Origin of the sequence: Nonomuraea sp. NPDC052129 (assembly GCF_040680095.1) — a bacterium.
Classification (GTDB): domain Bacteria; phylum Actinomycetota; class Actinomycetes; order Streptosporangiales; family Streptosporangiaceae; genus Nonomuraea.
This window is the reverse complement of the sequence record NZ_JBFAVX010000008.1, coordinates 169,657-283,850: the sequence shown is the minus strand read 5'-3', so window position 1 is coordinate 283,850 and position 114,194 is coordinate 169,657. Positions and strand designations below refer to the sequence as shown.

Sequence of the window (114,194 nt, the reverse complement as noted above, 5' to 3'; positions counted from 1 at the left end):
CACCGGCGGCCTGCCGTACGCGGGCGGCCCCTCCAGCGACTACGTCCTGCACTCGACGGCCACCATGGCCGGGCTGCTGCGCGCCCAGCAGGGCCACGGGCTGGTGACGGGGGTCGGCATGCACCTGACCAAGCACACGTACGCGATCTGGTCCACGGACCCGGGCGGCACCCTGGGCGATGCCGCGCCTGTCTTCACCGCCGACCCGGTGGAGATCGTCGCCCTGTACGACGGTCCCGCCACGGTGGCCGGCTACACGGTGACGCATGGGCGCGACGGGGCGCCGGAGAAGGGCATCCTCGTCGTGGACCTGCCGGGCGGGGGGCGCGCTCATGCCCACGTGCTGGAGGCCGAACTCCTGGGGGACGCCATGTCCAGGGAACTGGTCGGTCGGCGGGTGCGGCTGGCGTCCGATGGGAAGGTCAATGTGGCGCTCTGGTGAGGTTAAAGGCTGTGCAAGAATTGTGACCGCGCGACTACTATCCGCTGTTGACATTTTTATGTCAGCGGCGGACGCTGGTGTCATGCGGAGGACGACGGTGCGGATCGACGACGCACTCCTCAACGAGGCCAAGGCGTACGCGGCACGAAACGGACGCAGTCTCACCTCAGTGATGGAGGACGCTTTGCGACAACTACTCAACCGCTCCACGGAAACGGCCGCCCGGCCTCGGGTGGAGCTCCCGGTGTCCGGCGCTGTGGCCGGGCCCAAGCTCACCTGGGCTGAGATCAAGGAGCTGATGGAAGCGGACTTCGTGGAGCATGAGCTGGCGAAGATGGCGCGCTGCGGAGGTCGCGATGCGGATGCCTGACGTCAACATCCTGGTCAACGCGCAGCGCCGCGACACCGAGCACCATGACGAGTGCCTGACCCTCGTCGAGGAGCTCGTCAATGGTGACGAGGCCTACGCGGTCAGCGACTTCGTGATCAACGGTTTTCTACGGGTCGTGACCAACCACCGCATTCCGCAGAGCACCTCGTTCGAGACGGCCTTCAAGTTCGCGGAGAGCGTCCGCAACCAGCCGCATGCCGTCCTGGTGAACGCCGGATCGAGGCACTGGGAGATCTTCGCCAAGATCTGCCGTTCGTCGGGCGCCACCGGCAAACTCCTGCCCGACGCCTATCTCGCCGCACTGGCCATCGAGCACGGTTGTGAATTCGTGACCTGCGACGCTGATTTCGCCAAGTTCCAGGGCTTGCGCTGGCGGCATCCCCTCAACTGAACTGGGGAGTGAAACAGCACTCCTCGGCAGGGGATGTCCGTGGCCGATCAGTTCGACGTCATCGAGGCGGGCGCCCGTGGCCGGCGCCGGTGGGTCGGGATCGGTGTGGTGGCAGTGCTGCTGGCGGTCCCCGTCGTCAGCCTGCTGGCCAGCCGCGACCCCGAGCCGGATCGCGCGCCGCCGACATCGACCCCTGCCCCGCTGCCCATCCGGTCGTTGACCAGGATCGAGGGCGCGCCCAACGTGGTGAGCGCACCGGTCAAGGCCAAGGGCGGCAACGAGGTCATCGCGGTGGTGTTCCCCGACGGGACGCGGGCGGCGGTTCGTTACCCCGCCGAGCTGCGGCTCAACGAGCTGGGCGCGCGGCCGTTCCAGGGGGCCTGGATCGCCGGGCAATACCGCAGCTTCTCTGCCCCCTACGGCGGTGAGATGGAGATCTCCAGGGGTGCTCAGCCGATCAGGAACCTCACGCCCAACGTCACGCTCTGGCCGGGCCCGGCGGGTGTCGGTTCGGCCGGGCAGGTGCTGATGTTCGCGTTCGGCAAGTGGCGGCTGGCGATGTACGACCGGCGGGAGGGGCTGACCTTTGAAGATCGGCTGGCCACGGCCAAGGGCCTGCGCGGGAAGGTCGGCAAGGACGGCTACCTCGTCCTGAGCGGCGGTGGCTCGATCCGTCTGGCGAAGCCGGGCGAGACCATCCAGGGCGAACCGGTCGGGCCGCAGCTCTGGTTCGGCGGCGGGACCGGTGACATGGTCGTGTTCATCCCGACCCCCAACTGCCGGAAAAACGCCAGGTCGCCGTCGGCGACCAACGGCCTCAAGCGGCCCACCCGTACCGTATGCAGGGGCGATGTGCAGATCGTCGCCTCGGGCTCGCGCGCTTTCGTCCAGCAGGCCATCGACGGGATCCGGATCACGCTGAAGTAAGGTGCGGCCATGTTCGCCGTAACCGCCTCACAGACCGATCCCGACAATCCTCTCGCCGGGCTGACGCTCGGCGAGCATCCGGACCCGCAGGTCCCGGACGGCTGGACGACCGTCACCGTACGGGCGACCGCCCTCAATCACCATGACCTGTGGACGCTCAAAGGCGTGGGCATCAGGCAGGACCGGCTGCCGATCGTGCTCGGCTGCGACGCGGCCGGGGTGGACGCCGACGGTAACGAGGTCATCGTGCACTCGGTGATCGGCTCCGGGGCCGACGAGACGCTCGACCCCAAGCGTTCGCTGCTGTCGGAGGTCCACGACGGCACGTTCGCCGACCGGGTCGCTGTGCCGCGCCGCAACCTGGTGCCCAAGCCGGCCGCGCTCAGCTTCGAGGAGGCCGCCTGCCTGCCCACGGCCTGGCTGACCGCCTACCGCATGCTGTTCGACAAGGCCGGTCTCGAGCCCGGCTCGACCGTGCTCGTGCAGGGCGCCGGTGGCGGGGTCGCCACCGCGCTCATCGCGCTCGGCCGGGCGGGCGGTTACCGGGTCTGGGCGACCAGCCGCTCGGCCGCCAAGCGGGAGCAGGCCGCCAAGCTCGGCGCGGACCAAGTGTTCGAGCCCGGCGCGCGGCTGCCCGAACGGGTCGACGCCGTCATGGAGACCGTCGGCCAGGCCACCTGGGACCATTCGCTCAAGTCACTCAAGCCCGGCGGCCGCATCGTGGTCTGCGGCGCCACCAGCGGCGCGGTCCCGCCCGCCGACCTGAACCGGGTGTTCTTCCTCCAGCTGTCGGTGATCGGCTCCACGATGGGCACGCGTGACCAGCTCCAGCGGCTGGCCGTGTTCCTGGAGCAGACCGGGCTGCGGCCGGTCATCGATCGGACGATGCCGCTGACCGAGGCCCGCGACGGCTTCGCCGCCCTGGCTGAAGGCGACATATTCGGAAAAGTTGTCTTTACGCGCTGAATAAGTGAAGGGTTACCTATGCGCACCCGGGATGATACAAAGAAGGTGAGGTTGTATCACCCGGGAGGCGCCGTCATGGACGTCGAACCGTTCGGCCCAGGCTCGTTGCACTGGGAAACCGCCGGTGAATACCGCAACCTGCTCGTGGCGGGCAGCGCGCTGGTCCTCCAGACCATGCACCCCGCAGTGGGCGCGGCCGTCGCTCGGCACTCCACGTACAAGCAGGACCCGTGGGGCCGGCTCCACCGCACGCTCACCTCGGTCCAGAAATGGGTGTACGGCGGAGTGGGCGGCCCGGCCGAGGGTGAGCGGCTGCGCGAGCTGCACAAGCCGATCAGCGGGGTGGACGAGCAGGGCAGGTCCTACCACGCGCTCAATGGCGCGGCCTGGGCCTGGGTGCACCTGTCGCTGTTCGAGCGCTTCGTCACTCTCAATCGCTACTTCGGTACTCCCTACACCGAAGACGCTGAGCGGCGGCTCTACCAGGAATCGCGGCAATTGGGGGCGATCCTGCGGGTGCCGGAGCGGGAGATGCCCGCGACCGTCGAGGAGTTCTGGTGCTACTTCGACGGGATGGCGGCCGAGCGGCTGGAGCCGCATCCGACGGCGATCGACGTGCTCGCCGTCATGCGGGGGACCCCGATGCCGCCCGGGCTGCCCCGGCCGCTGTGTCGGCTCTGGGCGCCGGTGGGGGTGGGATCGGGGGAGTTCAACTACTTCGTGACGGTGGGGACGCTGCCGCCCATCGTACGGAAGAAGCTGGATCTGCCCTGGTCGGCGCGGGACGAGTGGCGGCTGCGGCAGCTCGGGCGGGCGGTGGCGGTGATCGCCCCGCGTCTGCCGGAGCGGCTGCGGTATATGCCGATCGCCTATCACGCCCGGAAGGCCGCCCGAAGCCTGCGCGGCTGGGAGCGGGCCCTCCGCTCGGCCTAGCGACCGGGGCCTGCGCGGCTTGGAGCGGGCCCTTCGCCCGGCGTAATGACCCGTCGGGGTCAGGGTTTCAGTGAGTCGCGGATCTGCCGGGCGGCCTCGTCGAGTGTGGCGCGTACCTCGTCGATCGCCTCGCGGGTGAGCGGGGCGGCCGACGCCTCGCGGCGCACCTGCGCGACGAAGTCGGCCAGGCGCTCGCCCAACTCGGCGTCGAGCTCGGCGCGGCTGGGCGGCGCGCCGCCCAGCGTGCTCCAGACCTCGGACCAGATCCTGCGCCACTCGCCGGTGAGCCGCTCGCCCTGGTCCTGCCAGTTGGTGGCGTGCTCCATCCACTGGCGTTTCTGCTGCTCCTTGAGCCGCTGGATGTTGGCCTTCTGCTGGTCGCGCACGCGCCTGGGGTCGTCGGCGACGCCAGTACGGACGTCCTTGGCCATCTTGGTGAGCTCGTCGCGCAGCGACTTGACCGTTTCGCGGACGTCCTCCTTCACCTCGCGCGCAATGTCGCGCACCGAGGCGGAGATCTCCTGCTCCAGGTCGTCGAGCTCGTCCAGGCGAGCGTTGAGCTCGTCGCGGCCCCGGTCGGTGATCGAGAACACCTTCTTGCCCTCGATCACCTCGTGCGTCACCAGGCCCTCCTCCTCCAGGCGGGCCAGGCGCGGGTAGATCGTGCCGGGGGAGGGCGAGTAGACGCCGAGGAAGCGGTCCTGCAGCAGGCGAATGACCTCGTAGCCGTGCCGAGGGCTCTCCTCAAGCAGCTTCAGCAGGTACAGCCGGAGCCGGCCGTGACCGAAGACAGGGCTCATCGCTTCTCTCCCTTGAGCAACGTGACCTCGCCGGAGACGGTCGTCGCCGTCACCGAGGCCATGCCACCACCCAGCCGTCCGGACACCGACTTGTTGCCCGGGCGGCTCGCGTCTGACAGGTTTTCGAACGTGCTGACCAGCCTGCCGGAGGTGGATCGCATGCTGACGTCCGCCTCCACGTTCTCGGGCAGCCTGACCAGGATGTCACCGGACACGCTGTTGAAGGTCACATATCCGGTCGGGCGCAGCTCCAGATCGGCGGTGATCCGTCCGGACACGGTGTTGGCGCGCAGGCGGCGCGGCGTGCCGTCGGCGACGGTGAGCTCGCCCGAGACGCTCTTGAACGCCAGGTCGCCGTCCATCGCCCGGCTCTCCACGCTGCCCGAGACGGTCGTGGCGCTCACGTCACCGCTCACCCCGTCGAGCACGATGTCCCCGGAGACGCTCCTGACCTGGGTCGCCTTCTCGAACCCGGCGACGACCGCCGAGCCGGAGACGACTCCCACGTTGACCGTGCACTTCTTGGGCACCGCGAGCGTCAGGACGCTCTTGCGCCGGTCGCGCCGCAGCCAGCCGAGTATGCCCTCCCAGGTGAGGTCCTTGTAGGCGACGCTGAGCTCCCCGCTCTCCTCGTCGTAGGTCACGATCAGCGGAGCGGAGTCGATCTCGGCCACCTCCAGTGTCGGTGGTCCGTCGGTGGCCAGCACGGCCACTCGTCCCGCGACAATCCGCACATCAAGCGCGGTCACCGAGCCGAACGTCAGCTGCTCCGGCCGCTCGATCGTCCACTGCCGCATGATGCCTGTCCCTTCCGACGACACGTTCACACAAGACACGATATGTCGCGTCTGTCGAAAACTCAAGATGTATCGCGTGTGACAGGGCAGTTCGCGCCGTTCGTGCTTCTCATCGGTCGCGAGGGTCCGGCGCGCCTCCGGCTTATCGGTCGCGAGGGTCCGGCGCGCCGCGTCAGTCGTCTTCGTCGTCGAGCCGGGCCAGCCAGGTGGCCAGGCGCTCGACCGGCGTCTCGAACTCGGGATTGAGGTCCACGAACTCACGCAGCCGCTCGCCCAGCCACAGCAGGCTGACCTCTTCCTCGCCACGCCGCTCGACCAGCTCCTCGATCCCCCGGTCGGTGAAGTACATCGCTCTCCATTCATCAGTCGCGCAGCCGCGTCGTCAGGTCGCCGGCTGGGGTCCAGGCATCGGCGCGTCCACGTCTGACTTTAGTCAGCAGGCCGCGCTGCTCGAGCTCGCGCAGATCGGTCCGCGCGGTCTGCAAGACGATCTTGTGACTTCGCGCGTGGCCTGCGACGGTGTACTCGGCCAAGGGGTGGTGGGTGGCGTGCGTCAGCAGGGCGATCTGGCGGGCGTTGAAGTCGCCGGTACGGCTGCGCGCCAGGCTCGCCCGTACCTCGCGGGTCTGCGCCGCCTTCCTGCCGAGGTAGGCGTGGAGGTCGTCGACCGCCCTGCGCAACACGTCGAGTTGGTAGAGGACGAAGTAGGTGAGGTCGTTCTCGTCCTGCTCGACGTGGAGGAAGCTGCGCCCGTAGCGCGCGGGGGCGTTCTTCAGGATGCGGGAGATGGAGATGAACTCGGTCAGCCAGTAGTCCTGGTTGAGCATCGACCAGTAGAACAGCGCCCGCGCGGTCCTTCCGTTGCCGTCCTCGAACGGGTGGTCGTAGGCGAGCATGAAGTGCACGGTCAACGCCCTGATCACCGGCGGGACGTACGCGGTCGGCGACGTGCCGTTGGCGAAGTCGCACAGCCGCTGGATCCGCTCGGGTAGCTGTTCGGCCGGAGGAGGGGTGTGCAGGACGTCACCGTAGGTGTCGGCGACGACCACCCGCTCCTCGCCGGGCAGCTGGAAGCGCCCGGCCGCCGTCGGGTTGCGCAGTGTGCCCTCGGTGACGATCCGCTGGATCTCGCAGATCAGCGCCGGAGTGAGCGCCTCATCACGCATCTCGCCGATCCGGCGCATCGCGACGTAGTTGTTGCGGATCATGACTTCGTCGACGGTCTGCGGACTGCGGCCGCTACGCAGCATCTCCTTGGCCACCAGGTAGGTGGTCGCCGCGCCTTCCAGCTGGCTGGAGGTGATGGCCTCCTCGATCAGCGAGCTGACAAGGTAGCGATCACGGGTCAGCGGATCGGTCACCGGCTCCGGCATGCCGATGCGGCCGCTGAGATCCCGGTTGAGCGCCTCGACCCCCCGAAGGACGTCGTCCGGCAGCGCGTAGGTGAACGACAGGCCACCGGCGTCGACAAGGGGAAGATCGCGGCGCATGCCGAGTCGGGCCATCTTGAGCCCGAGCCACCACTGCTCGTGCGTGAGCCCGGCGGGCGGGGTGCGGTGGCGGATCTCGTCCCAGGGCAGGTACCGCTCCGCCGAGTCGACCGCCGACAGGAGCCAGAGGCTGTCGGCTTCCAGCCAGAGCTCCCGCCATGGTGGCGGCTGCTGAGGTCGGCGCACGGTCACCTGCCAGATTTAGCAGTTACTAGCAGCTAATTAGCTGTTAGTAACTGCCAATTTTAGCAGTAAGCCCCCGCCGATAACGGCGAGGGCTCATGCAATGAAGCGACTGGCTGACTAGCCGAACAGCTCGCTCAAGATCCCCTCGAGCTCGTTGTCGTGGGAGGAGTGCGAGCCGGTCGCGGGCGAACTGTTGGGAGTCCGCGAGACGCGACGTAGCGCGCGGCCGTTCAGCAGGTCCGGGTCCTCGGCCAGCTTGAGCGTGAGGTAAGGCCACGGCCCCATGTTGACCGGCTCGTCCTGCGCCCACACCAGCTCGGCCTGCGAGCCGTAGCGGGAGAGCTCGGCGGCGAGCTCCTCCGCCGGGAACGGGTAGAGCCGCTCCAGACGGACCAGTGCGACGTCGTCGCGGCCCGACTTCTCACGCCGGTCGAGTAGGTCGTAGTAGATCTTGCCCGAGGAGAGCACGACCTTGGTGACCTTGCCCGGTTCGACGATGGTGTCGCCGAGGACCGGCTGGAAGGTGCCCGAGGTGAAGTCGGACGCCTTCGAGACCGCCCGCTTGTGACGCAGCAGCGACTTCGGCGTGAAGACGACCATCGGCTTGCGCCTGCCCGACTCGACCTGCCACCTGAGCAGGTGGAAGTAGTTGGCCGGAGTGGACGGCTGCGCGACCGTCATGTTGTCGAGCGCGCAGACCTGCAGGAACCGTTCGATGCGGGCCGAGGAGTGGTCGGGACCCTGGCCCTCGAAGCCGTGCGGCAGCAGCAGCACGACAGCCGACCTCTGGCCCCACTTCTGCTCACCGGACGAGATGAACTCGTCGATGATCGTCTGGGCGCCGTTGACGAAGTCGCCGAACTGGGCCTCCCAGGCCACCAGGGCGTCGGGACGCACGACGCTGTAGCCGTACTCGAAGCCCAGCGCCGCGAACTCGCTGAGCAGCGAGTCGTAGATGTAGAACTTCGTGGTGCCCTGGTTGAAGACCTTGAGCGGGGTGTGATCCTCGCCGGTCACCCGGTCGACCAGCACCGCGTGGCGCTGGGTGAACGTGCCCCGCCGGGTGTCCTGGCCGACCACGCGGACCGGGTGGCCATCGATGAGCAGCGAGCCGAAGGCCAGCGTCTCACCCATGCTCCAGTCGATCGCGTCCTGCTCGACCGCCTGGCCGCGGCGCTGCAGCACCGGCGCCAGGCGCGGGTGCGGCGTGAAGCCCTCGGGCAGGTTGAGCTGGGTGTCGACGATCCGCTTGAGCGTCTCGTCGGTGATCTCGGTCGGCGTGTCGTTGTGCGACCACTTGATCACCTCAGCGGGCGGCACCCGCATCGCGCCCGCCTCCGGCGGCTTCTTCGCCGCCTCGCGGGTCTCGGTGAACGCCTGCTCCAGCTTGGCCTGGTAGTCGCGCAGCGCCTGCTCGGCCTCTTCCACCGTGATGTCGCCCCGGCCGATCAGCGCCTCGGTGTAGAGCTTGCGAGTGGAGCGCTTGGCGTCGATCAGGTCGTACATCAGCGGCTGGGTGAAGGCGGGGTTGTCGCCCTCGTTGTGGCCGCGGCGGCGGTAGCAGATCAGGTCGATGACGACGTCCTTGCGGAACGCCTGGCGGTATTCGTAGGCCAGCTCGCCCACGCGGACGACGGCCTCGGGGTCGTCGCCGTTGACGTGGAAGATCGGCGCCTGGATCATCCGGGCCACGTCGGTCGCGTAGACGCTCGACCTGGACGAAGCGGGCGATGTCGTGAAGCCGACCTGGTTGTTGACCACCACGTGCACGGTGCCGCCGGTGCGGTAGCCGCGCAGCTGCGACAGGTTGAGCGTCTCGGCCACGACGCCCTGGCCGGCGAAGGCCGCGTCGCCGTGGATGAGCACCGGCAGGACCGTGAAGCCCTCCTCGCCGCGCTCCAGCAGGTCCTGCTTGGCGCGGACGACGCCTTCGAGCACCGGGTCGACCGCCTCCAGGTGAGACGGGTTGGCCACCACGGAGGCGGCGATCGTCTTGCCGCTGGGAGCGGTGAAGGTGCCCGACGCGCCCAGGTGGTACTTCACGTCGCCCGAGCCGTGCGCGGTGCGCGGGTCGATGTTGCCCTCGAACTCGCCGAAGATCTGCCCGTAGGACTTGCCGACGATGTTGGCCAGGACGTTGAGCCGGCCGCGGTGGGCCATGCCGATGACGACCTCGTCGAGGTCCTCGTCGGCGGCGTCGCTGATCACCGAGTCGAGCAGCGGGATCAGGGACTCGCCGCCCTCCAGCGAGAAGCGCTTCTGCCCGACGAACTTGGTCTGCAGGAACGTCTCGAAGGCCTCGGCCGTGTTGAGCCGGCTCAGGATGTTGAGCTGCTCGTCACGGGCCGGGGAGGCGTGCGGCTTCTCGACCCGCGCCTGGATCCAGGCCCGCTCCTCGGGGTTCTGGATGTGCATGTACTCGATGCCGACCGTGCGGCAGTAGGAGTCGCGCAGCACGCCCAGGATCTCGCGGAGCTTCATCAGGGGCCGGCCGCCGAAACCGCCAGTGGCGAACTCGCGCTCCAGGTCCCACAGCGTCAGGCCGTGGGACTGGATGTCGAGGTCGGGGTGCTTGCGCTGCTTGTACTCCAGCGGGTCGGTCTCGGCCATGAGGTGGCCGCGGACGCGGTAGGCGTGGATCAGCTCGATCACCCGAGCGGACTTGGCCACGTCGTCATCGTGCGAGGCCGAGATGTCCTGGACCCAGCGGACCGGCTCGTAGGGGATCCGCAGCGCCTCGAAGATCTCGTCGTAGAAGCCGTCCTCGCCGAGCAGCTGCCGGTGGATCGTGCGCAGGAAGTCGCCCGACTGGGCGCCCTGGATGATCCGGTGGTCATAGGTGCTGGTCAGCGTCATGACCTTGGAGACGGCCAGGCGCGAGAGCGTGTCGGGTGAGGCGCCCTGGTATTCGGCCGGGTATTCCATCGCGCCGACGCCGATGATCGTGCCCTGTCCGGGCATCAGGCGTGGGACCGAGTGGACGGTGCCGATCGTGCCGGGGTTGGTCAGCGAGATCGTGGTGGACGCGAAGTCGTCGACCCCGAGCTTGCCCGAGCGGGCCTTGCGGACGACCTCCTCGTACGCCATCCAGAACTGCCGGAAGTCCATGTCCTCGGCGCCCTTGATGGAAGGCACCAGGAGCTGCCGCTCGCCGTTGCTCTTCTGGACGTCGATGGCCAGGCCGAGCCCTACGTGCTGCGGCTTGACCAGGGTCGGCTTGCCGTCGACCTCGGTGTAGGAGTAGTTCATCTCCGGCATGGCCCGCAGCGCCTTGATGACGGCATAGCCGATCAGGTGCGTGAAGGAGACCTTGCCGCCGCGTCCCCGCTTGAGGTGATTGTTGATCACAATGCGGTTGTCGATGAGCAACTTGGCCGGGATGGCCCGGACGCTGGTCGCGCTCGGAATGACGAGCGAGGCGTCCATGTTGGCGGCGGTGCGTGCGGCGGCACCGCGCAGTTTGATTTCCTCGGCGCCCGCGGGCACCGGGGCAGCAGGCTGCTTCGGCTTGACATCGGGGACCGGGGCAGTCGGTGCAGCCTTGGGTGGAGCCGCCATGGGAGCCGGAGCGGTCGCTGTGCCGTTCGCCGCCTCCTTGGCGGGCATTCTGCCCGGTCCATAATCAGGGTTGTAGTCAGCGAAGAAGTTCCACCAAGCCCGGTCCACAGACTCAGGATCTTGGAGGTACTTCTGGTACAGCTCGTCGACAAGCCACTCGTTCTGTCCAAAGCTTGCCAGCGGGTTTGTCCGCGACGACTCAGACGACACGGCGGAAATCGCCCTCTTCCGCAGATCGGCGTTGATGTTAGAGAACCTGTCCAAGGTTACTCGTCTTGCCCGGCGGCGCGCGCAAGAGACGCCCCGCGGCCTCGCCCGATCCTCTCAAGAGAGTCCGAAGAGGTCACGCCCCCCTAGTCAATCCAGGGGGTGCCGCAATTATCACTGTTTGGTATCAACGGCTGTGCGGCAGGTTTATTTCACCCCAGACAGCACTCTGGTGCTGATCCGCACCTCAGGGGACAGCTCGGTCAGCAGGTTCGCCAGCTCCTCGCCCGCCTCCTTGAGCTCCTCCATGGACATCGGCTCCAGCCGCTCCAGGATGAAGATCGCATTCGTGGTCTCCTCGGTGAGGCGGGTGCGCGCCACCTGGCGCCAGTTCCACCTGCGGCAGGTGACGCCGGTGTCGTCGCGCCAGATCACCTCGCCGGGCTCCGGGGCGCCGAGCGCCTCCGCCTCCTCGCCGCCTTCCGCCCTGACCAGCCGCGGCGGGCCGGCGTAGTGGTCGAGGTCCTCGCCGCCGATCGGCAGCGCGTGCTTCACGCTGATCGAGTTGTAGGCGTCGACGGCCTGGTTGATCTCTGGCAGCGGCAGTCTGCGGGTCAGGGCGTCGACCGAGGGTCTGGTCTTCTGCGGCTTGGCGCCGAATGCGCGGTAGGCGTCCTTCCACGCGTCGATCTTCTCGGTCTGTACGGACTGCTCCGAGGCCGCGGCCAGCCAGGCGCGGGAACGGTCGTCGGTGGGCCCGTTGCGCAGCCCGTGCGCCGTCATGACCAGCACCGCGAAGTCGGGACGCAGAGCGAAGACCGCCTCGTCCACCCAGATCTCATCAAGCATGCGCCCCAGTTTATTCGGCAGGAAAACCCGCAAAATTCTCTTTGCAAAATTGCCTTTGCGGTTTAGCCTTCGCCTATGGAAGGGAAGTTCAAGATCAGCGATCCGCAGGTGCTCAAGGTGGTGGCGCACCCCCTGCGGGTGCGGCTGCTCGGCCTGCTGCGCGGCGACGGGCCCGCGACGGCCAGCGAGCTGGGGCGCAAGGTGGGGGAGAGCTCCGGCTCGACCAGCTACCACCTGCGCGAGCTGGCCAAGTACGGCTTCATCGAGGAGGACCCCGAGCGACGCGACGGCAGGGAACGCCGCTGGCGGGCCCGCCATCAGTACACCTCCTGGGACAACCTGGAGATGGCGGCCACGCCGGAGGGGCAGGAGGCCGTCCGGATCATGCAGCTGCGCCAGCTGGAGGCGCTGGGGCGGGCGGTCGAGGCGTTCGAAGCGGGGGAGTGGCCCGCCGAGCTGGTCGAGGTCTCCGGGATGAGCGATCATCTGGTGCGGCTGCCCGCCGCGGGTGTCCGTGAGCTCAGTGAGCGCGTCGACGCGCTGGTGCGTGAGCTCAGCGAACGTTACGCGGACGACCCCGGCGCCGTGCCGATGAGCGTCTGGTCGGCGGCCTTCCCTCGAAGGCCGCGGGAAGGGCAGGACGGCTGATGACTCCCCGATCCGCGTTACGCCGCTACCTGCTGGTCAGCTTCCTGACTTGGCTGCCGCCCGGCCTGATGACGGCCGTCATGGTGTTGCTGATGACCGACCGGGGTCTCAGCCTGGCCCAGATCGGGTTCGCCATTATGGTGTTCTCGATCGTCACCATCGGCCTCGAACTGCCCACCGGCGGCCTGGCCGACGTGATCGGCCGCCGGACGGTCCTGGCGATCTCGGCCGCGTTCACCGTCGCCGCGCTCACGCTGATGGCGGTCTCGACCACGTTCTGGATGTTCCTGGCCACCGGTGTGCTCAAGGGCGTCGCCCGCGCGCTGTCCAGCGGTCCCGCCACCGCCTGGTACGTCGACACGCTGCACGACCTCGAAGGACCGGACGCCGACCTCAAGCCGGGCCTGGCGCGCGGCGGCGCGATGGAGTCGGTGGCGCTGCTCCTGGGCGTGCTGGTGGGCGGGTTCGCGCCGCTCGCGGTGCCGCCGGCGGTGATGACGCCCCTGGCGCTGCCGCCGCTGCTGGGCGCGGCGGCCGGGCTCGTGCTGCTGGTGACGGTGCTCTTCGCAATGCCCGAGGCAGCCCACCCGCAGCGCGTCGGGCGGTCGCTCGGGTGGGTTGTCCGGGACGTGCCCGCGACCGTGGTCGAGGGCGTGCGGCTGGCGGCGGGCGGACCGCTGCTGCGTCGCCTGATGCTGGCCGCCGCGGCGTCAGGCGTCGCGCTGGCCAGTGTCGAGCTGCTCACCCCGGGCAGGCTGGCGGCGCTGGCGGGCACCGCGGAGCTGGGCAGCACCGGCTATGCCGTCGTGGCGGCGCTCGGCTTCGCCGGCAGCGCGGTGGGCAGCACGATCGTGCCCAGGGTGGCCAGGGCGGCGGGTGGCTCGGTACGCGGCGCGGTGGCGGGCGTCGTCCTGACCGCCCTGGCCATCGGCGCCCTGGCGGCCACGGCGGGCCTCGACGGGGCGCCCGGTTTCGCGGCCACCGGGCTGGCCTATGTCGTCATGTTCTCCGGGCTCTCGGTGGCCGGGGTGCTGTGCTCGGAGATGACGCACCACGCCGTCACGGCCGCTCAGCGCACGACGGTGACCTCGACGAGCTCCCTGTCACTGCAGGCGGGGGCCGCGCTGGCCAACACGACGTTCGGCACACTGGCCGTTCATGCCGGCCTGTCCGCCACGTGGTCGCTCGCCGCGGGGGTGGTCCTGGCCTCCGCGCTGCTGTTCGTCCGCATGCCCGCGCTCCGGCCGGCCCGCCCAGCCCGATAACGCGGGAGCAGGGCTCAGGGGAGAGCGGGCACCGACGGGGCGGCGTCGGTCCAGCCGACCTGGAGCATGGTCGAGGTGAAATCCGCGGACGGCCTGCCGTTGAGCTCGGTCGTCAGGCGTTCGGCCAGCGACACCATCTCGTTGGTGTTGACGATCACCTCGGTCTTGACCTTCTGACGGGCCCGATCGTGAAAGATGGAGAGTTTCGCACCGGCTCTGCCCAGAGCGTCCTTGGCCGTCCCTTGGGAGCGTACGTCGGGCATCGTCAGCAGCGCTTGGTAAGCCGCGGCGCGGACCTCCTTCGGCGCGGGAAGGTCGCGCAGCAGAGTGAGCAGCGCCAGTGCCACGTTGTTGTCGACGGCGTCCTCCGGAGCCTTCGCGACTCGCACGGCCTTCGTGAGCCAGGCTTTCAAACCGCTCGGGTCCGCGGGCAGCTTCTGGACCTCCTCGTACGACAGCTGCTGTTCAGCCAGCTCGAAGGGGTTCGAACCCCTTGGAGGGATGACCTGGCCCTTGTCCGCTTTGGTGTCCAGGGTCACGGGGCCGTCACCAGCGGGGCGGCTCAACCTGGACGGGGAGCCGTCGCGGCGCCATGCCTTCTCGTCCGCCGCGCTCTTCGGTCGTGCCCCCAGACTCCGGCGCCCGACCCAGGCCTTGCCATCGGTCGAGGTCCAGATTTCCTCGATCCGCCGCACCTCCACCCGGTAGCGGTTGGCGCCCCTCCCGAACTGCTGGGGCAGGGTGCTCCGCAGCAGCGTCCTCGTATGCCAGTAGGTGCCTTTCGCCGGAGTCGTCACTGTACGGGCGGTGGCCGCTAGCCGCAGGGCCGAGAGGTCGGGCGGGCTCGGCAGAGCGATGGCGCTCGCCACGGCCAAGCCGACCCCGATGGCGATCATCGGTCGGATCGGAGTGGTCACACGTTTCATCTGTTTCACGCCTCCCTATACGCCTGAGCGGCCCACGGGGTTGCCTCTTGATCCGAGGCAACGCCCGGCGTGGCTCAGGCGTATTAGGAGGCGTGAAATCGGACGGACAGACGTGAGCAGCGCGGAGGAACACGCATTCGCCGCGTTCGTGGCCGCGCGCGGCACCAGCCTGCTGCGGGTCGCCTACCTCACCTGCGGCGACGAGGCGGAGGCGGAAGACCTGCTGCAGACGGCGCTGGAGCGTACATGGCGCAGCTGGGACCGGGTGCGGTACGCCAACCCCGAGCCCTACATCCGCCGCGTCATCGTGAACACCGCCATCAGCCGGGCCCGGCGGCGGGCGATTCTGCGCGTCATCCCGGTGCACACCCCGCCGGAGTCGGCGGCGCCGGAGAGCGACATCGACCTGCGCCGGATGCTCATGGAGGTCCTGCGCGCCCTGCCTCCCCGGCAGCGCGCGGTGATCGTCCTGCGCTACTGGGAGGACCTCGGCGAGACGCAGACCGCCGAGATCCTCGGTTGCTCGGTGGGCACGGTGAAAAGTCAGGCATCCAAGGCTATGGCCAAGCTCCGTTCGGCGCTCGGCGACGGAACGCTGGAAGGAGTGATCAGGAATGTCCGTACTTGAGGAGCGCCTTCGCCAGATCATGGCGGACGAGACCGCGAGGTTGCGGGCCGCGCCCGACCTGGTGGAGCGGGTGCTCCGGTCCTCGCGAAGGAAGAGGAAGCGGGTCAAGTTCGCCGCCATGGCCGTGTCGGCGGCCGTCGTCGCCACCGCGGTCCCCGCCTTTCTGATCCTCGGGCCCAGCCCCACGACCGTGCTGACGCCCACGGTCAGCACGTCACCCGCGACCCCTGATCCGACGCAGCCGGACACTCCCGCCATCGACGACACCCCGATGCCCCCGTCTCCGACCCCCGATTTCGGGGACCTGGGCGACGGAAGGGCCTTCGGGCGCGTCAAGGTGGGTTACCTGCCCGACGGCCTGCGGTGGGGCAACTGGTCCCTGAACTTCGGCGACAAGTACACGACCTCATGGAACTACGACGGGGACAAGCACGGCTTCTACTGCGTCCAGATCTACGTGTACGAAGGCGAGACCGTCCAGGAAGTCGATGACCGCATCCAGAAGTACCGCAGGGAGGGGAAGGGTGAAGAGGTGACCATCGGCGACCGGACCGGGTACCTGATCACGCAGTGGGTCGGCGAGGACGGCGGGAATGGTACCCCGACCTTCACCCTGACCATGAGCGAGGGGCGGAGGGCCGACGTGATGATCAGCCCGGTGTACGCCAAGAAGCTCGGCGGCGCCAAGACGAAGCGTGAGCTGTTGAAGATCGCCGAAGGGCTCACAGCCGACTGAAACCAGGCCCGCCAGCGGTTCTGCGGCCGGACAAAGCGGCCGTCACCGGCCGTTTCCCGGGCCAGCCCGCCGATCGGTAGTAGAACATGGTTCGGGCACAATGCTGAGCATGGCGAAGTTTGTGGTGACTCCATCCAGCGAGACCCAGCGCGCGGCGTGGCTCGGCGGCACGATTCCCGAGGTCGAGCGGGTGCGGCCGGGACTGTGGTCGGTTCCGGTGCCGATCCCGGTCAATCCCCTGCGTTACGTGCTGGTCTACGTCCTGGAACTGCCCGACGGGGTCGCCATCGTCGACGCCGGATGGAACACCGACGAAGCCTACGAGGCGCTCGTCGCGGGGCTGCGGGTCGCCGGGTACGCGATCACCGACGTCAAGGGCGTACTGGTGACCCACATCCATCCCGATCACTACGGCCTGGCCGGGCGGGTCCGGGAGATGTCGGGCGCGTGGATCGCCCTGCACCCCGCCGACGCGCGCCTCGTCCACGATCGGTACGACGACAGCGCCATCGACTCGCTGGTCGAGCGCGAACGGGCGCAGCTGGTCCGGTCCGGGGTGCCCGAGTTGACCCTGGACGAGCTGGCCGGCGCCTCGATGATGATCAGGCACATGGTGTCGATGGCCAAGCCCGACCGGCTGGTCGAGGACGGCGACCGGCTGGACCTGCCCGGCTGGGACCTGCGGGCCGTCTGGACCCCTGGGCACTCGCCCGGCCACCTCTGCTTCGTGTCGCCGTCCAGGAAGCTGCTGTTCTCCGGCGATCACGTGCTGGCCAAGATCACGCCGATGGTGGCCGTACATCCGCAGTCCGCGCCCAACCCGCTGGCCGACTACCTCGACGCGCTGGCCGCCGTACGGAAGCTGGACGTGGAGGAGGTGCTCCCCGCGCACGAGTACCGGTTCCTGGAGCTGGCCGAACGGGTCGACTACGTGATGGCGCATCACGAGGAGCGGCTGGCCGAGATCGAGCGGATGCTCGGGGGCGCCTCCGACGGGGTCTGCTGCTGGGACATCGCGACCGGCCTGACCTGGTCGCGGCCCTGGGAGACGATCCCGCCGTTCATGCGGCGCGCGGCCACCAACGAGACGCTGGCGCACCTGGTGTGGCTGGAGTCGCGGGGACGGGCACGGCGCGTGCTCGGCGAGCCGGAGCTGTGGTTCGCGGGCGCCTGACCAGGTGACATTTATTCCATGTAAATCAAGTAGGAAATGTTGACTTCTTGACCGCGGCTGCGTAGCGTCGCATGCATGAGCCCGGACCTCACCCGGCGCGCGCATGTCGACTTCTGCCGCGTCGTCAGCGCACAGTGTCACTGATCACGACACAGTCCCCGTCCCCCCTTTATTTGAGGACATCTCGTGATCAAGCGTCTCGCTTCCCTTGTCCCTCTCCTCCTCGCCGTCACGGCGTGCGGCACCGCCCAGGGCGCCGCCGAAACCCAGGAACTGCGCTACCAGGGCAGTGTCGGCACCGTCACCTTCCCCGAGCTGGCCGAGGAGCTCGGCTATCTCAAACCCGTCAAGCTCAAGTGGATCGGCAACACGACCAGCGGACCGCAGGACATCCAGACGGCCGCCACGGGACAGAGCGACTTCGGCGGCGCGTTCAACGGCGCCGTGGTCAAGCTCGTCGCCGCCAAGGCCCCGATCAAGGCCGTGATCAGCTACTACGGCAGTGACCAGAACTCCTACCAGGGCTACTTCACCCTCCAGGACAGCCCGATCCACAGCGCCCGCGACCTGATCGGCAAGAAGGTCGGCATGAACACCCTGGGCGCCCACGCCGAAGCCGTGCTGAAGGAATACCTCAAGCGCGGCGGCCTGACCCCGGCCGAGATCAAGCAGGTCGAACTGGTCGCCGTCCCACCCGTCAGCGCCGAGCAGTCGTTGCGTCAGAAGCAGATCGACGTGGCCGCGCTCGGCGGCATCCTGCGCGACAAGGCGCTGGAACGCGGCGGTCTCAAGACCCTGTTCAAGGACGTCGACCTGTTCGGCGACTTCTCAGCCGGGACGTACGTACTCACCGACCGCTTCATCAAGCAGAACCCGAACACGACCAGGAAGTTCGTCGAGGCCACTGCCAAGGCCATCCAGTGGACCCAGACGCACACCCGTGAAGAGGTCGTGGCCGAGTTCAAGAAGATCATCGCCAAGCGGGCCAGGAACGAGGACGCCACCACCGTCGGCTTCTGGAAGAGCAGCGGTGTCGCGACCAAGGGCGGGGTGATCGAGCCGCAGGAGTTCCAGCGGTGGATCTCCTGGCTGGAGGGCGCCGGCGAGATCAAGCCCGGCCAGATCAAACCCCAGGACGTCTACACCAACGCCTACAACCCGTTCGTCTCGGGAGGCTCCTGATGAAGATCGAGTTCGTGTCCGTGACCAAGGAGTTCGCCGTCCGTGGCAGCTCTTTCACCGCCCTGTCCGACATCTCGCTCGACGTGGCCGAAGGCGAGTTCCTCACGCTCGTCGGCCCCAGTGGATGCGGCAAGTCCACCCTCCTCGACCTGCTCAGCGGCCTGACCCTGCCCACGCGTGGCGAGATCCGCATCGACGGCGTCCCCGTCACGGGTCCGGGGCTCGATCGGGGCATCGTCTTCCAGCAGTACGCGCTGTTCCCCTGGCGGACCGCGGTGGCGAACGTGGAGTTCGGGCTGGAGGCCAAGGGGGTGCCGCGGCGCGAACGCCGTGAGCGCGCCCGCGGCTACCTCGACCTGGTCGGGCTGCGCGGCTTCGACGAACGCTACCCGCACGAGCTCTCGGGCGGCATGCGGCAGCGGGTCGCCATCGCCCGCAGCCTCGCCTACGACCCCGACGTCCTGCTCATGGACGAGCCCTTCGCCGCCCTCGACGCCCAGACCCGCGAGTCCCTCCAGGAGGAGCTGCTGCGCATCTGGAACAAGACCGGCAAGACCATCGTGTTCATCACCCACGGCATCGACGAGGCGGTCTACCTGGGGCAGCGGGTGGCCGTCATGACGCCCGGCCCCGGTCGTATCCGGGCCGTCGTACCGGTCTCGTTCGCCTCCCGCGAGGGGGACCTGCGCGCCGATCCGGTGTTCGGTGAGTACCGCCACGCCATCTGGACGCTGCTGCGCGAGGAGGTGACCCCCGTTGGCCAGACCCTCACTCAGCCTCTCGGCCTCCCCGCTTGACGACGACCACCTCCACCCGCCCGCCGTCACGACCCTTGCGCCGGTGCGTCCCGCCGCCGTTCGGCGCCGTAGCCTCTGGGGCGTCGCCCGCCGGGTGGTCAACGCGTCCGCCGCGATCGTCGTGCTGGCCGCCGTCTGGGAGATCCTGCCCAGGGCCCAGGTGGTGGACCCCACCTTCCTCCCGCCGTTAAGTGACGTCCTGACCGCCTGGTACGACCTGCTCCGCAGCGGCGAGCTGGCCGACCATGCCCAAGCCTCCCTGGCCAGGTCGCTGGCCGGGTTCGGGGCGGCCATCGTGGTCGCCATCCCGCTGGGCCTGCTGATCGGCTGGTACCGCCCGGTGGCCGAGCTGCTGAACCCGGTCCTGGAGCTGTTCCGCAACACCGCCGCCCTGGCCCTGCTGCCCCTGTTCGTGCTGGTCCTGGGGCTGGGGGAGACGTCCAAGGTGTCGATCATCCTGTACGCCTGCGCCTGGCCGATCCTGCTCAACACCATCGCGGGTGTCAAAAGCGTCGACCCGCTCCTGATCAAGTCGGCGAGGTCCATGGGGCTCGGGCCGTACCGGCTGTTCCAGAAGGTCATCCTGCCCGCCGCGGTGCCCACCATCTTCACCGGCATCCGCCTGGCCGGGGCGTACTCGATCCTCGTGCTGATCGCCGCCGAGATGGTCGGCGCCAAGGCGGGGCTCGGCTACCTCATCAACTACGCGCAGTACAACTTCCGGGTGCCCGACATGTACGCGGGGATCATCACGATCTCGGTGCTCGGCCTGCTGTTCAACCTGCTCCTCGTACGCCTGGAGCGACGCTTCTCCACCTGGAGGACCACGTGACCATGCACCTGAACGCCTTCCTGATGGGCGTCGGCCACCACGAGGCCGCGTGGCGGCACCCGCTGACCGAGCCGAGCCGCATCACCGACATCCGGCACTTCCAGGAGCTGGCCCGGATCGCCGAACGCGGCAAGCTGGACTCGGTGTTCCTGGCCGACGGCCTCGCCCTGTGGGGAAATGTCCGGCACAACGCGCTCGGTGGGCTGGAGCCCCTCACCCTGCTCGCCGCCCTGGCCGCCGTCACGGACCACATCGGCCTGATCGCCACGGTGTCCACGACGTACAACGAGCCGTTCCACGTGGCGCGCAAGTTCGCCTCGCTGGACCACATCAGCGGCGGCCGGGCGGGCTGGAACATCGTCACCTCCGCCGGCGAGGCCGAGGCCCGCAACTTCGGCATCGAACGCCCGCCGCACAGCGAGCGCTATCACCGGGCGGAGGAGTTCCTCCAGGTGACGAACGCGCTCTGGGAGAGCTGGGCGGACGGAGCGGTCGTCGGCGACCGGCGCACCGGGGTCTACGCCGACCTCTCCCGCGTCCAGCCGATCGACCACGTGGGCACGCACTTCAAGGTGCAGGGCCCGCTGAACGTCCAGCGCTCGCCCCAGGGCCGCCCCCTCCTGGTCCAGGCCGGGTCGTCGGAGGACGGCAAGGAGTTCGCGGCGCGGTTCGCGGAGGCGGTGTTCACCGCGCAGCAGACCCTGGAGGATGCCCAGGAGTTCTACGCCGACCTCAAGGGCAGGCTCCCCGCGTATGGACGCCGGCCCCAGGACCTCAAGATCCTGCCCGGCGTCTCGCCCATCATCGGCTCGACCGAGCGTGAGGCGCTGCGGCTGGAGAAGGAGCTGGAGGACCTCATCGTCCCGGCGTACGGCGTGCAGCAGCTCTCGAACATCCTCGGCGTCGACCTCACCGCCTATCCCTTGGACGGCCCACTACCGGACATCCCGGCCAACCCGGACGGCCAGCAGAGCCGCATCAAGCTGATCAAGGACCTGGCGGCCCGCGGCGACCTGTCGATCCGCGAGATCATCGGCAAGCTCGCCGGCGGCCGCGGCCACCGGGTGGTCGCGGGCACGCCCGAGCAGATCGCCGACCAGCTCCAGGAGTGGTACGAGAACGGCGCGGCCGACGGCTTCAACATCATGCCTCCGCACCTGCCGGGCGGCCTCGCGGACTTCGTCGAGCAGGTCGTCCCCGAGCTGCAGATCCGCGGCCTGTTCCGCAAGGAGTACGAGGCCCGAACCCTTCGCGACCACTACGGATTGGCCACCGCCTCATGAGCATCGTCACCGTCGTCGGCAACCCGCGCTCCGGATCGCGCACGCTGGGGGCGGCGGTCGCGGCCACCGACGCCGTCGCCGCCCGGCTCGGCCACACGGGTTCGAGGGACGTCATCGACCTGTCGGCCCTCGCTCCGGAACTGCTCCTCCCGCAGAGCACCGCGAATGTGGAGATCGCCCTCGAACTCCTCACCAGCGCCTCGGTGGCCGTCGTGGCCAGCCCCACCTACAAGGCGACCTACACCGGCCTGCTCAAGGCGTTCCTCGACCGGCTGCCCCCGAACGCCCTGGCCGGCACTGCCGCCCTGCCGATCCTCGTCATGGGCGACCCTAAGCACGCGCTGGCGGTGGAGGTCCACTTCCGCCCGCTCCTGGTGGAGCTGGGCGCCTTCGTCCCCACCCCCGGCCTGACCCTCCTGGAGTCGGAGCTGCCAGGAGACGACGGGCCCTTGGCCCGCTGGGCGGATCAGGTCGTGCCACAGATAACGGTCAGGCAAGGAGCGTTTAGGGAAGGAGCGTTGAGATGACCATCTCCCTGGACCGCGACGAGTTCCGTACGGCCCTGGCCCAGCACGCCGCCGGAGTGGTCATCGTGACGGCCAGACCGGAGGGTGTCCCGGTGGGCCTCACGGCGACCTCGTTCTCCTCGGTGAGCCTTGATCCGCCGCTGGTGTCCTTTTACGTCGACCAGTCATCCACCACCTGGCCCTGGCTCCGGCTGGCCGACCATTTCGCGGTGAACGTCCTGGCCGGCCACCAGCACGACCTGGCCACCCGCTTCGCCCGGCGCGGCATCGACCGCTTCGCCGAACCCACCCGCTGGCAGCCCGGCCCGCACGAAACACCGTTGTTGGAGGACGTCTCCGCACATCTCATCTGCATTCCGCACACGACCGTGGAGATAGGCGACCACACCCTGGTGGTCGGCCTGGTCACCGCCGCCCAAACCACCCCAGCCCGGCCGCTCCTCTACCACCGCGGGCAGTACGGGCGCTTTCTCCCGCACAACTGACTCTTTCCCCGCCGCACGTGGCCCGCTTGACGGATGCGAACAAGGGCGCGCGTGCTGTTCCCCCGCCGTACGTGACCCGCCTAACGGATGCGGACCCGGGCGCGTGCGGTGGGGAGGGGAAGATCAAGCAGGGTGCGGATGCCGGGCGGGGCGGCGCAGACGGCGGGGATGGCGTTGATGGCGTGGGCGGCCGCGGCGGCCAGGCCGTGGGAGACCTCGTCGATCGACATCGTCATCTGCGGCACCCCCTCGATGTGGATCGCGAAGCCCGGCTCCGGCCAGCGTGCCACCTTGCCGGCGTCGGCCTTGTAGATCACCTCGACCGTCATGAACGGCCGCCCCCGCACCAGGCCCGAGAACACCCAGCGTGACGCGCACACCGCGCCCTCCTCGACCCGGCCGGCCGCGATCTCGAACTCCCGCCCGGCCACCTCGAACTCGTCCCGCTCCTCCACCTCGTCCAGTCGCACGTCGAGCGCGTCGGCCACGAGTTGCACGCTCTCGGCGAAGAGCGAGCGCTGGAAGGTACGGAACGGCCGGACCGCCTCGGCGTAGTCCTTGGCCGTGCGGGTGAACCCGACCAGGTCCACGACGACCTGGCGCGACGGGTGGCCGCGGAAGTCCGACGACTCGCGTACGTAGATGTGGTCGACCCGGTCCGACAGCCCGGTCAGCGCCAGCGGCAGGAAGTCGCTCATGAAGCCCGGGTTGATGCCGGTGCCGTGGAGCGTGGTGCCGCCCTTGTCACAGGCGGCCTCGAGGCGCTCCACCACCCGGGGGCCGTACGACTTGGGGTAGACGAAGCCGGTGGTCGTGATGACGTTCTTGCCCGAGGCGAGCAGCGCGCAGATGGTCTCCAGGTCCAGACTCCGGTCCGGGCCGAAGTAGAAGGACGGCAGCGGCATGTGCAGCACGCAGTCGGCCTCGATGGCCATGACGCGCTCCGGGTCGTCCGTGCAGCTCACGCCGGTGTACGGCAGGCCGACCAGCTCGCCGGCGTCTTTGCCGATCTTGTCGTGGTCATAGACGAGGACTCCCGCGAGCTCCAGTCCCGGCCTGCTGAGCACGCTGCGCAGCGCATAGCGGCCGATGGCTCCCGTGGCCCACTGAACCACGCGAAAGGGCGCGTTTACCGGCATGTCCGGCCTCCGAAGGCCCGGTGGAGGGCGGACAGGCGCTGGGGGTCGCCGCCCATGGGAAGCCCGGAACTCTAGCAGAGAATCAACTACCACTGGCTGACGCTGGTGGTTTGCTCTCGCGGTCCCGTCTGGGTGAAGGGAGGCCGGTAGCGTGTGGCTGGTTGATGGCAGCCCAGCCCGCGGCGCCGCGTGTGGCGATGTTGCGGGCCGCGATGTGGTCGGCGTGCCCAGCGAGGCCACACCTGGTGCAGACGAACCGGCTCCGCGCCGGCCGGTTCGCCCTGGACACCCACCCGCACTCCGGACACGCCTGCGAGGTGTAGGCGGGATCGACCAGCAGGAAGGCGATCCCGGCGCGGGCGGCCTTGTAGCGGGTGAAGGTGATCTGCTGGGCGAAGGCCCAGCTGCGCAGGGTGCGCCGCTGGAACCGATGAGCCCTTACCCGCCCGCGGAACACATATTGCCGAACGTAACCAAGGTTTTCCACACTGTTTTCGAAGGGAGGGGTGGTGCTTCCTCCCGGCCCTGAAGGCCGGATCTCCGCCCCACTATTCAGATGAACCTTCCGATCACCATCCGCGACGATCAGTCGTAGTGCGGCGGACTCGGGTTATTGTGCCATTACTAGAACGTTGTTCTCCTGCGCTGGAGGTTCGATGCTTCGGTTCGATGACAGGGTCGCGATCATTACGGGAGCCGGGCACGGCCTCGGCAGGTCGCACGCGCTCCTGCTGGCCGAGCGGGGTGCCAAGGTCGTCGTGAACGACCTGGGCGGCGCGCTCGACGGCACCGGCGCCTCCGCGGGTCCCGCCGCCGACGTGGTCGAGCTCATCACCAAGAACGGCGGTCAGGCCATCGCCAATGCCGACAACGTGGCCACGCCGGAAGGGGCCAGGGCGATCGTGCAGGCCGCGGTCGACGCGTTCGGCAAGATCGACATCGTCGTCAACAACGCGGGTATCCTGCGTGACAGGTCGTTCGGGAAGATGGCGGTCGAGGACTTCGACAATGTGCTGGCCGTACACGTGCGCGGTTCCTACCTGGTCAGCCAGGCCGCCTACCCCTACATGAAGGAGGCCGGCTACGGCCGGATCGTCAACACCTCCAGCCCGGCGGGCCTGTTCGGCAACTTCGGCCAGGCCAACTACTCCACCGCCAAGATGGGCCTGGTCGGCCTGACCAAGACGCTCGGCATCGAGGGGGCTCGCAACGGGATCAAGGCCAACGCCATCGCGCCGATCGCCTGGACGCGGATGACCGAGTCGCTGCTGCCGGCCGAGTTCGAGGCCAAGTTCACGCCCGAGCGGGTCAGCGCGCTGGTGGCCTACCTCGTACACGAGTCGTGCGAGCCGAGCGGTGAGGTGTTCAGCGTCGGCGGCGGCCGGGTGGCGCGGGTGTTCGTGGCCGAAGGGCCCGGCTGGAAGTCGGACGAGCTCACGCCGGAGTCGCTCGCGGACAACTGGGCGGCGGTCATGGCCGAGCAGCCGTACGTGCTGTCGGCCGCGGACTCGATGAAGGCCATGCTCTAGGGACGCCGGAGGCTACCTGTCGTCGGGCAGGTAGCCCCGCTCCAGTTTCGTCACAGCCGCTCGACGTTGGGCCCCCGGCAGCGGTTGCGCGTGTCGAAGACGAAGGCGCTCACCTGCTCGACCATCTCGTAGTCGAAGCAGTCGTGGTCGGTGAGGATCAGCACCGCGTCCGCCTGAGCGAGCTCCTGGCGCGTGGCGTCGATGATCGCGATCCCCTGTGGCAGCAGGAAGTGGTCCACGTGCGGGTCGGCGGCCCGTACATCCGCGCCCAGCTTGCGCAGGGCCCTGGCAACCTCGATCGCCGGGGACTCGCGGCAGTCGCCCGCGTTCTTCTTGTAGGCGAGGCCGAGCACGATCACCCGGCTGCCCTTGATCGGCATGGAGCGCTGGTTCAGCGCGAGCGTCAGCCGGTGGACGACATGATCCGGCATGTGGTCGTTGATGTCGTTCGCCAGCTCCACGAACCGGAAGTTGTGCCCCAGGCTGCGCTTGACCTTCCACGACAGGTAGGACGGGTCGATCGGCAGGCAGTGCCCGCCGACGCCCGGGCCTGGGGTGAAGCGCATGTAGCCGAACGGTTTGGTGGAGGCGGCGTCGATGGCCTCCCAGACGTCGATCCCCAGCTGCCGCGCGAAGATGGCCAGCTCGTTCACCAGGGCGATGTTGATGTGCCGGAAGGTGTTCTCCAGGAGCTTGCTCAGCTCGGCCACCTGGACCGAGGAGACGGGAACGGCATCGCGCACGATTCGCTCGTAGAAAGTCTGGACTCTCTTCAGCGAGGACTCGTCGATGCCGGACACGATCTTCGGGGTGTTCTCCAGCCGCCAGCGGGTGTTTCCCGGGTCGATCCGTTCGGGGCTGTAGCCAAGGTAGAAATCCTCGGGCGCCTGCAGTCCGGAGCCTTCCTGAAGCAGGGGCAGGAGATATTCCTCGGTGGTTCCGGGGTAAGTCGTGGACTCCAGCACCACTGTGGCGCCCGGCCGAAGGAGCGGCGCGATGGATTGCGCCGCCGAGGCGATGTGCCGGAGATCGGGCACGCCCTCGCGAAGCGGCGTCGGCACCGTGATCACACAGATGTCGAACATCTCGGCGTCGGCGTAATCGGTGCTCGCCAGATAGCGGCCGCACCGGTGCGCGGCGATCAACTCGTCGTCCCCGATGTCCTCGACATAAGATTCGCCGGCGGTCAACCGCTTGATCCGCCACTGGTCCACGTCAATGCCCACGACGTCGAATCCCGCGCTGACCGCCCGCATCGCCAGAGGCAGGCCGACATAGCCTTGGCCGACGACCACCAGTTTCTCTCCCATATCAGGAGCCCCCGTTACATCGAGATGAGACACGATCCGACTGTAGGAGGCCGGAGTTCTCATATCGCCGATTTGATGGCGATGCCCGGCGTGTCGTCTGATGGCGTTTCCGCGGCAAGGCCAGCGATTAGGGGTGCATAATGGCATTAAACGTGATATTTCCGCGCGCCCAAGAAAAGGCCGCTTGTACGGAGATACCTTGTTCAAGCTTCCCGGTAAGTGTTGGAAGCGGGCATTGAAGGGTAAAGAGCAACCCAATAGGACGTTATCCTAGGCTTTTCTTGATCACATATAGGTTTTTCGCGTCATGCCGTTCAAGGCATGGCCCTCCCGAATGTCGTAGCGTCTTCAAAGGGATCGACGACATTCGGGTCCCATCTCTCATGGCTGGACTTTAGCCGCATTTATGGTAAACGCGACAAACCGGGCGAGCGGTGGCGATCGCCTATGGATTCTTGACGAGCCGCAGGCTGCGGCGAGCCAGCCGATTGCCTGAGTAGCACAAGATACAGTGAGGAGTTGTGGCGCATGTCAAAATCACATAGCGATGCGCCCGATCGAGCAGCCTGCAAGGCCCTCCCCGAAGCTCTCAAGCGCGAAGCGACCAGCAAAGTCAGATATTCCCGCTCTTTGGGGAATGTCGGTCGGTTGTGGATGGGGGTGAGTGCGGCGGTCGTGCTGGGGGCAGGTGCGGTGGTGGGGCTGCCGCAGGCCGCGAGCGCGACGCCGCCGGTGGACATCGGTGTCGCGGAGCCCTACGCGGTCGTGGCCGGGGTGTCGGTCACCAACACGAATCTGACCACGGTCACCGGAGACCTCGCGATCAGTCCCGGCAGTACGCTGACCGGCTTCCCGCCCGGCACCGTGAACGGTGACCGGGACCTCGGCAACGCGGCCGCGGCGGCGGCCAAGGCCGACGTGGTCGCCGCCTACAACGACATCGCCGGGCGGACCCCGGATGCCACGGTGGCGCAGCAGCTGGGCGGCACGACCAAGGGACCCGGCCTGTACGCCTCCAATACCGGCGTCTTCGCGATCAGCGGCACACTCAGCCTCGACGCGCAGGGGGATCCGAACGCCGTCTTCATCTTCCGGGCGACCAGCCTGACCGCCGCCAACGTCTCCAACATCGCCCTGCTGCGCGGCGCGCAGGCCGACAACGTCTTCTGGCAGTTCAGCGACACCGTGTCGCTGGGCAACTACTGCACCTTCCGCGGCAACGTGCTGGCCCAGAACGCCGTCACGGTGAATGTCGGTGCCTACACCAACGGCCGCATCTTCTCCCTGAACAGCTCCATCAACATCACCGGCACCGACAGCACCCCGGCCACTCAGATCACCCTCCCCAACGACCCGCCGACCACGACGACCCTGACCACGTCGCCCAACCCCTCCTGGAGGGGGCAGCCGGTTCTCCTCACCGCGGTCGTGCAGCCGGTCAGCGGCACTCTGACCCCTGTCGGCGAAGTGGTCTTCAAGGACGGCTCGACCGTACTCGGCTCGGGCTACCAGGACGCCGACGATCCGGCCACGCTCACGACCCCGAGCCTTAGCGCGGGGGATCACCACCTCACCGCCGTCTACCTGGGCGGGGACGTCTTCGACCACGAGGCACTGATCCACTTCGCGCCGAGCTTCTCGCCGGAAGTGGTTCAGCATGTGTCGGACAGCCTGTGGGACAGATCGGCCACGCCGGCCGTCCAGTCCCACCCTGATTCGCAGGCGGTTACGGTCGGCGTGAAGTTCCGGGCCTCGACGAGCGGGACCATCCTCGGCATCCGGTTCTTCAAGGGCGCTTCGAATACAGGGACGCATACCGGGAGCTTGTGGAGCAGCAGTGGTCAGCTGCTCGCGAGCGCGGTCTTCAGCAGTGAGACGGCATCTGGCTGGCAGCAGGTGAACTTCTCGACGCCTGTCGCGATCACCGCCAATACCACCTATGTGGCGTCTTATCACACTACGTCGGGATTCTATTCGGTTACCCGACCCTACTTCACCTCCTCATTCACGAACGGCCCGCTCACCGCGCTGGCGAACGGTACGGACCCGAACGGGGTGTACTCCTACGGAGCGACCAACACCTTCCCGGTAAACACCTACCAGTCCACCAACTACTGGGTCGATGTTGTGTTCGAGCCATCGGACAGTCTGTGGGACAAAGTGCCCACTCCGGCCGTCCAGTCCCAACCTGATACGCAGGCGATTACGGTCGGCGTGAAGTTCCGGGCCTCGACGAGCGGGAACATCGTCGCCATTCGGTTCTTCAAGGGCGCTTCGAATACGGGGACGCATACCGGGAGCCTGTGGAGCAGCAGTGGTCAGCTGCTCGCGAGCGCGGTCTTCACCAACGAGACGGCCTCCGGCTGGCAGCAGGTGAATTTCCCGCAGCCTGTCGCGATTACCGCAAATACCACCTATGTGGCCGCATATCACACTACGTCGGGATATTATTCGCTAAACCGACCTTACTTCACCTCGTCATACACGAACGGCCCGCTCACCGCACTGGCGAACGGTACGGACCCGAACGGGGTGTACACCTACGGGGGGACCAGCGCCTTCCCGACGATCGCCTTCCAGTCGTCCAACTACTGGGTCGATCCGGTATTCGACTCCTAGCGGGCCCGTGAGGTCCGGGTGCTTCTCCACCGGCCCGGCCGTGCGCTTCCGCACGGCCGGGCCGCGCCATGTCTCTGGCGCGAATACGACACGGGCCGCGTCGCATGTCATTTCTCTGGAACGGCATCGATGCCCGCTAATGTCGAATATCCAGAGTCATATGACCGGCGGAGTATCTTCCCCGGGTCGCAGATATAGGGATCGGCTCATGGCGAATATTGATTTGTCCCGTTTTTCGGGGAAGTTCGGTCGGTTGTCGCTAGGAGTGGTGGCCGCGGTCGTGCTGGTGGCTCTGCCGGAGGGCGCGCGCGCGACACCGCCGGTGAACATCGGCGGTGGGAAGCCGTACGGGGTTGTGGCCGGGATGTCGGTCAACAACGCGCATCTGACCACGGTCTCCGGAGATCTGGCGATCAGTCCCAACAGCACGCTGACGGGCTTCCCGCCCGGCACCGTGAACGGTAACCGGCAGCTGGGCAACTCGACCGCGGCGGCGGTCAAGTCGGACGTGGTCGCCGCCTACAACGACATCGCCGGGCGGTCCGGCGGCTCCACGGTGCCGGGGGAGCTGGGCGGTACGACCAAGGGGCCCGGCCTGTACGACGCCGGCAACGGCGCCTTCGTGATCAACGGCACGCTCACCCTCGACGCCCAGGGGGATCCGGCCGCGACCTTCATCTTCCGGGCGGCCACTCTCACCACCGCCAGGGTCAGCAATATCGCCCTGCTGCGCGGCGCGCAGGCCGACAACATCTTCTGGCAGTCCAGCGGCGCTACGTCGCTGGGGGTGTACAGCACCTTCCGCGGCAACGTACTGGCCCAGGGCAACGCCACCGTGAACTTCGGCGCCAACGTCCAGGGCCGGGTCTTCTCCCTGAACGGCTCCGTCAACATCACCGGCACCGACGGCATCCCGGCCACCCAGATCAGCCTTCCCGACGACCCGCCGACCACCACCACGTTGACCAGCTCCCCGAACCCCTCCGCTGCTGGACAGCCGGTGACGTTCACCGCCACCGTGGCACGGGTCAGCGGCAGCCAGACCCCCTTCGGCGAAGTGGTCTTCAAGGAAGGTTCGACCATTCTCGGCTCGGTATTCCTCAACACCAGCACCGGTCGTGCGATGTTCACGACGTCGAGCCTGGCCCAAGGGCAGCATCGGATCGTCGCGGTCTATCTGGGCGGCGACGTCTTCGACCACGAGGCCCTGATCCATCTGGCCCCCAGCACGTCAGGCCCGGTGAACCAGACCGTCACCCCATAGTGCGGTGACAGCGGACGTACCCTTCTCCCCCCGGAGGGGCTCTCCGCCCCTGGGGCCTTTGCTACGGCGGGCCGTCGTCTGCTGCTCCCCCGGAGGGGTATCCCCTGGGGGACCCCGGCCATGACGGGCAGTCCTCTTTCTCTCCCCCCGGAGGGGGCCCGTCCTTGGAGACCACTACCACGACGGGCCGTCGTTCTTCCGCTTCCCCCGAAGGGGGATCCCTCTCAAGGGACCCCAGCCACCACGAACCGTCACATAGATCGAGGCATGGCAGGAGCCTTCAGCGGCCGCCACCACCGCTGGTTGTCCTGGTACCAGCGCACCGTCGCGGCCAGGCCGTCCGCGAACCCCGTACGCGGCTCGTACCCGAGGCCTCGGAGCTTGCCGCAGTCGACGGAATAGCGGCGGTCGTGCCCGAGCCGGTCCGGCACGTTCCTGACCATCTCCCAGCCCATCCCGAGCGCGTTGAGCAGCAGCTCCGTGAGCTCCCGGTTGGTGAGTTCGGTGCCGCCGCCGATGTTGTACGTCTCTCCCGGCGAGCCCTTCTCCAGCACCAGTTGAATGCCCCGGCAGTGGTCGTCGACATGCAGCCAGTCCCGTACGTTCAGCCCGTCGCCGTAGAGGGGGACCGGCTCGCGGTCCAGGAGGTTGGTGACGAAGAGCGGGATGAGCTTCTCCGGGTACTGGTAAGGGCCGTAGTTGTTGGAACAGCGGGTCACTCGGACATCGAGGCCGTACGTCTGGTGATATGCCCGGCAGAGCAGGTCACTGCCGGCCTTGGCCGCCGAGTAGGGCGAGTTCGGCAGCAGGGGCTCGTCCTCGGACCAGGATCCTTCCGCGATCGACCCGTACACCTCGTCGGTGGAGACGTGCACCACCGTGCGGACGCCGGTCTCCAGCGCGGCCTGCAGGAGTCGCTGCGTGCCCAGCACGTTCGTCGTCAGGAAGTCGCCGGCTCCCGTGATGGACCGGTCGACGTGCGTCTCGGCCGCGAAGTTCACGATCACCTCGCACTCGGGAACGATCTCCGCGAGCAACTCCAGGTCGGTGATGTCCCCATGAACGAACCGGTAGCCGGGATGTCCGGCCACCGGCGCGAGATTGGCGAGATTTCCGGCGTAGGTGAGCTTGTCGAGAACGGTGATGTTCACGGCCTCATAACCCGGATACGAGCCGAGCAGCAGCGACCGCACGTAGTGCGACCCGATGAAGCCGGCGCCGCCGGTGACCAGAATCCTCATGTACGCACCTGTATCTTGCTGTGATCGCCGACCATGAGCTCGTGGGTGTTCGGCATGCCTTCCGCGCGGTTCACTTCGACGTTGCGCCCGATGAGGGAATGTCCGATGCGCGACACGCCACGGATGGACGAACTGTCGAGCACGATCGAGTACTCGATCTCGGCGTCCTCCACCACGCAACTCGACCCGATCGAGGTGAAGGGGCCGACGAAGGAAGAGACGATCTTGGAGTCGGCGCCGATCACGATGGGCCCCCGGAGCACGGAGTTCTCCACCACCGCGCCCTGCTCGACGACCACTCGCCCGGTGATCTCGCTCCGGCCGTCTACGGTGCCCCGGATGTCGGGCTCGATCTGTTCGAGGATGATCCGGTTGCATTCCAGCATGTCCTGCAGTCGGCCGGTGTCCTTCCAGTAGCCGTTGACGAAGTGGGAGTGGACGCGGAAGCCGTTGTCGATCAGCCACGTGACGGCATCCGTGATCTCCAGCTCGCCGCGCGCGGACGGTGTGATGCGCCGGACGGCCTCGTGGATGACCGGGGAGAAGATGTAGACCCCGACGATCGCCAGATCGCTGCGCGGGTGCTCCGGCTTCTCCGCCAGCCCGATGATCTCGCCTCCCGGCCCGAGCTCGGCCACGCCGTAGAACTGCGGTTCGGCGACCTTGGTGAGCAGGATCTGCGCGTCATGGTCGGCCTGGCGGAACGCGTCGACCAGGGCGGTGATGCCGCCCACCAGGAAGTTGTCGCCCAGGTACATCACGAACGGCTCGTCGGCGAGGAACTCTCTGGCGATCAGGACGCAGTGAGCCAGGCCCAAGGGGGCCTGCTGCGGGATGTAGGTGACCTCGAGGCCGAACTGCGAGCCGTCTCCGACGGCCTCGCGCACCTCCGCGGCCGTGTCACCGACGATGATGCCCACGCTGGTGATGCCCGCGTCCCGTAGCGCTTCGAGCCCGTAGAAGAGGACCGGTTTGTTGGCCACGGGGACCAGCTGTTTCGCTGAGGTATGGGTGAGCGGGCGCAGCCTCGTCCCCTTGCCACCCGCTAGAACGAGCGCCTTCATCGGCTCCCTGAGTCCTTCCGCGAGGAGGACATGGCGGCGATGGCCGCCTGTCCGCTGGAGTTTATGCCGAGCCCCGACCGGGGGAACTGCGCGGTTCCGCGCGTTTGTCGAAGAACGCCCGGCACGTTGCCGAGACTAGATGGATCCGCGATCACGAAAAGTCCATGTTCGGTGTATCAGGTAGCTTAGCGGGGGACTTATGAGAATTATCAAGCCCTGTGCGATCATGATGGGAATTCCGATGACGCCCACGAGGATCGGCAGGCTGATGAGGGACGCCCCGAGGAAACTCAGGCCGACCACATAGAATCGCAGGTACCCCCGCAGCCAGGAGTCGCCGGAGACCCGGAACACCACCAGTCGATACCACGGGTAGACGATCACCACGGTGGCGAAGTGGCTGGTCACGACCAGGACAAGGTAGGGCACCGCACCCTCGGCGGCGAGCAATGCTAGGCCAAGGAGACAGTAATAGACAACTGCCGTCATGGCGCCGGCCATTAGGTATGTGATGCGGTTTCCAGCAAAAGTGGAGATCAGAGCCCGCCACCAGAAATGCGGCTTCTTGTCGCTTTTGGTGTGGCTCTCCACGTCAACCATGTCGCCCGCACTCCAGATCGTCACGTGGTGGGGGCGGCACGATTGTAACCGGCTCACACTGGATGATCGGGGGATCAATGTCGGTGTCGGTGGTAATTCCGTGTTACCGATCCGCGCGCACTCTTCCAGCGCTGGTGGCCAGAATCCTGTCGACCATGAGCGAGGCCTCCGTCCGGCACGAGGTGATCCTCGTCGTCGACGGCAGCCCGGACGACACCTGGGCGACGGCCGCCGGGCTGGCCCGGCGAAACGAGGCCGTGCGGGCGATCCACCTCTCCCGTAACTACGGTCAGCACAACGCGCTGATCGCCGGCATCAGGGAGGCGGCCTTCGAGGTCGTCGTCACGATGGATGACGACCTGCAGCATCCGCCGGAGCAGATCCCCCTCCTGCTGGCCGCCCTTGAGGGCGACCGTCTCGACCTCGTCTACGGCGTCTCCTACCGTGAGGAGCACGGCTTTCTGCGGAGTTTCGCCTCCCGATCGGTGAAAGCCGGGATGTCCAGCGCGCTGGGCATCCGCTCCGCCCGTGCGATCAGCGCCTTCCGCGCCTTTCGTACGCGGCTGCGCGACGGGTTCCAAGAGCTGTCGGGGCCGCATGCCTCGGTCGACGTGGCCCTGTCGTGGGCCACCTCCAAGGTGGGGTCGGTCAGCGTACGCATGAACGAACGCCATCACGGGCGCTCCAACTACTCGCCGCGGCTGCTGATCCGGCACGCGGTGAACATGCTGCTCGGCTACAGCACGGCGCCGCTGCGGGCGGCGAGCTATCTCGGATTCCTCGTCGGCATCGTCGGCCTGCTGCTGGGCGGCGCCGTCCTGTGGCGGTTCGCCACGGGAGAGACCACGGTGGCCGGCTTCACGACGATCGCCTCGATGGTCGCGCTCTTCTCCTCCGCGCAACTCGTCTCCATCGGGGTCCTCGGGGAGTACATCGGCCGCATTCATGGCAGCGGCATGGGCCGGCCGACCTACGTCGTGCGCGAACGCGTCGGACCGACCGCGTCCGCCGACGTGGGTCCCGGCGGTCCTAGTGTTCCGGCCCAGGCAGGAGCGCGCTCCGGACCAGATGAACAGTGAGGACCGTCCGTACGGGCTCGAACCCGTATCGGGACCACGCCCGCTGCACGCGCGTGTTGTGCCCCTGGGTGGAGATGACGACTTCGTCCCCGCCGCGCGCCAGCGTGCGGTCCTCGACCGCCTTGAGCAGGTGGGCGTACAGACCGCGCCCTTGCGCCTTCGAGACCACGCCGGCGAGCAGGATCTCCGTCCGGGATTCGGCCTCGTCCAGGGTGGCCAGCGCGAGGACACGCGAGGCCGCCCCGGCGGCGGGCCGATCCAGCAGCGCCAGGCAGCCCCCTTCGGCGGCCGAGCGCAGTGCCCATTCCTGGTAGCCGGCGAGCGCGTCGGCGGCGTCGAACAGGGGATTGGCCAGGTAGTGGTTTCCGTACGAGGGGAAGATGTCGGACACCAGATCCTCGATCACGGCGCTTCCGGAAAGCTGCGCCGCCCGCAGATCGGGTGACGCCTCCGGCGCCCGGCCCTCGCCGGCGCGCAGCCGCCAGTACACCAGGGAGTCCGCGAAGACGGCGGTCCGGCCCAGGGCGGTCAGCTGGGCGTACCAGTTGACGTACTCGGCCGGGTAGCGAAGGATGATCACGTCCGCGGCGGATCGTACGACGGCCTCGCGGACTGCGGCGAACGACGATCCGGAAACGGCGAGCCGCTCAATCGAGCAGCCGAACCGCGCGGACTCGAGCGGAGACTCCCGCGTCCGCACGGCTTCCGCCTCGATCACGTCGTTCCAGGCCATCAGCGCACCTCGTAGGCTCGGACCGCGTCGATCACGCGGGACAGGTGGGCGTCGTCCAGGTCGGCGAAGAGCGGCAGCCGTACGAGACGGTCGGCGACCTCCTCCGTGACCCGGCAGCCACCCGGGGCCGTCCGCCCGTACCGCAGGCCGGCGGGTGAATCATGGAGCGGCTGGTAGTGGAAGGCCGCCTGCACGCCACGCTCGGCGAGATGAGCGATGAAGGCCTGCCGGTTCGCCAGGTCGGGGAGCAGCAGGTAGTACAAGTGCGCCGGATGCGTGCACTCGTCCGGGATCGTCGGCTGGGCGACCCCGTTCTCCGCGGCCCAGTCCGCCAGTTCCTCGTGATACCGGTCCCATGCGTAGTGGCGCCGGAACTGGATCTTGTCGAATGACTCCAGCTGGGCGGTGAGCTGTGCGGCGAGCACGTCCGACGGCAGGTAGCTGGACCCGATGTCGACCCACCGGTACTTGTCCACCTGGCCGCGGAAGAACCGGCTCCGGTCGGTGCCCTTTTCCCTGACGATCTCCGCGCGCTCGCCGAGGTCGGCGTCGTTCAGGAGCAGCGCGCCGGCCTCTCCGCACTGGATGTTCTTCGTCTCATGGAAGCTCTGGGCGGCCATGCGGCCGAACGACCCGAGCGGACGGTCCTGGTAGAACCCGCCCAGTCCATGGGCGTTGTCCTCGATGACCGCGAGCCCGTGCCGTTCCGCGAGCTCGCCGATCTCCTTCATCGCGCACCCGACACCCGCGTAGTGGACGACCACGATGGCCCGGGTGCGGTCGGTGATCGCGGCTTCGAGCTGTCGTTCGTCCAGGTTCAGCGTGTCCGGCCGGCAGTCGGCGAACACCGGGACTGCGCCGCGCAGCGCGTAGGCGTTGGCCGTCGACATGAAGGTGAACGACGGCATGATCACCTCGTCGCCGGGCCGCAGATCGAGCAGGAGCGCCGACATCTCCAGCGCGTGTGTGCACGAGGTGGTCAGCAGCACCTGGCGGGCATCGGTGATCTCCGCGAGGAGACGGGTGGCTCGCTGGGTGAAGGGCCCGTCTCCGCGGGTGAACCGCTGGAGTACGGCCTCCGCCAGGTAGTCGAGCTCGTTCTCCGAGATATGCGGCACGTTGAAGGGGATCGCCGTCAGGCCGGATGCGTTCACGAACGCAGTGAACAACGGGCCGGACCGGCCGACACGCGTGGCGCCTGGTGGCTGGATGAGGCATTACACAAGCCTTACCTGCCCACCTCATACCGAGCCGTCCGGCAGCCGATAGACGGCGTAATCGCCGGACCGGAACCGGAATTCCGCGAACTCGCCGATCCGCGGGCTGATCTTTCCCCGAAGCTCGTCGACGAAGAGCCAGCGCACCCCGTAGCGCTCTCGCAGGGTTCGCATGGAGGTCTGGCTCGGCGACTGGAAGGCGGTGTCGTTCAGCTTGATCAGTTCGGTGTCCCAGAACGGCAGACCCTCCGGCAGCAGCCCCGGACGCCAGCGGCTCAGGTTCGTGGCCGTGTAGGCCCAGCCCTCGACCAGCACATGCCGTTCCGACAGCGCGGCCACCCACGGGTAGCGGGTGTCGCACGGGTTCTCGTACCCCAGGCGGCAGTGCGTGTTCGTGGCCACCAGGTCGTCCGGCCCGGAGTGGTCGCGAAGCCACCGTCCGGCGGCCAGGGCTCCCTGGGGGATCACCCGGTTCTCCACCGGTCTGACCACCGGGTTGGGATCGTCCCCGGTGACGTTGTCGACGGCGGAAAGGACGCGGGCGTGCCAGTAAGCGGGCAGTCCGATGGTCGTGAACGCGACGATCACGAGGGCCGCGGCGCGAGCGCGTCCCCTGAGGATCGCCACGAGGAGGCCCGCCAGTACGGCCAGGGCCACCAGGGTGAGATAGGGCCGGTAAAGGATCCCATCGTCCTGGCCGGCGCTCAGCGGAATCGTGACGCCACAGAGGAGGGGGATCAGGTAGGCGGCGAGGAGTCCCGCGCCCATCGAGCACATGACCGCCTTGGGCGATACCCGTGCTCGCCGCAGGAGGATGAGGATCCCGTAAGCCGCGACGGCGGCCAGATAGGGATAGGCCCCCCAGAAGAAGAAGAGCTGGCTCTGGCCGGGGTGCCCGAGGAGCAGCACCGCGCCGAGCCCGGCCGCGCCCATGCCGAGCATGAGGCTCACCCGTGGTCGCACGAGCAGCCGCGGCCTGCTCAGCAGCCCTAGGACGCCGGACCAGGTCACTGCCCAGCAGAGCAGGTACACCAAGGTAAGGCCGAGCAGCGAGCCCGGCGAGGGCGTGGTCAAACCGGTGAGTTTGCTCCAGGTCATGCGCATGAAAGACAGAGGGTCCGCCACCAGCCCCTGCCGCTCCCGGCCGAACAGGACGAACTGCGCGAACAGGATGCATGCCGTGGTCATGCCCAGCATGATCAGTACGTTCGTGGACGGCCGGCGTCGCCTCATCACCTCGACCGCCGCCACGAGTACCAGTCCGGCGCCGAGCAGGGGCAGATAGGTGGCTTTGGCGCCGGTCAGAACCACCAGGAAGAGCCCGGCCAGCAGCCATTTGCCGGTGTCGGGCCGCCGGCGCTCGAGAAGGTCCAGCAGAACGAGGACGAGGGGAGCGAACAACAGAGCGCCCAGCGTCTGCGTGGGGCTGATCCACGCGGTGTCCGGAACCCCTCCCCAGGTGAACACCCCGTTCGTACCCAGATACAGGGTCGGGGCGCCCACGAAGACCGTGCCCACGACAGTGACGGCCCCACCGATCCAAGAGCCCGTGACGCGGCGCCCGGTCATGCCGGCCAGGACGACGAGCCCGGCCAGCATGGGCAGCATGGCCAGGCGGTACAGCAGGACAAGAGGCTCCACTCCGGACAGCCAGCTCGCCGCCGCCAGATGCGCGTACACGAACCAGTGGTACGCGAGAGGCTCGCCCACGACCATCGGCACCGAAGGCGGCACATGGTGCTTCAACTCGCCGACCAGCGCCAGATGGAACGGCATGTCGGGATACGACGCCCCGAGACCGGGCCAGGTGATGGCGTGGGTGCCGAAGAACTTCAGTGCGCTCCCGGCAACCAGGACGGCGATGACCAGGGCGAGCCACCACGACCACCACAGGGGAGTCGCCGGGCGGGATCCCGCCCGCCAGTGCCCGCGCAGGGACGGGACCGCGAGGAAGAGCGCGTAAGTGGTCAACGGCCACACCGCGACGAGCAGTGGCATTCCGATCGCGCGAGCGCCTATGTAGACCAGGATCTCGACGGCGTAACCGAAGGCCAGGCCCAGGGCGATCTCCTCTGCCGCCGTGCGTGGGCCGCGGTACAGAGATCTGATCACCAGCACTCCGGGCAGCACCAGCCCCAAGGCGACGTAGACGGCGAACAAGGCCATGTCCGTGACGGATACTCCGTAGCGGATCAGTACGGCAGCGGTGAAAGCCGTCACGGAGGCGGCCGCGAGCCGTCCCGACAGCGCGGGCCTCCAACGCGCTGGGCGCCGGGTGGTCCGTGCGGGCCGAGCCGGATGCGCTGTCTCCACGGTGCTCGGCGCCGAACCGTTGACAGGCAAGATCTTGTCCATGGCCGCAAGCTTGGTGCGGCGAGCGCTTCGATCGGGCTTGTCCCCCTGCTCACGGTTGTTTCTTGCCGCTTCCTTGTCCGGGCCAAAGGGTGATGGCTCGCGTTCTCCGGAGATATGCCGATCTCTGCGGCGATTGAGTTCTTAGCGTTGAATCAACATCGACGTCCGTCCTGCTGGGAAATCGCCCTTCCCTCATCCGGTTCACGAGAGAACCGGGCATCGTTGTATTTATTTGCTCATGACCCCCCGCGACCTGCTGAAATCAGCGCGATCGAGGGATGCATCATGCAACAAAGTGAAAAAAAGACCGGTTTGCGATGGCGCGCCTTTCGTAGCCCACCCCTTCTTCTGAGTGCGGGCATTGCGGCCGCGCTCGCCATCCTCGGCGCCGCCCAGGCACCGGTGCAGGAGAGCGGCGTGGTCGGCATCACCGCGAGCCTCGCCTCCCACCAGGGCCAGGGCGCGACGGTGAGCCTCGGGGGAGGAGCACCGCAGTCCGCCCCCGTGGGCGCTCGGATCAGCAAGGCCACACGCAAGGATTTGAAAGCGATCAAGGTGGCCCACGGCCGCCCGCCGGGCCCGCTCAGGAAGAGGGGCGCTCGGCCGGCGACCTGTCCGCCGACCTCGGTCATCTGCCTGGAGAATTCTCTTCCCGGCAATCCGCCGAGCGAGTGGGACATCGTGGGGGCGGGCAGTCCCAGCATTCAGGGATATGCGGCGGATATGAGCGTCAACAAAGGGACGACCGTAGATTTCAAGATCGACACGGACGCCACCGACTACCGGTTGGACGTCTATCGCATCGGCTACTACAGCGGCATGGGCGCGCGGCTGATCACCACGCTGCAGCCGTCGGCCACGCTGCCTCAGGTTCAGCCCACGTGCGTGAGCGATACGGCTACCGGACTGGTCGACTGCGGGAACTGGGAGGTCTCGGCGTCCTGGGCGGTGCCGGACACCGTCGTTTCCGGTGTCTATCTCGCCAAGCTGGTACGCGAGGACGGCACCCCCGGCGAGAGCCAGATCACCTTCGTGGTCCGAGATGACACGCGCGGCGCGGACGTCCTGGTCCAGACCTCTGACTCGACGTGGCAGGCGTACAACGACTACGGCGGAAACAGCCTGTACACCGGAAGCCCGGCAGGGCGCGCCTTCAAGGTCAGCTACAACCGGCCATTCCTCAACCGGAGCGCCGACATCAGCGGCTCGGCGGAGTCTTTCTTCTTCAACTCCGAATACCCCATGGTCAGATGGCTTGAGGCCAATGCCTATGACGTGAGCTATGCCACCAGCGTCGACACCGCCAGGATGGGGGCGGAGCTGCTCGAACATCGCGCGTTCCTGTCGGTCGGCCACGACGAGTACTGGTCCCTGGAAATGCGGAACAATGTCGAGGCCGCCCGCGCCAGCGCGGTCAACCTCGCCTTCTTCTCGGGAAACGAGATGTTCTGGAAGACCAGGTGGGAGAGCAGCATCGCCGGACCCGTCCTCGCTTTCCGGACACTCGTCTGCTACAAGGAAACGCTGGCGAACGCCAAGATCGACCCGAGTACACAATGGACCGGCACCTGGCGTGACCCGCGTTTCTCGCCGCCGTCGAACGGTGGCCGGCCGGAGAATGCCGTGACGGGCACCATGTTCCAGGTCAACGGGACCGTCTCCGACTCGGTGGCCGTTCCCGCGGCCTACCGGAGCATGCGGCTGTGGCGCAACACGTCCGTTGCCAATCTCCTGCCCGGCCAGACGGCGATCTTTCCAGCCGGAACGCTGGGCTATGAATGGGACCCGGCGCCCGACAACCTGACGACTCCCGCGGGTTCGGTGAAATTCTCCAGCGCGACGATAGGCAGGCTGGACAAGATCCTGCTCAACTTCGGTGGCTCGTACGGCGCCGGCGTCGCGACCCACAATCTGATCCTCTACCGGCACTCCAGCGGCGCGCGCGTCTTCGGCGCGGGCACCGTGCAGTGGTCGTGGGGGCTCGACGCCGTTCACTACCGCCCTGGTACGCCTACGGACATCCGGATGCAGCAGGCGACCGTCAATCTCTTCGCCGACATGAACCTGCAGCCGGCGAGCCTGCAGGCGGGCCTGGTTCCGGGGGTTCCGACACCGGACACGGCCCCTCCGACGACGACGATCACGAGTCCGTCCGCCGCCGCCACCGTGCCGAGCGGCACCACGGTCTCCATCCGGGGGACGGCGATCGACGTCGGGGGCGGTCAGGTGGGGGGCGTCGAAGTCTCCCCGGACGGCGGCACCAGGTGGTTCCAGGCGAAAGGGCTCACGGACTGGCAGTACAGCTGGACGACCGGCTCGGCCGGGCCGGTGACGATATTGGCGCGAGCGGTCGACGACAGCGGGAATCTCCAGACCACGCCGACCCAGAGGCCCGTAACCATCACCACACCATGCCCGTGCACCACGTGGCCGCCGTCCTCGACGCCCACCACCGCTTCGCAATCGGATCCCGCCGCGACGGAACTGGGCGTGAAATTCCAGCCCACCAGTCCGGGCCACATATCCGGCATCAGATTTTACAAGGGGACGCTCAACACCGGAACGCACACGGGAGATCTCTGGAGCTCCACGGGTCAGCTCCTGGCCAGAGCGACGTTCACCAATGAATCGGCGAGCGGCTGGCAGCAGGTGAACTTCTCGACGCCCGTCGCGGTGAGCGCCAACACCACCTATGTCGCCGCCTACCACACGACATCCGGGAGGTATTCGGTAACCCGGCCGTATTTCAACCAGCAGTATTCGTCCGGGCTGCTCATCGCACTGGCGACCGGCGCCGTCACCGGAGGCAACGGCGTCTATTCGTACAGCGCGACGCCCGTCTTTCCCACCAACACCTACCAGGCCACGAACTACTGGGTGGACGTGGTGTTCTCGCCGTCGAGCACGCTGTGGGACGAGACGGCACAGCCGGCGATCGATTCCACCGGCGACACCAAGGCGGTCGTCGTCGGGGCGAAGTTCCGTCCCACCTCGAACGGGGTCGCCACCGGAGTCCGGTTCTACAAGTCTCCGCAGAACACGGGAACCCACGTCGGGTCTCTGTGGGCGGCCGACGGCACGCTGCTCGCGAGCGCGACCTTCACCAACGAGACTCCATCCGGATGGCAACAGGTGAATTTCGCGACACCGGTCCCGCTCGTCGCGAACACCACGTACGTGACCGCCTATTCCATGAATCCGGGAAACTACTCGATAACCAGGCCGTTCTTCACGACGGGATATGGCCGCGGTCCGCTCTACGCGCCGGCCGGTGAGGAGGTGGCGGGAAGCAACGGGGTGTACAAGTACGGGACGCCGCTCACGTTCCCCACCAATACCTACCAGCTCACCAATTACTGGGTCGACGTGCTGTTCGACGCCACGAGTTAGCACTGTCGTACGGAAATCCTCCGGCCCGAGGCCGAAACTCGGGCCGGAGCACCCTGCGATCCTTAAAAACCCACCAAGCGTCGGCAAGAACACCGCCTTACTCGGGCGTTCGCACCTGTACGAGACGCCGTTGTGGTCAAGCTTGCGTGCATGGCCGACGCTCCACCCTTTCCGCGCTCCGCGCCGCCTTCCTACGCACCCACGCCGGAGCCGGGCGTGGCCCGGCCACCGTCCGGGAGGAAACGCGCGTCGCTGCTGAAGCGCTGTTCGATCTGGCTTCCGGCGACGGCCGTGGTCGCCTGCGTCGGGGTCGCGCTGGGGTTCTATGGCGTCTCCGCCACGGACCTGGCTCTCTTCAGCCTCTACATCGCCCTGGGCGTCGCGCTGCCGGGCCTGTTGTGGGTCCGGGCGCTGTACCGGGGCGCTCCCACGCTGACGGAGGGGCTCGCGCTCGGCCTGATACTCGGCTACGCGCTGGAGGTCCTCACGTACATCCCGGCACGCGCGCTCGGCATGCCGCTGCTGGTGATGGCCTGGCCGATCGGCACCTACGTGCTCTTCCTCGCCGTCCCCCGGCTGCGCGGACATTGGAAGGGCGCCCCCGGCGCGGGCAGGACACCGCTGTGGTGGTCATGGTGCACCGCGCTGACCATGATCTATCTGATCGTGTGGTCGGCCGTCAACGTCTTCAGAACCCAAGCCCTCACCTGGCCGGCGATGGGCACGTCGTTCATCGACATGCCCTTCCACCTGGCCCTGGTCGGCGAGTTGAAGCACCACATGCCGCCCATGGTGCCGACGGTCGCCGGCGAACCTCTCGTCTACCACTGGTTCGTCTACGCGCATCTCGCGGCCGCCAGTTGGGTCACCGGGGTGGAACCACTGGTTCTGCTCTTCCGACTCGCCATCCTGCCCATGCTCGCCGCCCTCATCGTCGTCCTCGGGATGGTCGGCCGTCGCATAACGCGCTCGTACGGGGGAGCGCTGGCCGGCCTCGTGAGCATCATCTTCATCACGGCGCCGAGCCTGTATCTCGGCGAGACCACCGGAGTGTTCACCTGGAAGACCGTGCAGTCATGGTCGAGCCCGACCCAGACCTTCGGCGCCCTGTTCTTCGCCCCGATCGTCCTGCTCCTCATCGACCTTCTCGGCCAAAAGCCACAGCCTCGGGGCAGATGGGTCCTCCTGGGGATCCTGCTCGCGGCGGTCATGGGGGCGAAAGCCACCTATCTGCCGCTGCTCGTGGTGGGCCTCGTGGCCGTCGCGCTGGTCGAAACGGTCAAGTGGTTCAGCCTGCCCCGGCGCCCGCTCGCCGCACTCGGCCTCACCGCGGCGTGCCTGCTGTTCGCGCAGTGCGTGCTGTTCGGCGGCGCACGGCAGGGGATCGTGCTCGATCCGTTGTCGATCATGCGCCTGACTCTGCGGGGCATGACCGGCCTGGCGGCCGGGGCCGAGCCGCCGTCGGCCGTCACGTTCGGCGCCGCCCTGCTGTGTGTGCTCTGCGGGGTCATCACGTGGTGCGGGATCATCGGCCTCGTGGGCCGGCCGAACCTGCTCGCGCGGCCCGTGGTGGTGCTGGTGCTCAGCATGAGCGCGGCCGGTCTCGCCGCGGCGTTGGTGCTCGGCCATCCGCATCAGTCGGAGGGGTATTTCCTCCAGGCGTCCTATCCCTACCTGGCGATGCTCGCGGTCTACGGGCTCATGCTCATCGTACGGAAGGCGCGCGTGCGGCTCAGGGCGATGGCGTGCGCGGCCGGTGTAGGGGTGGTGGCCGTCTACGCCATCCGGACGCTCTGCGGCGTCAGGCTCCCGCTGGCTCCGGGCGCGGACTACACCGTCCTGTTCCTGCCGTACCTCGTTCTGCTGGGCGTGGTGTTGCTGGCCGTCGTCGTGCTGCGTGCCGCGCGCCAGAGCGGGCTCCGTACCTGTGCCCTGGTGATCTGCATGGTCACGGCCGCCGGCACGCCCGCCGCCTGGTTCGCCCGCGTCATGCCCGGCACCTTCAGAACCCCCGTAACCACCACCGCCCAGAACCCGACCGGCGCGACCGCCAACTCGCCTGGGGCGGCCGCCGTTCCGGCTCGGAACGGGACAGTGCCGCTGCAGGCGATTCCCAAGGGGGCCTTCACCGTTGGGCGGTGGTTGCGCGCCCACTCGGGTGTCGACGATCTCATCGCGACGAACGTGCACTGCCGTATGGGCTACGAAAACCCCTGTGACAGCCGTGCGTTCTGGGCGACGGCGCTGAGCGAGCGGCGGGTGCTGGTCGAGGGTTGGGCCTACACGGTGACCAACATGGACAGCTGGCGCCCGGGCGAGGTAGTGGAAACCCGCCCATTCTGGGATGGCGAACGGCTCCAGGCCAACGAAGCGGTGTTCCAGGCACCCTCAGCGGAGGCGATCCGGCGCCTGCGGGACGACTACGGGGTCCGATGGCTCTTCGTGGATGAGCACCGGCTGAGCCCCGACGCCAACCTCGCCGCCTTCGCCGACCTCCGGCTCCGTGACGGCGACTACGCCGTCTACCGGCTCCCCACGGCGGACCAGCCGCCGGGAGCACCCTCTGACTACGTGAAGCCGACGCCCCCGGCTCCCTCCTCGGGAGCACGTCAGTCGGGGTAGCACGGCGCCCACAAACGGTTCGCCGGGCATCGGCTCTTCCGCTCCCCCCGAAGGGGCGTCCGTCCTTTGGGGACCCTGGCCACGACGGGCGCCGACTTCTTCCGCCCTCCCGAAGAGGGCGTCCCTCCGTAGGAACCTCAGCTACGACGGACCGGCCTCTTCCGCTCCCCCGGATCCCCCCACAGGGACGTCAGCCACGATGGACCGGCTTCTTCTGCTCCCCCGGAGGGGGTATCCCACCAAGGGACCTCAGCCACGACGGACCGTCACAAGGTTTGAGGCGGTCGCGTGACGAACCCCCAGGAAACCCCTTGTGCCTGATCGCCTGACATGGCAGAGCGCGGCGACCGTCGCCGACACCCGTCGGCGCAACCCCCGCGCTCAACCCAAGCCACCGTCGCTCCCAGTCAGCAGCGGCAGCAGCCGTTCGACCGATCAGCCAACCGGGCCGTCGAGCCCAGCCGCAGTTCGCGCGAACACATACTCATTGCAGCCATGACCCGCGCAAGTCTTCAGGTGACGCAGCTCGAAGCCGCGCTTGCGCAAGACGTCGAAAATCTCCCCGGGCGAGGCCACTTCAAAGGGGAAACCGCCGATCCAATCGATCAGATCGTGGCGCGTGGACATTCCGCGAGGTCGGACAGCAGCGGGAAGTCCGACGGCACACGCCCGTTTCACTGGCCTGGCCAAGGCCGAACGAAGGCCGAAATATGCTCGGAAGATGAGAACGAGCAGGGCTCGCGAGATTCGACCGGACTGCACATAGCGGCGTTTAACGTACCACCACAGACGACTTGCCAACCCTTGGTCATTGTAAATCGAGATGTACAGCAGCCCATTCGGCGCGACAAGTCGGGAGGCCGCCTCGATCGCCCGCCACATGGCACCCGTGTGGTGCAGCACTCCCCAGGAGTATACGACATCGTGCAGGCCCAGAGATTGTGTGTAAGCTTCGTCGAGAATGGATCCCTGCGCCACACTCCAAGTGCTTTCCGGCGCGAATGTGCTGCGCAGTTTCGCCGAGGCGGCGACGGAATTCACATCGAAGTCGAAAGAGTGGACCTTCGCCCCCAAGCGGTGCGCGGCCAGCGAGAACAGGCCGCTGCCGCAGCCGACGTCCAGAAAGGTGCGCCCGCTGAGGTCGGCGACCCCGAGGGCGTCCCTCAGCGACGTCACGGCCATGGCGATCCGGTGTTCGTCGACCAGTTCGAGGAAGCTCAACCAGTTGTCGCCGAAGGCGAAGCGGTCCTGGGTGGTCTTGTCCACTGAATTTACCGTCATGACTTCACTCCGCTCTGAGAGATGCTCCAAAGAGCGCGTCGCGGGCATCCGCGCAACGCTGGATCCGCACCAAAACGTGGAAATCGCCCTCGGCTGACAAAGGTGCGATCGCTGGCCGGGCAACGCCGTCAACAATACGATCGCCGATCGCGGATATCTACCCGTGGCACACATACCGGCGTGTCTACGTCTCCAGGGGGCGATGCCGGTCGTGGGCCGATCTCCAAAGCTTGTCGCCCGTCGACCGGATACGTCCGTTTCGACCTTCCCGAAGCTCACATGGTGCCTGGCACATTCCGCGCTCGGTGCCGACCACATTTGGCGGGATTTTAAGGAAGCTCTGCCATGTCTTTCAGCCGTTGGCCGCCGCGTTATCAGGCGTCTCCGAGTAAGAAAGTAAGGTGATCTGGTTGGTCTCGGGCGACGTGGACGAGGACGACATCGCGGGACCAGCACCTTCAATTACCGAGCGAGGGAGAAACTTTGCAGGATCATACGCTGATACGCCAAAATTCGACCCGAGTGAAGATGTCGCAGTCCCTCGAGTCGTCCGACCGCCTCCAAGTAAGCGTGATCGGCGCCGGATATCTGGGCACCGCCCACGCGGTGGGGATGGCGCAGCTCGGGCACGATGTCATCGCCATGGACATCGAGAAGGAGAAGATCGCGAGGCTGTCGGCGTGCGAGCTGCCCTTCTTCGAGCCCGGCCTCGGCGAGTTGCTGCGCAAAAGCGTGGAGGCGGGCCGGCTTCGCTTCACCGCCTCGTACGACGATGTCGCCGAGGCGGACGTCCATTTCGTCTGCGTGGGAACACCGCAGCTTCCCGGCTCCTTCAACGCGGATCTGCGATGGGTCGAGACGGCCTTCGCCGAGTTGGCGCGGCGGGTGACCGGACCGGCGATCATCGTGGGTAAATCCACGGTGCCGGTAGGAACCGCGCGGCGCATGGCCGATGTCGTCCGCCACCAGATCGACGGCGGCCGAGTTGAGGTGGCGTGGAATCCGGAATTCCTTCGCGAGGGGCACGCGGTTCAGGACACGCTCCAACCCGATCGGCTCATTTTCGGGGTGGAGTCGCAGTGGGCGGAGCAGTTGCTCCGGGCCGTCTACCGGCCGATCATCGAGGACGGCTGTCCCCTCGTGGTGACCGACTACGCCACTGCCGAGCTCGTCAAGGTCTCGGCCAACGCCTTTCTCGCGATGAAGATCTCATTCATCAACGCCGTGGCGCAGATATGTGAGGCAACCGGTGGTGCCGTGCTGCCGCTTGCCGAGGCACTCGGCTACGACGACAGGATCGGCCGGCGCTTCCTGGGTCCCGGACTCGGCTTCGGTGGCGGTTGCCTCCCCAAAGACGTTCGTGCCCTGTATGCCTGCGCGACGGACCTTCGCCTGGACGAGGTCGCCACGTTCATCAAGCAGATCGACGCCATCAATCTGAGCCGCAGGGACCGCGCCCTCGCGCTCGGCCGGGAACTTCTCGGAGGCACGTACGAGGGAAGGCGGGTCTGCGTCCTCGGTGCCGCGTTCAAGCCGAACACCGACGACGTCCGAGACTCTCCCGCGCTGGCGGTCGCGGTCGCCGCCCATCGCGAGGGCGCGAGGGTGACCATGCACGATCCCGTCGCGATGAACAGCGCACGGCTTGCTCACCCTGAGCTCGAGTACGCCGACACGATTGTCACGGCCGCGTCGGAGGCCGACCTCGTCATGCTGTTGACCGACTGGACCGAGTTCCAAGACATGGATCCCGCACTGCTCAGCAACGTCGTGCGCGGCCGGAATGTGCTGGACGGGCGCAACGCGCTGACGCCGGAACGCTGGCGCGCGGCCGGCTGGACCTACCGCGCTTGAATCAGCAGGCCGTGCGGTCCGGACGCCGTGCGGTCCCAAGACGGTGAAGGCCGTACGGTCCCGAGGCCGTGCGGTCCAAGGCCGTGAAGGCTGTGCGGTCCCGAGGCCGTGCGGTCCCGAAGGGTTGATCACGGTGCGTTGTGGCGGACCTGATCAGTCCGGCAACACCCCGGACACAAGGATCATGCCAAGGGCATCGGAGGTCGCGTCATGAGGAGCCTGCACGTCTGCGAGGTCATCAAGGACCTGGGGGTCGGCGGCGCGGAGATGCTGCTCGTCGAGCGATTGCTGGCGGCGCCCGCCACGGGCGTGCGTTACACGGTCATATGCCAGGGCGCGAAGACCGACGAGCTCATCCAGCGGCTGCGCGCGGCGGGGACAGAGGTGATCAGTCTCGCCGCCTGGCCGCGACGGCTCCGCCTCGCCCGTCTGGCGGTGGAGGTCAGGCGCTTGCGCCCGGACGTTCTCAATCTCCATTCACCCCTGCCCGCGTCGCTGCTCCGGGTGACGTCGCGGTTGTCCAGGCCGAGGCCCGCGCTGATCTCGACCGTGCACAACGTCCGCTATCGCCTGCCGACGATGCTGCTCGACCGGGCGACAGGATGGCTGGACGCCCGTACCGTGGCCGTCTCTCCGCAGGTCGCGCGGGCCGTCGTCAGCCGGGGCGCGCGCAACCTGGTGACCAGGATCCACGGCATCAACGTCGCGGAGATGCGCCGCCGGGCGGGGGAGGCCGCGCGGACGAGGCAGGAGTGGAACGTTCCCGAGTCCGCCTTCCTCATCGCGCACGTCGGCAACTTTCGTCCGCAGAAGCAGCACGGCGTGCTCATCGAGGCGGCGGCCAAGGTGGTCGGCCGCGATCCGCGCGCCGTCTTCCTGCTGGCCGGCACCGGTCCACTGTATGAGGAGACGGCTCGGCGGGTCGCCGAGCTGGGGTCAGACAACGTGCGGCTCCTCGGACATGTGCCGGACGCCGCCCGCCTGATCGCTTCGGCCGATCTGCTCGTGCTCAGCTCCGCGCACGAAGGGCTGCCTGTCGTCGTCATGGAGGCCCTGGCGGCCGGCGTGCCGGTCGTGTCCACAGCCGTGGGAGGGGTGCCGGACCTGATCGACAACGGTCGCAACGGCCTGCTCACCAGGCCTGGAGACCCCGACGCGCTCGCTGAGGCCATCCTTCGGGCCATGCGGCCGGACACGCACGCCCAGCTTCGCGAAGGGATCCGGAACACCGCTGATCCTGTGGACATAACCCAGACAGCGGAGTGGTTCGAGCGGCTCTACGACGAAGTCGTCACCGATGGCGAGCGGAACGGCCGTGGTCGCGTGCCGCGCCGACGACACGGCCCTTGAGGCAAGGGGGGACGGCCGAGCTGCCGGAATAGCCGGATCCCGCTGTCCGTACGCGAAACCCGGCGATCTTCCACTATTCCGGTGCGGGAATGACTTCGTTCTTGAGGGTCCACTCCACCTGCGTCGTCAGCCCGGTTCGCAGATCGATCGTGGGCCGATAGCCGATCACGTCTTTCGCCAGGGAGACATCGGCATGCGTGTCCCGCACATCTCCGGCCTGTCCGCTCCCGAACTCCAGGACGACCGGCCGCCCGACGATGTCGCCGACGAGGTCGGCCACGTCGAGCACCGAGGTGGTGACACCGGTGCCGATGTTCAGCGCCTCCGCTTCGACCTCCGCGTGCATGGCCATCAGATTGGCTCGTACGGCGTCCGCGACGAAAGTGAAGTCCCTGCGCTGCTTGCCGTCGCCCAGAATCGTGACGGTTTTCCCGGACAGCGCCGATTCGATCAACTTGCTGATCAGCATGTCACGACGTTGCCGCGGACCATAGACCGTGAAGTAGCGCAGCGCCACGACCGTTGGCCCGGATGGTCCGCGCCGCGCGTGAGCCAGGGCCAACTGCTCCGCGGCGAGCTTCGTCACCCCGTAGGGCGAGAGCGGGGCGGGGAGGTCCGCTTCGGTCACCGGTCCGTTCGGCGCACCGCCGTACACACTCGAGGAGGACGACACCACGACACGACGGACCGAGGTACGGGCGGCCGCCTCCATCAGGAGATGAGTGGCGACGATGTTGCTCCTCGCATAGCTGGGGAACTCGGCTCCCCATGAGGGGCGGACGCCGGGCCGGGCCGCGATGTGAAAGACCGTGTCGGCCCCATCGAGTTGGGGTTCGAGGGGGATCTCCGCAAGGTCGCCACGAATCAGTGTGAAGCGGTCGCCGGCCTCGTTGAGCCGAAGGTTCCGCTCGGTGATCTCCGGCGGATGGCCCAGGCAATGGTCGATTCCGATGACCTCGTGGCCGTCGTCGAGCAGTGACCTCGCGATGTGGGAGCCGATGAACCCGGCGACTCCCGTCACGACGATACGTTTCCCGGCCGGCCTGTCCACGGTATCCATGGGTTTCATCGATCGGTTCTCCTCACCTGAGTACAGAGAAATTTGCCGGCCCAGCGAGAACTGCTGTGAACCGGAATAGAAGCCCTTTGCGCCCTGTTGCCTTTTGGCGTCCCGCCGACGGCATCGAGGCATGCGGGTGGGAAATCCGGGATGGTCTCGACCATCCCGCCGATATGTTCCGCTGGCCATGATACCGAGAATGATCGGGCGGGCACTTGTGGCGGGAAGGCGTGTTGCGTAAACACGGGCAACCGGCAGATCGTCGTCTTCGACGTGTTTTGCGCTGGTCGCGAAGTCCGCAGACGATGTCAAACGGGAGAAACGGGCGAAACGGTTGATGGCCTGGAGCCACGCCCACCTCGGTGGGGATGTCGTGGTGCATGGTCCACGGTGATCTATGATCCGTTTCCAGCGAATCATGTGGTTTTCCAGGCCGCCGCTTTGCTAAATGTCTGGCGGCGCCGTTCCGCGGAATGCGGGAAATCCTGTCACGCGGTCAATCGCCTGGTCGAGGAATACGGTTTTTGCGTCCACTGATGGAGGACCGATGTGCGGGATAGCCGGGATCGTATCGACGACACGGCCCGACCCGGCGCTGGTGCGCCGCATGTGCGAGGTGATCGTGCACCGTGGTCCCGACGGCGACGGATTCCACAGCGACGAGCACGCGGCGCTCGGCATGCGCCGACTGGCGATCATCGACCTGGCCTCGGGTGACCAGCCCGTTTACAGCGAGGACGGCCAGGTCGTCGCCGTCTTCAACGGTGAGATCTACAACTTCGCCGAGCTGCGGCGAGACCTGGCCGCACGAGGGCACCGGCTGCGCGGGACAGGTGACTCCGAGTGCCTGGTCCACCTCTACGAGGAGCATGGCACCGAGATGGTCCACCGGCTCAGGGGGATGTTCGCCTTCGCCATCTGGGACCGCGCGCGAGAACGATTGGTCCTCGCGCGTGACCGCGTAGGGAAGAAGCCCCTTTACTGGCGTTCGGACGGCACCTCGCTGGTGTTCGGATCGGAGCTGAAGTCCTTGGCGCAGGATCCGCGCCTGCGCCGTGAGGTCGATCCGGTGGCGTTGGACCACTATTTGACGTACAAGTACGTCCCGGCGCCGTGGTCCATTTACCAGGACGTACACAAACTTCCGCCCGGCCATCTGCTGGTCTGGGAACGCGGAAACGTCTCCGTGGACCGCTACTGGGCGCTGGACAGTTCGCCGCGACCGGTGCTGGATGAGAAAGGGGAAGAGGAGCGGCTGCGTGAGCTGCTCTTGGAGACCACCCGCATCCGAATGGTGAGTGAGCGTCCCATCGGCGCGTTCCTGTCCGGCGGGGTCGACTCGTCCGCGGTGGTCGCGGCCATGGCCATGCAGAGCCAGGAACAGGTACGCACATTCTGCATCGGTTTCGAGGACAGCGATTATGACGAGCGGCACAAGGCCCGGATGGTGGCGGAGCGATATGGCACCGACCATCATGAGCTCGTCGTCACGTCCGACTTGCTAGACGTTCTGCCGCGCATCGCCTGGCACTTCGATGAGCCGTTCGCCGACGCCTCGGCCATCCCCAGTTTCTACGTCGCGCAGCTGAGCCGGAAGCACGTCACCGTGGTGCTCAACGGTGACGGCGGCGACGAGAGCTTCGGGGGATACCAGCGTTACGTTCGGATGGGGCAGGCCGGGCGGATACCGGTCATGCCGCGCCCGCTGGCGATGGCGACCGGCCGCATCGGCGACCTGATCGCGGACCGGACTACCGGCGGATCTCTGCCCCGGCGGCTCGCCCGGCTGATGCAGTTCGCCGCGGAGCGCCCCGCACGCCGCTATGCCCGCCTCATGTCCCAGTACACACACCGGCAGAAGTACGCCGTCTACAGTGACGAACTTCGCGATCTTCTGGTGGGGGCGGACAGTTACCGGCTGCTCGACGAGGCGTTCGAGCGGTCATCGGCGGCCACCGACCTCGGCCGCATCCTGGATGTGGACGTGGCGAGCTACCTGCCGGACGATCTCCTGGTCAAGGTGGATATCTCCGCCATGGCCAACTCGCTGGAGGCCCGCTCCCCGCTCCTGGACCACCACCTCATGGAATGGGCGGCCGGCCTGCCCATCGCGCTGAAGGTGCGCGACGGTGAGACGAAGGTCCTGCTCAAGCGGGCCGTCGCTCCTTGGCTGCCCAAGGAGATCCTGGGCTTCCCCAAGCAGGGGTTCAACGTGCCGCTGGCGACCTGGCTCCGGGGTGAGCTGCGTGAGCCGGCCTTCGACCTGCTCACCGACGCCACCGCCCGCGCTCGGGGCCTGTTCCGGCCACAGGTCGTCCGGAACCTCCTCCAGCGGCACGTCGAAGGGGCCGACCACAGTGTCCAGCTGTGGGCTCTCCTGCAGTTCGAACTCTGGTACCGAGCTCACGTGACCTCTGACGACCTGGTGATGCCAGAAACCGGCTGTGCCCCTTTGACGTAGTCCCGGTGGCCGCGTGCTCACCACGACAAGGAAGATGTGATGCGTAGCCAGCGCGAGGTAAGAAGGCGGAGCCCGTCACAACCGAGCACCGACGTCGGTAACAGGCTCTCCTCAGGCGTGCTGCGCCTTCGCGCCTGGATCTTCTCGGAAACCTCGAGTACCGCCAGGATGGTGCAGGCGGGGACGAGCCAGTCACTCCGCCTTCTGCTGTCGACAGTCACCAGCATCTTGATCGCCCGCTACCTCCAGCCTGATGGCAGGGGTCAGTACGCGCTGATCGTCAGCCTGGTCTCCGGAGCGGTCATCCTTGGACATTTCACCGTCGTCAACACCCAGATCGCGCTCTGGAAGGACGGCGCTCTCAGTCGCGTGCTGACCGCCAACGGCCTCCTGCTCGGGATAGGGCTGGGCGCGGTGGCCGGCCTGGCCGTCTTCGCCGTGTCACCGCTGGTGTTCCCGAACCGGCCGACCCTGCTCCTGGCGGTGGCTCTGGCGGGGGTGCCCGCCATGGCCGCGATCGTCAACCTGCGGGGCATGCTGACGCTCCAAGCCAGGATGGCCCTCATCAACCGCAGTATCCTCATTTCCGGCTTGATCAATTGCCTGCCTCTGGTGCTGCTGGCGGTGCTGGGCCACTTCACGATCTCCGCGGTCGTCATCATGTGGACCGTGTCCGCTGTCGTACCGCTCCCGTTGTACCTGCGGACGCTGCGCCCGAATCTCAGCCACGCCACCTGGGACCTCGCCGTGCGCCAACTCGGCCTGGCCGGGCGCTACCACGTCGGCCACATCGCCCAGTATTTCCTGCTGTGGTCGGCGGCGGACATCCTGCTGCTCAACGCGCTGGTGTCCGCGTCCGAGGCCGGTCTCTACAGCGTGGCGGTAGTCGTGATCACGATAGCCCGGGTGCCCGCGGACGCCGTCATTCAGGTCGTCCTGCCACAGCAGGCCGGCGGTGACATGACCGCGTCCGCCGCGGCGACTGCGCGCGCGCTCCGGCTCGCGTTGCTCTGTTCATCGGGCTGCGCGTTCTTCCTCGCCGCCGCCTCTCCGCTGCTGGTCCCCTTCGTGTTCGGTGCCTCCTATGAGAGAAGCGTCCTGCCGCTGGTCATCCTGGCCCCCGGGATCGCCGCGTACGCCATCGTGCGCCTGACGGGGCAGTACCTGATCCGGCTCGACCGCCCCCTCCGCATCTCCGGGATCACCGTCGTAGCGCTCGCTGTGAACATCGCGCTCGACTTGGTCCTGATCCCCCACATGGGTGCGGCGGGAGCCGCGCTGTCATCTTCGATCGCGTACAGCCTGCTGGCGGTCATCGAGGTGATGTGGTTCTTCCGGGCCCGCGCGGCTTCGGCGGAGCTTAAAGAAAGCGAACTTCAAGGAAGCGGGAAGGAGTAAAGGAGCTATGCGGGAAAGAGATCGATCCACTCTACGCCGTGTCGCATTCCTCATCGGGCACTTGGGGCGCGGGGGAGCCGAGGCTCAGATATCCCTGCTCGCGCAAGGTCTGTCCGGCAGAGGCATCGAGGTGCACATGTTCCTCATCTCGAAAAGCGGTCCGCACGAAGCGGCCCTCCGTGACGCCGGAATAGAAGTGCATCACCTCGGCTTCGGCCGCACATCGTCAGGATCAGCTGATCTGGTGCGGTGTCTGCGGGGTTTCGCGCGCCTCATTCGATCGCTGCGGCATATTCGGCCCGAAGTGCTGCATGCCTATCTTTTCGAAGGCCGCATGCTGGGACCACCCGCCGCCTGGCTGGCGGGCGTCCCCGTCATGGTGGCCGGTCGGCGCAACGCGGGTGAGCCGGAACAACGCCATCGGCGGGTGCTCGTTCTCGAACGAGCGATGACCCGGCTCACCGATCACGTCGTGACGAACGCGGTCGCCGTGGCCGAGGAAGCCCGCACGATCACAAAGATCCCGGCAGGCAAACTGAGCGTGATCTACAACGGCCTTCGGGCCTCCGCGTTCGAGCGGGCCGAGCCGGCGAGCATCGAAGACACCGAACTCCCTGTTGTGCTGTGCGTGGCCCGCCTGGCGCCGCAGAAGGGGCACGACATCCTGATCGAGGCCGCCTCGCGGCTGCTCCAGCGCGGCCGGCCGTGCACTTTCCTGCTCGCGGGCGAAGGCAGGGAACGGCACCGCCTTGAGGAGCTGGTCCGCGGGTCGCGGGTGGATGTCCGTTTCCTCGGTGACCGCACTGACGTGAAGGCGCTTCTGGCCAGAGCCGATGTGGTGGTCCTTCCCTCACTTTGGGAGGGCCTGAGCAACGCGGTCATGGAGGCGATGGCCGCGGGACGGCCGATCGTCGCCACCGCGGTAGGCGGCACACCCGAATTGCTGGACGGCCGGGGCATCCTGATCCCCGTGTCCGACGCGGAGGCTTTGGCCGACGGCATCGTCCGTGTCCTCGACGATCCGGACCTCGCGGCCTGTCTAGGACGCGAGGCGCGCGCCTGGGCGCGCGAGCATCTTGATGTGGACGTGCTGGTCGATCAGCACATCAATCTCTACCAGCGGCTCGCCCGGATCCAGAAGGACTACTGAGCGCGGTCAGCGGCGGACGAGAAGCTTTTTCGATGTCCGCCGCCGACTGCCTCCTGCTCCATGCCACAGCGGAAAGCAGGCTCGTGAGCATGACGATGGGAATGCGCTGCCGGAAGATCAGGCCGACATTGGCCACTGTCGTCGCGTAGGCGATCGTGCTCGGCACGATGAAGAGCAGCAGAATCAAGAGCGATCGCCGGTCATAACGCCAGAGCAGCCGCGCCCCGCGTACCGCGCTGTACAGCATGAAGTACCAGACCAGCGTCTCGATCTTCGCCAGCTGCAACGTCGCGCTGCCATCGGTCCAGGGAAAGGGAGCCAGCAGCGTGTAGAGCAACTTCGGCAGCAGCGAACCCCACGCGCTGCCACTGTCCTCGAACAGCACGCCTGAACCCTGGCTGGCGTACGAGCGGCGAGCCTCTTCCGACTGCCCGAACTCCAGCTGTCCCAGTGCCGTATCCACGAGCCCGTCGTCGTCGACGTAGCCGGCGAAGAACAGGCCCGACACCAGCAAGCCGGCGGAGACGACCAGAACGCGAGTGAACACCGCGCTCCTCGAACCCATGAGCCCGAGCAGCGACGGAACCCCACACATGAACACCATGTAGGCACGTACGTTGAGGAGCCCCCACAACAATGCCAGCGTCGTGAGTGGCTTGCGTATGTCAAACCGTCGCGCATTCGAAACGGCGAGGTAAAGACAGCCCACGACGAGGAACGCGTTGAATCCATCCTTGAACGTATCCGACGTGCACAGGAGGAACATCGGGGAAAAGGCGGTGATGGCCAGCAGGACGAATGCCGCCCGTTCGTCGGCGCCCACCAACCGCGCGAACCTGTACATGACGATGCACAGCGCGCACGCTATCAACGCCACGACCGCCACGCAGGCGAGCGGAGCCGGGCCGCCGCACAGATACATGAGGATGGCGAAGACATAACACGGTAGCGCCACGGAGTCGAAGCGCTCGGCCGGCACCGAGGTGGCGAACTGAAAGCCTTCGCGCTGCCAGAACGTGGCGGTCTCCAGGGACATGGCTTCGTACCCCAGATAGTCGCCGCCGTATCCGACGGCATCTGGCCGTACTACCGCGACGTGAATGACGATCCGGGCGGCGAAGGCGACAAGCAGCACCGGCAACACGTGCCACGCCGCCTGTTTGTCAAAACTTACCGAAATAAGGAAGACCAATGTGATCACGGCGGCGGCCACGATAAGGTACTCCACTCAAACTCCTCAACGCTCGTATTGGCGCCATATCGACCTCTATGTCGATGTGATCGGGACGGCACGACGAACAATACGACGAGCGGCTGCCGAGATCGGCATGGCACACCGAACCGCTGCAAGTCAGTAGGAAAGACGTCGGCTGGTCAGCTCATCCGATGTGATTCCATAACCTGCGGGGACAAGATATGCAAATATTCCGTCGGCACCGCGACTCGGACCATTGAACGAGTCAAGGCCCAAGCTAGCTTCTGCGGCATGAAGACCCATTCCGCAGGAGCTTGTGCGAAGCCGGACGGCCGCATAAGAGTCATGGATGTCATCGCCCGGATGAACATCGGCGGCCCGGCTACTCAGCTGACGGGGTTGTGCGCGCAGCTGAACCACGACACCTTCGATCACCGCCTCTACACGGGTGACGTCGGCGGCGACGAAGGCGACCATTTCCTGCTCCGGGAGTCGGCTATGCCGGTTCACCGGGTTCCTGGGCTCGGCCGCTCGATCAAGCCCGCTGATGACGTCCGGGCTGTCGCCCACCTGATCAAGGCGATACGCGCGTTCCGGCCGCATATCGTGCACACGCGGACGACGAAGGCCGGATTGCTGGGTCGCGTGGCCGCCCGCCTGTCCGGGATCAACCCGGCCATGGCCCACGTGTTTCACGGCCATCTCCTTTATGGGCATTTCTCGCCGCCCAAGCAATTTGTCTACGTGCGGACGGAGCGCCTTCTCGCCTCGATGTCCGATCGTCTGGTGACCGTGGGAGCCCGCGTCCGCGATGAGTTGCTGGAGGCCGGGATCGGCCGTCGCGAGCAGTACATCGTCACCCCGCCGGGCGTCGGGCTCGGCCCGGTCCCCAGCCGCGAGGACGCCCGCCGGTCGCTGGGACTTCCGCCGGACGCGCCCGTGGTCGCCTTCGTGGGCCGGCTCACCCAGGTGAAGCGCCCCGACAGATTCGTCGCCACAGCGAGGGCGGTGCTCCGGCAGGTGCCCGACTGCCACTTCGTCGTCTGCGGAGACGGTGAGCTCCGCGAGCAGATGGAGCAGGCGGTCACTCCCATGCGCGCCTCCTTCCATCTGCTCGGCTGGCGGAACGACGTGGCCACCATCTGCTCGGCCGCCGACATGGTCCTGCTGACCTCCGACAACGAGGGGATGCCCGTCGCGCTCATCGAGGCCGGGATGGCGGGCAGGCCCTGCGTCTCCACCAGGGTGGGCAGCGTCGCCGAGGTCATCAGGCACGAGCACACCGGTCTGGTGAGCAGCGCCGACGTCGGTGAGCTGACGGAGCACACCGTACGACTGCTGACCGATCCCGACCTCAGGCACCGGATGGGCGAGGCCGCCCGCGACTGGACCACCGCCTCGTTCGGGGTGGAGCGCCTGGTGGCCGACACCGAGGCCATGTATCGATCGCTGTACGAAGAGCGCCGGGCACGCGCTTCAGCCAGAAGGGCGAGGTGACAACATGCGATACCTGCTGACAGGCGGGGCCGGCTTCATCGGTTCCCATCTCACCGACGCGCTGCTGGCGCGCGGTGACTCCGTCGTGGTGGTGGACAACCTGTCGACGGGACGGACCGCGAACCTCGCGCTCGCCGCCGGCCACCCCCACCTTCAGTTCGTCCAGGGCTCCGTGCTGGACGAACTCATGGTGGACGAACTGGTCCACGAGTGCGACGTCGTCGTCCATCTCGCGGCCGCGGTCGGCGTCAAGCTGATAGTCGAGCAGCCGCTCCGATGCCTGACGACCAACATCCGCGGCTCGGAGGTCGTCATCGAGGCCGCACATCGCTACCGGAAAAAGATCCTGATCACCAGCACGAGCGAGATCTACGGCAAGAACTCGTCCGGACCACTACGGGAGGACGCCGACCGCATCCTCGGCAGCCCGTCCGTGGTGCGCTGGGCCTACAGCACGGCCAAGGCCGTCGACGAGATCCTGGCCAACGCCTATCACCAGGAGCGCGGCCTGCCGACGATCGTCGTGCGGCTGTTCAACACCGTGGGCCCACGGCAGAGCCCGGCGTACGGGATGGTCATCCCGCGCCTGGTCCATCAGGCGGTCGGCGGCGCGCCGCTCACGGTCTTCGGCGACGGAAGCCAGACCCGCTGCTTCGCGCACGTCGCGGACGTCGTCGACGCGTTGCTGCGGCTCCTCGACCTCGAGGCGGCGGTCGGGCAGACCTTCAACATCGGCTCCGCGAACGAGGTGAGCATTATGGACCTGGCGAAGCTGGTCATCGAGCACACCGGATCCACCTCCGGGATCGACCTCATCCCGTATCACGAGGCCTACCAGCAGGGTTTCGAGGACATGACCCGCAGGGTCCCCGACACCACTCGGATCCGCGAGCTCACCGGCTGGGCTCCCCGGCACACTCTCGACGAGATCCTGGCCGAGGTCGTCAAGCAGGTGCGCGAAGAGCTCACGGCGTCCAACCGGTGAACGCGACGATCGCCCTTGCCACCGGCGTGGCCGCCTTCGTGATCAGCTGTGCGGCGATCGTGCCGTTGAGGCGCCTGGCGCTGCAATGGGAACTGACCGATCGCCCCAGTGAGAAGAAGGCGCACGCCCGCCCGACTCCTTACCTGGGTGGCATCGCGATCACGCTCGGCACGGTCGTGCCCGTGATCGCGGTGCTCGGCTTCGCCGAACTCCGGATCATGGCGATCCTCCTGGCGGGCACCGCGGTGTCGCTGGTCGGCCTGATCGACGACGTCGGCCCGCTGCGTCCGGTCACCAGGCTGGTCGTGGAGGCCGCGGCGGCCAGTGGGGTCGCGCTCGCCGGTGTCCACGTCAGCACGCCGGCCAATGGATGGGTGGATGGAGGACTCACGGTCGTGTGGATCGTCGTGATGCTCAACTCCTTCAACCTGCTGGACAACATGGACGGCGCGCTGGGAGCCGTCAGCACCGTCACGGCCGCCCTCCTGGGTGGAACGGCCTTCGTGACCGGCCACCCGGCGCTGGGGCTGCTGCTGATCGCGCTCGCGGGCACCAGCCTCGGCTTCCTGCCGCACAACTGGGCGCCCGCGAGGATATTCATGGGTGACTCCGGATCCCTGTTCATCGGATTCGTGGTCACCTGCTCGGCGGTCTTCCTGGTGAGGGGGCAGGGTCCGGGTGAGATGATCGCCGGATTGCTCCTGCCGACCTTCGCCGCCACCGTCGACACCGGCGTCGTGTTCCTCTCGCGGGTGCGGGCGGGCCGCTCGCCGCTGATAGGCGGTACCGACCATGTGACACACCGGCTCCGCCGGCTGGGGCTCAGCACCCGGACAGCCGCCGCGACGCTCGGCGCGCTGGCGGCCATGGCGGGCGGCTGCTGCCTGCTGATGGCCATGGGCTGGATATCGCCCCTGGTCACGACGATGGTCGCGGGCGGAACCGCCATCGTTCTCATCGCCTTGCTGCAGGGTGTGCACGTCTACGCGCCGATCGAAGACCTCAAGGCTCCTCCAAGAATCCGCGAAAGGCGGCGTTGATCCAGTGGACCTGCTCTACTACATGCGGCTCCTGCGCCGGAACTGGCTGCTCCTCCTCATCTCGCTGGGGATCGGGATCAGCACGGCGGTCGTGGTCACCGCGAACACTCCGCCGCAGTACGTCGCGACGATCTCCATGCTGGTTTCCGGCCAGGACAGGGAAGGAAGCCTCTCCACCGCGTACCAGGCGGGAATGCTGTCGGCGCAGCGGGTGCAGTCCTACGCCACTCTGCTGTCCAGCCGCCGGGTGGTCAGCCAGATCACCACGCCCGAGGACATCCGGCGGATGCAGGCGAACATCTCCGCCGAAGTCGTCCCCGGCACCGTCCTGCTCCGTGCGACCGTCACCGACACCGACCCGGCCCGCGCCGCACAGCTGGCCAACACCCTGGGCACGCGGTTCACGCAGCTGATCGAGCAGCTCGAGCGGGTCAATTCGGCCACCCGGCCCACGGTCAAGGTCACCGTGGTGGACCAGGCGGAGATCCCTCAGACGCCGGTCAGCCCCAGGCCGGTGGTCAACCTGGTGGTCGCCGTACTGATCGCGTTGGTCATCGCCATCGGCTCGCTGACGCTCCGCGATCGTCTGGACACCACCATCAAGACCTCCGACGCGCTGCAGCGGGTCTCGAAGAGCTCGACTCTCGGGATCATCGGGTATGAGCGGGACGCGCGGCGCCACCCGCTGATCGTCCGTAGCGGAGGCCGATCGTCCAGGTCGGAGGCGTTCCGCTCACTCCGTACGAACCTGCAGTTCATCGGCGTGGACCGGCAGCCCAAGTCCCTGGTGATCACCAGCTGCCTGCCGAACGAGGGCAAGTCCTCGACCTCCTCCAACCTCGCGATCACCCTGGCCCAAGCGGGCTGGCGGGTGCTCCTGGTCGACGGCGACCTCCGCCGTCCGCGCATCCCGACCTACCTCGGCATCGAGGGCGCGGTCGGCCTGACGGACGTGCTGATCGGCAAGGCGCGTCTGGACGAGGTGATCCAGCCCTGGGGCGAGCCGCGCCTGTTCGTGCTGCCGAGCGGCCAGATCCCGCCGAACCCGAGCGAACTGCTCGGCTCGCGAGGGATGCGCCAGGTGATCGACCAGGTCATGGACGACTACGACATCGTGATCGTCGACGCGCCGCCGCTGCTGCCGGTGACCGACGCCGCGACGCTCTCGGCGATCTGCGACGGAGTGCTGCTCGTCGCCCGGTACGGCAAGACCCGGCAGGAGCACATCGTCCGGGGCACGGAGCTGCTGGCGTCGATCAACGCGCGCATCGTGGGCACGGTTATGAACTTCGTCCCGGCCAAGGCCAGCCGCTACGACGGCTACGGTTACGGCTACGGGTATGAGACCGACACCAGCACCGAGGCCAGGGCCGCGGTCAAGGCGCCGACGGCTGTGTGAGGAGCCGGAGCGGGACGTCGAGCGATCTGGCGATCCTCCGTCCCGCCATCCGGTGGTGCCACCGGGTGCCGCCGATGGGGTCGAGGATGTCGGGCCGGTCCACCGGCACCAGACCGCGTAGCCCGCGCACCTCGTCGACCAGCGCGTGCGCCCGCCGTACCGGATCGCGATGACACGTGACCGCCGCAGGCTCGACCGCGCCGCTCAAGGCGCCGAACTCGACGATGGTGAAGGTACGCCCGGCGGCCTGGAGATGCCTGGTCACCACTTCGGCGCGATGCGCGGCGGCGGCCGTCAGCACGAGGTCCGCGGCGGCCACCACCTCGGTGGTCAGCGGGCTGGAGACGAAGCCGCTGGGATCGCCACCGAGGCGAAGCAGCGTCTGCCGCGTGTGCTCGGCCATCTCCATGCCCGGCTCGGCGTGGGTGCCCGCGCTGGTCACCCGGAACGCGGGCCCGAGGGCCGGCCGGGTCAGCCGCTCCGCCAGAGGAGAGCGGCAGATGTTGCCCGTGCACACGAACAGGATGTGGAAACCAGCCGCGTCCCGCGTACCTTCCATGAGCGCGACGGTAGAACGCCCTGGTCAGACGGCTGTTGGCGGCGCGCCGGTCTTTACCCTTCGCTTGTGGGAGTCTCGAAGGTACAGCCCCGATGGTCCTGGGTGATGTTGGTCTGCTGCGGATGGACCAGTGGCTGCACGGGCACCAGCGGCGCCGCGTCCGAGGCGGGTTCGAGCAGGAGGAACTCCAGCGTCTTCGACTGCCGGGGCGCGAGCTCCAGCATGGTGGAATAGACGGGGTGGGATCGTTCGACCTCTTTGATGACCTTCACGGGTTTGCCGTCGATCCGCACGCCGCCGTTCTTCGCGCCGACCCCGGTGTACAGCGACACCCACAGCAGGTTGGATCCGACGGCATGGGCGCGCTCCGGGGAGTCAAGGCGGCTGGTGACATACCTGGGCAGCTTCCTGCGCGGCACGTCATTGGTGAGACTGACCCGCACCTTCGTGACGCGTTGCCCGTCGGGACGGCAGGGGCCCAGCTCATAGTCGACCGAGCGCTTGAGGTAGTAGTCGAGCTTGTTGCCGCCGGAATTGTTGACCACCAGTCCGGCGAACGGTCCCGGCTCCTGCGGCAGCACACCGCCCAGCGGTGTCGTGGCCAGACGGCGCTGCTCGACGCCCCTGCGGCTCCACACCTGGATCCGCCGCTCATCCACCATCTGCGCCAAGGTGGACATCAAGGTGCGGGGATCCGGATGGGACCGGGTCATCGCCTCGCTGACGGCGCCGGCGATCGTGATGAGGTACTTCTTACGCTCGTCCGGATCCTGGTAGCGGACATAGGCCACCCGCTCGGTCAGGTCGGTGACGTTCTCGGCGGTCACCGTCTCACCGCCCGGCAGAGTGACCGGGCCGATCAGCCGCAGCAGGTAGGAGAGCCCGACCGGGTCGGTCGCGATGGCGCCGTCCAGCCGCCGGCCGGTCTGCCGCTCCCAGAGCCCGGTCCAGGTGGTGGCGGCGTACGGGAAATGCGGGGAAAGATTGGAATTGGAGAGCAGGGAAAGTGCGCTCGGCCCGTAACGCGCGCTGAATGCCGGCCCATTGTCGGCGACCGGCGCCGAACTCGGCGCGAGGCGGGTGTTGGCGGAGAGCCGCTGAATGCCGAGTTTTCCTTGCCCGGCTTTCAGAATGCCGAAGGCGCCCACCAGGCCGCCGGTTCCGCGCGCCTCGGCATTCGTCTGGAATGCCAGGAAATAGCGGCGCGGACCGTCGTGGCCCAGCATCGGCGGCAGCAGGGCGGCGGCGTCGGCCGCGGCGCCGAGCCAGCCGTGCAGCCGATCGACCTGCTCCAGGGCCGTGACGCGGGCCTCGTCCAGCTCGCTCACGCCGGTGTCCGCCGGGGTAACGGACAGGCGTGAGCGTGCCAGAGCGACCCGGTCGGCGGCGGCGTCCAGGGCCGGTGCGGCCGACTCCAGGTCGGCCAGCAGTTCGCCCATGTCGGTCATGGAAGCGCCCTTGGCGGACCCACCGGCCGTGATCAGCCGCGCGGCGGCCCGGTGCACGTCGGTCAGGGCACCGGTCAGCTCCGCGGCGGTCTCCGCCAGACCGCGGATGGTCGTCGCGCTCTCTCCGAGCAGGGGAGTGTGAGCGAGCAACGACCAGTCCGGGCCGGAGGTGAGCCGGCGGGCCTCGTCCGCGTGCCACTGCGCGTCCGCGAGCGTCCCGGCCAGCCGGCCGGGGTCGCTCGCGCGCAGCAGGACCAGCGCGTTCCTGGTCGCCTGCAGGTGGTCCCGCACGCTCAGAGCGAGGTGCGCGGCCCAACCCCCGGCCAGCGTGAGACCCGCGGCGGGAGCCAGCAGGCCGGCGATGACAACTCGGCGTCTCTTGCTTCGCACTGTGAGATCGGTGACTTACTTCGCGCTGTACGAACGGCGACGCCGCATGGCGATCAGCGTGCCGGCGGTACCCGTCAGGAGCATGCCGGCACCGGCCGCGGCCAGGGCCTTCACGGGTGCTCCGGTCATCGGCAGCTCCCTGTGGTGGCGATGGCACCCGTGGCCACAGCCCCGATGGTGACGATGCCACCCGTTGAACTCCTCGGGGTCGATGTCGACGTCGATGTTGACGTGCGACGACGACGTCGAGGTGGCTCTCGGCGTCGAGGCGGCATTGGCCGTCGGCGGATAGGGCCGCGGGCTCTCGGTGCTCATGGGTGCCACCTGGCTGTCCGTGGAGGCGGACGCCAGTCCTGCGGTCCCGAAGGCGATCCCACCTCCCACGGCCATCGCTACGAAAATAGGTATCGTGATTTTTTCTCTCATTTCGGACTCCCCGTATGGATGGCGGTTCGGGTCATGGGACATTTCGCCCGGAATTCCAGCGAAGTGTTCGCCACGGAACCCGTTATATGCGCCCTCCTAATGGGTGCTCCGGTCGCCGCACAGTTCTTACCGAATGACCACTAATGGTTCTCCAGATGTTGACGGTCTGCCGGGCGCCGATGCTCGGCAGCGCACCGCTCTCGCTGGGGCAGGTTGCTCCGAGACGCCGGAGCGTGTGGCGGCAAGCTGCCAGGGCTTGTGGCGGGGGCGCCAGGGGCATGGGCGGCGAGGAGTACGCCCGGCGTCGCCGCCGCTGGGCGGCGCTTCGCGACCTCGCTGGGGTCGAACCGCCCTTATGTCCGAATTCAGAGATCTTTGTTTGATTATCGGCGAAAGTAGGGAGGGTTTGGGCGGCTAACACTCTTGATTTGCCGCTTGTGTGATCTTATTGTCGCCGCATGACCTCCGCTCCGGGCTCGCCCGGTGACGTTCTGACGCTCATCAGCGCCGGTTCCGCTACCACCCGCTCGGACCTCGCCCGGCTCACCGGCCTGGCCAGGTCCACGATCAGCCAGCGCGTCGACGCGCTGATCGAGCGCGGCCTGGTCTCCGAGACCGGAAGCGGCGAGTCCACCGGCGGCCGGCCACCGCGGCAGTTACGCCTGCACACCGCGGACCACGCCTTCGCGGGCGTCGACCTGGGCGCCACCCACTGCAGGATCGCGCTGATGGACATCTCGGGCGACGTGCTGGCCGAGTGCGAGGACCCGCTGCTGATCGCCGAGGGCCCGGAGACGGTCCTGGCCCACGTCGACGAGCGGCTGGACCGGTTGCTCGCCGAGGCGGGACGGCCACGGGCCGCGCTCAAGGCGATCGGGATGGGGGTGCCGGGGCCGGTGGAGTTCGCCACGGGCCGGCCCAACAACCCGCCGATCATGCCCGGCTGGAACGACTACCCCATTCCCGAGCACTTCGCGGGCTGCGCCGTACTCGTCGACAACGACGTGAACGTCATGGCGCTCGGCGAGCACCGCAACGCCTACCCCGGCGCCGACCACCTGCTGTTCGTCAAGATCGGCACCGGCATCGGCTGCGGCATCGTGGCCGAGGGCAAGCTGCACCGCGGCGCCCAGGGCTCGGCCGGCGACATCGGCCACATCCGGGTCTCCGGCCACGAGGACGCCGGCTGCCGCTGCGGCAACAGCGCCTGCCTGGAGGCCGTCGCCGGCGGCGCGGCCGTCGCCAGGAGGCTGACCGAGCTCGGCACGCCCGCCGAGACCGGGGCCGACGTCGTGGCGCTGGTACAGGCGGGCAACACCCAGGCGCTCCGGCTGGTCAGGGAGGCGGGCCGGCTGATCGGCGAGGTGCTCGCCAGCCTGGTCAACTTCTTCAACCCCGAGGTGATCGTCATCGGTGGCGCCTTGTCCCGGGTCCACGAACACCTGCTCGCCGGCATCAAGGAGACCGTCTACCGCAGATCGCTGCCGCTGGCCACACATCACCTCTCGATCGTGCCCAGTCGTACCGGGATCAACGCCGCCGCGCTGGGCGCCGGGATCCTGGCGATCGAGAACTACCTGTCACCCGAGAACATCAACCGGATCGTCAACGCCTGAAGGGACCCCAATGCTGGTCATGAGGGGGATCGTCAAGCAGTTCCCCGGCGTGCGCGCGCTCGACGGGGTGGACCTCGACGTGAGCGCCGGCGAAGTGCACTGCCTGCTCGGCCAGAACGGCGCGGGCAAGTCGACGCTCATCAAGGTGCTGGCCGGGGTCCACCAGCCAGACCAGGGCACGATCGAGTTCAACGGCGCGCAGGTCAGGGCGGGCAGCCCGATAGACGCCATCAGGCTCGGCTTCGCCACCATCTACCAGGAACTCGACCTCGTCGACGGGCTCAGCGTCGCGGAGAACATCTTCCTGGGCCACGAGCACGCCCGCGCCGGCTTCGTGAACAGGGGAGCGGCCAACCGGGCCGCCGCCGCGGTGCTGGCCAGGCTCGGCCACCCGGAGATCCGGCCGAAGGCCGAGGTCGGGCGGCTGGCACCGGCCGCCAAGCAGGTCGTCTCGATGGCCCGCGCGCTCTCCCACGAGGCACGTTTGATCATCATGGACGAGCCGTCGGCGGCGCTGGCCCACGATGAGGTGGCCAACCTGTTCCGCATCATCCGCGAGCTCACCGCCCAGGGCGTCGCAGTCGTCTATATCTCGCACCGGCTGGAGGAGATCCGCGAGATCGGCGACCGGGTCACCGTGCTCAAGGACGGGCGCACGGTCGCCGTCGGCCTGCCCGCCCGCGACACGCCGACCTCCGAGATCGTCTCGCTGATGACCGGCCGCAACGTTGAGTACGTCTTCCCGCCCCGCGCCGCCGAGTCCCCGGGCGAGGAGGTGTTGCGCGTCGAAGGGATCAGCTCGCCGGGGGCGTTCGCCGACGTGTCGTTCTCGGTGCGCGCCGGTGAGATCGTCGGGCTGGCCGGGCTGGTCGGCTCCGGCCGTTCGGAGATCCTGGAGGCGGTCTACGGCGCCCGTCGCGCGTCCGGCCGCGTCCTGCTGTCGGGCAAGGCCGTACGGCGGGGTGACGTCGTCGGCGCCGTACGGCAAGGCATGGGCCTGGCCCCGGAAGAACGCAAGGCCCAGGCGCTCCTGCTCGACCAGAGCGTGACCGCCAACATCACCCTGGGCAGCCTGCCGGAGTTCGCCACGTTCGGCTGGATGAACCGGGTGCGCGAGAAGGCCGAGGCGCGGCGCCTGATCGAGGTGCTCGACATCCGCCCGCCCGACCCCGAACGGCCGATCAAGACGCTGTCCGGCGGCAACCAGCAGAAGGCCGTACTGGCTCGCTGGCTGCTCGGCGGGCGCAAGTTGCTCCTGCTCGACGAGCCGACCAGGGGCGTGGACGTCGGGGCCAGGGCCGAACTGTACGCGGTGATCCGCGGGCTGGCCGACCAGGGCATCGGCGTGCTGCTGGTCTCCAGCGAGGTGCCCGAGGTGCTCGGCCTGTCCGACCGCGTGCTGGTGCTGCGCGAGGGGACGGTCATTCACCAGGGCGACGCCCAAGAGCTCGACGAGCATCGCGTGCTCGACATGATCATGGATGGGAGAGCCGCCTGATGAGCAACCCCGCAGAAGCGGGCCCGCAGAACCGCCTAGCCGTGCGGGCGCCCGGTCCGCTGGCCTGGCTCGGAGAGGCACGGCACCTGGGGCTGGTGGTCGCGCTGGTACTGCTCGCGATCGTCGGCCTGGTCACCAAGCCCGAGAACTTCGCCACCACCTCCAACCTGGTCAGCATCCTGTCGCTGGCCGCCACGATCGGCGTCATCACGGTCGGCGCCACGTTCGTCATCATCGGCGGCGGCATCGACCTGTCGGTGGGCGCCACCATGGCCCTGGCCTCCGTCTGGGCCACCACCTTGGCCACGCAGGCGTACGGACCGGCCGTCATGGCCGTCTGCGCGATCCTCGTCGGCACCGGCACGGGTCTGGTCAACGGGCTGCTCATCGCGTACGGGCGGTTGGTGCCCTTCATCGCCACCCTGGCAATGCTGGTCGCGGCGCGCGGGCTGGCCCAGCGCATGTCCGACCGCAAGACGCAGATCATCCAGCCCGACAACGGCGCGATCGTGGACCTGTCGACCACGCGGCTGCTCGGCGTCCCGCTGCTGGTCTACATCTTCGCGTTAGTCGTGGTGCTGGGCTGGATCCTGCTCAACCGCACCACCTTCGGCCGCCGCACCTACGCGGTCGGCGGCAACCCCGAGGCGGCCCGGCTCGCCGGCATCAACGTCCGCCGGCACACGATGCTCCTGTACGCCCTGTCCGGGCTGTGCTGCGGCATCGCCGCCATCCTCATCATGGCCCGCACCACCACGGGCTCCTCCACACACGGCGACCTGTACGAGCTCGACGCCATCGCCGCCGTCATCATCGGCGGCACCCTGCTCACGGGCGGCCGCGGCACGATCATCGGCTCGATCCTGGGCCTGCTGATCTTCACCCTCATCACGAACCTGTTCATCCTCAACGGGCTCAACACCAGCGACCAGCTGATCGCCAAGGGCCTGATCATCGTCGTCGCCGTCCTTCTCCAGCGACGGAACCTGAAGGAGAGAGCACCATGAGCAACAACGTCGCGCGCAGGGGTTTCCTGGTCGGTGGAGCCGTGATGTTAGCGGCCGGCTGCACCAGCAACGAGCCCGCCGCCGCGCCCTCGACGGTGGCGCCCGTCCCCGCGCCCGCGGCCAGCGGCAACGACCAGCCCGGCACCAAGGTGGTCATCGGCTTCTCCGCGCCCGCCGCCGACCACGGCTGGATCGCGGCCATCGCGAAGAACGCCGAGTCCGCGGCCAAGCAGTATTCGGACGTCGACTTCAAGCCCGTCGAGCCCACGAACGACATCAACCAGCAGATCTCCGCCGTCGAGTCGCTGATCGCGGCCAAGGTCAGCGCCCTGGTGATCCTGCCGAACGACGGCCAGCAGCTCAACCAGGTCGCGCTCCAGGCCACCCAGGCCGGCATCCCGGTCATCAACCTCGACCGGATCTTCCCCGACAAGCTCGCGTACCGCACCTGGATCGGCGGCGACAACTACGGCATGGGCGTCGCGGCCGGCCAGTACATCGGCAAGCAGCTCAAGGACAAGGGCGTCTCGAACCCGGTGATCGTGGAGATCCAGGGCATCGCGACACTCCCGCTGACCCAGGACCGCAGCAAGGGGTTCGCCGACGCGCTGAAGACGTTCGGCTTCAGCGTCACCGCGAAGCAGGACGCCAAGTTCACCGTGGAGACGGGCAACTCGGTGGCCGCCAGCCTGCTGCAGGCGCACAAGAAGATCGACGCCCTGTGGAACCACGACGACGACCAGGGCGTGGGCGTGCTCGCCGCCATCAAGGAGGCGAACAGGAACGAGTTCTTCATGGTCGGCGGCGCCGGCTCCCTGAACGCCATGAAGGAGATCCAGTCTGGCACCTCCGTGCTGAAGGCCACCGTCACCTACAGTCCTACGATGGCCTCGTCGGCCATCAAGCTGGCCAGGTTGATCGCGCAGCAGAAGGGCATGAGCGACCTGGTGGAGAACCAGGTGCCACAGTCGATCACGCTCGCGTCGGAGACCATTACCAAGGAGAACGTCGAGAAATACCTGCCACTCGGCTTCGAATCCTGATCGGGGGTTGCATGTCAGACCAAACCACCGTCGGCGTGGGCATGATCGGCTACGCGTTCATGGGCCGCGTCCACTCCCAGGCATGGCGCAGCGTCGGCGCCTTCTTCGACCTGCCGCTGGCACCGCGCATGGCGGTGCTGGCCGGCCGGTCCGAGGAGCACACCGCCGCCGCGGCCGCCCGGCTCGGCTGGGCCGACACCGAGACCGACTGGAGGGAACTGGTCAAACGCGACGACGTGCAGATCGTCGACATCTGTACGCCGGGCGACTCCCACGCCGAGATCGCCATCGCCGCCCTGGAGGCCGGCAAGCACGTGCTCTGCGAGAAGCCGCTGGCCAACAGCGTGGCCGAGGCGGAGGCCATGGTGCGGGCGGCGGCCTCGTCGACCGCCAAGAGCATGGTGGCCTTCAACTACCGGCGGGTGCCCGCGGTGGCGCTGGCCCGGCGCTATGTCGAGGAGGGCAGGCTCGGCGAGATCAGGCACGTACGAGCCCAATACCTCCAGGACTGGATCGTCGACCCTTCGTCTCCGCTGGTGTGGCGGCTGCAGAAGGACAAAGCGGGATCGGGCGCACTGGGTGACATCGGGGCGCACATCATCGACACCGCCCAGTTCATCACCGGCCAGAACATCGTGGGCGTCTCGGCGCTCACCGAGACGTTCGTCAAGGAACGTCCCGTGTCGGCAGGCTCGTCGGAGACCGGGCCCGTCACCGTCGACGACGCCGCGCTCTTCATCGGGCGGCTCACCGGCGGTGCCGTGGCCTCCTTTGAGGCCACCCGGTTCGCCACCGGCCGCAAGAACGCGCTGCGCATCGAGCTCAACGGCTCGAACGGCAGCCTGGCCTTCGACTTCGAGGCCATGAACGAGCTGTGGGTCAGCGAAGGCGACAGCGGCTTCAAACGTATCCTCGTCACCGAGGCCGACCACCCCTACGCCGGGGCGTGGTGGCCACCCGGACACGGACTCGGGTACGAACACACTTTCACCCATGAAGTCAAAGACTTCCTGGAGGCGATCGCCCAGGGCAGCGACCCGGCACCGTCGTTCGCGGACGGGCTCCGGGTGCAACGTGTGCTCGCGGCGGTCGAGCGTAGCGCGGCTGATTCCAGCCGTTTCACAGTTGTGGAGGACATATGAGACCGGTCACCTTGTTCACCGGCCAGTGGGCCGACCTGCCGTTCGAGGAGGTGTGCCGGCTCGCCGCCGAATGGGGCTACGACGGCCTCGAGATCGCCTGCTCCGGCGACCACTTCGACGTGGCGCAGGCGATCAGCGACCCGTCGTACGTGTCCGCCAAGCGGGCCCAGCTCGACAAGCACGGCCTCAAGGTCTGGACGATCTCCAATCACCTTGTCGGCCAGGCGGTCTGCGACCATCCGATTGACGAGCGCCACAAGGCCATCCTGCCCGCCCGCATCTGGGGCTCGGGCGACCCGGAGTCCGTACGCCAGGCGGCCGCCGAGGACATGAAGAACACGGCGCGAGCCGCGGCCCTGCTGGGCGTCGACACGGTGGTCGGCTTCACCGGCTCGTCGATCTGGCACACCGTGGCCATGTTCCCGCCGGTGCCGGCCTCGATGGTGGAGGCGGGCTACCAGGACTTCGCCGACCGCTGGAACCCCATCCTCGACGTCTTCGACCAGGAGGGCGTCCGCTTCGCCCACGAGATCCACCCCAGCGAGATCGCCTACGACTACGTGACGACCCAGCGCACCCTGGAGGCCATCGGCCACCGCCCCGCGTTCGGCCTCAACTGGGACCCGTCCCACATGGTCTGGCAGGACCTCGACCCGGTGGCGTTCATCCTCGACTTCGCCGACCGCATCTACCACGTGGACTGCAAGGACACCCGCGTCCGCGTGGGCGACGGCCGCCGCGGCCGCCTGTCCTCCCACCTGCCGTGGGCGGACATGAGGCGCGGCTGGGACTTCGTCTCCACCGGCCGCGGCGACGTGGCCTGGGAGGACTGCTTCCGGGCGCTCAACTCGATCGGGTACGCGGGCCCGATCTCGATCGAGTGGGAGGACGCGGGGATGGACCGGCTGGACGGGGCACGGGAGGCCTTGGGCTACATCCGTGCCCTCAACGCCATCACCCCACCGACCACCGCCTTCGACGCGGCCTTCTCCACCACCTGACCTGACTGCCCTGAGCGCCCGACACGCATGATGATCGCGTGCCGGGCGCTCAGGCATATGTCTCCCAGAGGTTCCGCCCCTCTTCGACGCCCGACACGCATGGTCATCGCATGTCGGGCGCGCTTCGCGCGAGTGGCGCTCAGGCGTGCTTCCCAGGGGGCTCCGCCCCCTTCGACCCCCGACAAGCGCGGGCTTCGCCGTGGGGCGCGCTTCGCGCGGACGGCGCTCAGGCGTATTTCCTTGGGGCTCCGCCCCGGCGAGGGGCTCCCGCCCCTCGCGCACCCCTGCCTTGCCTGATTGGAGGGCCGGCTATCGAGGCCCGAGTCCCGTCTTTCCATCGAGCAACTCGCGCGCGGCATCAAGGTGACCCGCATGGCGTGCGGTCTCCTCGATCATGTGCAGGACGATCCGCCGCAGGTCGATGATCTCGTCCCTGAACCGACCTGGGTGACGTTCCTGCGGGGGAGTCGCGGCATGGAAGGCGTTGGACCGCTTGCACTGGGCGCAGTAGAACACGAGGACCACAGACAGCGGTCGTGGTGTGGTCAGGGCGATCTTGCGCATGACCGCAGCAGCGTTCCGACGAGAATAGCAACGAGGCCATGCTCGCGTTGTATACGCAGACAGGGGCCGATATTCGCAGGGAACCGACAGAATCGTGGCTATGATGGCTACCTAGATGCAGGAAGAGGGGCTGCCGTGCTGATCCGGTTCGAGGTGGCGAACTTTCGCTCCGTACTCGATCCCGTCGAATTGTCGATGGTCGCCGTCGATCGAGATCGGACGGAGGCGCGTCCGGTGCCCAACTTGGGCGAGAGTCTGCTGCCCGTCGCTGCCGTCTTCGGCCCGAACGCCTCTGGCAAGTCGAATGTCATCGCTGCACTGACCTGGTTGCGGACAGCCATCCGAGATTCGCTGCGTTTCTGGGACGACGAGATCCCCATCGAGCCCTTCGCGTTTGCCGGTGGCGAGGCACGTCCTTCGGAGTTCACCATCGAGTCCGTCGTGTCGGGAGTGCGGTTCGAGTACATCGTCGAACTTGATCGGCGTGCGGTCCGCTACGAGGGCCTGTTCCACTACCCGGAGAAGAAGCGGCGACGGATTTTCGAACGTGAAGGGGACGAGTTCAAGCTCCAGCGCGGTCTCGGGAACCTGTCCGGCACCCGTGAGCTGTTGACGCCGCGCGCGCTTGCCCTGTCGATCGCCCGGCGATTCGATGAATCGCTCGTCTCTGGTTTCGCTCGCGACCTCCTCGCGGTGCAGACGCTCGGACTGAAGTCGCATGGCCCGCGTCCGGTGAATCTCGCCCCGGCACGTTCGACCCTTCGTTGGTTCGAAGAGTTCTCCGACCGCGATCAGTTCGCGTTGCCGGGATTCGAGGAGCTGGACAGGCCTTCTCCGACGGACCGTACTCAGGCGTTGGCTCTGCTCCGGCTGGCCGACATGGGCATCGAGGACGTGATGATCGAAGAGCCCGAGGTCTCCTATCCGGAGGGCGGTCCCGAGTCGGCGCGCGTGAGGACACAACGCGCAGTTCGGCTTGTCCATCGGGCAGCTCATGAGAGGGTGCCGCTCGACTTCGCGGCGGAGTCGGAGGGTACACGCACCTGGTTCCAGCTCATCGGGCCCGTGTTGGCCGCGCTCAGGTCCGGTTCGTTGCTGCTGTTCGACGAACTGGATGGGAGCCTGCATCCGACGTTGTCGATGCAGCTGATCCGACTATTCCATGATCCGGCGACAAACCCAAAGGGCGCGCAACTGGTCTTCACCTCTCATGACACGAGCCTACTCAATCACCTCAACCGCGACGAGGTCTGGTTGACGGAGAAGGCAGAGGACGGCGCGACCAGGCTTGGCGCCCTGGCCGAATTCGCCGGCGAGCGGGTGAGAAAGTCGCAAAACCTGGAGAAAGCGTATTTGCATGGGCGGTTCGGTGCGCTACCGGATGTCGACCGCGCGGAAATTCTCCGTGCCCTCGGGCTGATCGGCTAGCTGGGATGACGCCGAGAAGAACTAAGGCAAAGGACCTCAAGCGGAGGACCGCCAAGCGTCCAGAGCGCAAGACCATTGTTGTGTTCTGCGAAGGCGAAGCCTCGGAACCCGACTACATCAATGGGCTGAAGCGGCTCCCGGAGGTTCGCGCCAACACCTCGATCAACATCGAGATCCATCCTGAACAGGGAGTTCCGTTCACCCTGGTGCAGCAGGCGGTCGAGCGAAGCCGTGATGACGAAGTCGATGAGTGCTGGTGTGTGTTCGATGTCGAGTGGCCCAAAAACCATCCGAATCTCAAACAAGCCGTCCGGCTGGCGGATGAGCACGGAATTCGCCTGGCCATCTCGAATCCTTGTTTCGAGCTGTGGTTGATCCTTCACTTTGAACATCAGACGGCGTTCATGAATACCAGCGAAGCCGAACGGAAGAGCCGTAAACTCGACGGACGTTCTGGGAAGAGGATCGACGCCGATAAATACGTGCGAAACCGGCATGCGGCGTCAGAGCGCGCGTCTTTGTTGGCCGTCCGTCACGCGCGAAACCAGAGCCTGTTTCCCAATGACAACCCCTCGTCTACTATGGGCGACCTGCTTGAGGCAATTAACCCTTGACCGCGTAAGACCTCCACCGCCCGTCCCCTCCATGAGGCGCCCCGACACGCGTGGTCATCGCGTGTCGGGCGAATCGCGCGAATATCCGCTTTGGCCGGATCAAGGACGTAGTCAGCCTTGTTCAGTGCTGGTCGAGGAGGAGGGCTATCGAGGCCCGAGTCCCGTCTTACCGTCGAGTAACTCGCGCGCGGCGTCGAGGTGGCCCGCATGGCGTGCGGTCTCCTCGATCATGTGCAGGACGATCCGCCGCAGGTCAGTGACCTCGTCCCCGAGCGGGCCGGGGTGTCGTCCTCGCGGGGGAGCCGAGAGCGGACTAGCGGCGAGGACCGCGTTGGACCGCGCGCACTGGTCCCGGTAGAACGCGAAGACCACAGACGGTGGCCGCGGTGTGGTCAGTGGCAGGTGGTCGTCTGGCCAGGCCAGCGGCTCGGCGTGGCCGGTGGCGATCTCCTGGAACCAGTGCCGTTCGGCGTAGCCGAGGTGCTCCACGAGACCCAGAACCGTCCATCCCGAGGGCAGGACCGCGGTTGACAAGGCTTCGACGTCGAGGCCGTCAACGATCGCCAGGACACTGGCCCGTTGCGCCTCCAGGAACATCAACAGCGCGTTCTTCTCGCTCTCGTCCACGCGCCAACGCTAGTAAACGGAACCGACATTCTGGGGTGGCCGCGCGGCGGTCTCGTCACAGGAGGGCTCTGGCGGCGTCGGCGGCGGGGTTGCCGAGTTCTTCGAGCAGGAGGAGCGCCGCCTGGGCGTGTGTGCGGGCCAGGGCGGTGTGGCCGAGTGCGTGACGGGCCTTGGCCAGGCCGAGGTGGCCGTGGGCGGCTTCGTGGGGATCGTCGATCTCCTTGGCCAGGGCGAGTGCGGCGTCGTGATCGATGAAGGCCTGATTGTGGTCGCCCATGGCGTGTGCGGCGGCGCCCATGGCGTTGAGGGTCTCCGCCTGCAGGTGCGGGCCCAGGTCGCGGCTGATCGCGTAGGCGCGCTCGAGGGCGTGGCGGGCGGCGTCGTGCTCGCCTTGGTCGCTGTGGAGGTCACCGAGGGAGAGCAGGGTGTTCCAGAGGCCCGATGGGCTGCCGATCTGGTGGTTGATCCGCTGGGCCTGCTCCAGGTAGTCGCGAGCCAGGTCGGGCTTGCCCAGTTGCCCGTAGATCCTGCCCACGTCTGTCAGGAGGACCCCCGTGCCGACGTATTTGTCCGCCGCCTGGAAAAGGTCCAATGCCTGTTGATAGTGGTCCTGGGCGCCATGGAGGTTGCCTTGGCGTTCGAGCGAGTGACCCAGGTAGTGATGTCCCACCGCCTCGCCCTCCGGGTCACCGGCGGCCCGGCAGACGCTGATGGCCTCTTGGGCGTACTGGACGGCCTGAACCACGTTGCCCATGGCGTGGTGGGTTCTGGCCAGGTCGGCGAGGGTACGGCCCTCGCTGCGCCGGTCTTCCGCCCGCCGTACCGCTGCGAGAGTTTGCAGATGGAGGGTAAGAGCGGCGCCGCGGCGGCCGCGTTCCTCCAGAAAGGGGAACAGGGTCGTGGACAGGAAGAAGGCGTGCGGGTGCCGGCCGTGTTCCGCCGCGTGCGCGCCGACGGCCAGCAGGACGGGCAGCTCCGCGTCCAGCCAGGCCGTGGCGTCGGCGCGGCCGGTCAGGGGCGGGATCTGCGGGCGCGGCGGGGGCTCGTGCGGAACCGGCAGTGTTCTGTCCGGGTACTTGAGGTCGGCGGCCATGCCCGTGACGTGCGTATAGAAGGCGAAGAGCCGGGTCAGGGCGGCCTTTCCCGAGTTGTCCGGCTCCTCCAGGTCGGCCGCTGACCTGGCGTGGTCGCGCAGCAGGTCGTGGAAGGTGTAGCGGCCCGGTTCCTGCTGGAGGAGCATGTGCGCGTCGAGCAGGTCCTCCAGGAGCGACTCGGCACGCGTGACGGTCAGGTCGGCGAGCGCGGCGGCCGCGTAGGCGTCGATGTCCTGGCCGGGGTGGAGGCCGAGCAGGCGGAACATGCGGCGATGGTCGGGGCTCAGATGCTCGTACGACAGCGCGAAGGCGGCGGGGACGCCCCGTTCCGCGGTGGCCAGTTCGGCCAGGCGGCGGCTCTGGTCGCGGAGCCGTACGGCGAGGTAGTCCACCGTCCATCGGGGGCGGTGGCGCAGCCGCGCGGCGGCGATGCGCACGGCCAGCGGCAGGAACCCGCACAGGCGCAGGACCTCGGCGACGGCGACGGGCTCCTGCCGCGCCCGCGGCCCGACGACGCCGGTGAACAGCTCGACCGCGTCACGCTCTGAGAGCACGTCGACGGACATGGCGTGGGCGCCGTCCAAGTCGATCAGCCGACGCCGGCTCGTGATCACGGCCATGCTGCCCGAACCGCCGGGCAGCAGCGGCTGGACGTGCTGGGTGTCGGCGGCGTTGTCGATGACGACCAGGGCGCGCAGCCCCGACAGCTCGCCACGCCACAGCGCGGCACGTTCCGAGGTCCCTGCCGGTATGCGCTCCGCGGGCAGGCCGAGCTGGCGCAGCAGGATCTCCAGCGCTTCGCCGGCATCGACGGGATCACGGCCGGCGGTGTGGGCCTGCAGGTCGACGAAGAGCCCGCCGTCGGGGAAGCGCTCGGCGAGCAGGTGTGCCGCGTGTACCGCCAGTGTGGTCTTGCCGATGCCCGCCATGCCGTCGATCGCGACCACGCTCACCCCGTCGGGCAGTCTGGTGAGCCGCTCGAGCTCGGCTTCCCGCCCGGCGAAATCGGGCACGTCGTACGGCAGGAAACTCACCACCGCGTGCCGTTCGTCTCTCAACACCGTCTCTTCGACGGCCGCGAACTCCCGGCTGGGGTCCAGCCCCTGCTGCTCGGCCAGCGTCGTCCGGTAGTCGCGCGCGGTCGCCAGAGCCTCCGCCTGCCGTCCCGATCGATGCAGCGCCAGCACGTACTGCCCGCGCAGGCGCTCCCTCAGCGGGTGCCCGGCCACTTCCGCGGCGAGTTCGTCAAGCAGTACGGCATGCCGCCCGGCCTGAAGTTCCAGCTCCGCCAGCCGTTCGACGGCCGTCAGCCGCTGCTCCTCCAGCAGGGCCCTGGTGGCGGGCACATAGTCGGCCTGCACGTCGGCCAGCGCCTGCCCGCGCCAGAGCCCGAGCGCCTGACGGATCTCCTCGCTGTCGCCCGCGGCCAGCCGCCTGAACTCATGGACGTCCACCTGACCCGGCTCCGGCACCGCGGCATAGCCGGCGGGACGCGTCCGCACGATGTTCTCGGCCTGCGCCGCGCGCAGCATCCGGCGTATCGCCATCACCGACGCCTGGACCTGGGCCTTGGCCGTCTCCGGTGGGGTCGGCCCCCACATCGCCTCGATCAGCCGGTCCGTGCTCACCGTGCTTCCCGCGTTCAGCAGGAGGTAGGCGAGCATCGCGCGATGCCGCGGCGCTCCGCCCAGCGGCTGCCCTTCGGTGCTGACCTCTACTGGGCCCAGGAGTGAGAAGCGCATAGAGGTCATATGGGCGAATGTATCAACGCCCTCGATCAGTATTTCCCCAGATCTCATGACGTACAGAAAGGGAGCACACATGAGCGGAGAAGTGCTGATCTCGGGCGCGGGTGTCGCGGGTATGTCGCTGGCGTATTGGCTACATCGGCACGGCTACGCGGTGACCGTGGTGGAGCGCGCCGCCGCGCTGCGCGGCACCGGATACGCGGTCGACTTCCGCGGCGAGGCGATCGGCGTCCTCGACGGCATGGGCCTGCTGTCGCAGATGCACGATCACGCCACGGGGATGGGCGCGATCACGCTGATCGACGGCGACGGGAAGCCGACCGGTGAGCTGCCCGCGGAGACGTTCGCCGGCGACCTGGAGGTGCTCAAAGCCGATGTGACGCGCATCCTGCACAGCATCACCGCCGACGACGTCTCCTACGTCTTCGACGACTCGATCACCGCGATCGACCAGGACGAGGACGGCGTCGGCGTCGTGTTCGAAAGGGCGGCCGGGCGCAGGTTCGACCTGGTGGTCGGAGCCGACGGCGTCTACTCCAACGTGCGCCGCCATGTCTTCGGTCCCCACCGCGACTTCGTGCGGCACCTGGGCATGTCGGGCGTCGGCTACACCACGGTCAACCGCCTGAGCCTCGACCACGAGGGCCTGCTGTACAGCGCGCCAGGCCGGGCCGTCTACGTGTTCAGCTCCAGCAACCCGGCCAGGATGACCGTGAGCCTGTCGGTCGCCACCGACTCCCCTGATATCGACAGGCTCGACCGCGACACGCAGGAACGTCTGTTCCGCGAGCGCTTCGCCGGCGATGGGTGGGAGGTGCCGCTGCTGCTGGAGGAGATGCGGCTGGCTCCCGACTTCTCCTTCTCCTCGGCCTGCCAGATCGCCATGGACCGCTGGTCACACGGTCGCGTCGTACTCGTCGGCGACGCCGGATACTGCGCGGCGCCGACGGCGGGCATGGGCACCTCCCAGGCCCTGATCGGCGCTCACCTGCTGGCGACCCGCCTGGTGGAGACAGCGGGCGACCACACGGTCGCGTTCCCCGCGTACGAGCGCGAACTACGCCCCTACATCACCGAGAACCAGTCCAAGGGCGCCGAGGCGGCAATGATGTTCGGCGCCTGACAGGAAGCGTGGCCGCCGACATCGGCCCCATGCGGTTCATGCGGTGTCCTGTCAGCGGCGGCGTCAGGACGGCGACGGCCCGGTATCAGTGCGGTCGGCGATCGTAAGAGCCATCGCCCTTCAAATGACTTTTCGTAACAGCTTCAAAGGAGCACACCATCATGTCCATCACCCTTGACGATCAGGACGCGCTCACTCTGCGGATCGCCGCGTGGGGCGCCGTTTCGCTGATGTCCGCTGCCGGGGCGGCCGGTTCGGCGCACAAGGCCGCCACCGAGGCCTCCATCGCCTTGACCTCCGCGACCGGTCTGGTCGGGCATGTGCTGGCCAAGGCGCCTAAGGGCGTGAAGTACGGCAAGACGGTGGCCGAGCTCGCCGACCAGGTGCTGCCGGCGCTGACGGCGTCCATGAGTCTGCTCAAGGAGCAGGCTCCGGAAGAGGCCGACAACTTCCGCCGTACCGTCATCGTCGCCATCGAGGCAGCCGGCCGGCCCCAGAAGGGCCAGCCCAGCCCCACCATGGCCGAGATGGCCCGCAAGATCGGCGCAGCCCTCGACGCCGCTTCGGCCACGCCCGGGGTGACTGCGGCGAACAGCGGGACCGTGCCCACGACCCTTGCCGGGCAGGTCCGTCCGGAGCTGCAGAAGGTCATCGAGGAGATCGTCGATGCCGGTTTCGTCGGCATGCAGTTGCGTGTGCACGATGAGCGGGGGGAGTGGGTGGGCAGCGCCGGGGTGCGTGAGCTGGGCCAGAGCGCGAAGCCGCCGACGAACGGGTGGTTCCGGATCGGCAGCTCCACCAAGACCTTCGTCGCGACCGTGGTGCTGCAGTTGGTGGCCGAGGGCAAGATCGGGCTGGACAGTCCGGCGGCCGGCTATCTGCCCGAGCTCGGCTTGGACGGGCGGATCACGGTGCGGATGCTGTTGCAGCACACCAGTGGGGTGTTCAACTTCACGGGCGAGTACTTCGAGGACGGGACGGTTGTGCCGGGGGTGGCCTGGGCGGGCCAGGAGTGGGTGGACAACCGGTTCAGGACCTACCGGCCGGAGGAGTTGGTGGAGCTGGCGTTGTCCAAGCCGGCGCGGTTCGAGCCGGGGACGGACTGGAACTATTCCAACACCAACTATGTGCTGGCCAGGCTGCTGATCGAGAAGGTCACCGGCCGCTCGTTCGCCGAGGAGCTGCGGCGGCTGATCCTGGGGCCGCTCGGGATGTCGGACACTGTGGCGCCGGGTACCTCGACGGAGATTCCCGAGCCGCACGCGCACAGCTACTACCGGTATGAGGAGGACGGCCAGGACAAGACGGTCGACGTCACCAGCCAGAACCCGTCTTGGATCTCCGCCGGTGGTGACATGATCTCGACCACCCGCGACCTGGCCACGTTCATCTCCGCGTTGCAGGGCGGCAAGCTGCTGCCGGCCTCGCTGCTGGCCGAGATGCGTAAGCCGGACCCGAAGATCGGCTACGGCCTGGGGCTGTTCGTGCAGGAGCTCCCGGACGGCGGCACCATCTTCCACCACAACGGCGGCATCGCGGGCTACGCGACGCTGATGTACAGCACGCCCGACGGCGGCAAGACCATGACCGCCTCGCTGAGCTATGTGGATGACGCCGCGATGTCCCAGGCGGGGGCGTTCCAGACGGCCCTGGTGAAGCTCATCGACGAGGTGTTCGGCGGCGGGCAAGCCGAGGCGGCTCAGTAGACCCGCTGAGCACCGGGGACCCGTACGGGCCAATTCGCATCCCCATCGACCCGATCCGCTCGGCGAGCTGTTCGCTTGAGCGCGACACCGAAAGACAAGCAACCATGAAAACCCAATCCCCACCAGCCACCAAGGTCTTCCGGCGAGTGGCGGTCACCGCGCTGGCGGCCGCGCTGCTCGCCGGGGCGGTCACCCCCGGGATGGCCGCCGCGGACAGCAGCGTGGCCACGCCGAAGGCCGCTGCCGGGCAGAATCGCCCGGAACTGCAGAAGGCCATGCAGGCGTTCGTCGACGCCGGTTTCGCCGGGGTGCAGGTGCGCGTGCACGATCAGCGGGGCGAGTGGGTCGGCAGCGCCGGGGTGAGCAAGCTCGGCGAGGCCGCCAAGCCGCCGACGAACGGGCGGTTCTGGGCGGGCAGCGTCACCAAGACCTTCACCGCGACCCTGGTGCTGCAGCTGGTGGGCGAGGGCAAGATCGGGCTGGACACCCCGGCGGCCGACTACCTGCCCAAGCTCGGACTGGATCCGCGGATCACCGTGCGGATGCTGCTGCGGCACACCAGCGGGTTGTTCAACTACGCAGGCGGCGAGACCTACGATGACGGGACGTACATGCCGGGGCTCCCCGCCACCGGCAACGAGTGGCTGGACAACCGGTTCCACTCCTACAAGCCCGAAGAGCTGGTCCGGTTCGCGCTGTCCAAGCGGGCCCGGTTCGAGCCGGGGACGGACCAGAACTACTCCAACACCAACTACACGGTGGCCCTGCTGCTGATCGAGAAGGTCACCGGCCACTCCTACGCCGAGGAGATGAAGCGACGGATCCTGCGGCCGCTCGGGCTGCGGGGCACCGTGGTGCCGGGCAACCGGACCGAGCTCCCCGGGCCGCACGCCCATGGCTACTACCGCTACGAGGAAGCCGGCCAGTGGAAGACGGTCGACATCTCCCGCCAGAACCAGTCCCTCCTGGCTGGCGCCGGTGACATGATCTCGACCACCCAGGACCTCCACACGTTCATCTCCGCGCTGAACGGCGGCAAGCTCCTGCCGGCCCCGCTGCTGGCCGAGATGCGCAAGCCGTACGGGAAGCTCGGTTACGGCTTCGGGCTGTTCGTGCAGGACCTGGGCCCGAACTGCGGGACCGTCTACCAGCACAACGGCAGTCCGCCGCACGGCTACGGGGCGCTGATGTACAGCTCGCCCGACGGCAAGAAGACCCTGACCGCCTCGGTGACCTGGGTGGACGAGGTCACAAGGGGCCCGGCGAAGGACTTCTTGAAGCTGACCGACACTCTGGTCAAGCAGGTGTTCTGCGGCGGGCAGGCCGGGTCGGCTGACTAGAGAGTTTCAAATGCTGTGGTAGGGCGGTTTGAAGTCGAGACGGGTCTTGGCGATGAAGCCGCTGATCAGCTGTCTTCACGCTGATGTGGGTGTTGAGGTTGTCCCAGCAGACCGCGAGCGGGCCGCCGAGACACCTTCACCACGGGGGTGTCCCGCGCGCTCCCCAGCTACGGCCCTTGGGCGGCCTCAACCCCTGTCTCCGGTTTGAACGGCGACCGCCCACATGTCACCCAGCCGTGAGAATACAACTACATAACGTCAACCTTTGAAGCTCTAGACCAGACGAATGTCGCAGCCGATCACCACCGGGAGGTTGGCGAGCTTCGCATCACCGGTGATCAGGGTGCAACCTTCAGCCTCGGCCAGCGCCACGTAGACGGCATCGTAGGCCTTGATGTTGCCGCGCAATCCCCAGATGCGAGGCAGAAGAGGCCGGATGTCCGCCAACTCGATCTCGGCCCGGGTGAGCGCCTCAAAGGCGCTCCACCCACGCGTCTGTCGGCCTGGTGGCCAGCGCCGAAGACGGCGCGTGGTATCCGCTGAGGGCCCCTTCCCGGTCGCGTTCTTGGAACGGTCAGCCGAATATTCGGCCTCATTATCTAGTCTTCACATCGGCCCACACCGCGCGGTGTTCGGCTGCGGTGACAAATGTCCCCCAGCATCCGTCGGACAGCTCGGCGACAATGCGAATACCGCGCCCCGATTCGGCCTCGGGAGCCGGCTCGGCCATATGCGGCTCAGCGCTAAATGCGCCGGGATCGGTCACCTCGACGCGAAAGAACCCGTCCCCGCGTCCCACACTCACCGTGACCCACTCGCGGTCCGGGCCTCCTTCCACGTGCTCGCAGGCGTTCGTGACCAGCTCAGAGACCACCTGTTGCACGTCGGGACCCGTCGGGAGATCGTCCGCGAGCCACCAGGCGACAGCGGCGCGCGCCTGTTTCGGCGCCATGCGGCCGCGCCGCAGCCTGGTTGCTCCGATGAGAATTACATCTTCTGCTCGCATTGGCATGTAAATCACCTGACTCGCCCGAATTTCTGTGCCGTTATAACACGCGATCTCGAGAATTCGTGTGTCGCACGGGGAATTGTTGGCTTGAAACACTGGTAAGCGTGCCATCCGGCAGGTAATTTTTGGGATGACCGTAAGGGCTCGTGCCACACGAATATGAGTCCCTCGGTGGGAAATGTTGTGTGATCCTGTGGGATCAGACCAGGAGTAGCCCCCGATGCGTCCTGCCAAAGAGTTGAATCCAGACGCCAGCGCGGAGGCCCGTTTCGGGTACGAACTACGTCAGCTTCGTCTCGAAGCGGGACTGACCCAAGGGCAACTCGGCCACAAGATCGGTTTCTCCGCCAACCAGGTCGGTTCCGTCGAACGGGCCGTACGCACACCGACCGAGGTGCTCGCCAAGCGCTGCGAGGAAAGACTGGGGCTGGAGCCGGGTCGCCTGGTCGACTTCCTGCCTGTCGGCAAGCGGGAGTCCGTCTTCAAGACGCTCGCCCCCTGGCTCGACATCGAGGCGACAGCTCGCGAACTCTGGACCTGGGAACCGACCATCGTCCCTGGGCTCCTGCAGACGCCCGAATACGCCCGAGCCATCGTGGCGGGAAAACCGGGGGTCACCGGTGACCAGGTGGAGGAGGCGGTCAGGTCCCGGATGGCGCGCAAGGAGATCTTCCAAAGAGACAGCCCACCCACACTCTGGGCGGTCCTCGATGAGTCGATCCTTTACCGTCCGATCGGGGGCGAAAGTATCACCCGCAACCAACTGTCGCACCTCATCGAGGTGGCTCATAGTCCGTGTATCACGATCCAGATCCTTCCGCTCAGCGCCCGTCTCACGGCTGGACTGCTCGGAGGCTTTGTGATCGCGCATATGACAGGCGGGCCGAGCGCGGCCTTCGTGGACAGCCCTGTATCGGGAAAGGTGTGGGACAAACCAGCTGAGATCGAGACCCTCGGCCTCCGCTATCAGATGTGCCGCGCGGAAGCCCTTCCCCAGAGCCTGTCCATCAAGAAGATCGAGGAGAGGTTGGAGCAGGGATGGACCTGGAACTGAACGAGGAACTCAGGACCGCCGCATGGCGGAAGTCTTCGTACTCGGGCGACAACGGAAATTGCCTGGAGGTTGCCCCGCTGTCTGCCGGTCGCGTGGGTATCCGCGACACCGAGCGGCCTGACCTGCAGCCCTATGTGGTGAGCGCGTCAGTGTGGGCCGCGTTCATGGACGGCGCCAAACGAGGCGAGTTCGACTTCTAGCCACCTCAGGAAGGGGCCCGGCAGCGGGCCCCTTTGTCATGGGTGTGGAGGGTGCTCAGCGCGGGCGGACATGTCACATTTCGGACCTCTGTGGCGTCTATGTAGCGAGGTGTCCACGAGAACGGGGAGCGACATGCCCACAGTGCCTGACATGGCGGTCGGTGTGAGCGGAGATAACGGATGAACGAGCTCAAGACCATCCCGAACGCCGTCTCAAGCCCCTCGAACTGGCTCGATGAGCGCCTCGGCGCGGCCAACTTCATCAAGCGCAACATGCGCAAGATCTTCCCCGACCACTGGACGTTCCTGCTGGGGGAGATCGCGCTGTATGCGTTCGTCTTCCTGCTGCTGACTGGGACGTTCCTGACGTTCTGGTTCAAGCCCAGCATGGCGGAGATCGTCTACGACGGGTCGTACGCCCCGCTCAAAGGCGTCCTGATGTCCCAGGCCTACGCGTCGTCGCTGGAGCTCAGCTTCGACGTCCGGGGTGGCCTCCTGGTCAGGCAGATGCATCACTGGGCGGCGCTGATCTTCGTGGCGAGCACCATCGTGCACGCGCTGCGGGTGTTCTTCACCGGCGCCTATCGCAAGCCGCGCGAGCTCAACCATGTGATCGGCGTGCTGCTGCTGGCGCTGGCGCTCCTGGAGGGGCTGACCGGATACTCGCTGCCCGACGACCTGCTGTCCGGCGCCGGTCTGCGGATCACTGAGGGTGTGCTGGTCTCATTGCCGCTGGTCGGTACGTACGCGACGTTCTTCCTGTTCGGCGGGGAGTATCCGGGCGGAGATGTCATCTCCCGGTTCTATTCGCTGCACATCCTGCTGATCCCGGGCATCATCCTGGCGCTGGTCACCGCTCACCTGGTGCTCATGTGGATGCAGAAGCACACCCAGATGGCCGGTAAGACGCAGACGAACCGGAACGTAGTGGGTGCGCCGTTCTATCCGGCGTTCATGGCCAAGGCGGGCGCGTATGTCCTGTTCACCTTCGGGGTGATCGCCGGGCTGGCGACGTTCGCCCAGATCAACCCGATCTGGCTGTTCGGGCCCTACACGCCCGCCGACGTGTCGGCCGGTTCGCAGCCCGACTTCTACATGGGCTTCCTCGAAGGCGCGTTGCGCATCATGCCTCCGTGGGAGATCAACCTGTTCGGTACGTCTCATGCGGGCACAGTGCCGCTCAACGTCATCATCCCGGCGCTGGCCCCGCTGGGTATCGTCTTGACGGGTCTGGCGTTGTATCCGTTCCTGGAGCAGTGGGTGACGGGCGACAAGCGCGAGCACAACTTCGCCGACCGCCCGCGCAACAACCCGCACCGCACGGCGATCGGCATGACGACCGTCGTGTTCTACGGCGTGCTCTGGCTCTTCGGTGCCAACGACGAGATCTCCGCCTATTTCCACATCAGCCTCAATGCGACGACGTACGCGGGCCGGGTGCTGATCTTCGTGGCGCCCGTGCTGGCGTATGTGATCACGTACCGGATATGTCTGGGGCTCCAGCGCTACGACGCGGGCATCATTTCCCATGGCGTCGAATCGGGTGTGATCAAACGGTTGCCCAGCGGTGAGTTCGTCGAGGCCCACGTGCCGGCGGCGGACGACATCGAGGCGCACGTACGGGGCAAGGAGCCGGTGGCGATGTTGGCGGTCGCCGAGCCCGACAGCACGGGCATCCCGCCGAAGGGCATGCGCGGCCCACTGGGCAGACTGCGCGCTCGGATGTCGAAGGCGTACGGGGGCGAGAAGGTCCCCCTTGACGACGCCCACGGGGCCGGGGAGCTGGATCGCGCGGGCGACGACCGTACGCTGATCCATTAGCCGAAGATCGGCCGAGTAGGGCATCTTAAGAGAATCGTCAGCGGGACCTGAAATGTTGTGGGTGTCACCGAGCAGCACCCCGACACTGAGGAGATCCCGATGCGCAAGCTCATCAACTCGACCTACATCACCCTCGACGGCGTCATCGAGAACCCGATGTGGACGATGCCCTACTTCGACGACGAGGCCGCCGCCTTCGCCGGCGAGCAGACGAATGGGGCAGACGCGCTGCTGATGGGCCGTGCCACGTACGACGGCATGTCCGCCGCCTGGCCGACCCGGGACGAGAGCGACCCGACCACCGGCGCGGCCTACTTCAACAACGTCAAGAAGTACGTCGCCTCGACCACTCTGACCGACCCCACCTGGAAGAACACCGAAGTGCTGCAGGGCGACCTGGTCGAGGAGGTCACCAAGCTCAAGGCCCAGGACGGCAAGGACATCCTGCAGTACGGGTTCGGCTCGGTCACCACTCAGCTCATCAGGGCGGGTCTGCTGGACGAGGTCCGGTTCTGGATCACCCCGGTGCTGGAAGGCGCCGAGAGCGTGACGACGCCGCTCAAGGACTTCAAGGCGTCGTTTGAGCTGGTCGACACCAAGGTCATGAAGAGCGGCGTGATCATCGCCTCCTACCGGCCCAAGGCGGCCGAATGATGGATGGGCTCGGGATCACGACGGCGGGGTGGTCGCGGCGAGACGGATCTCGCTGAACAGCTTGAGCGTCACTGGCCGCAGCCGCAGCCGGGCCTCGCGTGGCCAGCGCAGGCTCAACGACGGAAACACCGTCTCCAGGACGATCTTCAGGTAGGGGCGGCCGGAACGGCCGACGGGAATCTTGGCGCACAGAGCGGACACGCTCGTGAACGTCTCCCGTCGGCCGAGCCGCAGCCGGGTCCGCCCGCTGAACTGGTTCGGGATCCCGGCGGCTTCGAGGCTCACCGACTCCCACAGCAGTTCGGCCGTCTCCTCCTCCCGCAGCCACGCCGGGCGGGTCGGCAGGGGTAGTCGCAGGGTGAATCCCGCCGGTAGCCCGGCCGGAGTCAGCCGGAAGGAACCCTGGAACCACGGCAGCTCGTCGAGGAGTCGCGGGCCGTTCAGAGTGTTCATCGACAGACTCGTCGCACTGGCTTCCATGGCGATCCGCCAGCTGGAGGGGTCGGTGTATGGGACTTCCGGGATGGACACCAACAGGATTCATCTCCCCTGCGCGGACGCCTGGACTAACGGGCGGCTACCTACGGGCGGCTACCTATAAGACGTTCCAACTGCGGGAAATGTGACAGGGCGCTGTTCCTCAGTCGGTGAGGTCGTCGTACCACTGAGGTGTTCTGACCTTCAGCGGGTCGGGGGCGGGACTGGCGCCGGGACCAGGGAGGACATAGAGGTCGACGGTGTCGGAGCTGTGGTCGCGGGAACCGCTGACGATCCAGCCGTCCTTGATCCGGTCCGCGGGGACGGGCTGGTCGGAGAAGCCGCCGCCAGGGTAGCTCCACACCAGGCGGTAGCCGATCTTCAATCCACGGCGGCGCGCCTCGGCGCGCACGGCCGCGACCGTTTTGCCATGAGCCGTGTAGCCGTCCATGGCCTCCTCTCCCTCGGGATCGAAGGCGGCGTCCTCGGCATAGGGTTCGCCCGGCTTGGCGGGACGGCCGACCCCGAAGACGACGCGTCCGGGGAAGTCCGAGGGCATCCAGACCTTGCCGCAGAACACCGACGCGCAAGGTGTCACGTCCTGCACCCCGATGCTTCCGTGCCATTTGAAGCCCTCCGGAACGACCGGGCCGAGCAGCCTGCCGACCTCGTCCGGCGCCACCGGGACGACCTTCACCGTGACGTTCAACCCGACCGCCCGAAACGCCTCCTCGAAGCGCCGGCGGTCGGCCGCCGGGTCGGTGATGGTGACGCTGAAAGAGTCCTCGGCCCGCTTGATGGAGACGGCCGCGTTGGCGAACTCGGTCGCCGGACCCCCGGCCGGCAGGCCGACGCCGATCGCCACGGCCACGGCCGCGGCGGTGACCGCCGATGCCAGGACAGGCCGGCGGAGTCCGAAGGTTCCCCGTTGCGGAAGCCAGGACCGTCGGCGGCCCGGAGCCGGTGTCGCCATGATCGCCGCACGTAGCTCGCGCGCGCCGGGCCCCTGTTCCGGCGCGTGCGGGGTCGGATCGATGGCCCTCATCAGGTTGTCGATGTCACTCATGCTTCCCCCATCGCGATCGTCGAGGACGTCGGCCGCTCCAGCGCCGCCGCCAGCCGCTTGCGCGCCCGGTGCAGCCGGGTCCGGGCGGCGACGGCCGTACATCCCAAAACCTTGGCGATCTGCTCGCTGCTCAGACCCTCCCAGTGGGCCAGCGCCATGACCTCGCGGTCACGTTCGGGCAGCTCGTCGAAGGCGGCGCGTACGTACTCCAGATCGACCGGTCTGACGGGCCGGTCGGCGGCCAGCTCGTCGCGAAGCCGCTCAGCGAGCCCGGCCCTGCGGGACGCGCCGCGCTGCTGGTTGGCCATTACGCGGCGGGCCACCCCGTATAACCAGAGCAGTGCCCGCTCGCCCTCTGGCACGTCGCCGATGCGCCGCCAGGCGGTGAGGAACGTCTCGGAGATGACGTCGGCGGTGTCGTCGGGGGAGCTGGTACGGCGGGCGGCGTACTGATGTATCGCCGGATAGTACGCGTCATAGACCGCTTCGAAGCGATCTCGGTGTGTCACAGAGTCTCCTTGCCGAAAGGTGCCGGACACCTTGGTAAGTGTCCGGCACTCTTCGGCCTGTTGCAGTTCCCCGTACGCCGCACACGCGTGAGTCACCGCCCCGCCGACCGCCGCCGACATGGCCTGACACAGGTCAACTCCCTGTCCTTCGATGATCTGGACAGCCTGGAGGGTTGGTGAAAGCGTGGGCCAGACTGCTCGTCACCTGGTGAGAGGTGGGGCCATGAGGGACTATCCGCTCGGCATGCCGTACCAACTGGAGCTGGACGACACCTACGGCTGGCTGCGCGAGCACGAGCCGCTGGCCCGGATCCAGCTGCCGTACGGCGAGCCGGCCTGGCTGGCGACCCGCTACGACGACGTCCGCACGGTCTTCGCCGACCCGCGCTTCAGCCGGGCGGCCGCGGTGGGCCGGGACGCGCCGCGCATGTATCCGGAGCCGGTGCCGGGCGGGCTCTCCGACCTCGACCCGCCGGAGCACACGCGGATGCGGCGGCTGATCGGCAAGGCGTTCACCGCGCGCCGGGTCGAACTGCTGCGGCCCCGCGCCGAGGAGATCGTCGAGGACCTGCTGGATCGGCTGGCGGCTCAAGGGCCACCGGCCGACCTGGTGGAGGGCTACGCCGTGCCGCTGCCCGCGACCATGATCTGCGAGCTGCTGGGTGTGCCGTACGAGGATCGCGCGACCTTCCGGTCCTGGGCCGACGCGTACATGACGACGACCGCGATACCGCTGGAGGAGAAGACGGCGCGGCTGGCCGCGCTCGGCGGCTACCTGGCGCGGCTGGTGGCGCGTCGGCGCGAGTCCCCGACCGACGACCTGATCGGCGCCCTAGTGCAGGCGCGTGACGAGCGGGACAGCCTGTCGGAGGAGGAGCTGATCGGCTTCCTGATGACCCTGCTGGCCGCTGGCTACGAGACCACGGCGTCGCAGATCGCCAACTTCACGTACGCGCTGCTGACCCACCCCGACCAGCTCGCCCTGCTGCGCGAGGGGCAGGTGGACCTGGCGGACGCGGTCGAGGAGTTACTGAGGTACGTCCCGGTGACGGCGACCGCCGCCACGTTCATCCCGAGGTACGCCACCGAGGACGTGGAGCTCGAAGGCGGCACCGTGCGCGCGAACGAGCCGGTCTTCGCGGCCTACTACGCCGCCAACCGCGATCCCCGGGTGTTCGAGGACCCGGAGCGGCTCGACCTCACCCGCAAGCCGCAGCCGAACTTCGCCTTCGGCCACGGCCCGCACTTCTGTCCCGGGGCGGCACTGGCCCGGATGGAGCTTCAGGTGGCGCTCGCCGCGCTGCTGCGGCGCCTGCCCGGCCTGCGGCCGGCCGTGGCGGGGGAGGAGCTGAGCTGGAAGAGCGGCATGGTCGTCCGCGGGCCGGTGTCGCTCCCCGTCATCTGGTGACCATCAGCGGTCTGTCACATTCCTCCGATCCGGCGAGTCATATGAGTAACGGCCGGGACCTGGCCGGCCGATGTGACTCCTGGAGGAACCCGATCATGCAAGCGCGGATGACCAACCCGGCGAAGCTCGTCCCCGACGCCATGAAGGCGATCATGGCCCTCCTCGAGGCGTGCAAGCAGGGCGGCGTGCCCGGTACGATGCTCGAGCTCGTCCACCTGCGGGCCAGCCAGATCAACGGCTGCAGCGTGTGCGTGGACATGGGCTCGCGCAGCGCCAAGAAGGCGGGGGAGAGCGACGAGCGGCTGTGGGCGGTGGCGGCCTGGCGGGAGGCCCCCTACTTCACCGACGCCGAGCGCGCCGCGCTGGCGCTCGCCGAGGCCGTCACGCGGCTCAGCGACCGTGCGGACCCGGTTCCGGACGAGATCTGGGACGCGGCCGCCCAGCACTACGACGAGCAGGGGCTCTCCTCCCTGCTCCTGATGATCTCCGCGACCAACGTTTTCAACCGCCTCAACGTCGCCACCCGGGCAGTAGCGGGCGCCTGGTGACGAGAATGGAGAAGCACGGATGAGCATCGCGGTGGAGCCCATCGGCTGGGTCGAGTCCCCGCTGGTCGAGCGGGATCAGGCGCTGAGTCCTGCTGGACGCTCAGTCCATCAGGACGATCTGGCGTAGCACCTCGCCGCCCTTGAGCGCGGCCACGGCGTCGTTCAGGTCGGCCAGCCGGATCCGGGCGCTGATCATGGATTCCAGGTCCAGCTGGCCGGCCTTGTAGAGCTTGGCGAAGTACGGGAAGGCGTGCCGCACGTCGGCTTCGCCGTACAGGCTGGACAGCAGGTTCTTGCCCTCGAACAGCAGGCTGAACGCGGAGATCGACACCATGTCGTCCACCGCGCCCGCGCCGACCACGATGACCTCGCCGCCCGCGCGGGTGACCTGCCACGCGCTCTGGATGGTGGCCGCCTTGCCGACCACCTCGAAGCCGTAGTCGAAGCCGCCGCCCCCGGTCAGCTCGTTGACCGCCTCGGGGACCTGCTCGGGGGTGACGGCGTGGGTGGCGCCGACCTTCTTGGCCAGTTCGTGCTTGGACTCCAGCGGGTCGATCGCCAGGATCGTCCGGGCGCCGGAGACGCGCGCGCCCTGGATGACGGACAGGCCGACGCCGCCGCAGCCGATGACGGCGACGGTCGAGCCGGGGCGTACCTTGGCGGTGTTGAGGGCGGCGCCCACGCCGGTGGTGATGCCGCAGCCGATCAGCGCGGCCGCCTCCCACGAGATGTCCGTGTCGACCTTGATCGCGCCCTGCCACGGGACGACGATCTCCTCGGCCCAGGTGCCGCACCCGGCCATGCCGTACGCCGTCTGGTCGCCGCCGAAGCGGAAGTTGCCCTTGGTGAAGGACTCGATCACGTACTTCATGCAGAGGTACGGCTGGCCGCCCAGGCACAGCTCGCAGGCCTGGCAGGACGGGCGCCAGTTGATGATCACGTGATCGCCCGGCTGGACCGAGTCGACGTGCTCGCCCACCTCGACCACCTCGCCCGCGCCCTCGTGACCGGGGACGAGCGGTACTGGCTGCGGCAGCACGCCGGACATGGCCGACAGGTCCGAATGGCAGACGCCCGTAGCCTTGATCCGCACCCGTACGTCGGCCGGGCCGACGGGGGTGAGGGTGACATCGTCGCGGATGTCCAGCTTGTCGTCGCCTACGGCGTGCAGAAGGGCGGCGCGCATGGGGAGTTCCTCCTCCGGCTATTCCTCTAGGGAAAGAGCGGCTTTGGGGCAGGACCGGACTGCGTGGCGGACGCGGTCCAGGAGTTCGGGGGGTGGTTCCGGGAGCAGGATGTGGAGCTGGTCATCGTCGTCCACGTCGAACACCTCGGGTGCGAGCCCCATGCACACCGCATTGGCCTCGCACACCATCTCATCTACCTTGACCCTCATGTGAGCCTCCTGTGATCCCATGAGACCACTTTGGTGCGCTCGACAAGGTAAGCGACCCGTTTCCGCCCAGTTTGTTCGACATAGGGCCGCAAAAGTTCGTCCGGCACGTCCGGGGTCATCCTGCGCGTGACCTTCATGCCGACGGCCAGGACCTGCTCGGGCTCGTCGATACGCTTGGCCTCGCCGTACAGCAGGACGCCGCGCAACTCGTTGTAGTCCTCGCCGGTCTCGATCAGGCAGCTCACCCGTGGGTCGCGCTCCAGGTTGCGGACCTTCTGTGCCTTGGCGTAGCTCCAGAAGGCGATCCGCCCCTCGTCGAGGCCGTAGAACATGGTCACCAGATGCGGCGTACCGTCGGGGTTGATGGTCGCGAGCTGGAGCTTGCGGGCCCCTTCGAGGAAGGCGGTGACCTCGTCTCCGGACATCGCGATGCGAGCGCGCTGATTCACGCTGCCAAGTAGAACAGGTTGCAGAATGGCGGGCAAGGGGGCGCTGGAATGTTGTTCGGTTCTACTAGGGTGCATCCCTATGACGATGCCGCCTGAACTGCGATTCGCAGCCAAGCAAGCCAAGGGTTTCATGCCGGAGAAGGAGGGCCTGGCGCTGTTCGAGGCGGCCTGCCAGTACGGCAAACTCGGGCCGATCTGCGAGATCGGCACCTACTGCGGCAAATCGGCCGTCTACCTCGGGGCGGCGGCCAGGCTGGCCGGGTCCGTGGTCATCACCGTGGACCACCACCGCGGCTCGGAGGAGATCCAGCCCGGCTGGGCCCACCATGACCCGACGCTGGTCGATCCGCGGTTCGGCAAGATGGACTCGCTGCCGACGTTCCGCCAGACGATCGCCGCCGCCGGGCTGGAGGACGAGGTGATCGCCGTGGTCGGTCACTCCGAGCAGGTGGCCCGGCTCTGGAACACGCCTTTGGGGCTGCTGTTCATCGACGGCGGCCATTCCGAGGAGCCGGTGACGCGCGACTACGAGGGCTGGGCTCCGCACGTCATGGCGAGCGGCGCGCTGGTCTTCCACGACATCTATCCGGACCCGGCCGCCGGTGGCCAGGCGCCCTACCGGGTGTATCTGCGGGCGCTCGACTCGGGCGCGTTCACCGAGACCTCGGTGGAGGGCTCGCTGCGCGTCCTGGAGCGCGTGGCCCCAGGGATTTAAGCCCGCATCCGGCGGCGGGTCCACGCTCTGCGGGTGTGGGCCCGCCAGGACTGGAAGTCCTCGTGGGTGTGCGGGTCGTGGCCGAGCGCGATGAGCGCCCCCTCGGTCCACCCGGCGGCCTCGTCGGGCGCCGCCCCCGCCAGGATCGGTACGGCCTGCGCCACGTGATCCGGCAGCGCCCCCGCCTGGAGCCGGGCCGAGGCGGCGAACGCGCTCCCCTGAGCCAGATGGGCCCGGAACCCGTCGGCCCCCGCATGGCCGGTCAGCCACCACAGCTCGTCGGCGCTCGCGCCACCCGTGTGCGTCGCCGCGAACCCGACACCGCTCCACAGATCGGCCCGGCGGCCTGCGGGGTAGGCGGCGATCCTGGCCGCCACGTCGTCCGGTGAGGCGCACTCGTGGTACCAGAGCAGCCGCCCCAGCCCTTGGTCGAAGATCGCGCAGTGGCTCCGGGTGAGCAGATCGGGCATGGCCCGCTCGCCCACCATCCGGTCGGCCCGCGTCAGGCACCACTGGAACCCGAAACCGTCCACGGCCAGCCACCGGAACAGCGGGTGGGCCCGCCGTACGCCCCACATGGGCCGTACGCGCAGCAGCGCGTAGCCGCGCCCGGCACCGAGGTGCACGGCGTACGGGTGGAGCTGGGCGGGGCCGGCCAGTAGCTCGTGAAGGCGCCGGCCCCGAGTCATGGTGAGCAGGTCGAGCACGGTGCACGCGGCACCGGCCCCCTCATAGGCGAAGCTCCGCTGCTCCGGAGCCACCTCGTCGATCCTGTCGGCTTCATCGGAAAGAGCGGCGTTGTACCCGAAAAGGTATGACCGCTCGGCTCCTTCGACGGCCGCCCGGGAATGTCCCTGCCGTAGCCGGAACCTCCGCCGGGCCAGGTCGGCTTCGGACTGCTCCTTCAGCAGCAGCTTCCGTAGCCCGCGAACCGGCGAAAACGTCGGCTCGGTCCTGTCTTGTGCCAAGAACGCTGTCGGCTCGGTCCTGTCCTGCTCCAAGAACGCTGTTGTGCCCGTGTCGCCCACGCTTCCCCCGAAGACGCCTCGTACGGCCACTCACGAAGCTAGTAACCCCAATGAGGCGTTCGGCGGCGCCGCTCCGCATTTCCCGGCAAAGAACCCGCAAAAGCCCTTGCGTACCCGGGCGAGATCACGCGCGCGCGGGCGTACACCCACACAGGTGCGGGTCCGCGGGGGAGACGGAGGGGGCGCTGATGTCGCGGAAGATTCCCGCTCCCGGGGAGAAGGCGGACAACGCGTCCGCCGCGAGCACCGCCGCCGCGGCCGTATATCCGCTCCGCTCGTGCGGGAAGTGCCGCTGATTGACGAACTGCCAGCCCGTCCAGTACGAGCCGTCCTCATGGCGCAGATGCTGGACGTCGGCGAACAGCCGGGCGGCCCGGTCGCGGTCGCCCAGCGCGTCGAGGGCCAGCGCCAGCTCGCATGTCTCGGCCCCCGTCACCCACGGCTGGTCCGACACGCAGCGGATCCCCAGCCCCGGCACCACGAACGTGCCCCACTCCCGCTCCAGCAGCTCCTCCGCCGCCGGGCCCCGGACGGCGCCGCCGAGCACGGGGTAGTACCAGTCCATGGAGTAGCGGCTCTTGTCGGCGAACGCCTCCGGGTGCGCGGCCAGCACGTGGGCCAGCCGGTCGGCGGCCAGCTCCCAGTGCGGCTGCGGGTCGTCTAAGTGGTCGGCGAGCAGGACGCCGCAGCGCAGCCCCTGGTGGATCGACGCGCAGCCGGTGAGCAGCGCGTAAGAGGAGGCCCGGCCATGCGCGTCGCGCTCCCAGACGACCTCGCCGCGCTCGGTCTGGAGCCCCACGACGTAGTCGAGCGCCCGCTTGACCATCGGCCACCTGAGCTCGGTGAGCTCCTGGTCGCCCGTCACCAGGTGATGGTGCCAGACGCCCACCGCGACATAGGCGGCGTGGTTCGACTCGCCGCCCTGCTCGGTGGCGACGCCGTCGACCAGCTTCATCGCCCACGAGCCGTCGTCGCGCTGGTGCCGGGCCAGCCAGTCGTAGCCGCGCGCCACGGGGTCGCGCAGGCCCGCCACGGTCATCGCCATCAGGCACTCGACGTGGTTCCACGCGTCGACGTGGCCCTCCGGCCAGGGCACGCCGCCGTCCTCGCTCTGGATCACCGAGATGCTCAAGGCCGTCCGTACGGCCTCCTCGCGTGAGATCACGCGGCGGGCTTCCTGACGTAGAGCACCACGCTCTTGCCGATGAGCGGGTTGAGCAGGTTCTCGGCCAGCCGGGTGAGCGGCGGGCGCTTCATGATGTCCCAGACCAGCAGCTCGTGGTAGGCCTTGGCGAGCGGATGGTCGTCGTTGTTGACGCCGACCGCGCACTTGATCCACCAGTACGGGGCGTGCAGGCCGTGGGCGTGGTGGTGGGGGCCGATGTCGAAGCCGGTGGACTTCAGCTTGGCCGACAGCTCAGCCAACGTATAAATCCTGACATGTCCGCCGGGGGCCGTGTGATAGTCCTCGTCCAGCGCCCAGCAGATCCGCTCGGGCAGGAAGCTCGGCACGGTGATCGCGGCGGTGCCGCCGGGCTTGAGCACCCGGAAGATCTCCCGCATCGCGGCCATGTCGTCGGGGATGTGCTCCAGCACCTCGGCCGCGATGACCCGGTCGAAGGAGCCCTCCTCGAACGGCATGTCCAGCGCCGTACCCTGAACGGTCTCAGCGCCGGCGCCGGGCGGTACCTCACCCGCCTTGTCCATCGCCACGAACATGGCCGCCACGCTGTCCAGCTCGGACTGGTCCATGTCGAAGGCGACCACGTCCGCGCCTCGGCGCAGCACCTCGAAGGCGTGCCGGCCGCCGCCGCAACCCAGGTCGAGCACGCGTACGCCGGGCCCGACCGGCAGCCGGGCGAAGTCCACCGTCAGCACTTATCGATCTCCTTGAAGTTCGGTCAGCGGGTACGACGAGTTCAGCGGGTAGGACGAGTACGGCGGGCCGCGATGGCCTCGCGATACGCCTCGACGGTTCTCTGGGCGACGACGCGCCAGGTGTAACGCTCCATGACCCGGTCGTATCCGGCCTTGCCCACCCGCTCGCGCTCCTCGGGGGAGTCGTGCAGGCGGCGCAGCACCGCGGCCAACTCCTCGGGGTCGCCGGGCGCGACCTGGATCGCGGCGTCCCCCACCACCTCGGGCAGCGCCCCGGTACGGCTGGCGACCAGCGGGGTGGCGCAGGCCATGTGCTCGACGGCCGGCAGCGAGAACCCCTCGTACAGCGAAGGCACCACGGAGACCTCCGAGGTGGCGATCAGCTCGCCCAGCTCGTCGTCGGAGATGCCGTGCACGAAGCGGACCCGGTCCTGCAGCGACAGCTCCTGTACGAGCTGCTCGGTGGGCCCGCCGGCGGTCGGCTTGCTGACCACCGTGAGGTTGACGTCGCGCTCGGTGGCCAGCTTGGCCACCGCCCGCAGCAGCGTGGCGACGCCCTTCATAGGGGAGTCGGCGCTGGCCACCGCCACGATCGAGCCCTTGCGCCGGGGCTTGTCCGGGCGCGGGTGGAAGTAGCGGGTGTCGACGCCGAGCGGGATCAGGCGCATGTTCGCCTGCGGGACGTTGAAGTCGCGGTGGATGTCGGCGAGCGACGACTCGCTGACGGTCAGGATCGGGCTCAGCCGGGGCGCGACCTTGGCCTGCATCTTCACGAAGGCGTACCAGCGGCGCATGGTCAGCTTCTTGGCGCCGGTGGCGGCTTCCAGCTCGATGCGCCGGTCCACGCTGATCGGGTGGTGGATCGTGCCGACCACCGGGAACAGCTTCTGGATGCCGAGCAGGCCGTAGCCGAGCGTCTGGTTGTCCTGGACGACGTCGAAGTCGCCCACCCGCTCCTTCAGCGCGCGGTGCGCCCGCAGCGTGAACGTCAGCGGCTCGGGGAACCCGGCGGTCCACATGGTGCCGACTTCCAGCCAGTCGATCCAGTCGCGGTACTCGTGCAGCTTCGGCGTCCTGAACGGGTCCTCGTCGCGGTAGAGGTCGAGGCTCGGCACCTTCTGCAGGATCACGCCCTCGTCCAGCTCTGGGTACGGCTGGCCGGAGAACACCTCGACGTGATGGCCCAGGGCGACCAGCTCGCGACTCAGGTGGCGGAGGTAGACGCCCTGGCCACCACAGGTCGGCTTGCTGCGGTAGGACAGCAGCGCGATCCGCAGCGTGTCGCTCACGGACACCCCTTTCTAGCCCGGTATGCACCCAGAGATGGGCGTGTACCGTGAAGATGACCTTAGTCCGAGAAGGCTACCATTCGGTAGGTCATCTGGAATTGTTCACAACTGCCGCCAAAGGCCGTGCGAACTGCGATGTTGGCATGACCGAGCGCGGTTCGGTGGAACGTGTTCTAGGGGGCTCTGGTGCTGTATCGAGGCGCTTAGCTGTACATTCCCGTCCAAACGGACGCGGTCGTGATAGTGGGAGGACCCCTTGGCCAGGCGCGCTCTGATCACCGGCATCACCGGCCAGGACGGTTCCTATTTGGCGGAGTACCTGCTCGGTCAGGGGTACGAGGTGTGGGGCCTGGCGCGAGGTCAGGCGAACCCGCGCGTGTCGCGGCTGCGCAAGCTGCTGACCGATGTCCAGGTGGTCCGCGGCGATCTGCTCGACCAGGGATCGCTGATCTCGGCCGTGGAACGGGTTCAGCCCGATGAGGTCTACAACCTGGGCGCCATCTCGTTCGTGCCCATGTCGTGGGAGCAGGCGGAGCTCACGGCCGAGGTGACCGGGATGGGCGTACTGCGCATGCTGGAGGCCATCCGGGTGTGCTCGGGCGTGTCGCGTGGCAGCGCCGCCTCCGGCCAGATCCGCTTTTATCAGGCTTCGTCCTCTGAGATGTTCGGCCAGGTCAGCGAGACGCCGCAGACGGAGCGCACCGCTTTCCACCCGCGCTCGCCGTACGGCGTGGCCAAGGCGTACGGGCACTTCCTCACGCAGAACTACCGCGAGTCCTACGGCATGTACGCCGTCTCCGGCATCCTGTTCAACCACGAGTCGCCCCGGCGGGGCGCCGAGTTCGTCACCCGCAAGGTCTCGCTCGGCGTGGCGCGCATCAAGCTCGGCCTCGACACCGAGCTCCGGCTTGGCAACCTGGAGGCCAGGCGGGACTGGGGTTTCGCGGGCGACTACGTACGGGCCATGCACCTCATGCTCCAGGCCGGCACCCCCGAGGACTACGTGATCGGAACCGGGCGCATGAAGTCGGTCCGCGAGCTGGTCGAGGCCGCCTTCGCGGCGGCCTCCCTCGACTGGGAACAGTACGTCGTCACCGACCAGGCCCTGCATCGGCCCGCCGAGGTCGACCTGCTCTGCGCGGACCCGAAGAAGGCCCGGGTGCAGCTCGGCTGGGAGCCGACGATGCCGTTCGACGAGCTGGTGGCGACGATGGTCGAAGCCGACCTGCGCCTGCTGTCGAACGGCGGCGACCCCGACCAGGACAGTTCCTGGCCCTGACCCCCTCCTGGGCCTGACCCACCCGATCGACGGTGCTCCTTCGAGCATGGCCCATTGACAAAATCCTGTTTTACATAAAGGATTGTTTTTGCGATGAGAGATGTCCTGTACCTAGAGCAGATCGAGCAGGCCGAGGCGCTGCTCAAGCCGCAGCGCGTCGAGGTGCTGCGGCAGCTGGCCGAGCCGCGCACCTGCACCGAGGTCGCGTCCCGGCTCGGTCAGACGCCACAGCGCGTCTACTACCACGTCAAACGGCTGGTGGACGCCGGCCTGGTCGACCTGGTGTCGGAGCGGAAGGTGCGCGGTGTCCACGAGGGCATCTACCAGGCCAGCGCTCGCGCGTACTGGCTGTCACCCCGTCTGGTCGGCCGGATCGGCGTGCGCAGGGTGCAGGACGAGCTGAGCCTGGGCTACCTGCTGGACCTCATGGAGGAGGTTCAGGCCGACATCGCGAGCCTCGACAGGACCGCGACGGAGCTGCCGTCTATCGGGCTGTCCGGGGAGATTCACGTGCGCCCCGAGAACCGTCAGGAGTTTCTGCACGAGCTGCAGGGGATGCTGCAGGACCTGTTCACGAGGTACGGCGGAGCGGAAGGTGACGCCTTCAAGCTCGTCGTGGCCTGTTACCCCAAGGGAGATGAACATGAGTGAGCCGATGACCGTCCGCGCCCGCGTCCAGGCACCGGTGAAGGAGGTGCACCACGCGCTGACCGACGCCGCGACGATGCGGCTCTGGCTGGCCGAGCACGCCGAGGTGGAGCTGCCGGACCGCTATGCGTTCTGGGGCCGCCATACTCCCGAAGGCGACGCGCCGCACCAGCGCCCCCTGCACGTCGACGACCACACGGTGCGCTTCTCCTGGCTGCTGGACGGCGTGGACACCACGGTCGAGTTCGGCCTGGAGGAGGAGAGCCCCGAGACCACCATCGTGTCCGTCTCGCAGACCCACTTCGACTTCCAGGAGGCGCTCACCGAGGCGACGATTCGCGGGGTGATCCAGACATATTGGTGCCTCATGCTGGCGAACCTGGCCGAGCACTTCGACGGCCGCCCGCTCACTCCGAAGCCCGACTTCACCTCCTCCGACCTGCGAGCGGAGGTGCTGATCGCCGCTTCGGCGGAGAAGGTCTTCGACTCGCTGATCGACTCGGAGTCGGTGACCCGCTGGTTCGGCTTCCCGATCGAGATCGAGCCGTACGTCGGCGGCCGCTTCGCCATGGGCGGGCTGGCGAACAACGACCAGCCGGCGAAGATCGTCGAGCTGGAGCCGGGGCGTCGGCTGTCGGTCGACTGGGGCGGCGTCGGGATCGGCACCTGGGAGCTGGCGGAGTCCGGCGGCAAGACGCGGCTCACGATCGTGCATAGCGGCTTCGACCGCCCGCCTTACGCGAGCTGGAGCGGCATCCTGTCCGGGCTCTCCGAGCTGCGGCGCTTCCACGAGGTGGCCGACTGGAGCCCCATCTGGGTTTCCTAGTCGCTTTTCTCCCCCAGGTGGGTCAGGACGGTCTCCGCGACGGCCCCCAGAACCTCGATCTGCTCCGGCGTCAGCAGGTCGATGAAGTGGCGGCGTACCGACTCCACATGATCGGGAGCCGCCACCTCGATGGCCCGCATTCCCTCCTCGGTCAGCACGATCACGGCGCCGCGGCCGTCGCTCTCGCACTCCTCACGGGTGACCAGGCCGCGCTGCTCCATCCGTGAGATGTGCCGCGACAGCCTGCTCTTCGACCACAGCATCCGCTCGGCCAGCTCGGTGAGCCGCCCCCGACGTCCCTCGGCCGATGACAGGGACGACAGCACGTCGTAGTCGGGCGCCGACAATCCCGAGTCGCGCAGCAGATCCCGGCTCACCTGGGCGTCCAGGAGCAGCCGCATCCGGCGGTAGCCGAGCCAGGCCCGGAACTCCGCCTCATCCAACCAACGCGGGTCACCCATGCCGCCCAGACTAGTTGACGTGTAACCAACATTGGTTTTAGGTTCCATGTAAACCAAATGATGGGAGGCGGACGCGATGTCGAGTGGAATGTCGGGTGCGATGTTCGGCGTGGGCATCTCGGCCTCGGCGGCTCCCGGCGCCGATCCGGTCGGGGACGCGCGGCTGGCCGAGGAGCTGGGGTTCGACTTCGTCTCGACGTCCGACCACCCGTGCGGGACGTCGCCGACGTACGAGATCTGGACGCTGCTCACCTGGATCGCCGCCGCCACCTCGCGGATCCGCGTCGCCACGCGGGTCCTCGGGGTGCCGTATCGGCCGCCGGCGATGGTGGCCAAGATGGCGGAGTCGCTGCACCGGCTCTCGGGCGGCCGCCTGATCCTGGGGCTCGGGGGCGGCTATTCGGACGAGGAGTTCCGGGCCTTCGGGCTGGGCGTGCCGACGCCGCGGGAGAAGGTCGACGGGATGGTGGAGGCGATTCACATCATCCGAGGGCTGTGGTCGTCTCCGTCGCTCACGTACGAGGGCACCCGCTATCACACACTCGATGCCGCGCTGGAGCCCAAGCCTGTCGGCCCGATCCCCATTTGGTTGGGGACGTACGGCAACCGTGCGCTGGCGGCGACCGGGGAACTGGCGGACGGGTGGATCCCTTCACTGGGGTTCGCACCGCCTTCGGTCGCGGCGGGTATGCGGGATCGGGTGCTGGCGTCCGCTGGTCGGGTGGGGCGGGAGGTGGAGTGCGTGTACAACGTGCCGGTTTCGGTCGGCGGCTCCTCAGGCTCGCCTTCGACGGTGGCGGGGTCGGCGGAGGAGGTGGTCGAGGGATTGGTGGGGTTCGTACGGTTGGGATTCACCTCATTGAATCTCATGCCTGTGGGGGCGGACTTCCGTCAGCAAATGGAACGACTTGCTGTTGACGTTCTCCCGGGATTGCGTGAATTCTCTTCATAGGCGACGCCGGGCTATGCACCATTTCAGGCTTCTGGAAGACGACATTTTTTCCTGCCGCCACCTCCTCCTACAGCTACGACCAGGCCGACAGGCTCACCAACACCGGCTACGCCTACGACGCGCTCGGACGCACCACCACAGTGTCGGCCGCGCATTTCTCCGGCGGCGCTGACCTGACCGTGGGCTACCACGCCAACGATCTGGTTGCCTCCATGACCCAGGCGGGCGTCACCCGGACTTTCACCCTCGACCTGGAAGGCAGAGTCCGCTCCACCAACCAGATCGGTGGTACCCGGCCCGGCACGATGACCAACCACTACGACGGGCCTAGTGACGAGCCCGTGTGGATTGCCGAAGCCGACGGCTCCTGGACCCACAACATCGAGGGGCTCGCCGGTGACCTGGTCGCCATCCAGTCCTCCAGCGGCAAAATTGCCCTACGACCCGCGAACCTGCATGGCGACGTCGTGGCCACGCTCGACAACGCCTCAACGACCACCGGCGTCGACACCTACTTCGAACAAACCGAATACGGCACCCCCCGCACGGAGAACTCTTCCAACCCCGCCAGGTACGGCTGGCACGGCGCTGCCCAGCGCTCCGCCGACGCGCTCGCCGGGATCGTCGTCATGGGGGTTCCCCTGTACAACTCCACGACGGGCCGGTTCCTGCAAGTGGACCCGGTCGACATTGGCGGTGACAACGCCTACAGCTATCCTTGTGACCCAATCTCACAAGCCGATCTAGACGGCCGCCTATGGGACTGGGTTAAGAAAGTCGGCAGCTTCGTCAATGAACACCGTGTCGGGCTCGTTGCGGCCTCGCTACAGTGGGAGTGGCGGCGGCAGCCTGCGCCGTTGCTGCAGGCGCTGTGGCTAAATGGCTGGGAAGCCGCAAGGCGTCAGGCAAAGACATACTCAAGGCCGCGTTTGCCGGCGCTACGGGCGGTGCAGGGATAGGTGGTGCTGCTGCTGGAGCCGCTACCAGAGCCGTCGGTAAGAAGATGCTTACGAAGGCGGCTCAAAAGGCGTTCCCATCGGCAGCGAAACATGCGAAGGCTGTAAAGTCGAAATCTTACAAGCCGAAGCGGAGGAAATGATCAAGCCATAAAGTCATTCTGATAGGCAAGGCTAATTGACTGGACTTTCCAATGTATCGCGGGCATTGAATCCATGCTCGCGATACATTGTCGCTCGCCGAGGAGTGTCATGAGCGCGACAAAGAGAACTTCATTGGCATTCTTTCTGCTTGGAATTTTGGCATTTATTTCCGGGCTGGCATATCCCCTTCTTTTTGGAGATCACTTCAGTCAATCTAAATTCTTCGTAGCTTCGGCCATCATTTTTTGCTGTTCTTGGCTGATGGAGCGATACGGAGAGAGTTAAAGGGTGCGGTGGCATCGACCAGGACCGCATCGTCCCAGCCCGCGCAGCAAATGGCGGCTGCCGTATTTGGGCGATACACCATTCCGGCTTTTCGTGGTCGGCGGCTACGAGGCTCCCGATGCGCTCACGTGCGCGCCGGTTGGCGCCCGCGGGAGCTCCGCGAGAGTCGGGTGCTGGGATCAGGCGCGGTGGCAGCCTCTGCCTGATCCTGTGTGGGTTGTGCGCGGCTGGGGGTGTCCCGGCGTGACGGCTTGCGTGCGTGGGGCTACAAGGAGGCTGCCATCCCCCGCTCGCAGGTCACCGTCTCCTGTCCGCAGTTCGTCGTACCAGACTCCGAGCTCGTCCTCGCCGGTATGCACGTCGGCCGGTGCCTCGTAGCTGTGCTGGCGGCGGGCGCGGGCGGCGGTGTCGAAGGGCTCCGTGCGGGCCGGGGTGGCCGACGGGAGACGGTGGCCTGGGCGGCCAGTCGAGAATGCCCTCGGGTCCGTTCACCGTGATGGTGTCCAACTTGCCTCTCGGTTCGAAAGGCCCTCGACCTCGGTATTCAAAGGCTCACCTGTCCACGTCAGCGCCCTTTCGGGCCCGGACCCTGTGTCCGGCATCCGGCCGGTTCCCGCGACGGACGGCCTCAAGAAGCAGTTGCGCCGTCGCAGGTCCCGTTGCCTTTCGGCCACTGGCATCCGCTTGTTGGGCGTCCTGTCCTGCCGAGGAGTTCACCCCTCTCACGATCGGCCGACCAGCCCGCTGCGGCCTGCGCCTCGACGAGTAGGGTCGGGCCAAGGCGCGGTGCCGGTATTTCGACCGGCCCGTTTCCTTGACCCGCCCAGGGCGTCACCCGCCTGCTGGCGGTTACTTCAAAGCTGCTGCCAAGGGAGCGGTATCCGGAGCAATCAATGGGGTAGTGGGGCACGCCCGAGCCCTTCATGCTTTCAGATTGAGCACCAAATATGGATGCGGAGCTATTAAAGGTGGAAAACTGATCGGAAAACATGCTGTAATCAAGCAGAAATCCTATATGGGCGGCCTCGGACGGGGGTCAAGACTGCCAAGCATGTCAAGAAATTTAAAAAGGTTGAAGTAGGGTATGCTCTGAGATGGTGGGGCTAAGGCTCCTCCATTTCAGAAGCTGCCACGGAGGGGAATGTAACATGAGCAGACCGGGAATTGCGCGCTCAATCCTACTCGCCCTATGCTTCGTTCCCGGCGCCATCGTCACACTCATCGTCGAAGGCCTCCTTGGCATCAGCTGGTGGTGGCTGCTCCTCTTTCTGTTCCTCGTCCCCATCTATCGCATCCTCTGGCGGAACGCCTTCGTGGACAAGAAAGACGCCGAGGTGCCCACCAGTGCAATTCTTGGAGATCGGGTTCGAGACGATCGCGCGCGAGACATTCAGTACATCCTGGCTATGCTGAGTGATCGCAAACTTCGGCCTCGACGATTTAGCGTTAGCTTTGACAAAGGCGAGGTAGATGACTATCTAGATCGTATCGTCAGGTACTTGCAAGGACAAGGGCCGGCGATAGCCACGGATGATATGCAGGAGAAGAGTTTTTCCTGGGCAATCCGCCAAAGAGGGTACGATCGCTCCGAGGTCGTCCACCTTCTTTCGAGGGTCGCGCGCGAAATAGATCGCTTGCCAGTCCTTCAGCAAGAACTCAACGAGTCTTGAAATACTGGCCTCCGCCTGCTGGCTGAGCTGTCGGTGGAGTCTGCCGGTGGGAGATCACCGCACGCGGAGCTCGTTGGCGGGCGCAGGCGAACAGGGAGCGCGGTTCTTCCTTGGCGATCCAGGCGGTGAGGATCTGTCCGGTGGGTTCGTGGTCGATCAGGGCGTTCCACATGCGGGTGAAGGCCTGCTCGGTCAGGTTCTCGCGGGCGCGGAGCAGGCGTCGGCGGTTGGCCCATTCGGGGTCGGGCGCGCGGCCTCGCTGCTGGCGGGTGACGCGCTGACGGACGGCGGTCACGGCCTTGTTGGCCAGGGCGATGAGGTGGAAGTGATCGACCACGATGACGGCGTGTGGCAGGGCCTGGCGGATGGCTGTGCGGTAGCAGGCGGCTGGGTCGATCGCGATGATCTGCACAGTGTTCTTCCAGGCCGGGCCGCGCGCGTTCAGCCAGTCGATGACCGCTTTGCCGGTGCGGCCGGGGTGATCTGTTTCACCCACAGAATCGGATTCGGCGCCTGTTGCCCATCGTCTGCTCCCTCATTCTGAACGGCGTGAACGAACCCTCGCTGCTCGAACGTGCCCTGCGCATTACGCGGCTGATTCCCCAGGCGGTCGCGTGCCGCCGGACGGCCGCCCACATCTGGGGCCTGCACGTGCTGAGCCTCGACACCACCGAAGACGACTGGCCGGTGGAGCTCATCGCCCCCGGTCACCTGGCGATCCCCGGCTGCGTCACCCACGTGACCGCCCTGCCCGTCGACGACATCACGGAGCACAAGGGCGTCCGCCTCACCACCCGGGAGCGCACGGCTCTCGACTGCGTCCGCTGGCTTCCCCGTCTGGAGGCCGTGGCCGCCCTGGACCAGTTCCTCCGCCACGGAGTGGACCTGGAGGCCCTCTGGCACCAGTCCACTTCATGGCACCTACGCGACACGCTCAGCCTCGCTGACCGAGGTGCCGGCTCGCCCCGGGAGAGCTGGCTGCGCGTGATCCTCGTGGACGGCGGCCTCCCCAGGCCCACCACCCAAATCCGGGTAACCCTGGCGGACGACCGCTTCGCCTATCTCGATCTCGGCTGGCCGGAGTTCCAGGTGGCGGTCGAGTACGACGGTCAGCGACACCACACGTCGGCCGCCGACCAACTCCGCGATGAGCAGCGCCGCACAGAGCTACGCGCACTCGGCTGGCGGGTCATTGTCGTCCGTCGAGACGTCATCCCCGGCCAGACCGCCGACCTGCTCCACCAGGTGGCGGACACCCTCATCCAGCAGGGCTGGCAACCAGGCGCCCGGCAGACGACCCGCATCCTCGCCCGCATCAGAGCCGCCCGCCGACGACGACGCTTACCTGGTACGGGTGAGGCCACCCATACCAGACCATTCCGGAAGTCTCGTCGTCCGTTGTGCGCGGTAAAGGGGGTGCTGGTGTTGGGACGAGGGAAGCTAGGGTGTGTGGGCATGGTGACGGAAGCGTGGGCGCGGATCGAGGAGTGGCTGGCGCGACATACCCCCGCCAGCGCGGCCGCGCTGGCTCCACCCGCCGACCCGGCCGACGTCGCCGCCGCCGAAGCCGCGCTGGGGCTCGCCTTCCCGCCTGAGCTCGTCGAGTCGCTGAGCCGCCACGACGGCCAACGCATTTGGGCGAACATCCTGCCCGAAGGGCCGCCGCTGTCGACCACCGGCATCGTCGACCACTGGCGCATGTGCATGGACGTCGCCGCGAGCGTCGACGGGTTCACCCCGCACCAGCCGGGCGCCGAGCCATGGTGGCACGAGCGATGGGTGCCGTTTGCCGCCGCGGACGGCGATGCGCAGGTGATCGACCTGCGGCCCGGGCCCGGGTACGGCCGGGTCGGCTGGACCACGCACGATGGCCTCGGCGACTTCGACGCTGCCTGGCCCACGCTCGGCGCCTACCTCACCGAGGTGGCCGACGCGCTCGCCGCGGGTGCCCCGGTGCGTTACTGGGTGCCGTACCTGACGGTCGACGGCGAGCTGTGGTGGAGCACCGAAAATCCGGAGGTTGCGCCCCCGGGTATTAGGCGTTTTCTCCCGACTCCCTGACACGGCGCACGTGGCAATCCGGTAGAGGTGCCGGGAACCACCGACACGATTTCCGAGACCGGACAAGTAGATCTGCGGCATCGGGTTTACGAGCTGTCGTCGGCGGGGTGCGATCCAGGAGAGGGGGCCAGGGTCAGTTCACACCGGCCATCTACGCAGGAGCGCCGCACCCGGCCCATCGAAATGGTCTGTATCAAACCGATGGCCCAGCAGGTCGGACACCCTCGCAGGGCGAGCAGACCAGCCGGCGCGAGCAGCAGGCTACCCAGTCCAACCACCGGAATCAGGGCGACCGAAGCGACCAGCGCGCCGAACCCCATCACGCCGCGCACCAGGTGCCGCGGCAGAGAGGCGCTGGCAAAGCTGCGATCGTCAGTCATCGTTGTCTCCCATGGCTGTGCCAGACGTGCCCTGCAGCGTGTGGTGCACCGTGGCGCGGGCGCGATGCAAGCGCGACTTCATCGCGGCGGTGCTGAGGCCGAGCGCATCGGCGACCGCCCGTCCGCGATAGCCCAGAACATCGCGCATGATCAAAACGCGCCGCTGATCAGCGGGCAGAGAAGCGATCGCCGCCGCTACCCGGTCGGCTTCCAATCGCCGCAGTACCTCCTCCTCGGCCGACCACACGGTGGCGTCCACGACCGGTTCGTGGCGTTGCACCAGCAGCCGCGACCGCCGCAGGCACTCGTTGCGGACGATGCGAAACATCCACGACGCCAGCGCACGGGACGCCCGCAACGTCCCGATCTTGCGGTACAGGATGATCAACGCCTCCTGCGCGGCGTCTTCCGCATCTTCCGGCGAGGCACACATCAAGTGGGCGAATCGCTGCACGTGTGGGTGCGCGCCGGACACCAACGCGGCGATGGACTCGACGTCGCCATCCCGCGCGGCGACGACCAGCTGCTCGACCGGCCAACTCACCTCAGCCACGCGAACGACTCCGCCGACGCAGCACCACGACGGTGCACGCGCACAAGAGCACGGCCGCCACGACGACGATACCAACGAGCATGACAACCTCCTGACCTGTCCCGACCCTGTTGTCGGGTACAGGTATAAGAGACGCGAACCCCATCAAAGGATTCACCCCCGCACCCCAAGACCGGCGTACGCGTACACCTTCGAGGTGTTCCGGGCCTTCGGGCTGGGCGTGCCGACGGCCGCGGGAGAAGATCGACGCCATGGTGGAGGCGATCAACATCATCCGGAGGCTGTGGTAGTCACCGTCGTTCACCTACAAGGGCGACCAGCATCACTCGCTGGACGTCTCTTTCGGTGTCACGCTACGTAACCGTGATCGATTCGGACGCCGGGGTCGATTGCGAAAACCAAAGGCAACAGGGCGGGGACTACGAAACACACTGGGCGCAACGTCTGGGTAGTGACGAACACCAAGACCGGCAAGGTCGTCTCGACCGGCTGGAATAGCGGAGGAGGGAAGAAGGGCAAGAAGAAAAAGAAGTAGCCTCAAACGAGACGACGCACTCCTAGGGAACATGGCGCCGTATGAAAGCGAACCGCTAACCTGCGGCGCCCATCCGAAAGGCACATCATGCGCACACATATCAAGCACGACCAAGAAGCGGATGCCGCCTACATAGACCTTGCTCCGGTAATCAAATCTGGCGAGGCGGTGGAGCAAGTTATCGTAGCGCGCCCACCTAAAGGGGAAGTCATTCTGGATTTCGATGAAAACGGCTTCCTGCTAGGGGTCGAAATCATAGGTGCGATCGATCTGTTGCGGCCAGCGGCATTGGCGGAGACCGCCTGATCTCGGCCCCCTGCATCGGTCGCTAGATTTGTCAGAACGCCATAGAGCGGCGTGCCTGCTCTCGACCTTAATCGAGGGCAGGCACGCAAGCCTCCAATTGGCAAATTTACCCGGAGGCGTGGTCGCTACCGCAACCACCTCGACCACCGGACCGGAGTAGATTCCTACGACGAGCAGACTCGAGTACGGCATCAGCCGTAACCCGTCCAACTCGCCACGCTAAGGCTGGCTCGGAACCGCTCAGCGCGCTACCGGCCCCCTTGACGGTGGCTTGCTCATGGGCGTCCGCCGTACAACCCAAGGTTGCGGTCGAATATGACGGTCAGCAACATCACACGTCGGCCGCGGACCAACTCCGGAGCAGCGCCGCGCAGAGCTACGCGCACTCGGCTGGCGCATCGTCGTTGTCCGCCGGGACGTCATCCCCGGTCAGACCGCCGACCTGCTCCACCAGGTGGCGGACACCCTCATCCAGCAGGGCTGGCGACCAGGCGCCCGCGAGACGACCCGCATCAGAGCCGCTCGCCCGCCGCCGACGGTTACCTGGTGTGGGCGAAGCCGCCCATACGCCACATCAGCCACCAGGCCCGAGAGTCTCATGCCGTGCGAAACGCGGCCGCCCAGTATCGACTGCATCTCCCAATTCCCGAGCGGCCATGGCCGATTTGCCGTCGTTGGTAAGGAGGGCGGCCTGCCAGCGTGTCCGAGGGAACGCTGGCAGGCCGTTTCAGGTTGCTAGGGCGACCCATGTGCTATGCAGCCACCGGCATCAATAAGTGTGGCAGGGGGAGCCGTGAGATTCCCAGTCTGCGGTACTAGGGTTGTAATACCAGAGATTAGCGCAGAGCCGCTTGCCGGCGACTGGCGAATGCGAGCCAAACTTTTGGCCTCTGGTGCCACCTGCGTATTGGTAGTCACCGGTGCCGCCGAACCGCGCACCGTTCGAGGCGTACCAGATGTCTATGTGATACCTCCCGTTATTGCCGGAGTTTTGCTGGACGTCTACGCGATTGTCGGCACTTACGCCGATCCAGATCCAGCCATCGCCTTCGGCTGACGCGGGTGACGTGCCGACGGTCGCGATCGTGTCGGCGAACAGTACGCCGAGGGCTGCGCCGATAATGCGCCGGCGAACGGAGCGGCGGGACTTCGATCGCGTTTACATAGAAACCCTCCATGTGTCGTCCGGCCGGAATTGCGACGGTCTGAGATGGCACCCAAACGCTGCTACTCATGACCTTCCAGCATTCGATAATGCGGAGCCCAGGACAGCCCGCCGGGCGTTTAGCGGACATCGGAAAATAGGGGCCTCCGGCCGTCCGGGAACATGTTCTCGGGCGGCCGCGACGCGTGATCGTCGGTTGTGGCCGCCTACTCGCCGAGTTCCTGTTCGTTAAGCTTGGGGTGATTTTGTCAGGGCGGTCGCGGGTTCACGTCCTGGGAGAGGAGTCCCCACAGGGCGAGTGCCTGCGGCCCGGCGGCCATTTTTCCTGGAAACAGGAAAGAAACAACCACTGCGTTACAACTGGTCCGCATGACGTACCGAAGATCACTGACGGCAATGGCATTGGCGCTGGCAGGGCTGGCGGCGCATCCTTCCGCGGCAGGCGCCACCACTGAGGCCGGCCCGAGCGCGAGCGTTACCGCGAACCCCAGCCCGAGCTCCGGCGTATCGTCCGTTCAATGGAAATCCTGCCCGGACTACTCCGATGAGGTGATCCGGAGCCTGCGTGTGACGCAGGAGCAGGTTCCGGCCTTCCGTACGCTGATGAAGCGCCTGGAGTGCGGGACGGTCAGTGTCCCGCTGGACCACCGCGACCCCGGCGGGCGGAAGATCGACTTCGCGGTGACCCGGCTGGCCGCCACCGACAAGGCCCACCGGCTCGGCGCGACCGCCGTCCTGCCAGGAGGGCCGGGCAACAGCGGATACCTGGACCCGATCCTGCGGGCCGCGCTCAGGAACGAGGAGATGGCCAAGCTCAACGAGCGATACGACATCATCGGCTTCGACCCGCGCGGTGTCGGGTACAGCACCAAGGTCGCCTGCCCCACCTTGCCAGGAGGCCCGCAGGAGCCGGGCGCCCTGACCAAGGAGGCGGCCAGGAAGATCTACGACGGCCAGGTCGCCGCCAACCAGAAGTGCGGAGGCTCCGACGCCGCCTTCCTCGGTCAGCTCACCACCGGCAACGTGGCCAAGGACCTGGACCTGGTGCGGGCCGCGCTGGGTGAGCGCAAGCTCAACCTGCTCGGCTTCTCCTGGGGCACCTATCTGGGCATGGTGTACCGCAGCCTGTTCCCTGAGCACACCGGACGGGCCTTCCTGGACAGCGTGGCGCCGCCGTGGACCCGTTTCGACGAGCACGTCAAGGACAGCGCGGAGGCGGCCGAGCGTGACTTCGGGCGCATGGCCGCGTGGCTGGCCCGCCGCGATGAGACCTATGGTCTCGGTGCTACCGCCCGGCAGGTGCGCGAGCAGGTGGCCCAGCTGGTCCGCGACTACGACAAGAGTCCCAAAACCTATACCGACCTGCCGCGCCCCATCGACGGCTCGGCCGTCGCCGACCTGGCCAAGCGCAACTCGACCGAGTGGGTACTCGCGGGCAAGGCACTGGCCGAACTGCGGACGGCGACGGGCACGAATGCCCCGCCCACCGTCAAGGAGTTGTTGGGCGCTTCGATGATGGGTACGCCCGTGCCCGGCGCGCCCGAAATGCTGAACATGACCATGAACTGGGCGGTCGCCTGCAACGAGGACAGCAGCCGGGCCGGTTTCGACACCGCCTGGCGTACCTACCAGGAGCTCGTGAAGCGCCATCCGGCGACCGGCCGATCCTGGGGACTGGGTGTCATGTGTGCCGGCTGGCCGCTGCCGGTGCAGCAGGCCACGTTGAAGCGGAGCGGCGGGTCACTGGTGCTGGCGGGGCACCTGTATGAGTTCATGTCCGTCTACGACTGGACGTTGCAGACGCGGCGCGCCATCGGCGGCACCGTCTACACGGTCGCTGACGACGTGCACGTGTCGACCACCCGGGTGCCCGAGTGCGCCGCCGACGTGGTGCGGTACTTCGAAACGGGGCGGATTGACAGAGGCTGTGAGGGGAGCGCAATCCCGAGCTGATCACCGGTTCCCGGGCGCGGTGTTCCCGCAACCAGGAAAAGGATCTCCTCGTTCATCGGTGCGACAGTGTGCGGCCTTGCCGGCCTTGCGCCATGGGCGCGTTCGAGTTCTGCACCCCCGACCAAGCCCGGTTGAAGTCATTCACATACTTCACGAAATTCTTGAAATAAGTTTAGTGTAGTTGTCATGAAAGACGCCGAACTAGTCGGGGTGCAGAAGACCCTCAGCCCCGTTCTCAAGGCCAAAGCACTGGACAACCGACTGTCGGACCCGATCCTCGGCGACGAATACGCCGAGCAGGCGATGCGCCGGCTCGACCCCGGCTACGACAGCCGCAGATTCGGCACCAGCCAGATGGGCCTCGCCGCCGTGGTGCGCACCAAGGCCCACGACGACTGGGCCCGAAGCTTCCTCGCCGATCACCCCGACGCGGTGGTACTGCACCTGGGCTGCGGTCTCGATGCCCGGGTGTACCGGATCGACCCGCCCGCCACCGTCGACTGGTACGACCTGGACTACCCCTCCGTCATCGAACTGCGACGACAATTCCTGCCGCCGCGCGAGCACTACACCCTGATCGACTCCAGCGTCACCGACCTGACCTGGCTGGAACGCATCCCCCGAGGGCGGCCGGTGCTGATGATCGCCGAGGGACTGGTGCCCTACCTGACCGAGGCTGACGTCCGGCGGCTGCTGACCAGCGTCGTCGACGCCTTCCCCAGCGGCCAAATACAGTTCGACACGGTGCCGGTCTGGGCGTGGCGTACCTCGAAATGGGATCCCACGCTGCGCAAATACGGCGCCCAGTTCCACTGCGGCTTCGACGACCCGGCAGAGCCGGCCGATTGGCACCCGCGGCTTGAATACGTCGACGAGGCGCCGATGTACGACTCACCGGTGCTGATGGCCAAGGCACCCGCGGGCGTACGCCGCATGTACCGCCTCCTGAACCTGCTGCCGGGCATGAAGCGCTCCACCCGCATCGTGCGGTTCCGCTTCTGACACGGCCGATGGTTGGTACTGCGGCCGAAACTCAGGCGATCTCGGTGCGCCCTCTGGGTAGAGTCCAGCAGTGCCCGAGCTGAAGCAACTGCATGCTGGTCATGCCCCGGCGGTCCTGGCCTTCGAGCTGGCGAACCGCGCCTACTTCGCCGCCTCGATCTCTGATCGCGGCGACGACTTCTTCGACCAGTTCACCGACCGTTACAACGCCTTGCTGGCTGAGCAGGAGGCCGGCATCTGCGTTTTCTACGTACTCGTCGCCGAGGACGGCTCGGTGCTCGGCAGGTTCAACCTGGTCGACATCGAGGATCGCGTCGCGGACCTTGGCTATCGGGTGGCGCAGCACGTCGCCGGCCGCGGCGTGGCGACCGCGAGCGTTCGGGAACTGTGCCGGCTGGCGGCGTCGCGGCACGGGCTGCGCACACTACGGGCGGCCACCGCCCACAAGAATGCCGCCTCCCAGAAGGTGCTGACCAAAGCCGGGTTCGTCCTGGTCGGCCCAGCTGATGCGGCCGACCTCGGTGGCAAGCCAGGCAGTTGGTATCAGTGCGACTTGGTACCCCAGTCGTAGACCGCGATCTTGCTGGTCGCAGGGCCGGCCGGCTGGCGATCAGTCCATGACGACCGGTAGTTCCTTGATGCCGTTGATGAAGTTCGACCGTAGGCGCCGTGCCTCTCCCGTTTGCCGCAGCCGGGGATACCGCCGGGCCAGTTGCTCGAACAGCACCCGCAGCTCCAGCTTCGCCAGGTGATTGCCCAGGCAGAAGTGTGCCCCACCGCCGCCGAAACCGATGTGCGGGTTCGGGTTGCGGCCGATGTCGAATACCTCGGCATCCGGGAAAATGGAGGTGTCCCGATTCGCTGACGAATAGAAGACCACGACCTTGTCGCCCTCGGCGATTTGCCGGCCGCCCAGCACCGTGTCCGCCGTGGCCGTGCGCCGGAACAGGTTCACCGGTGACACCCACCGGACGATCTCGTCGGACGCCGTGCCGGCCAGCGTGGGGTCCGCGACCAAGCGTTGCCACTGTTCGGGGTGTTCGAAGAGGGCGAGCATTCCGCCGGAGGCCGCGTTGCGGGTGGTCTCGTTGCCGGCGACCACCAGCAGGAGGACGAAGAGGTCGAATTCATCCTCCCCGAGCGTCTCGCCGCTCTTCTCGTCGGGCTGGATGAGCTTGGTGACGATGTCGTCGCGCGGGTTCGCCTTGCGCTGGGCGGCCAGTTGGTTGGCGTACGCGTACACCTCCATGGCCGCCGCGCCGCCCTGGTCCTCCGAGGTGGCGTAGTCGGGGTCCTGGGCGCCGATCATGCGGTTCGACCAGTTGAAGATCTTGTCCCGGTCCTCGACCGGGGCGCCGAGCAGTTCGCAGATCACGTAGAGCGGCAGCGGAGCCGCCACCTCGGTGACGAAGTCCGCCTCGCCCGAGCACTTGTCGAGAAGATCGTCGCAGATCTCCCGGATGTGCTGTTCGAGCGCTCCAATCGTGCGCGGCGTGAACCCCCGGTTGACCAGCGACCGCCGCCGCGTGTGCTCCGGCGGGTCCTGGTTGAGCATCATCAGCCGCTGCAGCGCCCGCTGCTCCTCGGTGACCTCGTCGAACAGCGCCAGTTTCCTGGACGAGGAGAACAGGTCCGAGCGCCGAGACACCTGTACGACATCGTCATATCGGGTGACGGCCCAGAAGTCGGGCTCGCCCTCGTGCCGGTGTACGGGATCGTTGTCGCGCAGCCAGCGCAACTGCTCGTGTGGCGGGCCGGAGGTCGCGTAACGGTCCTGGTCGACGAGGTCAATATGCACTCGAGCTCACCTCGGGCCTGTGGAGTGATCAAGCGCTTGGTTAAACGCCTTATTGAAACGTGTTCTATTACGCGCTGCTGCCTCAGTCAACCG

General features: G+C 67.4%; 102 protein-coding genes and 1 pseudogene (1 of these 103 running past the window's edge). 61 read left to right on the top strand and 42 right to left on the bottom strand.

What is annotated here, in order from left to right:
• The 6 genes from AB0L53_RS21035 to AB0L53_RS21010 all read left to right on the top strand — a co-directional run.
• On the top strand, window positions 1-442 hold the 3' portion of the coding sequence (locus AB0L53_RS21035) for an acetyl-CoA synthetase (protein ID WP_363996140.1). The gene continues 998 nt to the left of window position 1, outside the view; 442 of the gene's 1,440 nt are visible here — the last part of the coding sequence; its start codon lies beyond the left edge, outside the window; its stop codon occupies window positions 440-442.
• Between the two features lie 97 nt (window positions 443-539).
• The gene (locus AB0L53_RS21030; protein ID WP_363996137.1) at window positions 540-812 is read left to right on the top strand and encodes a DUF6364 family protein; all 273 of its coding nucleotides are present in this window, start codon (window positions 540-542) and stop codon (window positions 810-812) included.
• A complete protein-coding gene (locus AB0L53_RS21025; RefSeq protein ID WP_357949640.1) occupies window positions 799-1,224 on the top strand; it encodes a type II toxin-antitoxin system VapC family toxin in 426 nt (141 codons plus the stop codon). Before AB0L53_RS21030 ends, AB0L53_RS21025 begins: the two co-directional genes overlap by 14 nt.
• A 39-nt stretch (window positions 1,225-1,263) precedes the next feature.
• Complete coding sequence (locus AB0L53_RS21020) at window positions 1,264-2,151, top strand: hypothetical protein (RefSeq protein WP_363996134.1); 888 nt, start codon at window positions 1,264-1,266, stop codon at window positions 2,149-2,151.
• A gap of 9 nt (window positions 2,152-2,160) precedes the next feature.
• Complete coding sequence (locus AB0L53_RS21015; protein WP_363996131.1) at window positions 2,161-3,117, top strand: zinc-binding dehydrogenase; 957 nt, start codon at window positions 2,161-2,163, stop codon at window positions 3,115-3,117.
• Between the two features lie 75 nt (window positions 3,118-3,192).
• Window positions 3,193-4,050: an oxygenase MpaB family protein gene (locus AB0L53_RS21010; protein WP_363996128.1), complete on the top strand. Its 858-nt coding sequence runs from the start codon at window positions 3,193-3,195 to the stop codon at window positions 4,048-4,050.
• 59 nt (window positions 4,051-4,109) lie between these two features.
• Here AB0L53_RS21010 and AB0L53_RS21005 read toward each other — a convergent pair whose 3' ends face one another.
• The 6 genes from AB0L53_RS21005 to AB0L53_RS20980 all read right to left on the bottom strand — a co-directional run bounded on the left by AB0L53_RS21005 (window position 4,110) and on the right by AB0L53_RS20980 (window position 11,937).
• Window positions 4,110-4,850: a helix-turn-helix transcriptional regulator gene (locus AB0L53_RS21005; RefSeq protein WP_363996125.1), complete on the bottom strand. Its 741-nt coding sequence runs from the start codon at window positions 4,848-4,850 to the stop codon at window positions 4,110-4,112.
• Window positions 4,847-5,677 (bottom strand): DUF4097 family beta strand repeat-containing protein, encoded by an 831-nt coding sequence (locus AB0L53_RS21000; protein ID WP_363996122.1) that lies wholly within the window; start codon window positions 5,675-5,677, stop codon window positions 4,847-4,849. Before AB0L53_RS21000 ends, AB0L53_RS21005 begins: the two co-directional genes overlap by 4 nt.
• 142 nt (window positions 5,678-5,819) lie before the next feature.
• Window positions 5,820-5,996 carry a DUF6104 family protein gene (locus AB0L53_RS20995; protein ID WP_225301873.1) on the bottom strand — a complete coding sequence of 59 codons (177 nt, stop codon included), beginning with the start codon at window positions 5,994-5,996 and terminating at the stop codon, window positions 5,820-5,822.
• A 13-nt stretch (window positions 5,997-6,009) separates the two neighbouring features.
• Window positions 6,010-7,329 (bottom strand): Fic family protein, encoded by a 1,320-nt coding sequence (locus tag AB0L53_RS20990; RefSeq protein ID WP_363996119.1) that lies wholly within the window; start codon window positions 7,327-7,329, stop codon window positions 6,010-6,012.
• Window positions 7,330-7,440: 111 nt separating this feature from the next.
• Window positions 7,441-11,091 (bottom strand): multifunctional oxoglutarate decarboxylase/oxoglutarate dehydrogenase thiamine pyrophosphate-binding subunit/dihydrolipoyllysine-residue succinyltransferase subunit, encoded by a 3,651-nt coding sequence (locus tag AB0L53_RS20985; protein WP_363996116.1) that lies wholly within the window; start codon window positions 11,089-11,091, stop codon window positions 7,441-7,443.
• A gap of 204 nt (window positions 11,092-11,295) precedes the next feature.
• Window positions 11,296-11,937 (bottom strand): phenylalanine--tRNA ligase beta subunit-related protein, encoded by a 642-nt coding sequence (locus AB0L53_RS20980; protein ID WP_363996113.1) that lies wholly within the window; start codon window positions 11,935-11,937, stop codon window positions 11,296-11,298.
• 75 nt (window positions 11,938-12,012) lie between these two features.
• On the opposite strand from AB0L53_RS20980, the gene AB0L53_RS20975 reads away from it, so the two are divergent.
• Together AB0L53_RS20975 and AB0L53_RS20970 are read left to right on the top strand one after the other, a co-directional pair.
• Window positions 12,013-12,585, top strand: coding sequence for a helix-turn-helix domain-containing protein (locus tag AB0L53_RS20975; RefSeq protein ID WP_363996110.1), 573 nt, complete (start codon window positions 12,013-12,015; stop codon window positions 12,583-12,585).
• Window positions 12,585-13,850, top strand: a complete 1,266-nt coding sequence (locus AB0L53_RS20970) for an MFS transporter (RefSeq protein ID WP_363996107.1) — start codon at window positions 12,585-12,587, stop codon at window positions 13,848-13,850. The genes AB0L53_RS20975 and AB0L53_RS20970 overlap by 1 nt, the downstream gene beginning before the upstream one ends.
• A 14-nt stretch (window positions 13,851-13,864) precedes the next feature.
• On the opposite strand, the gene AB0L53_RS20965 is transcribed toward AB0L53_RS20970, so the two are convergent.
• A complete protein-coding gene (locus AB0L53_RS20965) occupies window positions 13,865-14,776 on the bottom strand; it encodes a hypothetical protein (protein WP_363996104.1) in 912 nt (303 codons plus the stop codon).
• 112 nt (window positions 14,777-14,888) lie between these two features.
• Between AB0L53_RS20965 and AB0L53_RS20960 the strand changes: the two genes are divergently transcribed.
• From AB0L53_RS20960 to AB0L53_RS20920, 9 genes are all read left to right on the top strand, one after another.
• Entirely contained in the window at window positions 14,889-15,404 is a 516-nt protein-coding gene (locus tag AB0L53_RS20960) for a SigE family RNA polymerase sigma factor (protein ID WP_363996101.1), read from the top strand.
• A complete protein-coding gene (locus tag AB0L53_RS20955; protein ID WP_363996098.1) occupies window positions 15,391-16,140 on the top strand; it encodes a hypothetical protein in 750 nt (249 codons plus the stop codon). The genes AB0L53_RS20960 and AB0L53_RS20955 overlap by 14 nt, the downstream gene beginning before the upstream one ends.
• A gap of 109 nt (window positions 16,141-16,249) precedes the next feature.
• Window positions 16,250-17,314: an MBL fold metallo-hydrolase gene (locus tag AB0L53_RS20950; protein WP_363996095.1), complete on the top strand. Its 1,065-nt coding sequence runs from the start codon at window positions 16,250-16,252 to the stop codon at window positions 17,312-17,314.
• Window positions 17,315-17,500: 186 nt separating this feature from the next.
• Window positions 17,501-18,496, top strand: coding sequence for an ABC transporter substrate-binding protein (locus AB0L53_RS20945; RefSeq protein WP_363996092.1), 996 nt, complete (start codon window positions 17,501-17,503; stop codon window positions 18,494-18,496).
• Complete coding sequence (locus tag AB0L53_RS20940) at window positions 18,496-19,293, top strand: ABC transporter ATP-binding protein (RefSeq protein ID WP_225301880.1); 798 nt, start codon at window positions 18,496-18,498, stop codon at window positions 19,291-19,293. The genes AB0L53_RS20945 and AB0L53_RS20940 overlap by 1 nt, the downstream gene beginning before the upstream one ends.
• On the top strand, window positions 19,253-20,125 hold the full coding sequence (locus AB0L53_RS20935; protein ID WP_363996089.1) for an ABC transporter permease: 873 nt from the start codon (window positions 19,253-19,255) through the stop codon (window positions 20,123-20,125). Before AB0L53_RS20940 ends, AB0L53_RS20935 begins: the two co-directional genes overlap by 41 nt.
• A 2-nt stretch (window positions 20,126-20,127) precedes the next feature.
• A complete protein-coding gene (locus AB0L53_RS20930; protein WP_363996266.1) occupies window positions 20,128-21,408 on the top strand; it encodes an LLM class flavin-dependent oxidoreductase in 1,281 nt (426 codons plus the stop codon).
• On the top strand, window positions 21,405-21,935 hold the full coding sequence (locus AB0L53_RS20925) for an NAD(P)H-dependent oxidoreductase (protein WP_363996086.1): 531 nt from the start codon (window positions 21,405-21,407) through the stop codon (window positions 21,933-21,935). Before AB0L53_RS20930 ends, AB0L53_RS20925 begins: the two co-directional genes overlap by 4 nt.
• The gene (locus tag AB0L53_RS20920; RefSeq protein WP_363996083.1) at window positions 21,932-22,420 is read left to right on the top strand and encodes a flavin reductase family protein; all 489 of its coding nucleotides are present in this window, start codon (window positions 21,932-21,934) and stop codon (window positions 22,418-22,420) included. Before AB0L53_RS20925 ends, AB0L53_RS20920 begins: the two co-directional genes overlap by 4 nt.
• A gap of 80 nt (window positions 22,421-22,500) precedes the next feature.
• Here the strand turns inward: AB0L53_RS20920 and AB0L53_RS20915 are convergent, their stop codons facing one another.
• Entirely contained in the window at window positions 22,501-23,559 is a 1,059-nt protein-coding gene (locus tag AB0L53_RS20915; RefSeq protein WP_363996080.1) for a dihydrodipicolinate reductase, read from the bottom strand.
• 82 nt (window positions 23,560-23,641) lie between these two features.
• Window positions 23,642-24,016 (bottom strand): transposase, encoded by a 375-nt coding sequence (locus AB0L53_RS20910; protein ID WP_363996077.1) that lies wholly within the window; start codon window positions 24,014-24,016, stop codon window positions 23,642-23,644.
• A gap of 199 nt (window positions 24,017-24,215) precedes the next feature.
• Between AB0L53_RS20910 and AB0L53_RS20905 the strand changes: the two genes are divergently transcribed.
• Window positions 24,216-25,088: an SDR family oxidoreductase gene (locus tag AB0L53_RS20905; protein ID WP_358538913.1), complete on the top strand. Its 873-nt coding sequence runs from the start codon at window positions 24,216-24,218 to the stop codon at window positions 25,086-25,088.
• Window positions 25,089-25,138: 50 nt separating this feature from the next.
• On the opposite strand, the gene AB0L53_RS20900 is transcribed toward AB0L53_RS20905, so the two are convergent.
• Complete coding sequence (locus AB0L53_RS20900) at window positions 25,139-26,398, bottom strand: nucleotide sugar dehydrogenase (protein ID WP_363996073.1); 1,260 nt, start codon at window positions 26,396-26,398, stop codon at window positions 25,139-25,141.
• Between the two features lie 528 nt (window positions 26,399-26,926).
• Here AB0L53_RS20900 and AB0L53_RS20895 point away from each other — a divergent pair.
• Together AB0L53_RS20895 and AB0L53_RS20890 are read left to right on the top strand one after the other, a co-directional pair.
• On the top strand, window positions 26,927-29,017 hold the full coding sequence (locus AB0L53_RS20895; protein ID WP_363996070.1) for a DUF4082 domain-containing protein: 2,091 nt from the start codon (window positions 26,927-26,929) through the stop codon (window positions 29,015-29,017).
• A 268-nt stretch (window positions 29,018-29,285) separates the two neighbouring features.
• Window positions 29,286-30,281, top strand: coding sequence for an ice-binding family protein (locus AB0L53_RS20890; protein ID WP_363996067.1), 996 nt, complete (start codon window positions 29,286-29,288; stop codon window positions 30,279-30,281).
• A 251-nt stretch (window positions 30,282-30,532) separates the two neighbouring features.
• Here the strand turns inward: AB0L53_RS20890 and rfbB are convergent, their stop codons facing one another.
• The 3 genes from rfbB to AB0L53_RS20875 form a co-directional block, all read right to left on the bottom strand.
• A complete protein-coding gene (gene rfbB, locus AB0L53_RS20885; protein ID WP_363996064.1) occupies window positions 30,533-31,522 on the bottom strand; it encodes a dTDP-glucose 4,6-dehydratase in 990 nt (329 codons plus the stop codon).
• On the bottom strand, window positions 31,519-32,586 hold the full coding sequence (locus AB0L53_RS20880) for a glucose-1-phosphate thymidylyltransferase (RefSeq protein WP_363996061.1): 1,068 nt from the start codon (window positions 32,584-32,586) through the stop codon (window positions 31,519-31,521). Before AB0L53_RS20880 ends, rfbB begins: the two co-directional genes overlap by 4 nt.
• 135 nt (window positions 32,587-32,721) lie before the next feature.
• Window positions 32,722-33,186, bottom strand: coding sequence for a GtrA family protein (locus AB0L53_RS20875; protein WP_363996058.1), 465 nt, complete (start codon window positions 33,184-33,186; stop codon window positions 32,722-32,724).
• A 62-nt stretch (window positions 33,187-33,248) separates the two neighbouring features.
• Between AB0L53_RS20875 and AB0L53_RS20870 the strand changes: the two genes are divergently transcribed.
• Window positions 33,249-34,265, top strand: a complete 1,017-nt coding sequence (locus AB0L53_RS20870) for a glycosyltransferase family 2 protein (protein WP_363996055.1) — start codon at window positions 33,249-33,251, stop codon at window positions 34,263-34,265.
• On the opposite strand, the gene AB0L53_RS20865 is transcribed toward AB0L53_RS20870, so the two are convergent.
• The 3 genes from AB0L53_RS20865 to AB0L53_RS20855 all read right to left on the bottom strand — a co-directional run bounded on the left by AB0L53_RS20865 (window position 34,216) and on the right by AB0L53_RS20855 (window position 38,570).
• Window positions 34,216-34,998: a GNAT family N-acetyltransferase gene (locus tag AB0L53_RS20865; protein WP_363996052.1), complete on the bottom strand. Its 783-nt coding sequence runs from the start codon at window positions 34,996-34,998 to the stop codon at window positions 34,216-34,218. The genes AB0L53_RS20870 and AB0L53_RS20865 overlap by 50 nt on opposite strands.
• On the bottom strand, window positions 34,998-36,152 hold the full coding sequence (rffA, locus tag AB0L53_RS20860; RefSeq protein ID WP_363996049.1) for a dTDP-4-amino-4,6-dideoxygalactose transaminase: 1,155 nt from the start codon (window positions 36,150-36,152) through the stop codon (window positions 34,998-35,000). Before rffA ends, AB0L53_RS20865 begins: the two co-directional genes overlap by 1 nt.
• Before the next feature lie 87 nt (window positions 36,153-36,239).
• Window positions 36,240-38,570, bottom strand: a complete 2,331-nt coding sequence (locus AB0L53_RS20855; RefSeq protein ID WP_363996047.1) for a hypothetical protein — start codon at window positions 38,568-38,570, stop codon at window positions 36,240-36,242.
• A gap of 114 nt (window positions 38,571-38,684) precedes the next feature.
• On the opposite strand from AB0L53_RS20855, the gene AB0L53_RS20850 reads away from it, so the two are divergent.
• Both AB0L53_RS20850 and AB0L53_RS20845 read left to right on the top strand, forming a co-directional pair.
• Entirely contained in the window at window positions 38,685-41,960 is a 3,276-nt protein-coding gene (locus tag AB0L53_RS20850) for a N,N-dimethylformamidase beta subunit family domain-containing protein (protein ID WP_363996044.1), read from the top strand.
• Between the two features lie 150 nt (window positions 41,961-42,110).
• Window positions 42,111-44,582 (top strand): hypothetical protein, encoded by a 2,472-nt coding sequence (locus AB0L53_RS20845; protein WP_363996041.1) that lies wholly within the window; start codon window positions 42,111-42,113, stop codon window positions 44,580-44,582.
• A 435-nt stretch (window positions 44,583-45,017) separates the two neighbouring features.
• On the opposite strand, the gene AB0L53_RS20840 is transcribed toward AB0L53_RS20845, so the two are convergent.
• A complete protein-coding gene (locus AB0L53_RS20840) occupies window positions 45,018-45,848 on the bottom strand; it encodes a methyltransferase domain-containing protein (protein ID WP_363996038.1) in 831 nt (276 codons plus the stop codon).
• Window positions 45,849-46,391: 543 nt separating this feature from the next.
• Here AB0L53_RS20840 and AB0L53_RS20835 point away from each other — a divergent pair.
• Together AB0L53_RS20835 and AB0L53_RS20830 are read left to right on the top strand one after the other, a co-directional pair.
• Window positions 46,392-47,717, top strand: a complete 1,326-nt coding sequence (locus AB0L53_RS20835; protein ID WP_363996035.1) for a UDP-glucose/GDP-mannose dehydrogenase family protein — start codon at window positions 46,392-46,394, stop codon at window positions 47,715-47,717.
• A 210-nt stretch (window positions 47,718-47,927) separates the two neighbouring features.
• Window positions 47,928-49,067 (top strand): glycosyltransferase, encoded by a 1,140-nt coding sequence (locus tag AB0L53_RS20830; protein ID WP_363996032.1) that lies wholly within the window; start codon window positions 47,928-47,930, stop codon window positions 49,065-49,067.
• A gap of 73 nt (window positions 49,068-49,140) precedes the next feature.
• On the opposite strand, the gene AB0L53_RS20825 is transcribed toward AB0L53_RS20830, so the two are convergent.
• Entirely contained in the window at window positions 49,141-50,547 is a 1,407-nt protein-coding gene (locus tag AB0L53_RS20825) for an NAD-dependent epimerase/dehydratase family protein (protein WP_363996029.1), read from the bottom strand.
• Window positions 50,548-50,674: 127 nt separating this feature from the next.
• Between AB0L53_RS20825 and asnB the strand changes: the two genes are divergently transcribed.
• From asnB to AB0L53_RS20810, 3 genes are all read left to right on the top strand, one after another.
• Window positions 50,675-52,588, top strand: a complete 1,914-nt coding sequence (gene asnB / locus AB0L53_RS20820) for an asparagine synthase (glutamine-hydrolyzing) (RefSeq protein ID WP_363996026.1) — start codon at window positions 50,675-50,677, stop codon at window positions 52,586-52,588.
• A 228-nt stretch (window positions 52,589-52,816) separates the two neighbouring features.
• Window positions 52,817-53,986 carry a polysaccharide biosynthesis C-terminal domain-containing protein gene (locus AB0L53_RS20815; protein ID WP_363996024.1) on the top strand — a complete coding sequence of 390 codons (1,170 nt, stop codon included), beginning with the start codon at window positions 52,817-52,819 and terminating at the stop codon, window positions 53,984-53,986.
• Window positions 53,987-53,993: 7 nt separating this feature from the next.
• Window positions 53,994-55,136, top strand: a complete 1,143-nt coding sequence (locus AB0L53_RS20810) for a glycosyltransferase (protein ID WP_363996021.1) — start codon at window positions 53,994-53,996, stop codon at window positions 55,134-55,136.
• Here AB0L53_RS20810 and AB0L53_RS20805 read toward each other — a convergent pair.
• Window positions 55,093-56,364 (bottom strand): hypothetical protein, encoded by a 1,272-nt coding sequence (locus AB0L53_RS20805; RefSeq protein ID WP_363996018.1) that lies wholly within the window; start codon window positions 56,362-56,364, stop codon window positions 55,093-55,095. The two genes, AB0L53_RS20810 and AB0L53_RS20805, sit on opposite strands and share 44 nt — an antisense overlap.
• A gap of 312 nt (window positions 56,365-56,676) precedes the next feature.
• Here AB0L53_RS20805 and AB0L53_RS20800 point away from each other — a divergent pair, with 312 nt between their 5' ends.
• From AB0L53_RS20800 to AB0L53_RS20785, 4 genes are read left to right on the top strand one after another with little or no spacing between them, the layout of a single operon-like run.
• Window positions 56,677-57,828, top strand: coding sequence for a glycosyltransferase (locus AB0L53_RS20800; RefSeq protein ID WP_363996015.1), 1,152 nt, complete (start codon window positions 56,677-56,679; stop codon window positions 57,826-57,828).
• A gap of 4 nt (window positions 57,829-57,832) precedes the next feature.
• Entirely contained in the window at window positions 57,833-58,813 is a 981-nt protein-coding gene (locus AB0L53_RS20795) for a GDP-mannose 4,6-dehydratase (RefSeq protein ID WP_363996012.1), read from the top strand.
• Entirely contained in the window at window positions 58,810-59,853 is a 1,044-nt protein-coding gene (locus tag AB0L53_RS20790; protein ID WP_363996009.1) for an MraY family glycosyltransferase, read from the top strand. Before AB0L53_RS20795 ends, AB0L53_RS20790 begins: the two co-directional genes overlap by 4 nt.
• 4 nt (window positions 59,854-59,857) lie before the next feature.
• On the top strand, window positions 59,858-61,252 hold the full coding sequence (locus AB0L53_RS20785) for a polysaccharide biosynthesis tyrosine autokinase (protein WP_363996006.1): 1,395 nt from the start codon (window positions 59,858-59,860) through the stop codon (window positions 61,250-61,252).
• Here the strand turns inward: AB0L53_RS20785 and AB0L53_RS20780 are convergent.
• The 3 genes from AB0L53_RS20780 to AB0L53_RS20770 are packed head-to-tail and all read right to left on the bottom strand — an operon-like array spanning window position 61,230 to window position 63,964.
• Window positions 61,230-61,811, bottom strand: a complete 582-nt coding sequence (locus AB0L53_RS20780; protein ID WP_363996003.1) for a hypothetical protein — start codon at window positions 61,809-61,811, stop codon at window positions 61,230-61,232. The genes AB0L53_RS20785 and AB0L53_RS20780 overlap by 23 nt on opposite strands.
• A gap of 53 nt (window positions 61,812-61,864) precedes the next feature.
• Window positions 61,865-63,649: a DUF4012 domain-containing protein gene (locus AB0L53_RS20775; RefSeq protein WP_363996000.1), complete on the bottom strand. Its 1,785-nt coding sequence runs from the start codon at window positions 63,647-63,649 to the stop codon at window positions 61,865-61,867.
• A gap of 15 nt (window positions 63,650-63,664) precedes the next feature.
• Window positions 63,665-63,964, bottom strand: coding sequence for an LPXTG cell wall anchor domain-containing protein (locus AB0L53_RS20770; protein WP_363995997.1), 300 nt, complete (start codon window positions 63,962-63,964; stop codon window positions 63,665-63,667).
• Between the two features lie 569 nt (window positions 63,965-64,533).
• Between AB0L53_RS20770 and AB0L53_RS20765 the strand changes: the two genes are divergently transcribed.
• The 6 genes from AB0L53_RS20765 to AB0L53_RS20740 are packed head-to-tail and all read left to right on the top strand — an operon-like array spanning window position 64,534 to window position 71,382.
• A complete protein-coding gene (locus AB0L53_RS20765) occupies window positions 64,534-65,691 on the top strand; it encodes an ROK family transcriptional regulator (protein WP_358429262.1) in 1,158 nt (385 codons plus the stop codon).
• Between the two features lie 10 nt (window positions 65,692-65,701).
• Window positions 65,702-67,189, top strand: coding sequence for a sugar ABC transporter ATP-binding protein (locus tag AB0L53_RS20760; RefSeq protein WP_363995994.1), 1,488 nt, complete (start codon window positions 65,702-65,704; stop codon window positions 67,187-67,189).
• Window positions 67,189-68,196, top strand: coding sequence for an ABC transporter permease (locus AB0L53_RS20755; protein ID WP_363995991.1), 1,008 nt, complete (start codon window positions 67,189-67,191; stop codon window positions 68,194-68,196). Before AB0L53_RS20760 ends, AB0L53_RS20755 begins: the two co-directional genes overlap by 1 nt.
• Window positions 68,193-69,239, top strand: coding sequence for a substrate-binding domain-containing protein (locus tag AB0L53_RS20750; protein WP_363995988.1), 1,047 nt, complete (start codon window positions 68,193-68,195; stop codon window positions 69,237-69,239). The genes AB0L53_RS20755 and AB0L53_RS20750 overlap by 4 nt, the downstream gene beginning before the upstream one ends.
• An 11-nt stretch (window positions 69,240-69,250) precedes the next feature.
• Window positions 69,251-70,381, top strand: coding sequence for a Gfo/Idh/MocA family oxidoreductase (locus AB0L53_RS20745; protein WP_363995985.1), 1,131 nt, complete (start codon window positions 69,251-69,253; stop codon window positions 70,379-70,381).
• A complete protein-coding gene (locus tag AB0L53_RS20740; RefSeq protein ID WP_358429252.1) occupies window positions 70,378-71,382 on the top strand; it encodes a sugar phosphate isomerase/epimerase family protein in 1,005 nt (334 codons plus the stop codon). Before AB0L53_RS20745 ends, AB0L53_RS20740 begins: the two co-directional genes overlap by 4 nt.
• A gap of 309 nt (window positions 71,383-71,691) precedes the next feature.
• On the opposite strand, the gene AB0L53_RS20735 is transcribed toward AB0L53_RS20740, so the two are convergent.
• Window positions 71,692-71,946 (bottom strand): DUF664 domain-containing protein, encoded by a 255-nt coding sequence (locus AB0L53_RS20735; protein WP_363995982.1) that lies wholly within the window; start codon window positions 71,944-71,946, stop codon window positions 71,692-71,694.
• 135 nt (window positions 71,947-72,081) lie between these two features.
• On the opposite strand from AB0L53_RS20735, the gene AB0L53_RS20730 reads away from it, so the two are divergent.
• Entirely contained in the window at window positions 72,082-73,374 is a 1,293-nt protein-coding gene (locus AB0L53_RS20730; protein ID WP_363995979.1) for an ATP-binding protein, read from the top strand.
• Between the two features lie 5 nt (window positions 73,375-73,379).
• Complete coding sequence (locus AB0L53_RS20725; RefSeq protein ID WP_363995976.1) at window positions 73,380-73,988, top strand: RloB family protein; 609 nt, start codon at window positions 73,380-73,382, stop codon at window positions 73,986-73,988.
• 144 nt (window positions 73,989-74,132) lie between these two features.
• On the opposite strand, the gene AB0L53_RS20720 is transcribed toward AB0L53_RS20725, so the two are convergent.
• Both AB0L53_RS20720 and AB0L53_RS20715 read right to left on the bottom strand, forming a co-directional pair.
• Window positions 74,133-74,615 (bottom strand): DinB family protein, encoded by a 483-nt coding sequence (locus tag AB0L53_RS20720; protein ID WP_358429250.1) that lies wholly within the window; start codon window positions 74,613-74,615, stop codon window positions 74,133-74,135.
• A 55-nt stretch (window positions 74,616-74,670) separates the two neighbouring features.
• Window positions 74,671-77,460: a BTAD domain-containing putative transcriptional regulator gene (locus AB0L53_RS20715; protein ID WP_363995972.1), complete on the bottom strand. Its 2,790-nt coding sequence runs from the start codon at window positions 77,458-77,460 to the stop codon at window positions 74,671-74,673.
• Between the two features lie 70 nt (window positions 77,461-77,530).
• Between AB0L53_RS20715 and AB0L53_RS20710 the strand changes: the two genes are divergently transcribed.
• The 3 genes from AB0L53_RS20710 to AB0L53_RS20700 all read left to right on the top strand — a co-directional run bounded on the left by AB0L53_RS20710 (window position 77,531) and on the right by AB0L53_RS20700 (window position 81,626).
• Window positions 77,531-78,580, top strand: a complete 1,050-nt coding sequence (locus AB0L53_RS20710) for an FAD-dependent monooxygenase (RefSeq protein ID WP_363995969.1) — start codon at window positions 77,531-77,533, stop codon at window positions 78,578-78,580.
• A gap of 161 nt (window positions 78,581-78,741) precedes the next feature.
• On the top strand, window positions 78,742-80,286 hold the full coding sequence (locus AB0L53_RS20705) for a serine hydrolase domain-containing protein (protein ID WP_363995966.1): 1,545 nt from the start codon (window positions 78,742-78,744) through the stop codon (window positions 80,284-80,286).
• Between the two features lie 104 nt (window positions 80,287-80,390).
• Window positions 80,391-81,626 (top strand): serine hydrolase domain-containing protein, encoded by a 1,236-nt coding sequence (locus AB0L53_RS20700; protein WP_363995963.1) that lies wholly within the window; start codon window positions 80,391-80,393, stop codon window positions 81,624-81,626.
• A gap of 273 nt (window positions 81,627-81,899) precedes the next feature.
• Here AB0L53_RS20700 and AB0L53_RS20695 read toward each other — a convergent pair.
• Both AB0L53_RS20695 and AB0L53_RS20690 read right to left on the bottom strand, forming a co-directional pair.
• Window positions 81,900-82,100 (bottom strand): annotated as a pseudogene (locus tag AB0L53_RS20695) (type II toxin-antitoxin system VapC family toxin); the annotation flags it as partial.
• Window positions 82,101-82,221: 121 nt separating this feature from the next.
• Window positions 82,222-82,746: an ATP-binding protein gene (locus AB0L53_RS20690; RefSeq protein ID WP_363995960.1), complete on the bottom strand. Its 525-nt coding sequence runs from the start codon at window positions 82,744-82,746 to the stop codon at window positions 82,222-82,224.
• Between the two features lie 109 nt (window positions 82,747-82,855).
• On the opposite strand from AB0L53_RS20690, the gene AB0L53_RS20685 reads away from it, so the two are divergent.
• From AB0L53_RS20685 to AB0L53_RS20670, 4 genes are all read left to right on the top strand, one after another.
• Window positions 82,856-83,689 (top strand): helix-turn-helix transcriptional regulator, encoded by an 834-nt coding sequence (locus AB0L53_RS20685; protein ID WP_363995957.1) that lies wholly within the window; start codon window positions 82,856-82,858, stop codon window positions 83,687-83,689.
• Window positions 83,674-83,889 (top strand): DUF397 domain-containing protein, encoded by a 216-nt coding sequence (locus tag AB0L53_RS20680; protein ID WP_357949797.1) that lies wholly within the window; start codon window positions 83,674-83,676, stop codon window positions 83,887-83,889. The genes AB0L53_RS20685 and AB0L53_RS20680 overlap by 16 nt, the downstream gene beginning before the upstream one ends.
• Window positions 83,890-84,069: 180 nt before the next feature.
• Window positions 84,070-85,710: a cytochrome bc complex cytochrome b subunit gene (locus AB0L53_RS20675; RefSeq protein ID WP_363995954.1), complete on the top strand. Its 1,641-nt coding sequence runs from the start codon at window positions 84,070-84,072 to the stop codon at window positions 85,708-85,710.
• 99 nt (window positions 85,711-85,809) lie between these two features.
• Window positions 85,810-86,364 carry a dihydrofolate reductase family protein gene (locus AB0L53_RS20670; RefSeq protein WP_358429230.1) on the top strand — a complete coding sequence of 185 codons (555 nt, stop codon included), beginning with the start codon at window positions 85,810-85,812 and terminating at the stop codon, window positions 86,362-86,364.
• Window positions 86,365-86,379: 15 nt separating this feature from the next.
• Here the strand turns inward: AB0L53_RS20670 and AB0L53_RS20665 are convergent, their stop codons facing one another.
• From AB0L53_RS20665 to AB0L53_RS20655, 3 genes are all read right to left on the bottom strand, one after another.
• Window positions 86,380-86,817, bottom strand: a complete 438-nt coding sequence (locus tag AB0L53_RS20665; protein WP_363995951.1) for a hypothetical protein — start codon at window positions 86,815-86,817, stop codon at window positions 86,380-86,382.
• A gap of 187 nt (window positions 86,818-87,004) precedes the next feature.
• Window positions 87,005-87,907, bottom strand: a complete 903-nt coding sequence (locus tag AB0L53_RS20660) for a hypothetical protein (RefSeq protein ID WP_363995948.1) — start codon at window positions 87,905-87,907, stop codon at window positions 87,005-87,007.
• Window positions 87,904-88,416, bottom strand: a complete 513-nt coding sequence (locus AB0L53_RS20655) for a sigma-70 family RNA polymerase sigma factor (protein ID WP_363995945.1) — start codon at window positions 88,414-88,416, stop codon at window positions 87,904-87,906. Before AB0L53_RS20655 ends, AB0L53_RS20660 begins: the two co-directional genes overlap by 4 nt.
• A 223-nt stretch (window positions 88,417-88,639) precedes the next feature.
• Here AB0L53_RS20655 and AB0L53_RS20650 point away from each other — a divergent pair, with 223 nt between their 5' ends.
• Both AB0L53_RS20650 and AB0L53_RS20645 read left to right on the top strand, forming a co-directional pair.
• Complete coding sequence (locus tag AB0L53_RS20650; protein WP_363995942.1) at window positions 88,640-89,824, top strand: cytochrome P450; 1,185 nt, start codon at window positions 88,640-88,642, stop codon at window positions 89,822-89,824.
• Window positions 89,825-89,919: 95 nt separating this feature from the next.
• Window positions 89,920-90,372: a carboxymuconolactone decarboxylase family protein gene (locus tag AB0L53_RS20645; protein WP_363995939.1), complete on the top strand. Its 453-nt coding sequence runs from the start codon at window positions 89,920-89,922 to the stop codon at window positions 90,370-90,372.
• 100 nt (window positions 90,373-90,472) lie between these two features.
• Here the strand turns inward: AB0L53_RS20645 and AB0L53_RS20640 are convergent, their stop codons facing one another.
• From AB0L53_RS20640 to AB0L53_RS20630, 3 genes are read right to left on the bottom strand one after another with little or no spacing between them, the layout of a single operon-like run.
• The gene (locus AB0L53_RS20640) at window positions 90,473-91,558 is read right to left on the bottom strand and encodes a Zn-dependent alcohol dehydrogenase (RefSeq protein WP_358539042.1); all 1,086 of its coding nucleotides are present in this window, start codon (window positions 91,556-91,558) and stop codon (window positions 90,473-90,475) included.
• Between the two features lie 18 nt (window positions 91,559-91,576).
• A complete protein-coding gene (locus AB0L53_RS20635; protein WP_357949832.1) occupies window positions 91,577-91,768 on the bottom strand; it encodes a ferredoxin in 192 nt (63 codons plus the stop codon).
• The gene (locus AB0L53_RS20630) at window positions 91,765-92,217 is read right to left on the bottom strand and encodes a pyridoxamine 5'-phosphate oxidase family protein (protein WP_363995935.1); all 453 of its coding nucleotides are present in this window, start codon (window positions 92,215-92,217) and stop codon (window positions 91,765-91,767) included. The genes AB0L53_RS20635 and AB0L53_RS20630 overlap by 4 nt, the downstream gene beginning before the upstream one ends.
• A gap of 85 nt (window positions 92,218-92,302) precedes the next feature.
• Here AB0L53_RS20630 and AB0L53_RS20625 point away from each other — a divergent pair, with 85 nt between their 5' ends.
• Window positions 92,303-92,932, top strand: coding sequence for a class I SAM-dependent methyltransferase (locus tag AB0L53_RS20625; RefSeq protein WP_363996263.1), 630 nt, complete (start codon window positions 92,303-92,305; stop codon window positions 92,930-92,932).
• Here AB0L53_RS20625 and AB0L53_RS20620 read toward each other — a convergent pair.
• The 4 genes from AB0L53_RS20620 to AB0L53_RS20605 form a co-directional block, all read right to left on the bottom strand.
• Window positions 92,929-93,933, bottom strand: coding sequence for a DUF1702 family protein (locus AB0L53_RS20620; RefSeq protein WP_363995932.1), 1,005 nt, complete (start codon window positions 93,931-93,933; stop codon window positions 92,929-92,931). The genes AB0L53_RS20625 and AB0L53_RS20620 overlap by 4 nt on opposite strands.
• Window positions 93,934-94,084: 151 nt before the next feature.
• Entirely contained in the window at window positions 94,085-95,125 is a 1,041-nt protein-coding gene (locus AB0L53_RS20615; protein ID WP_363995929.1) for a prenyltransferase, read from the bottom strand.
• A complete protein-coding gene (locus tag AB0L53_RS20610; RefSeq protein WP_363995926.1) occupies window positions 95,122-95,838 on the bottom strand; it encodes a methyltransferase domain-containing protein in 717 nt (238 codons plus the stop codon). Before AB0L53_RS20610 ends, AB0L53_RS20615 begins: the two co-directional genes overlap by 4 nt.
• 41 nt (window positions 95,839-95,879) lie before the next feature.
• A complete protein-coding gene (locus tag AB0L53_RS20605) occupies window positions 95,880-97,133 on the bottom strand; it encodes a glycosyltransferase family 4 protein (protein WP_363995923.1) in 1,254 nt (417 codons plus the stop codon).
• Between the two features lie 250 nt (window positions 97,134-97,383).
• Between AB0L53_RS20605 and AB0L53_RS20600 the strand changes: the two genes are divergently transcribed.
• The 3 genes from AB0L53_RS20600 (at window position 97,384) to AB0L53_RS20590 (ending at window position 99,880) form a co-directional block, all read left to right on the top strand.
• On the top strand, window positions 97,384-98,406 hold the full coding sequence (locus AB0L53_RS20600; RefSeq protein ID WP_357949844.1) for a GDP-mannose 4,6-dehydratase: 1,023 nt from the start codon (window positions 97,384-97,386) through the stop codon (window positions 98,404-98,406).
• 93 nt (window positions 98,407-98,499) lie between these two features.
• Window positions 98,500-99,057 (top strand): helix-turn-helix domain-containing protein, encoded by a 558-nt coding sequence (locus AB0L53_RS20595; RefSeq protein ID WP_363995919.1) that lies wholly within the window; start codon window positions 98,500-98,502, stop codon window positions 99,055-99,057.
• Window positions 99,050-99,880 carry an SRPBCC family protein gene (locus tag AB0L53_RS20590; RefSeq protein WP_363995916.1) on the top strand — a complete coding sequence of 277 codons (831 nt, stop codon included), beginning with the start codon at window positions 99,050-99,052 and terminating at the stop codon, window positions 99,878-99,880. Before AB0L53_RS20595 ends, AB0L53_RS20590 begins: the two co-directional genes overlap by 8 nt.
• On the opposite strand, the gene AB0L53_RS20585 is transcribed toward AB0L53_RS20590, so the two are convergent.
• Window positions 99,877-100,341 carry a MarR family transcriptional regulator gene (locus AB0L53_RS20585; protein ID WP_363995913.1) on the bottom strand — a complete coding sequence of 155 codons (465 nt, stop codon included), beginning with the start codon at window positions 100,339-100,341 and terminating at the stop codon, window positions 99,877-99,879. The two genes, AB0L53_RS20590 and AB0L53_RS20585, sit on opposite strands and share 4 nt — an antisense overlap.
• Window positions 100,342-100,417: 76 nt before the next feature.
• On the opposite strand from AB0L53_RS20585, the gene AB0L53_RS20580 reads away from it, so the two are divergent.
• The 3 genes from AB0L53_RS20580 (at window position 100,418) to AB0L53_RS20570 (ending at window position 104,348) form a co-directional block, all read left to right on the top strand.
• A complete protein-coding gene (locus tag AB0L53_RS20580; RefSeq protein ID WP_363995910.1) occupies window positions 100,418-101,293 on the top strand; it encodes an LLM class flavin-dependent oxidoreductase in 876 nt (291 codons plus the stop codon).
• A 140-nt stretch (window positions 101,294-101,433) separates the two neighbouring features.
• On the top strand, window positions 101,434-102,252 hold the full coding sequence (locus AB0L53_RS20575; protein WP_363995907.1) for an RHS repeat-associated core domain-containing protein: 819 nt from the start codon (window positions 101,434-101,436) through the stop codon (window positions 102,250-102,252).
• 1,574 nt (window positions 102,253-103,826) lie between these two features.
• Entirely contained in the window at window positions 103,827-104,348 is a 522-nt protein-coding gene (locus AB0L53_RS20570) for a hypothetical protein (protein WP_363995904.1), read from the top strand.
• Here the strand turns inward: AB0L53_RS20570 and AB0L53_RS20565 are convergent.
• Window positions 104,335-104,844, bottom strand: a complete 510-nt coding sequence (locus AB0L53_RS20565; protein ID WP_363995901.1) for a transposase — start codon at window positions 104,842-104,844, stop codon at window positions 104,335-104,337. The two genes, AB0L53_RS20570 and AB0L53_RS20565, sit on opposite strands and share 14 nt — an antisense overlap.
• 53 nt (window positions 104,845-104,897) lie before the next feature.
• On the opposite strand from AB0L53_RS20565, the gene AB0L53_RS20560 reads away from it, so the two are divergent.
• Entirely contained in the window at window positions 104,898-106,409 is a 1,512-nt protein-coding gene (locus tag AB0L53_RS20560; protein ID WP_363995898.1) for an SMI1/KNR4 family protein, read from the top strand.
• 86 nt (window positions 106,410-106,495) lie between these two features.
• On the opposite strand, the gene AB0L53_RS20555 is transcribed toward AB0L53_RS20560, so the two are convergent.
• Entirely contained in the window at window positions 106,496-106,789 is a 294-nt protein-coding gene (locus tag AB0L53_RS20555) for a hypothetical protein (protein ID WP_363995895.1), read from the bottom strand.
• On the bottom strand, window positions 106,782-107,342 hold the full coding sequence (locus AB0L53_RS20550; RefSeq protein WP_363995892.1) for an RNA polymerase sigma factor: 561 nt from the start codon (window positions 107,340-107,342) through the stop codon (window positions 106,782-106,784). Before AB0L53_RS20550 ends, AB0L53_RS20555 begins: the two co-directional genes overlap by 8 nt.
• A 622-nt stretch (window positions 107,343-107,964) precedes the next feature.
• Between AB0L53_RS20550 and AB0L53_RS20545 the strand changes: the two genes are divergently transcribed.
• The 4 genes from AB0L53_RS20545 (at window position 107,965) to AB0L53_RS20530 (ending at window position 112,874) form a co-directional block, all read left to right on the top strand.
• Window positions 107,965-108,183: a DUF2283 domain-containing protein gene (locus AB0L53_RS20545; RefSeq protein WP_363995889.1), complete on the top strand. Its 219-nt coding sequence runs from the start codon at window positions 107,965-107,967 to the stop codon at window positions 108,181-108,183.
• Between the two features lie 1,732 nt (window positions 108,184-109,915).
• The gene (locus tag AB0L53_RS20540; RefSeq protein WP_363995886.1) at window positions 109,916-111,301 is read left to right on the top strand and encodes an alpha/beta fold hydrolase; all 1,386 of its coding nucleotides are present in this window, start codon (window positions 109,916-109,918) and stop codon (window positions 111,299-111,301) included.
• Between the two features lie 186 nt (window positions 111,302-111,487).
• The gene (locus AB0L53_RS20535) at window positions 111,488-112,303 is read left to right on the top strand and encodes a class I SAM-dependent methyltransferase (protein WP_363995883.1); all 816 of its coding nucleotides are present in this window, start codon (window positions 111,488-111,490) and stop codon (window positions 112,301-112,303) included.
• A 70-nt stretch (window positions 112,304-112,373) separates the two neighbouring features.
• On the top strand, window positions 112,374-112,874 hold the full coding sequence (locus AB0L53_RS20530; protein WP_363995880.1) for a GNAT family N-acetyltransferase: 501 nt from the start codon (window positions 112,374-112,376) through the stop codon (window positions 112,872-112,874).
• Window positions 112,875-112,913: 39 nt separating this feature from the next.
• Here AB0L53_RS20530 and AB0L53_RS20525 read toward each other — a convergent pair whose 3' ends face one another.
• A complete protein-coding gene (locus tag AB0L53_RS20525; protein WP_363995877.1) occupies window positions 112,914-114,101 on the bottom strand; it encodes a cytochrome P450 in 1,188 nt (395 codons plus the stop codon).
• Window positions 114,102-114,194 lie beyond the last annotated feature (93 nt).

Excerpts from the sequence above, each read along its gene's own strand:
- AB0L53_RS20865 (WP_363996052.1), bottom strand. The coding sequence starts at position 34,998 with ATGGCCTGGAACGACGTGATCGAGGCGGAAGCCGTGCGGACGCGGGAG.
- AB0L53_RS20965 (WP_363996104.1), bottom strand. The coding sequence starts at position 14,776 with ATGAAACGTGTGACCACTCCGATCCGACCGATGATCGCCATCGGGGTC.
- AB0L53_RS20870 (WP_363996055.1), top strand. The coding sequence starts at position 33,249 with ATGATCGGGGGATCAATGTCGGTGTCGGTGGTAATTCCGTGTTACCGA.
- AB0L53_RS21025 (WP_357949640.1), top strand. The coding sequence starts at position 799 with ATGCGGATGCCTGACGTCAACATCCTGGTCAACGCGCAGCGCCGCGAC.
- AB0L53_RS20765 (WP_358429262.1), top strand. The coding sequence starts at position 64,534 with ATGACCTCCGCTCCGGGCTCGCCCGGTGACGTTCTGACGCTCATCAGC.
- rfbB (WP_363996064.1), bottom strand. The coding sequence starts at position 31,522 with ATGAGGATTCTGGTCACCGGCGGCGCCGGCTTCATCGGGTCGCACTAC.
- AB0L53_RS20830 (WP_363996032.1), top strand. The coding sequence starts at position 47,928 with ATGAGGAGCCTGCACGTCTGCGAGGTCATCAAGGACCTGGGGGTCGGC.
- AB0L53_RS20735 (WP_363995982.1), bottom strand. The coding sequence starts at position 71,946 with ATGCGCAAGATCGCCCTGACCACACCACGACCGCTGTCTGTGGTCCTC.
- AB0L53_RS20855 (WP_363996047.1), bottom strand. The coding sequence starts at position 38,570 with ATGGACAAGATCTTGCCTGTCAACGGTTCGGCGCCGAGCACCGTGGAG.
- AB0L53_RS20975 (WP_363996110.1), top strand. The coding sequence starts at position 12,013 with ATGGAAGGGAAGTTCAAGATCAGCGATCCGCAGGTGCTCAAGGTGGTG.
- AB0L53_RS20895 (WP_363996070.1), top strand. The coding sequence starts at position 26,927 with ATGTCAAAATCACATAGCGATGCGCCCGATCGAGCAGCCTGCAAGGCC.
- AB0L53_RS20710 (WP_363995969.1), top strand. The coding sequence starts at position 77,531 with ATGAGCGGAGAAGTGCTGATCTCGGGCGCGGGTGTCGCGGGTATGTCG.
- AB0L53_RS20740 (WP_358429252.1), top strand. The coding sequence starts at position 70,378 with ATGAGACCGGTCACCTTGTTCACCGGCCAGTGGGCCGACCTGCCGTTC.
- AB0L53_RS20670 (WP_358429230.1), top strand. The coding sequence starts at position 85,810 with ATGCGCAAGCTCATCAACTCGACCTACATCACCCTCGACGGCGTCATC.
- AB0L53_RS20920 (WP_363996083.1), top strand. The coding sequence starts at position 21,932 with ATGACCATCTCCCTGGACCGCGACGAGTTCCGTACGGCCCTGGCCCAG.
- AB0L53_RS20635 (WP_357949832.1), bottom strand. The coding sequence starts at position 91,768 with ATGAGGGTCAAGGTAGATGAGATGGTGTGCGAGGCCAATGCGGTGTGC.
- AB0L53_RS20980 (WP_363996113.1), bottom strand. The coding sequence starts at position 11,937 with ATGCTTGATGAGATCTGGGTGGACGAGGCGGTCTTCGCTCTGCGTCCC.
- AB0L53_RS20645 (WP_363995939.1), top strand. The coding sequence starts at position 89,920 with ATGCAAGCGCGGATGACCAACCCGGCGAAGCTCGTCCCCGACGCCATG.
- AB0L53_RS20715 (WP_363995972.1), bottom strand. The coding sequence starts at position 77,460 with ATGACCTCTATGCGCTTCTCACTCCTGGGCCCAGTAGAGGTCAGCACC.
- AB0L53_RS20650 (WP_363995942.1), top strand. The coding sequence starts at position 88,640 with ATGAGGGACTATCCGCTCGGCATGCCGTACCAACTGGAGCTGGACGAC.
- AB0L53_RS20845 (WP_363996041.1), top strand. The coding sequence starts at position 42,111 with ATGGCCGACGCTCCACCCTTTCCGCGCTCCGCGCCGCCTTCCTACGCA.
- AB0L53_RS20585 (WP_363995913.1), bottom strand. The coding sequence starts at position 100,341 with ATGGGTGACCCGCGTTGGTTGGATGAGGCGGAGTTCCGGGCCTGGCTC.
- AB0L53_RS20755 (WP_363995991.1), top strand. The coding sequence starts at position 67,189 with ATGAGCAACCCCGCAGAAGCGGGCCCGCAGAACCGCCTAGCCGTGCGG.
- AB0L53_RS20760 (WP_363995994.1), top strand. The coding sequence starts at position 65,702 with ATGCTGGTCATGAGGGGGATCGTCAAGCAGTTCCCCGGCGTGCGCGCG.
- AB0L53_RS20625 (WP_363996263.1), top strand. The coding sequence starts at position 92,303 with ATGCCGCCTGAACTGCGATTCGCAGCCAAGCAAGCCAAGGGTTTCATG.
- AB0L53_RS20780 (WP_363996003.1), bottom strand. The coding sequence starts at position 61,811 with ATGGAAGGTACGCGGGACGCGGCTGGTTTCCACATCCTGTTCGTGTGC.
- AB0L53_RS20875 (WP_363996058.1), bottom strand. The coding sequence starts at position 33,186 with ATGGTTGACGTGGAGAGCCACACCAAAAGCGACAAGAAGCCGCATTTC.
- AB0L53_RS20915 (WP_363996080.1), bottom strand. The coding sequence starts at position 23,559 with ATGCCGGTAAACGCGCCCTTTCGCGTGGTTCAGTGGGCCACGGGAGCC.
- AB0L53_RS20690 (WP_363995960.1), bottom strand. The coding sequence starts at position 82,746 with ATGGCACGCTTACCAGTGTTTCAAGCCAACAATTCCCCGTGCGACACA.
- asnB (WP_363996026.1), top strand. The coding sequence starts at position 50,675 with ATGTGCGGGATAGCCGGGATCGTATCGACGACACGGCCCGACCCGGCG.
- AB0L53_RS20535 (WP_363995883.1), top strand. The coding sequence starts at position 111,488 with ATGAAAGACGCCGAACTAGTCGGGGTGCAGAAGACCCTCAGCCCCGTT.
- AB0L53_RS20835 (WP_363996035.1), top strand. The coding sequence starts at position 46,392 with ATGTCGCAGTCCCTCGAGTCGTCCGACCGCCTCCAAGTAAGCGTGATC.
- AB0L53_RS20850 (WP_363996044.1), top strand. The coding sequence starts at position 38,685 with ATGCCGATCTCTGCGGCGATTGAGTTCTTAGCGTTGAATCAACATCGA.
- AB0L53_RS20905 (WP_358538913.1), top strand. The coding sequence starts at position 24,216 with ATGCTTCGGTTCGATGACAGGGTCGCGATCATTACGGGAGCCGGGCAC.
- AB0L53_RS20995 (WP_225301873.1), bottom strand. The coding sequence starts at position 5,996 with ATGTACTTCACCGACCGGGGGATCGAGGAGCTGGTCGAGCGGCGTGGC.
- AB0L53_RS20570 (WP_363995904.1), top strand. The coding sequence starts at position 103,827 with ATGAGCAGACCGGGAATTGCGCGCTCAATCCTACTCGCCCTATGCTTC.
- AB0L53_RS21005 (WP_363996125.1), bottom strand. The coding sequence starts at position 4,850 with ATGAGCCCTGTCTTCGGTCACGGCCGGCTCCGGCTGTACCTGCTGAAG.
- AB0L53_RS20680 (WP_357949797.1), top strand. The coding sequence starts at position 83,674 with ATGGACCTGGAACTGAACGAGGAACTCAGGACCGCCGCATGGCGGAAG.
- AB0L53_RS20955 (WP_363996098.1), top strand. The coding sequence starts at position 15,391 with ATGTCCGTACTTGAGGAGCGCCTTCGCCAGATCATGGCGGACGAGACC.
- AB0L53_RS20900 (WP_363996073.1), bottom strand. The coding sequence starts at position 26,398 with ATGGGAGAGAAACTGGTGGTCGTCGGCCAAGGCTATGTCGGCCTGCCT.
- AB0L53_RS20555 (WP_363995895.1), bottom strand. The coding sequence starts at position 106,789 with ATGACTGACGATCGCAGCTTTGCCAGCGCCTCTCTGCCGCGGCACCTG.
- AB0L53_RS20880 (WP_363996061.1), bottom strand. The coding sequence starts at position 32,586 with ATGAAGGCGCTCGTTCTAGCGGGTGGCAAGGGGACGAGGCTGCGCCCG.
- AB0L53_RS20595 (WP_363995919.1), top strand. The coding sequence starts at position 98,500 with ATGAGAGATGTCCTGTACCTAGAGCAGATCGAGCAGGCCGAGGCGCTG.
- AB0L53_RS20675 (WP_363995954.1), top strand. The coding sequence starts at position 84,070 with ATGAACGAGCTCAAGACCATCCCGAACGCCGTCTCAAGCCCCTCGAAC.
- AB0L53_RS20940 (WP_225301880.1), top strand. The coding sequence starts at position 18,496 with ATGAAGATCGAGTTCGTGTCCGTGACCAAGGAGTTCGCCGTCCGTGGC.
- AB0L53_RS20705 (WP_363995966.1), top strand. The coding sequence starts at position 78,742 with ATGTCCATCACCCTTGACGATCAGGACGCGCTCACTCTGCGGATCGCC.
- AB0L53_RS20770 (WP_363995997.1), bottom strand. The coding sequence starts at position 63,964 with ATGAGCACCGAGAGCCCGCGGCCCTATCCGCCGACGGCCAATGCCGCC.
- AB0L53_RS20745 (WP_363995985.1), top strand. The coding sequence starts at position 69,251 with ATGTCAGACCAAACCACCGTCGGCGTGGGCATGATCGGCTACGCGTTC.
- AB0L53_RS20700 (WP_363995963.1), top strand. The coding sequence starts at position 80,391 with ATGAAAACCCAATCCCCACCAGCCACCAAGGTCTTCCGGCGAGTGGCG.
- AB0L53_RS20925 (WP_363996086.1), top strand. The coding sequence starts at position 21,405 with ATGAGCATCGTCACCGTCGTCGGCAACCCGCGCTCCGGATCGCGCACG.
- AB0L53_RS21015 (WP_363996131.1), top strand. The coding sequence starts at position 2,161 with ATGTTCGCCGTAACCGCCTCACAGACCGATCCCGACAATCCTCTCGCC.
- AB0L53_RS20970 (WP_363996107.1), top strand. The coding sequence starts at position 12,585 with ATGACTCCCCGATCCGCGTTACGCCGCTACCTGCTGGTCAGCTTCCTG.
- AB0L53_RS20545 (WP_363995889.1), top strand. The coding sequence starts at position 107,965 with ATGCGCACACATATCAAGCACGACCAAGAAGCGGATGCCGCCTACATA.
- AB0L53_RS20930 (WP_363996266.1), top strand. The coding sequence starts at position 20,128 with ATGCACCTGAACGCCTTCCTGATGGGCGTCGGCCACCACGAGGCCGCG.
- AB0L53_RS20685 (WP_363995957.1), top strand. The coding sequence starts at position 82,856 with ATGCGTCCTGCCAAAGAGTTGAATCCAGACGCCAGCGCGGAGGCCCGT.
- AB0L53_RS20800 (WP_363996015.1), top strand. The coding sequence starts at position 56,677 with ATGGATGTCATCGCCCGGATGAACATCGGCGGCCCGGCTACTCAGCTG.
- AB0L53_RS20640 (WP_358539042.1), bottom strand. The coding sequence starts at position 91,558 with ATGCGCGCCGCCCTTCTGCACGCCGTAGGCGACGACAAGCTGGACATC.
- AB0L53_RS20725 (WP_363995976.1), top strand. The coding sequence starts at position 73,380 with ATGACGCCGAGAAGAACTAAGGCAAAGGACCTCAAGCGGAGGACCGCC.
- AB0L53_RS20810 (WP_363996021.1), top strand. The coding sequence starts at position 53,994 with ATGCGGGAAAGAGATCGATCCACTCTACGCCGTGTCGCATTCCTCATC.
- AB0L53_RS20825 (WP_363996029.1), bottom strand. The coding sequence starts at position 50,547 with ATGATTCGCTGGAAACGGATCATAGATCACCGTGGACCATGCACCACG.
- AB0L53_RS20665 (WP_363995951.1), bottom strand. The coding sequence starts at position 86,817 with ATGAACACTCTGAACGGCCCGCGACTCCTCGACGAGCTGCCGTGGTTC.
- AB0L53_RS20950 (WP_363996095.1), top strand. The coding sequence starts at position 16,250 with ATGGCGAAGTTTGTGGTGACTCCATCCAGCGAGACCCAGCGCGCGGCG.
- AB0L53_RS20580 (WP_363995910.1), top strand. The coding sequence starts at position 100,418 with ATGTCGAGTGGAATGTCGGGTGCGATGTTCGGCGTGGGCATCTCGGCC.
- AB0L53_RS21010 (WP_363996128.1), top strand. The coding sequence starts at position 3,193 with ATGGACGTCGAACCGTTCGGCCCAGGCTCGTTGCACTGGGAAACCGCC.
- AB0L53_RS20750 (WP_363995988.1), top strand. The coding sequence starts at position 68,193 with ATGAGCAACAACGTCGCGCGCAGGGGTTTCCTGGTCGGTGGAGCCGTG.
- AB0L53_RS20590 (WP_363995916.1), top strand. The coding sequence starts at position 99,050 with ATGAGTGAGCCGATGACCGTCCGCGCCCGCGTCCAGGCACCGGTGAAG.
- AB0L53_RS20795 (WP_363996012.1), top strand. The coding sequence starts at position 57,833 with ATGCGATACCTGCTGACAGGCGGGGCCGGCTTCATCGGTTCCCATCTC.
- AB0L53_RS20660 (WP_363995948.1), bottom strand. The coding sequence starts at position 87,907 with ATGAGTGACATCGACAACCTGATGAGGGCCATCGATCCGACCCCGCAC.